The organism is Celeribacter persicus (genome assembly GCF_003050785.1).
Classification (GTDB): Bacteria; Pseudomonadota; Alphaproteobacteria; order Rhodobacterales; family Rhodobacteraceae; genus Celeribacter; species Celeribacter persicus.
Map to the genome: position 1 here is coordinate 167,810 of NZ_QAOH01000002.1, position 114,310 is coordinate 282,119.

Genomic DNA, 114,310 nt, shown 5'->3' on the forward strand with positions numbered 1-114,310 from the left:
AGACTGATCCCCTAGCCCCCATTGCCCTGAGCTGTGGCGAACCGGCAGGGGTCGGTCCCGAACTGGCTGTGAAAGCGGCCAAGCTGTTGGCCGGGACGGTGCCATTCTTCTGGATCGGCGATCCGTGCCACTTGCCGAAAGATGCGTTGTTCGAGGAGATCGCCAGCCCCGCCGAGGCGCTTGGGATCGCGCCCGGCGCCTTGCCCGTGCTGCACCATGACTTCCCGGCGGAGGTGCGCCCCGGCAAGCCCGATCTCGACAACGCCCAAAGCGTGATCGACGTGATCCGTCGCGCCACGGCGCTCGTGCAGACTGGCGAGGCCTCGGCACTTTGCACCGCACCGATTCACAAGAAGGTGCTGAAAGACGGCGCGGGCTATGCCTTCCCCGGTCACACGGAATTCCTCGCCCATCTCGGCGGCGTGGAGCGTGTGGTGATGATGCTCGCCTGTACCGAGCTGCGCGTCGTGCCTGTGACCATCCACATCGCGCTGCGTGATGTGCCCGAGGCCTTCACCCCCGAACTGCTCGAAGAGACCATTCGTATCACCGCCGCCGACATGGACCGCTACTGGGGCTATGCCAATCCGCGCATCGCGATTGCCGGTCTCAATCCCCACGCGGGCGAAGGCGGGGCCATGGGTACGGAAGAGATCGACTGGATGATCCCGCTGATCGACCGGCTCAAGGCGCAGGGTTTTGATCTCACCGGCCCGATGTCGCCCGACACCATGTTCCATAGCCGTGCCCGTGCGGGCTATGACGTCGCCCTTTGCGCCTACCACGATCAGGCGCTGATCCCGATCAAGACCATCGACTTTTCCGGCGGCGTCAATGTGACGCTCGGCCTGCCCTTCATCCGCACCTCGCCCGATCACGGCACCGCCTTCGACATCGCGGGCAAGGGCGTGGCAGACCCGTCGAGTCTGATCGCCGCGCTCAAGATGGCGCAGGACATGGCGCTGACCGCCCGGAAGGCACGCTGATGGCCACCGTTGACGGACTGCCGCCACTGCGCGAAGTGATTGCACATCATGGGCTTGTGGCCAAGAAATCCCTCGGCCAGAACTTTCTGCTCGATCTCAACCTGACTTCGAAAATCGCACGTCAGGCGGGCGATCTGAGCCAATGCGACGTGCTCGAAGTCGGTCCCGGTCCCGGCGGTCTGACCCGTGGGCTTCTGGCCGAAGGGGCACGCAAAGTGTTGGCCGTCGAGAAAGACAGCCGCGCCATGGGGCCTTTATCGGAAATTTCCGCCGCTTATCCCGGTCGTCTCGAAGTGATCAACGCCGACGCTTTGGAAATCGACCCGCTGGAGCGTCTGACGCCCCCGGTGCGCATTGTCGCCAACCTGCCTTATAACGTCGGCACCGAGCTGCTGGTGCGCTGGCTGACCCCGCCTGAGTGGCCGCCCTATTGGGCCTCTCTCACGCTGATGTTCCAGCGCGAGGTGGCCGAGCGCATCGTCGCCGAGCCGGGATCCAAAAAATACGGTCGGCTTGCGATCCTCGCGCAATGGCGCACCACGCCGCGCATCGTCATGGAACTGCCGCCGGAAGCTTTCAGCCCGCCACCGAAAATCCATTCCGCCGTGGTCCATCTCGACGCCCTGCCCGCGCCGCGTTTCGAGGCCGACCCCAAAATGCTCGAACGTGTTGTCGCCGCCGGCTTCAACCAGCGCCGCAAGATGCTTCGCGCCTCGTTGAAGGGCCTCGCTCCCGACATCGAAGACCGGCTCACGGCGGCGGGGATCAAACCCACGGACCGCGCCGAACAGATTCCCATCGAGGGGTGGTGTGCTTTGGCCCGCGAGATGGCGAAAGGATAAATCATGTTCTCCCATGTCACACTCGGCGCGGATGATCTCGACAAGGCCGTCAGGTTCTACGACGCGGTTCTGGGAGAGATCGGCATGCATCAGAGGGTGGTCGAACCGGATGGCGGGCCGGAGGCCCGCTGCTGGGTCCGATCCGAAGCACCCTACCCGCGCTTCTACGTCTCCGAACCCTTCAACAAGGCCCCCGCAAGTTCCGGCAACGGCACGATTCTGGCCTTCGTCGCACCGTCCCGTGAAGCCGTCGACCGTGCCCACGCCGCAGGCCTCGCCCATGGCGGCACGGACGAAGGCGCGCCGGGCCTGCGCCCGCATTACGCACCCGATTATTACGGCGCCTACCTGCGTGACCCGTCCGGCAACAAAATCCATTTCGTGCATCGCAATGAGCTGACCGCCAGCTTCGGCATCGCGCCATAAGTTCATGCGCAATACCCTCGCCACCTCTCCGTTTGCCCTGATCGCCCTGATCGCCACTCAGAGCTTCTGCGCTCTGTTTTTTCTCCTAGATGTCATCACGGACTTGGGAGAGATCGGCGGCAAGCCCACCTCGCATCTCCTGGTCGAAGCCCTGGCCTCCGGCACGCTTGTGCTCGCAATCCTGATGGAAGTGCGCATGATCCTGAGCCTCATGCAGCGCAAGGCCCGACTTGAAGACAGCCTGAAAGAAGCGTCCCGCGCCGTGTTCGAGGTGATCGAGAGCCATTTCGAGATGTGGAGCTTGTCACCGTCGGAGCGCGATGTCGCGAGCTTTCTCGTGAAGGGCTTTTCCATCTCGGAAATCGCCGAACTGCGCGGCAACAAGGAAGGCACGATCAAGGCCCATCTCAATGCGATCTATCGCAAATCCGGCACGCGCAACCGGGCAGAGCTGATGTCCGTGCTGATCGATTCGCTGATCTAAAGCGTTTTGCTTTTTATCTGAAACAGGGAAAAAGCAAAACGCAGTGCATCGTATGAGCGGTGCGAGCGCTTCACATTAAATCTGTGATTCAGATTTAATGTGAAGCGCTCTAGTGTCACCCCCGGCTTCGCCCGAGGTTGCATAACGTAAAAACCCCGCACGAAAGGCGGGGTTTCTTTGTTTCGAACCTTACAAAACGCTTATTCGGCAGCCTGCGTGGTGTCATCGCTCGACGTGGTTGCGGGAGCCTGCGTCTCACCTGCATCCTGTGCGGCGGCAGCGGCCTCCGCCTCTTTCTCGGCCTTGGTCTTGCGCGGTTTGCGCGGAGCGCGCGGTTTTTTCGGCTTCGGCTGATCCTCTGGCGTCTCGACAAGCCCCGTATCGGAGTTCTCGGAACCGGTCTCGCTCTCGACAAAGACCAGATCGGGCTGGTCGCCTTCGCCCACAACCTGTTGCGCCTGTTGCTCGTCGCGCCGGCGCTGACGTTCGGCGCGCTCGGCCTCCTGACGATCGCGGCGTTCCTGTTGCTCGCGCTCCTGCTGCTCGCGCTGCGCTTCCATCTCTTTCTGCGCTTCGCCCAGCATCCGCAGGTAATGTTCCGCATGCTGCTGGAAGTTCTCGGCCGCCACACGGTCGTTCGAGAGCTGCGCATCGCGGGCGAGCTGGTTGTATTTCTCGATGATCTGTTGCGGCGTGCCGCGCACCTTGCCCTCGGGGCCGGAGCTGTCGAAGACACGGTTGACGATATTGCCAACGGAACGGTTGCGGTTGTTCTTGGACCGCGAACGGTTTTTCGAGGATCTCATACGGTGTTCTTTCGAGCCTATATCTCGTTAATCGAGCCTGTGTGCCGGATTCTCGGACCGGCTTTTGAAGCTGGCTTGTCTGTCCCAATGCGCTCCCGCTCTGTCGGGAGCCCTCAACGTCAAAGCTGTGCAGGGTAACTGCGTCGGGGAGCAACCTCCCGTCTGGCGCACCTTTCTGTAACCTTGTCTTATCAGGCATTACAAGCAGTTTTTACACGTTACCGGTACCATTTTGCGGCATTTCGCCGGAAAAATATCGCGAAACCGCAGAGTTCTCGCTGTTTGGGCCGTATTTGGCGCAAATGCGCTACCAATCCGCTAAGACCGGCAAGAAACCGGGAAGAGATTGCGAAAAGGCCTGTCGTTTTCCTATTTCGCGGCATTGCGCGGATGCGGATTCGGGGCCTGCGCCCGCACCACCCGGTCACGCCCGTCGAGATCGGCGATTACCCGCACGCCCTTCAGCCCCTCGGCCAGAAACAGGTCCGACACCGCAGCGCCCTGCGTCGGGCCGATTTCGACGATCAATCGCCCGCGTGGCGCGAGATGTGTCCGCGCGCCTTTGGCAATCGCGCGATAGGCCGAAAGCCCGTCCGCCTCATCCGTCAGCGCCATGCGTGGCTCATGCGCCAGTTCCGGGGCGAGAGAGGGCATTTCATCAAGAGCGATATAGGGCGGGTTCGACACGATCAATTCGAACCGGCCCTCGATCCCGTCCCACCAATCGGCCTGTTGAAAACCTGCGCGCGTGGCAAGCTCCAGCCCTTCGGCATTCGCGCGCGCCACATTCAAGGCAGCTTCGGACAGATCGGTCCCGAGCCCCTTGGCCAGAACCTGTTCCGCAAGCAATGTCAGAAGAATAGCCCCCGATCCCGTACCGAGATCGAGCACGGAACTGAATGGGCGGGACAAAGCCTCTGCGATCAGAATCTCAGTCTCCGGGCGCGGGTCGAGCACATCGCCGCTCACCTTGAAGCGCCATCCGTAAAACTCCCGGTAGCCCAGAATATGCGACACCGGTTCGCGCCTCACCCGCCGCCCAATCGCCGCCTCGAACGCCGCCCGGTCCCCCTCCGGGATCGCATCCGGCATCACCAGCGTAAGCCGCGACGGCGCCACGCCCAGCACATGCGCCATGAGCAAACGCGCATCCCGGGCGCCACCTTCGATCCCCGCTTCCGCGAGCCGTTTCGTGCCCTCGATGAGCGCGGCCTGAACCGTCATCCCGCCATCTCCGCCAGCAAGCCCGCCTGATGATCCGAAATCAGCGCGTCGATCATCTCGTCGAGATCGCCGCCCATCACCTGATCGAGTTTGTAGAGCGTCAGGTTGATGCGGTGATCGGTCATCCGGCCCTGCGGGAAATTATAGGTGCGGATGCGTTCGGAACGATCCCCCGAGCCGACCTGCGATTTGCGGTCCGCCGAGCGTTCGGCGTGGAGTTTCTGCCGCTCCGCATCGTAAAGCCGTGCGCGCAGCACATTCATCGCGATCTCGCGGTTGCGGTGCTGGGATTTTTCCGAGGAGGTCACCACGATCCCGGTCGGCAAATGCGTGATCCGCACCGCCGAATCCGTGGTGTTGACGTGCTGCCCGCCCGCGCCGGAACTGCGCATGGTGTCGATGCGAATGTCCTCGGGTCGGATCTCGATATCCACCTCCTGCGCCTCCGGCAGGACCGCCACAGTCGCCGCAGAGGTGTGAATCCGTCCGCCGCTCTCCGTCTCCGGCACGCGCTGCACCCGATGCACGCCGCTTTCGAATTTCAGCCGGGCAAAAACGCCCTCCCCCTCGACATTGGCGATCACTTCCTTGATGCCGCCCAGCTCGGTCTCCGCCAGTTCGATGATATCGAAGCGCCAGCCCTTCGCCTCGGCATAGCGCTGGTACATGCGCAGCAGATCGCCCGCGAACAGGGATGCCTCATCGCCCCCGGTGCCGGGCCGGATTTCAAGGATCGCGGAACCGGTGTCGGCGGCATCCTTCGGCAAAAGTGCGATCTGAAGCGCCTCTTCCGCCTCCGGCAACCGTGCTTTCAACTCTGGCAGTTCCTCTTCCGCCAGCGCCTTCATCTCCGGGTCCGACAGCATCGCCTCGGCCTCCGCAATATCCTCGCTCAGTGTCTGGTAGGCGCGGATTTGCGCCACCACCGGCCTGAGCCCGGCATATTCACGGCCCAAAGCGACAATATCGCCTGTCCCCTGCGCCATGGCGGCTTCAAGGAATTCGAAACGTTGCAGAATCTGCTGGAGACGGTCTTGAGGTATCATGAGGCGATCTGTTGCGCTGAAAACCGAGGCGGGTCAAGATGGCCAAGCTAAAACCCCGCCGCTGCGATCCACGCATCCGCGCGCCGCCCGTTCACCCCGAAATCCGATTTTCCGAAGCGTAACCGCGCGAGGATCACCACCTCCGCGCCACTCTCGTCTGAGCGCGCGGAGATCGTGGTGAAATCGGGGAAACCCCAGAAAGCCGAGCGCGTACGGTAGGTCAGACGCCCCTCCTCGACCGAACCGGCGACGCGCCGTGTGCGCGGTTCGGTTTCGGCAATCGCCGCCAGCCGCGAGAGCGCCTCTTCCGGTGACAGCGGCACGCTCACCAGCCGTTTTACCCCTCCGGGCGCGGGATCGGATGCGGCAAACGGGTCGATATGCCAGCGCGCGCCATCGGTCGGTGCAAGGCGGATAAACCCCTGCAACGCAATGAACCCGATGATAATCGCCCAGATCAGCATTTTCATTCTTTCCGCCGCGTCCAGCCATAGAGCGCGATGATTTCCATCGCCACATGGGCACCCGCCACCGCCGTCGCCCCCGTCGTGTCATAGGGCGGCGAGACCTCGACGACATCGCCGCCGGTCAGGTTCACCCCCGCCAGATCGCGCAGGATCGCCGCCGCCTGCCAACTTGCCAGCCCGCCCCAGACGGGCGTGCCGGTGCCGGGTGCAAAAGCCGGGTCGAGACAGTCGATGTCGAAGGTCAGGTAACAGTTGCGGTCGCCCACAATCTTTTTCACCTCACTCGCCACCCAGGCGGCCCCGCGCTCATGCACAGTCCGCGCGTCGATGATATTGACGCCCAGAGTGTCCGGATTATCGGTCCGAATGCCGATCTGGACCGAGGTCTTCGGGTCGATGAGGCCGGTTTTCACCGCCTTGTAGAACATCGTGCCATGGTCGATGCGGGTCAGGTCGTCATCCTGCCACGTATCGGAATGCGCATCGAAATGGATGAGGCTGATTGGCCCGAATTTCTCCGCATGCGCCTTGAGGATCGGGTAGCTGATGTAATGATCGCCACCCAGAACGAGGCTCCCGGCCCCTGCGGCCAGAATGCCCCGGATGTGATCCGTCAGCCGCTCGGGAAACTCGGAAACCATCGCGTAATCAAACGCCAGATCGCCGTAATCCACGATATTGAATTCATCCAAGGGCGAATAACCCCAGCCATAGGGCGCGTCAAAAGGCTGCAAACTGGACGCCTCGCGGATCGCCCGTGGCCCAAGTCGTGTGCCGGGCCGATTGGTCACCGCCTGATCGAAGGGCACGCCGGTGATGGCGAGATCAACACCGGTGAGGTTTTTGGTGTAACGGCGACGAAAGGCGGAAAGCGCACCACCGAAGGCATTTTCATAGGCCAACCCGCGCCCGGAACCGGTAAAGGCCACATCGATCTGATGTTTCGCGTCTTCGAGCGCCATATCCGGCTCCTCCCCCTTCTGTCTTGCCTCACTCTAGCGTTCCCGATGGCCAAGTCCATCGGATGTTACGGTTCTGAAACATCAAAGCCCCCCGTCATGAAGACGAGGGGCCTGAGATGGTCGAAATGGACCATCGGGGGGGAACGTGACTTCGGATCGTCGGATCAGAAGCGGAAGCTCACGCGCGCACCGAGCGTGGTCGCGGAGAGGTCTTCACCGCTGTCGTCGAATTCGTCGAATTCGTTTTGCAGCAGTTCGGCACCCACGGTCATGCTGTCGGTCACGGCGTAATCCATGCCGATACCGTAGACATAGCCGGTGTCATTGTAGGAGCTGCCGTTGATATCGGCGTTGGCATAGGCCGCACCGACCACACCGTAGACCAGAGCCGGCCCCATGTCGTAACCGGCACGCAGTTTCAGACGGGTCAGATCATCGAGGTCCGAAGTGTCGTTTTCCAGTTCCGTGGCGTTGTACTCAAGTTCGCCACCGAGGACGAAATCGCCGAAGTCGTAATCATAACCGCCGTACACGCCGTAGGTCATGTCATCGGCGTCATCCAGCGCGTCGGAGCCCCAGCCATAGCCAAGCGTCGCACCGACGTAACCGCCGGTCCAGTCGGTGCCGGAAACCGGCATGACGGGGGCGGGAGTGATCACCGGCTGTTCGACGACCGGCTCGGAATAGCCACCGGCGAAGGCCGGAGCAGTCAGAGCGAAAGCGGCCAGAGCGAGTGCCGGGGTTGCGATACGTTTCATGTTCATTCTCCTTGTACTGCCTCGTTCAGAGGTGATGCCTTGATCGACATCTCAACGAGAGACATAGACAAAACGTTCCCGAAAAACAGAGGGGAGGAAGTCACGCCAGCGTGAGGAAACCGTGAGGTACCCTAAATCGGTGAAAAGCTGCCGAACCGGTCTTCAGGACAGGCAAGAACTGGCCGAAGGGAAAATATCCACAAGAAATTCGACCGCTCAGGCGTCGGAATTCTTCTCTTCGAGCGTAAGCCACTCTTCCTCGGCTGCCATCAGCGCCTCTTGCCGCTGCGACAGCATCTCGGTCGCCTTTTTGAACTTCACCGGCTCGCGTGTGAACAACTCCGGGTCGGCCAGAAGCTCACCGAGCTTGGTAATTTCCGCCTCAAGGCGTTCGATTTCCGCAGGCAAGGCTTCGAGACGGTGCTTTTCCGTGAAAGACAACCCGGACTTTGCCGGTGCGGTCTTCTGCGCCGGTTTCTCCGCTTTCGCCTCGGGCTTTGTCGCCGCTTTCACATGCGGTTTCTCACTGGAAAACCCGCTGTCACCGCGCTGCGCCAGATAATCGGACCAGCCGCCAGCATAAAGCGTCGCGGAACCATCGCCCGGAACCGCCACTGTCTGCGTCGCCACCCGGTCGATGAAATCGCGATCGTGAGACACCAGAAGAACCGTCCCCTCGAAATCCGTGAGCAATTCCTGCAACAGATCGAGCGTCTCGATATCGAGATCGTTGGTAGGCTCGTCGAGCACCAGCACGTTCGACGGCTTTGCCATGATCTTCGCCAGCAAAAGCCGTGCCTTTTCGCCGCCCGAGAGAGACGCCACCGGCGCGCGCGCCTGGGCTTCGGAAAACAAAAAGTCTTTCAGGTAACCGACCACATGTTTCGGGGTGCCGCGCACCATGACCTGATCGGCCTTGCCGGAGACCGAAATCTCCTTGTCCGAGGTCATCGCCTCCCAAAGCGTCAGGTCTTCGCGAATATTGGACCGCGTCTGATCGAACACCGCCATGTCGAGCTTCGTGCCCAGTTTGATGGTACCCGTGTCCGGCCCCATCTCACCCGTAAGCATCTTGAGAAGCGTCGTCTTCCCCGCCCCGTTCGGCCCCACGAAAGCGATCCGGTCACCGCGCGCCACCTTGATCGAGAAATCACGGACGATCACGCGATCACCGAAGCTCTTGGAAATGTGATCGGCCTCGACCACCCGCTTGCCGGATTTCTCCGCCACTTCGAGTTCCATCGCCGCCGTGCCCTGACGTTTGATCTGGCTCGCGCGTTCCGCCCGCAAATCCTGAAGCGCCCGAACCCGGCCCATGTTGCGTTTGCGCCGCGCCGAGATGCCTTCAACGGCCCACCGCGCCTCCGCCTTGATCTTGCGGTTCAATTTATGCCGCTGCTGGTCTTCTTCATCCCAGATCTTGTCGCGCCATTCCTCGAACGCCTCGAAGCCCTGCTCCTGACGCCGCACCTCGCCCCGGTCGATCCAGAGCGTCGCACGTGTCAGGTGATTGAGGAACGCCCGGTCGTGGGAGATCAGCACAAAGGCCGTTTTGGTCAGTCGTAGTTCCTCTTCGAGCCAGGCAATCGCTTCGATGTCCAAATGGTTGGTCGGCTCGTCCAGCAGCATCAGCCCCGGAGCCTCGGCCAAAAGCTTCGCCAAGGCCGCCCGCCGACGCTCGCCGCCCGAGGCGGTGGCAACCGGCGTGGACGGGTCGAATTTCAACCCCTCGGCCACCATGTCGACCTTGTAGCTCTCCGCCGCATCGAGTTGCGAGGCCGCGAAATCACCCAAGGTCTCGAACCCCGACAAATCCGGGTCCTGCTCCATATAGCCGACCGTGATCCCCGGCCCCAGAACCCGGCTGCCCCGGTCCGTCTCGACAAGCCCCGCCATGACCTTCATGAGCGTCGACTTGCCCGAGCCGTTCCGGCCCACAAGAGCGACCCGGTCGCCCTCCTGAACAACGAGAGACAGCCCGTCAAAGACAGGGTTTCCACCAAAGGTGAGCGAAATGTCGGAGAGTTGTAAAACCGGTGCGCGTGCCATGCCGCACCGCTACTCGGGTGCCGCAAAAAGGTCAATGATCATGTCATGTGATGCGCCGCGTCACAAAGCGACGTTGGACAGCCCGGCTCCCTCTTTATAGCTTGTCCTCATGTTCGATTATTCCCTGCTCCACTGGACCACCTTCTTCTCCGCTGTCCTCTTGCTCAATCTCGCGCCGGGGCCGGATTTCGCCTTCATCCTCGGCCAGACGCTGCGCGGCGGCAAGCGTGCGGGCTTTGCCGCCATGTTCGGTATCTGGATCGGGGCGATGGTGCATGTGGTGATGGCCGCCGCCGGATTGTCGGCGATCCTGATGACCTCTGCCGTCGCCTTTTCCATCGTGAAATGGGTGGGTGTCGCCTATCTCGTCTGGCTCGGCATTCAGGCGCTGCGCTCGGACGGCAGCGCATTTCTGAGCGACAAGGACGTCGCGGGCCCGCGCCTCAACCCTTGGGCGATTTTCCGGCAGGGCGTCTTCACCGACATTCTGAACCCCAAGGTCGCACTGTTCTTTCTGGCCTTCCTGCCACAATTCGTGGTCGAAGGCGCAGGCCCCCTGCCAGCGCAACTCTTTCTGCACGGCACGCTGATCATCGTCACCGCCGCCCTCGTCGAGCCGCCGCTGATCCTCATGGGCGACCGCCTCGGAGCCGCCCTGCGCCGGTCTCAGACCTTGGGCAAATGGATGGAACGCTCTCTTGGCGCGATTCTCATCGCACTCGGACTGCGCCTTGCGCTGGAAAAGCGCTGAGCCTCACTGACCGGCCCTGTGCAAAACTGTATGGCATCGGATCAAGGCATTTGGCAGCGTTTCCTGCTATAAGCTCCCCATCGGCAACCAAAAGCGTTCCGTCACAACTCTGGGCCAGAAACTTGGCGCAGCACCGCACCTTCTGATGTCTCAGCGTCAAGATGTAACGCTTTATTATCGGGAGGACTGATCATGAGATCGAAAAACTGGCTTCCGACGTCCTGGCTTGGACATAAAGAGGCCGAAACCCCCTTCGCAACGCTCCGGGATCAAATCGAATCCCTGTTCGACGATTTCAGCGAAGGTATGTCCCTTCCTGACCACACGTTCGCCATGAACAGCAACGTCAGTGAAACGGACGACGCAATCACCGTCACCGCGGAGCTTCCCGGGATGACGGAAAACGACGTCACCGTCTCGGTCAGCGGCAATCGTCTGACCATCGAAGGTGAAAAGAAAACCGAAACCGCGTCCGATGAGGACAAGGACGACAAGACCGCCCGCGCCTATCACCGGATCGAACGCTATTGCGGCAGCTTCCGGCGGGTGATGAGCCTGCCGTTCGACGTGGACCCGGACAGCGTGGCCGCCGAAATGAAAGACGGCGTGCTGACGCTCACCCTGCCGAAACCGGCAGAGGCCAGGTCCGAGGCGCATAAGATCGAGGTCAAACACGCGGCCTGATCGTTCAAATATCACGAACAAAGGCCCCTTCGGGGGCCTTTGCGTTATCCGGCGACCGAGCGCAGCAGTTTCTTGCGCGCGGGCGGGATGGATTTGATTTCCACCCCCGTAAACACATGGATCGTGTTCAGATCGCGGTCCACCACCGCGTGATCCGACACCCAGCCTCCCATCATCAGATAAGTCTTGAGCAAAGGCGGCATGGCCCGCGCGGCGCGCTTGGCATCCGGCTTGCGCCGCAGCCGCGCGGCGAATTTGAACACGTTCGGCGCTTTCACCTTCGGCAAAAACCGTTTCGGCCCTAGATGACGGTGTTTCAGCATCGCCAAAGCATCGGCATGCAGCGCCCAATCGGCACCGTGAAAGGACGAACAGCCAAACAGCAGTTCGACATTCGCCTCGTCGACATAGCGTGTCATCGCCCCCCAGGCGATGCGCAGGATGTCCGGGTCGTGACATTCCGGGTGAATGCAGAAGCGCCCCATCTCCAGCATCCGGCCCTCATACTCCGCAAGCCCCTCAAGCCCATAGAACTGCGCCGAATAGCTGCGGGAGATGTCCGCCCCGCCCGCAAGATCGAGAAAGCGGTAGGTACAGACGAGCCGCCCCGTCTTGCGCTCCTCGATCAGGACATGACGGCACAACCCGTCAAAATCGTCCGCCTCAAGCCCGTCAAGGCGTTCGGCGGCCCCGGTTCCGGCCACGAAGGCGAGATAGCGCAAACGCTGCGCCGCTTCGATATCCGCGCGGGTTTGCGCGAAGCGCACCGTATAACGGCCTTTGAGCAGGTTGAACATCGCGAAGGCTTCCTTCCGCTTTCACCAATATCATACCATAAGACTATGGGGTCGCCTCTTCATGCCTGCAAGAGATGACGATTTCTTGACGTCTTGTCACAAAGCCACAGCCAACTATCTTGCCCCTGAACAAGACAAAGGAGCACGCCATGCCGAGAATCGAAAAAACGGATGCCGAATGGCGCGAGGAGCTGGACCCGGAAACCTACCGCGTCACCCGCCAGCACGGCACCGAGCGCGCCTTTTCCCATCCGGGCTTTCCGAAAGCGTCGGGGGCATTTACCTGCGCCTGTTGCGGGGCGGAACTGTTCCGGCAGGAGAACAAGTTCGAGTCGCATTGCGGCTGGCCGTCCTTCGATCGCACGAAAGAGGACGCACCGGTGGGCGAGACCCGCGATACCTCCTTCGGCATGATCCGCACCGAAGTGCATTGCGACGACTGCGGCGCGCATCTGGGCCATGTCTTCCCGGACGGGCCGCGCGAGACGACGGGGATGCGCTATTGCATCAACGGCGTGTCGATCCGTTTCGTGCCGGACTGAAAAACCGCGCCCGACATCGCCAAACCTGCCCTTTAAGGGTTTTCCGATGGCGAAAATACTCAAAATAAAAGCCGCCCCGAAACCATCGCGGGGCGGCTTTTTGTGTCGGCTCTCTGCGCAGGCTTACTGCAAAAGCTGTTCCGCAGAGATGTTGCCAAGACCGCCAAAGAGCTGTTCGAGGAAGGTCACGCCCTTGATGTTGTCGTCTGTCACACGACGCTCCAACACCACCACGCGGCCCTGTTCAAGCCCGAAGCGCTCAATGTTGCTGACCACGCCACGGCTGTCGAAAGATATCGCGACCACCTGCCGGTCCACCTCTTTCGGCTCGAACGCGCCGTAGTGGCGGAATTGCGAGCGCACGTAATACCAGCCGGAATTGTCGCGAATCCCCTCGATCCCCGGCGCGCCGATCACATCGGCCACCGTATCCTTGGTATCGACACCCACCACGACCTGCGCCAATTGCTCGGACGAGGGCACATAGCCATGGTTGCGGAACTGCGCCACACAGGCGCTCAGGGACAGGATCAGCGCCAGCCCCAGAAGAGCTTTCGCCACGATTGCGGCCCCTCGCGGGAAAATACGGTCGGACATATGCCCCCTCTTGCCTTGTGTGCTTGCGCCTCGTATCCGTATCCGGCTTATAGAAACAGCGCCCGACGATCAAGGAGACTTCCACAATGGGACACGACGGCCTGCACAGCTGGGGCAGCCCTTTGCACCTACGCGATCTTTCCGACGCCCATGCCCATTCCTTCCGCCTGGTGCCCTCCAGCGAAGATCTGGAGGAAATGGCGACAACTCTGGGCCTCAGTTCGGTGCGGAAAGTGAAATTCGAAGGCCGGATGATCCCTGTCGGCAAACGCGACTGGCGGCTCGAAGGAGAACTCGGCGCCACCGTGGTGCAGCCCTGCGTGGCAACCCTCGTGCCGGTGACCACCCGACTCGATGTGCCTGTGAACCGCACCTATATCGCCGATCTGCACGAGGAATTTCACCCCGAACAAGAGCTTGAGATGCCGGAGGACGACACCGTCGAACCTCTGCCCGCCACCCTCATCCTCTCCGCCGTCGCCGAAGAGGCTCTGGCGCTCGCCGCCCCCGATTATCCCCGCGCACAAGGGGCCGAGCTGGGCGTGACACAGTTCACAGAGCCGGGCAAAACGGCAATGAGCGACGAGGATACGAAACCTTTCGCAGCCCTCAAGGCGCTGCGCGACAAGATCGACAAAGACGGTGGAGAAAACGGCGAATAACCGCCTCTAAAACACCGCAAACAAAAGACTTGCATGGAATCGCAAAGCGAGTATGTTCCCGGCCTCGCTTCCATGCACGTCTTTGACGCGTCTCTGACCGGGGACGGACGAGGGCGCAGACGGAAATTATGGTGCAAACCATGGTTTACACTCTGCCCGCGAAGGCCTATGAAGCGCCAAAGTTTTCACCGGGTATGAGGCCCGGACTTGTATCAGGGGCCCAAGGCCCCGCCCACCAGAGGCACGGGATCGCAAGACCCCCTGCCCGTTGCTACCGAGGTTGAGACATGGCTGTCCCTCAGAATAGAGTTACCCGCTCCAAGCGGAACATGCGCCGCGCCCACGATGCTCTGGTCGCCGGCAACCCCGCCGAGTGCCCGAACTGCGGCGAGTTGAAACGCCCCCACCACGTCTGTGGCGCTTGCGGCCATTACGATGACCGTGAAGTCGTCGCTCAGGCCGACGAGATCGACCTCGACGAAGACGCGGCGTAAGTCCGATTCCCCGACTGGCGTTCTGATGAGCATGAGCCCGTCCGAGACTTCTTCCGGCACCTCTGCCCCGGCGATCACGGGACAGGGGTCCGAGCATAAAGACACGGACAGCAGGGCCACGGACAACAAGGGCCGTCTCGGCGCTCGTGAGGGGATTCAGGTCACGCTTTCAATCGACGCCATGGGTGGCGATCGTGGACCGGCGGCGGTTGTCGCCGGTATTGCACGTTCTGCGTCCAAAAATCCCGCGCTCAGGTTTATCGTCCACGGCAACGGGGCCGAGCTTCAGAAGCTCATCCGCAAACGCAAGGTCCTGCGTGATCGCGTCGAGATTCGCGACGTGCCGGGTGTTGTCACCATGCATGACAAACCCTCGACGGCGATGCGCCGCACCGACACGTCAATGCGCTCCGCCATTGACGCGGTGAAGGATGGCGAGGCGCAGGCCTGCGTCTCCTGTGGCAACACCGGCGCGCTGATGGCGACCTCGATGATCCGCCTGCGCAAGCTGGAAGGTGTCAACCGCCCGGCCATCGCCTGCCTCTGGCCCTCGCGCAATGTGCAAGGGTTCAACGTCATGCTCGACGTCGGCGCCGACATCCGCGCCGATGCCCAGGATCTGCTGCAATACGCGATGATGGGCGCCTCCTATGCCCGTAATGGGCTTGGCCTTGAGACGCCGCGCGTGGGCCTTCTGAACGTCGGCACCGAGGAGCACAAGGGTCGCGCGGAGTTGAAAGAAGCCAATGAGCTGATCGAGAACGCTTCCGGCATTGGCGGCTATGAGTTCAGAGGCTTCGTCGAGGGCGGCGATATTCCCGGCGACCGGGTGGACGTGATCGTCACCGACGGGTTCACAGGCAACATCGCGCTCAAGACCGGCGAAGGCACTGCGAAGCTCGTGGGCGATCTTCTCAAGGAGGCGTTCAAGGCGACACCGCTGTCGCGCATCGCCGCCCTGCTCGCGCTCACCTCGCTCAAACGTCTGCAAAAACGAATCGATCCGCGCCGTGTGAACGGCGGGGTCTTCCTCGGGCTCAGGGGCACCGTGGTCAAATCCCACGGCTCGGCCGACGCCACGGGCGTCTCAGCTGCGATCAAACTCGCCTATGAGCTATCCGCCTCGGGCTTTACCGATCGTTTGGCGGCACGGGTTGCATCCGCCGTCGCCACATCGCAAAATGACGGAACGTCATAAATAACATAAGGCCTTGTCCATGACAGTCCGGGCAGTCGTCGCTGGTGTGGGACACTATCTCCCCGCCCGCGTGGTCGAGAACGCAGAGTTCGAAAAAACCCTCGATACCACCGATGAATGGATCCGCACCCGTTCCGGGATCGAGCGGCGTCATTTTGCCGCCGAAGGGGAAACCACCTCCATGATGGGGGCCGAGGCCGCGCGCGCCGCGCTCCGGGACGCGGGGCTTGAACCCTCGGACATCGACGCGGTGATCGTCGCCACCTCGACGCCGGATCTGACCTTTCCCTCGGTCGCGACGATGATTCAAAACGCGCTCGGCATGTCCTGCGGCTTTGCCTTCGATGTGCAGGCGGTCTGCGCGGGCTTCATCTACGCGCTCTCGAACGCCAATGCCCAGATCGTCTCCGGTCAGGCCAAACGCGTGCTCGTCATCGGGGCCGAAACGTTTTCGCGTATCATGGACTGGGAAGACCGCTCGACCTGCGTGCTCTTCGGCGATGGCGCGGGCGCGCTGGTGCTGGAGGCCCGTGAAGGGGCCGGAACACCGCAGGACCGCGGCATTCTCGCCGTCGATCTGAATTCCGACGGTCAGTACAAGGAGATGCTCTATGTCGATGGCGGTGTCTCCACCACCGGCACTTCGGGCAAACTCCGGATGCAGGGCAATGCACTCTTTCGTCAGGCGGTGCAGAAACTCGCCGAAACCGCCGAGACCGCAATCAGCAAAGCCGGGCTGACCGATGCCGATATCGACTGGATCGTGCCGCATCAGGCCAATATCCGCATCATCGAAGGCACCGCGAAGAAACTCGGTCACTCGATGGATCGGGTCATCGTCACCGTGCAGGATCACGGGAACACCTCCGCCGCCTCGATCCCGCTTGCCATGTCGGTCGGCAAGGAGCGCGGTCAAATCAAGGCAGGCGACCTTTGCGTCGCCGAGGCGATCGGCGGCGGGCTGGCCTGGGGGGCGGTGGTGTTGCGCTGGTGACGTAGGGTCATCTTAGCCGGCGCTTGGCGGCAGGTTCCGGCGCCTCAACTGCCCGAGCCAAGTCATTGATATTGACGCAAGCTTACCAAACTGCCACTCTCCGGGACAATCGTTCCGCAGGGGGAGAAAAATGACCAAGACCTTGACCCGCATGGATCTCAGCGAAGCCGTATTTCGCGAGGTCGGCCTGAGCCGCAACGAATCCGCAGCGCTCGTCGAAAGCGTGCTGGCGCATATTTCCGACGCACTCGTCGAGGGAGAAACCGTCAAGATTTCGTCCTTCGGCACCTTCTCGGTACGCGCCAAAGCCGAACGTGTCGGGCGCAACCCGAAGACCGGCGACGAAGCTCCGATCCCGGCCCGCCGGGTTCTGACCTTCCGTCCTTCGCATCTGATGAAGGACCGCGTGGCGGCGGGCAACAAGTCGTAAATCCGCTTAAAGGTTTGATCTACAATGGATAAATCACCGGACGCCTTCCGCACGATCAGCGAGGTTGCCGATTGGCTGGATACGCCCGCGCATGTGTTGCGGTTCTGGGAAAGCCGGTTCACCCAGGTCAAACCGGTCAAACGCGCGGGCGGGCGGCGCTATTACCGCCCCTCCGACATGGCGCTTCTGGGCGGGATCAAGAAACTGCTTCATGACGATGGTATGACCATTCGCGGCGTGCAGAAACTGTTGCGGGAGCACGGGGTGAAATATGTCGCCTCGCTCTCGCCGGTGATCGAGGGCGTCGAGCCAATCACCGCACCAACGCCCGAACACAGCCCGATTCCCCCTGTGCCGTCCGCCCCCATGGCTGAAATGGTGCCGCAGGACGATTTCGAACCGACCGAACCGGAAAAACGTGTGATTCCCTTTGCCCGCCCGGACACGACCACGCCGCCCACAGCCGAGGTCGCATCAGAGGAACGAAGCGAAGACCTCACGCCGGAAGCCTCCGTCGCGAACGCACATGACAGCGAGACGCCTGCCGCTGCTCCGGCACCGGTTGCCGGAGGCCGGGCCGGTCAGACCTCCTTCGACTTCGACCACGGGCCAATGGCTGATCTGTTCGAAAAACCCGATCCCATCGAAGCGGATGAAGACATCACCGAAGATGACATCGAATTCGACACGACCGCCGAGAGCGCGACAGACGACGCCGAAATGACGGCGGAGGACGAGGCGATTCTCACAGCGGGCATCGGCACAATCGAGCCGGAGATCGCAGAGGAAACGAGCGAAGAACCTTATGTCGCAACAGATTTTTCCCCGGCTGAAGCCACGGCTTCGGTTGGCCGTGAATTCGCCCTGCCGGAAGACCCCTCGGACGACGACGATATTACAATCATGTCTCCGGGCATTGTCGGTCAGTTGAACCATCGCAAGTTGTGTCATGTGTCGCAGCATGAAATCGCCGCGCTGTTGAGCCGCGTGGAAGCCCTACGGGCGCGCATTGCCGGGTGATCTCATCGCGCCCGGAATTTGCCCTGAAATTTACGGGGGATGAGCCAAATTAACGCTTGCCCCTGCTACGGAAATCACTATGTAAGGGGTCCACGTCGGGCTATAGCGCAGCCTGGTAGCGCGTCCGTCTGGGGGACGGAAGGTCGCAGGTTCAAGTCCTGCTAGCCCGACCAAAACACCTCAAAACCGCTCGCAGCCTCTGGGCTTGCGGGCGGTTTTGCGTTAAAGCTTTCGGATCGGAAACAAGGGTTTGAGGACCCGGGGAGGACGACATGGGTGTTTTGGCCGATCATGCCATTCGGGACATGCTGACACGCGGCGAGATCACGGCCAGCCCGGCGGTGATCGACGCACAGGTGCAGCCCGCCTCCCTCGATCTGCGCCTTGGCACGCGCGCCTGGCGGGTGCGGGCCTCGTTTCTGGCGGGCGAAGGCCGCACGGTCTCCGAACGCCTCTCCGAGTTCGAAATGCATCAGATCGACCTGACCGATGGTGCTGTTTTGGAAAAGGGCTGTGTCTATGTCGTGCCGCTGATGGAACGCCTCGCCCTGCCCGAGGGCATTCAGGCCGTCGCCAATGCCAAAAGCTCGACCGGGCGGCTCGATCTTCTGACCCGACTGATCACCGACGAGGGCGTCGAATTCGACCGCATCGCGCCCGGTTACGATGGCCCGCTTTATGCCGAGATTTGCCCCCGCTCCTTCTCCGCTCTCGTCCGCCCCGGCATGCGGCTCAATCAGGTGCGGTTCCGTGCCGGACAATCGGTGCTGAACGACGCAGAGCTTGAGGCGCTGCACAAAGAGAGCCCTCTGGTGAACGGTCATGCGGTGATTGATCAGGGCCTTGGCTTTTCCGTCGATCTCAAACCCGCTGAAGGCACGCTCGTCGGTTATCGCGCCAAGCCGCACACCGGGGTGATCGACCTCGACAACATCGGCTTTTACGACCCGGCGGAATATTGGGAACCGATCTATTCCAAAACCGGCCAGATCATCCTCGATCCCGGCGCCTTCTACATCCTCGTGAGCCGTGAAGCGGTGCACATTCCGCCCGATTACGCCGCCGAAATGGCCCCCTATCTGGCCATGGTCGGCGAGTTCCGGGTGCATTACGCGGGCTTCTTCGATCCGGGGTTCGGCCATGCCGGGGCTGGCGGCGCGGGTGCGCGCGGCGTACTCGAAGTGCGCTGTCACGAAGCGCCTTTCGTGCTCGAACATGGGCAGATCGTCGGGCGTCTGGTCTACGAGCGGATGGAAAGCCGCCCCGACCGGCTTTACGGTGCCGATCTGGCGTCGAATTATCAGGGGCAGGGGTTGAAATTGTCGAAGCATTTCGCCTCTTCAACAAAATGAAATGCAAATCCGTGTCATTGCCGTTGGAAAAGCGCTCAGGCGATCCATCGGCTAAAACATGCCACATATGGTAGTCACCCTGCCCCTGCGCACAAAAATTTGCTCGTGCCAAGGAACATTCGGACACACTGGTTTGTTGATACTCCGTACTGCGCAGCATGGCTGTGCGATGAAACAGGAGTAAAACATGACTTTCAAACTCAAGACGCTTGTCACCGCCACCACCACCGCGGCTCTGCTGTCGGCTCCGGCCTTCGCCGCGATGACGGCGACCGCGACGACGGATCTGAACTTCCGTGCGGGTCCGGGCGCCCAATACAAGACGCTCGGCACGATCGGTGCCGATGAAAGCGTGACTGTGGAAGGCTGCATCGGTGCGGGTGACTGGTGTAAAGTCGAAGTCAATGGCCAAAGCGGCTGGGCCTATTCGCCCTACCTGACGACCCCGGTGAACGATGAGCCGGTATTGATCTACCAGAACCAGAAACAGCTCGATATCGAGACCGTGACCTATGACGAAACCTCCACCGGCGAGGCCGCTCTGGCAGGCGGCACTTTCGGCGCGCTGGCCGGGTCTCTGATCGTGGGTGGTCCCGCTGCGATTGCCGCCGGTGCCGTCCTTGGCATGGCGGGCGGAGCCGCCGCCGACCCCGATCCGGTGACCGTGACCTATGTCACCGAACACCCGGTTGAGCCGGTCTGGCTCGACGGTGAAGTCGTGGTGGGCGCCGGCATTCCGGACAACATCGAGACCTACGAGATTCCGGACAGCGATTTCCAGTACATCAATGTGAACTCGGAAACCGTGATCGTGAACCCGGAAGACCGTCGCATCGTGAAAATCATCCGCTGATACAACCCTCAGCGTTTCTCTGATCACGGGCCCCTCGCACTGGCGGGGGGCCTTATTATATTGTCACAGCCGTAAAAACCGGGCTTCGGGCCCCCGAAGCGGAAGGTCCTTATGAGGTGTTCTTACAATGAACACGTCGTCAGACTGTGAAAGACCAAAATCCGAGCAAGGGATCAGAACCGCCCGATCCGGCGCGACAGGCGGGAGATTTTGCGCGCATTCTGCACGGTCTTCTTTGCCTGTCCCGCTAGGCGCTTTTGCGCTTGCTGCTCTTCTTCGGGCGTCAGCTTCGCATCCTGCCCGGTCTTGGCAGAGCGTCGCTTTGCAAGGTGTTTGGTTCCTGCATCTATCCCCACGTCGACACCCTTGTTCACAAAGGTGCGGATCGTGCGATTGATGATCATCGAGATCAATCTGTCCAAATTCATGACGGCAGGCCTTCCGATTGTGGTCTCTATGTCATTTGCGATGTGTCATTCGCGATCCCGGTTACTCCCGGAATAAGGTCATTCCACGGCGCGCATGAGGAAACATGAGGAAAGAGGTGGTTTTCTTAAGCCTCATCCTCGAACAGGTCGTCCTGTTCCTCGTCCTCGTCGCGTTCCTCATCGAGGCCCGGCATCGGACGGCTTTCCAGAAGCCCCGCTGCCCGCAACTCCTTGACCCCCGGAAGATCGCGTGCCGTCTCCAGACCGAAATGATCGAGAAACGTCGGCGTCACCACATAGGTCACCGGACGTCCCGGCGACATGCGCCGCCGCCCGAAGCGAATCCATTCCAGCTCGATGAGCTGATCCAGCGTGCCGCGCGAAACGGACACGCCGCGGATTTCCTCGATCTCGGCGCGGGTGCAGGGCTGATGGTAGGCGATGATCGCCAGAGTTTCAATCGCCGCCCGGCTGAGTTTGCGGGTCTCGACCGTCTCTTTTTGCATCAAAAAACCGAGATCGGGCGCCGTGCGGATCGCCCAGGCATCCCCCACGCGCACCACACGCACGCCACGCCCCTCATAGCGCTTCTGCAACAGTTCGAGGGCCGCTTTCGGATCGCAGCCATGCGGCATCCGCCCCGCAAGATCGGTCAGGCTCACCGGATCGGTGGAGGCGAAAAGTACGGCCTCGACCATGCGCTCCTGTTCGGCCAAAGGCGGTGCCTCGAACAGGCTCTCCTCCTGATACTGCTCTTCAGCCATGGTCTCTCCGTCTTGCTTTGATCTGGATCGGCGCAAAGGTTCCGCCCTGTCGAATCTCGATCTGCCCCTGTTTGACGAGTTCCAGCGAGGCCGCAAAGGTCGCCGCCGTCGCTGAGCGGCGTTTCTTCGGGTCGAGCTCCCACCCCTCTGGCAGATAAGACGACAGGTCCGCCCATTCGACCGCGTATGGGATCAGGTAACGCAGCTTTTCCAGCGCCTGTTCCATCGACAGGATCGCCTCGCGATCAAGCACGAAGGGGCGGAACTCGTCCTTGGTTCTGACCCGCGCATAGGCCTGCATCAGATCGAGCAGGCTCGCCGTATAAGTGACATTGCGCAGGCGTTGTACCTCTTCGGGAATGCCGCGCACGAAGAAATCCCGGCCCTTCTGATCACGCGCCATGAGTTTCGCCGCCGACTCGCGCATCGCCTCCAATCGCTGAAGCTGGAAGGCCAGGTGCGCGGCCAGTTCCTCGCCGGACGGCCCCTCGTCCGTTGGATCGGGTGGCAGCAGCAGGCGCGATTTCAGAAACGCCAGCCAGGCCGCCATCACCAGATAATCGGCAGCCAGTTCGATCCTGAGTTCCTTCGCCTTCTCGACGAAGAGCAAATACTGCTGCGCCAGATGCAGGATCGAGATTTTCATCAGATCGACCTTCTGCGTGCGCGACAATTGCAGCAAAAGATCGAGCGGCCCCTCGAACCCGTCGACATCCACGATCAAAGCCTCGGCGGCGAGGCGTTCCTCGACCGTCAGGATGTCGGTGATGTCGAATTGATCGGGATCGGCCATAAGGGCCCCTTACTCTGGGCTTACAAAGTTAAAAACTCTTCTGCCAGCGCGTCCGTGTCAATGGGCACATAGGTGGGACGGCTGTCCACCGCCCGCTCGGCACGCGCCTGCGCCCGCGGATTCATCTCTCCGAGCGCCGCGATCTCTTCCATCTCCGCGAGATCGCCGTTGCAATGCAGCACGAGATCGCAACCCGCACTCAATGCCCTCTCTCCGCGCTCGCGCAGCGTGCCTTCAAGTGCCCCCATGGAAATGTCGTCGGTCATCAGGAGCCCCTGAAAACCGATTTCTTCACGGATCAGCCGGATCGCCGCCGGGCTTTGTGTCGCCGGGCGCTCGGGGTCAATCGCCTCCATGATGATATGCGCGGACATGCCCATGCTCAGATCGTTCAGCGCCTTGAAAGGCGCGAAATCCGGCTCAAGATCCGCCAGAGAAGCCGTTACCCGTGGCAGGCCCTTATGGCTGTCCACCGTGCCCCGCCCGTGCCCCGGCAGGTGTTTCATCACCGGCGCCACACCGCCCGCCGCCATGCCTTCGACCAAAGCGCGCCCCATACAGGCGACCACTTCGGGGTCTTCGGAAAAACACCGGTTGCGCAGAAAAGGATGGGTCTCGGCACGGGCCACGTCGAGACCCGGCACGCAATTCACATCAATGCCGACTCTGTGCAGATCCTCCGCCAGAAGCCGCCCGCGCAGCCACATGGTCCGCCCCGGATCGCGCGCCTGTTGCACCTGATCCATGGGCGGCAGGAATTCGCGCCAGTGAGGCGCGCGCATCCGTTGCACCCGCCCACCTTCCTGGTCGATCAGGATCGGCGCATCACGCCCAACCGCCTCTCGCAAAGCGCTCGTGAGAGCGCAAAGCTGTTCCGGCGTGTCAACATTGCGCGCAAAAAGTATAAATCCCCATGGGTTAGAGGCCTTAAAGAAAGAAACTTCGGAAGATGTAAGGGCAAGTCCCTCACATCCAAGAATAAAAGCGCCCTGCCCCATGGGTGTTTCCAGCGCTTAACGCTGAACCGTCGGCGTACAGGCCGCGTTCATCGAGGTCATCGCCGCACAGAACCGGTTGGCATCAGAAGCATCGGCAAACCCATAGGCACGCAGGCGGTAGAACGTCTTGCCCCCGCTTTCCGCCCGTTCGATCACCCGCGTCTTGCCGTCCATCAGATCGCTGAAACGCCCGGTCAGACGCTCCCATTCGGAACGCGCAATATCTTCGGACTGGTAAGCGCCGAATTGCACCAGACGACTGCCCACGGGCACTTCTTCCGGGGCCATTTCCGCACTCTCGGCGGCCCCAAGGGCGGCGAGAATATCACCGGCCACACCGTCGAGGCTCGCGCTACTTTGCTCCGTAGCCAGAGAGGCCAGACGCACCGGGCGCGGTTTCGGCATCGGCACGGCCTTCGCGTCGGCAACCGATGCCTCATCAAGCATCTCCGGCTCGGCCGCCGCCACCTCTTCGACACCTTCGAGTTCGAGCGGGTCTTCCTCCACCGCCACCTGTTCGAGTGGCGCAGAGCCCGGTTGCACAGCATAAGCGGAACCGGACGGCTCATAGGAACTCAGCACCGGCTGAATATTGGCCATCGGCTGATCCTCCTCGGTCAGCGCCGCGGTAGCGGGGGCCAGAACATAGCGGTCGGCGGGTGGCGCGGCAGACCCGTCCGCGGTCACGGAATTGACCGCAAGCCCTTGGTGCATCGCCAGTTGCCCCCCCGGATCGTCAGGCAGAAGGCGTGCAGCCCCTTCCATGGCACGGATCACCGGCACACCGGTCACATCGCGCACCATGAGCTTGTAACCCCAGATGCCAAGCCCAAGGATCAGCACCAGCGAGACAATGGCACCGCCCCATTGTGCCGGGCCAAGATGAGGCCGCTCGGAAACTTCGTCAGACAACATCTCCGTGGTGTCGTAGACATAGGCGGGACCGGCATCGTAAGAGGCGCGCGGGTCCTGAAACCCGGTCGCGGTATGACGCGGTGACTGTTGCTCAAAATGCACATGTCCATCGGCGAAAAGACGATCCGCATCCGGTCTTTGGCGCAGTCCGGGGTGCTCATAAGCGGTGTGCGGCGCACCGCGCGTCACCTGCGGCTCCGGTCGCTGCCAGTGATTTTCATGGGAAGAATATTCGTCCGCCTGCGGCGACGCATAGCCCATACGAGGGCCGTTCGGCACGTCCTGCATCCTTTTCGCCTCGCTCGTTTCCCGCTTTGTTTCCCACGGGTTATCATCTGCTCTTAAGGGGCCGCATGAGGATCTTTTGCCCTCGTTATCAAACGGCCCCTTTTGGGGGTTTTCGGTCTTTTTGAAAGCGCAGCCTGACGGTTCAGCGCATTTCTTCGGCCGGTGTCACCCCAAGGATACCAAGCCCTGCGGAAATCACAACGGCCACGGCACGCGGCAGGGCGATTTTTGCCGCCGACAGGTCCGCATCGTCCTGCAGGAAGCGCAGCGCCTCATTCTCGTTGCCCTTGTTCCAGAGTGCGTGGAAGTCGGAGGCCAACTCATAGAGGTAGAAGGCGATCCGGTGCGGTTCGTGGCCTTTCGCGGCGATCTCCACCTGACGCGGGAAGTCGGCGAGCTTACGCGCCACGGCAATCTCCGCCGGATCATCGAACTTCGGCGTGTCGCTGAGCGTCACGCCCTGCTCCGCAGCCTTGCGCAGCACGGAACAGACCCGTGCATGGGCATATTGCACATAGAACACCGGGTTGTCTTTCGACTGTTCCAGAACCTTGTCGAAATCGAAATCCAGCGGCGCATCGTTCTTGCGGGTCAGCATGATGAAGCGGGTCACATCCTTGCCCGCCTGCTCGACCACATCGCGCAGGGTCACGAAGGTGCCTGCGCGTTTCGACATTTTGAACGGCTCGCCGTTCTTGAACAGCTTCACCAACTGGATCAGCTTGATGTCGCAATCGACCTTGCCATCGGAGAGCGCCGACACCGCCGCTTTCATCCGTTTGACATAGCCGCCGTGATCGGCACCGAACACGTCGATGATGCCGTCATAACCGCGCTTCACCTTGTCATAGTGATAGGCGATGTCCGGCGCGAAATAGGTCCAGGAGCCGTCGGATTTTTTCACCGGACGGTCCACATCGTCGCCATGGGCGGTGGACTTGAACAACGTCTGCTCGCGCGGCTCCCAATCCTCCGGCGTCTTGCCTTTCGGCGGCTCAAGCACGCCTTCGTAGATCAGCCCCTTGTCGTCGAGCTCCTTCAAAGCGGCCTCGATCAGCCCGGTGCCGTAGAGCGATTTTTCCGAGAAGAAATTGTCCATGGTCACGCCGAGAGAGGCGAGATCGGCGCGGATCATCTTCATCATCTCGTCGGTCGCGAATTCGCGCACCTCGTCGATCCACTGCTCTTCGGGCGTGTTCAGGAGCCGCTCACCGTATTTGGCCTTAAGGGCTTCGCCCACCGGTTTGAGGTAATCGCCCGGATACATGCCCTCTGCAATCTCCGGGTTCAGCCCGTTGGCCTCACGGTAGCGCTCAAAGGCGGAGCGGGCCAGCACATCGACCTGCGCACCGCCGTCGTTGATGTAATATTCCCGTGTCACGTCAAAGCCCGCGAAATCCAACAGGGATGCGAGCGCATCGCCGAACACCGCGCCACGCGTGTGCCCGACATGCATCGGCCCCGTCGGGTTCGCCGACACGTATTCGACGTTGATCTTCTTGCCCGCACCCATGGTGGAGCGGCCATAATTCTCCGTGCTCAGCACGGTTTCCACGAGCCCGGACCAGACGCCTTGCACCAAACGCAGGTTGATGAACCCCGGCCCCGCCACATCGACCGTCTCGATACGGGGATCGGTGGCGAGTTGTGCGGCCAGCTTCTCGGCAATATCGCGCGGCTTCGCTTTCGCGGGTTTCGCAAGAACCATCGCGGCATTGGTCGCCATATCGCCATGCAGCGGATCGCGCGGCGGTTCCACCGCAACGTTGGCAAAATCGAGCCCCTCGGGCAGAACGCCCTCGGCGGTCAGCGCCGCAAGGCTGTCGATCACAAGGACACGGATATCGGCGAACAGGTTCATGACGTCTCTCTAACTTATAGCTTGGCGCGGGTTTACCACGCGTATGGCGAAGGTCAACGGGATTGACCGTCCGCGGGCTTCTCGCTCCGTTCGTCACCCTGATCCTCGGCACGTTTGCTCTCGCTTTCCGGCGGTACCAGCGCTACAAGCTTGACACCCGCGCTCATCCGCCCCCGCGCCGCATTCAGCCGCAGATCGGTGCGCCGCCGCTTCAACGCCTCTCGCGCACTCTCGCGCTGCTCCTCCGGCAAGGCCTCGATCGCCGCCTCGGCCCGGCGCGGGAACAAAAGCTCCGCATCCTCCTGCAAAAAGCGCTTGAACACACCGCCAGAGGCCAGACGCCCGATCAAAAGCGCATGCGGGCGCTCCTCTTTCCACTGATCGAAGCCGTAATCCTCCGTCAGAGGCGTGGCGGTGATGCGCCAGCCTTGTTTCATCAGATCTTCCAATTCGCCAAAGGTCTTGCCACCGCCGAAAGGCCGCCCACCCAGTTGCGAAGGTAGAGAATGCCGGGCCCGCGCGCCCTTTTCCCGCGCGATCTGCCAGACCTGATCCCGACCGAATTCCGACCCGAAATCGGTCGCGACCAGCGTGTTGTAGGCGTCATTTTCCGTCGCCGCGATCAGGGTTTCAAATGACAGGATTTCCAGACTGTCCTCCGCCGCCTCACCGAGAAGATCGCCATAAAACACCGGCAGGCCCGCCGTACGCGGGCGCAACAGCCGGGCGTGGTTCGGATCGGCGATCAACACCGGCACCTCTTCGCGTTTCAAAAGCTCGCCCAAGGCGGTGGTGAACCGCGACCCGCCAAGGATCAACACACCAGGACGGCCTTTGGACGCGAGGCCCAAAGCACGGGCCAGAGGGGCCAGCGTGAAGCCGTGCAGCACCACTGTCGCCAGCACCAGAACGAAAGCCAGAGGACCGATGACCGCCCCGTCGCTCACCCCCGCCGCCGCCAGACGCTCGCCGAAAAGCCCCGCCACGGCCACGAGAACGACACCGCGCGGACCGGTCAGGGCGATCAGTATTTTCTCATTGCGCGGCAAACCCGTCCCAAGCAACGAAATCAACACGGTCAAAGGCCGCGCGACAAGGATCACCAGCGCAACAAACAGCCCCGCGCGCCAGGTAAGCTGTCCGAGAGAGGCGAAATCCATCGAGGACGCGAGAAGGATGAACACGCCGGAGACCAGAAGCACCGTCGCGTGCTCTTTGAACCGGCGCAATTCCTCGAAAGACGGCAGGTCGGCATTGGCGATGATCAACCCCATCACCGTCACCGCCAGCAACCCGCTTTCGTGCAGCATCATGTTGGGAAAGGCGAAGGTCGCCAGAAGCGTGGCGAACAACACAGGCACCTTCATATATTCCGGCACGAAAGCCCGGCGGAAGGCATAGGAAATCGCCGCCCCGGCGACGATGCCCACCGCCATGGCTATGGCGATCCCGACGCCAAGCTGCGTGAGCGCCGCCGGCAGACTCTCCGCCTCACGCCCCACAAGCACAAACTCGAATGCGAGCACCGCCGCCAGTGCCCCCACCGGGTCATTGACGATGGCCTCCCATTGCAAAAGGTTCGCCGGGCGTTTCTGCAACTTGGCCTGCCGCAAAAGCGGCGCGATCACCGTCGGGCCGGTCACCACCATGATGCCACCGAACACCGTCGAGGCCTCCCAGCCCAGCCCCGCGCCCCAGTGCAGCGCCGCCGTGGACAGAAACCATCCAAGAGGTGCGCCGATCACCACAAGCCGCATCACACCTTTTCGCGCATCGCCCAACTTGTGCAGATCGAGCGTCAGCCCGCCCTCGAACAGGATCACCGCCACCGCGAGCGAAATCAAAGGCTGCACCAGCGTGCCCAGATCGCGCGCCGGGTCGAACACACCCAGCACAGGCCCCACGATCAGCCCGGCGGCCAGCATAAGAACGATGGCCGGCAATTTCAGCCGCCACGCCAGCCATTGCGCGCCCACGCCCAAGACGCCAACGAGGGCAAAGGCCTCCACTGCGCCAAGTCCCGTCACTGTTTCCGTGGCCATGCCGCGTCCTTCTTCTTGGTCCAAATACTCAGATCAGGTGCAGAGCCGTTCGTATTCCTGAATGGCGAAACGGTCGGTCATCCCGGCAACATAATCAAGAACAAGACGTGCGAGTTCCGTATCGCTTTGCACCCCGTCGACCTCATGGCGCCATTCCGCCGGTAAAAGTTCCGGCTTCTCCATGAACAGCGGGAAGAGCGCGTTGATCATTTCGGTCACGCGTTTACGTTCCTTCACCACGGAAGGCGCACGATACATCCGCTTGAACAGAAAGGACTTAATTGCCTTGAGATTCTGGAAGAACGGTTTCGAGAAACGGATGATGGTCCGGTCCATGTCGCGGATGTCTTGCGCGCATTCTGGCTGCGCGCTTTCCAGCCGGTTGGAGGCAATCGCGATCACATCCTCGACCATAAGCCCGAAAATTCGCCGCAAAGCCTCATGGTCGCGCCGATTGCGCTCAAGCCCCGGATAGAGCCGGTCAACCTCCTCATAAGCAGGCCCGGTGAGCGGCAATTCCATCAGGTCCTCGGCGGTGAACAGCCCGGCGCGCAACCCGTCATGCAGGTCATGATGGTTATAGGCCACATCGTCGGCAATCGCCGCCACCTGCGCCTCGGCAGAAGCGAAAGTATGCAACTCAAGATCGAACTGGTCGTTAACCTCCTTGAGCGCATAAGGCAGCGGCGCATCCTCGGGATGTTTCTTCTTGTCGGCATAGGGCCCGATGATCGGCCCGTTGTGCTTGGCGATGCCCTCAAGGCTCTCCCATGTGAGATTCAGCCCGTCGAAGGTCGCATAATGGCGTTCCAGCTTGGTCACGATCCGAAGCGCCTGGGCGTTGTGATCGAAACCGCCGTAAGGTTTCATGAGAAGTTCCAGCGCGTCCTCGCCGGTGTGCCCAAAGGGCGAATGCCCGAGATCATGCGCCAGCGCCACCGCTTCCGCCAGCCCTTCGTTCAGCCCCAAAGCCCCCGCGAGCGTGCGCGCCACCTGCGCCACCTCAATGGAATGCGTGAGCCGGGTGCGGTAATAATCGCCCTCATGTTCGACAAAGACCTGCGTCTTGTGCTTGAGGCGACGGAAGGCCGAGGAATGGATGATCCGGTCGCGGTCGCGCTGAAACGGCGAGCGGAAGGTTGAAAGTTCTTCCGGGTAAAGCCGCCCGCGCGTTTCAAAAGGCTGGGTCGCATAGGGTTTCAACATCTGTTCTTCCCGGAAGTCGCCGCTCCCGTCCTTGTCGCTGTTCCTTCCGAGGACTATATTGTGCCCAGCCCTCCGCGACAAACAGATGACGCGGGAAATTCACAATAACCGGCTGTTTTTTCAGCCTGAACGCCCGGGAAAGACACCATGGCCCTGACCCTGCCGCCGAAAGTCACCGACCGCGCCTATGCACGGCTGGCTGAAATCAACGAAATGACCGGCGAGAACAAGGCGCTCCGCGTCGCCATTGAAGGCGGCGGCTGTTCCGGCTTTCAATATGACATCACGCTCGATGAGCCCGCCGATGACGATGTGGTTCTGAAAGGTGATGGCGGTATTGTGGTGATCGACCCGGTCTCCCTGCCCTTTCTGGAAAATGCCACCATCGACTTCACCGAAGAGCTGATCGGCGCACGTTTCGTGATCGACAACCCGAACGCCACCGCATCCTGCGGCTGTGGCGTGTCGTTTTCGATGTAAACGTCACCTCAACCGTATGTGTCTCCGCTTCGCTGCGGCCCTATGGTGGCCCCGCGCAGGATCTTTTCCCCGCTTGCATTAAGCCGCATGGCCTGATCAAACCCCGACATGGAACATGTCGACACGATCATTCTGGGCGCAGGCGCTGCAGGGCTGTTTTGCGCAGGCTTTGCCGCCGCCAAAGGCGCGTCGGTGCTCGTGGTCGATCACGCCAAACGCCCGGCGGAGAAGGTGCGCATTTCCGGCGGGGGGCGCTGCAATTTCACCAATCTTTATGCCGGGGCCGGGAATTATATCTCCGGCAATCCGCATTTCGCCAAATCCGCGCTGGCGCGCTACACGCAATGGGATTTTATCGACCTCTTGGCCCGCCATGGCATCACATGGCATGAGAAAACTCTGGGGCAACTGTTTTGCGACGGCAAATCCGCGGCCATTGTCGAGATGCTTCTCGCGGAGGCCCGCGCCGCCGAAATCCGTCTGGAGACGACCGTCGATGAGATCGTGCATGACGGAAGCAGCTTTCGCCTAACGCTTTCGGGGCGTCCCGTCATCTGCCGCAACCTCGTCGTCGCCACCGGTGGCAAGTCGATCCCGAAGATGGGCGCGACGGGTCTCGGCTATCAGATCGCTGCACAATTCGGCTTGCCGGTGACCGAAACCCGACCCGGCCTTGTCCCCCTGACCTTCGCCCCGCATGAGCTCGACTGGATCGCTCCACTGGCGGGCACGGCAGTCGAAGCACGGGTCTGTGCGAATGGCACATCGTTCGATGAGGCGCTTTTGTTCACCCATCGCGGGTTGTCCGGGCCTGCCGTCCTGCAAATCTCGAATTACTGGCGCGAAGGCGATGCGATCACCGTCGATCTCCTGCCGTCTCTCAATGCTTTCGAGGTCCTGAAAGCGGCCCGCACGGAGAACGGTCGTCGCCAGATTCAGACCGCGCTTGCCACACTGTTTCCCGCCAAACTTGCACAGGCACTCGCGGAGAAATTCGCCCTCACCGGAAATCTTGCCGACCAGTCGGACAAGGCGCTGCAAGCGCTCGCCGAGCGGCTGCACGGCCTCACGCTCAAACCCACCGGGTCCGAAGGCTACCGCACCGCCGAGGTGACACTTGGCGGCGTGGATACCGATGCGCTGTCGTCCAAAACCATGGAAACGAGAACCGTTCCGGGTCTCTATTTCATCGGCGAGGTGGTCGATGTCACGGGCTGGCTCGGCGGCTACAATTTCCAATGGGCCTGGGCGTCCGCAGCCGCGGCCGGACGGGCCATTGCCGACAAGGGCTAAGCCCCCTACAAAGGGGCAAAAGAGGGAGAACCCCGAAAAAAGGAGACCTCATGAAAATCGCCAGCTTCAACATCAACGGCATCAAGGCCCGCGTCGGCGCGCTCACGGATTGGCTGAAAGAGGCCGAACCGGATGTGGCGATCCTTCAGGAAATCAAATCCATGGACGAAAATTTCCCGCGCGAGATTTTCGAGGACATGGGCTACAATGTGGAAACCCATGGTCAGAAGTCCTTCAACGGTGTGGCGCTCCTGTCCAAACTCCCGCTCGAAGATGTCACCCGCGGCCTGGCCGGTGCAGAAGGCAACGGGCGCGACGGCGGCGATGACGAAGAGGCGCGTTATATCGAAGCGACGGTGGTCGGCGACAAAGGCGCGATCCGCATCTGCGGGCTGTACCTGCCCAATGGCAACCCGGTCGATCTCGACAGCACTGGCCAACCCGTTCCGGGGTCGAAATACGACTATAAACTCAAATGGTTCGACCGCCTCACCGCTCGCGCGCAAGAGCTTCTGGCAGAGGAACAGCCCTTTCTCATGGCGGGCGATTACAACCTCATCCCGCAGCCGGAAGACGCCAAACGCCCCGAGGCGTGGAAGGACGACGCGCTGTTCCGTCTCGAAAGTCGCACGAAATTTCGCCGCCTCACGGCGCTCGGTCTCTATGACGCGCTGCGCCTGCGCAACAGCGCGCCGGAGACCTTCACCTTCTGGGACTATCAGGCGGGCGCGTTCCAGAAAAACGACGGCATCCGCATCGACCATTTCCTGTTGTCGCCCCAAGCCGCCGATCTTCTGACCGATTGCCAAATCGACGCCCATGTGCGGGCGAAGGACAAACCCTCGGATCACGTCCCGATCTGGGTTGACCTCGATCTGTAATGCAAAAAGAGGGGCGCAACGCCCCACTTCTTTCGTCTTCAAATATCCTCCGCGAAGCGAAGCGCGTCAGCGCTTTTCTCACTTCTTCGGCGGTCGCTGCTTTTTGACCTTCGGCGCGTCTGCGCGGTCTTTGCCAAGGTGTTTACGCAACCGCGAGGGCGTGGATTTTGTCTTGTTCTTGTATGGGTTCTTGTCCGACTGCGAGCGGAAGAACAACCGGATCGGCGTGCCCGGCATGTCGAAATCTTCGCGCAAACCGTTGATCAGATAGCGTTTATAACTGTCGTTCAGCTCCTCGGGGTGCGAGCACATCACCACGAATTGCGGCGGGCGGGCTTTCACCTGGGTCATGTAGCGCAGCTTGATGCGCCGACCGCCCGGTGCGGGCGGCGGGTGCGCTTCGGTCATTGCGCCCAGCCAGTTGTTCAGGCGCGAGGTCGACACGCGCCGGTTCCAGACCGCGTGCGCCTGAAGGATCGCTTCCTGCAACTTGTCCAAATTCTTGCCGGTCATCGCCGAGACGGTGACAAGCGGCGCACCACGCAGTTGTGGCAGGAGACGTGCGAACTCTTCGCGCAGCTCGCGCGCCTTATTCGACTTGTCGTCCTCAGTGTCCCATTTGTTGACCGCAACCACCACCGCGCGACCTTCGCGCTCCGCGAGATCGGCAATGCGCAGGTCCTGTTGCTCGAACGGGATAGACACGTCGAGCAGAACTACCACGACCTCGGCGAATTTCACCGCGCGCAGCCCGTCGGCGACGGAGAGCTTTTCGAGCTTTTCCTGCACCTTGGCCTTCTTGCGCATCCCTGCCGTGTCGAACACGCGCACCGGCGTGCCGTTCCAGTCCATGGTCACGGAAATCGAGTCACGAGTAATCCCGGCCTCTGGCCCGGTGAGCAACCGATCTTCGCCCAGAAGCTTGTTGATCAGCGTGGATTTGCCCGCGTTCGGACGTCCGACAACCGCGATTTGCAGCGGCTTGTCGCGGGTGAACTCGCGAGACGCACCGCCCACATCTTCGCCCTCGCCCAGTTCCTGTTCTTCCTCGGTCAGTTCGACATCAACCTCCGGCGCTTCGGCGGCGGCCCGTTCGTCAAATTCTTCGGCCAACGGTTGCAGCACGGCATATAGCTCCGGCATGCCCTCGCCATGTTCGGCGGAGAGGCGCAGCGGTTCGCCAAGGCCCAGAGAGAAGGCTTCGAGAAGACCGGATTCCCCCGCCTGCCCCTCGGCCTTGTTCGCCGCGAGGATCACATGTTTCGCCCGCTTGCGCAGAATGTCGGCGAACACCTCATCGGCGGGCAACACACCCGCACGCGCGTCGATCATAAACAGGCAAATGTCAGCCATATCCACGGCGCGCTCGGTCAGCTTGCGCATCCGGCCCTGAAGGCTCTCGTCGGTCGCCTCCTCAAGCCCCGCCGTGTCGATCACGGTAAAACGCAGATCGCCAAGGCGCGCCTCGCCTTCGCGCAGATCGCGCGTCACGCCGGGCTGGTCGTCGACAAGCGCCAGCTTCCGGCCAACCAGACGGTTGAACAAGGTCGATTTTCCCACGTTCGGGCGGCCGACGATGGCAAGTGAAAAAGACATGAAACGCTCCGGAGTTGACCCTGCGGGGTATACCTTTTTGCATCCGCCTGTCCAGAGGAAACTCTGCGATGCGCCTTCCGACCGGCCTCAGCGCGCCTCGGACAGCGCCATGCGCTCGGCCACTCCGATCAGGCGGATCTCATCGGGTTTCTGGCGCGGCGGCAGGTGATCGAGCGATGTCCCGGAGGTGCGTACCTCACACATATCGCAGCCAAGTTGCGCGCCAATGGCCCTGATCTGCGCCTCCCTCTCAGCCTCAGGCGTGTCCTGCCAGGCCTCGGGATGCGCAATCGCGCCAAGATCATGAAGCGCCCGCCCCGCCGCAGCAAAGGACAAGGTCCCGAACATCGACAGCGCCGCGCGACGCACGCCCGCCGGCGACCATGCGGTCTCGTCACAGGCCACAACCCCGACCCGCGCCGCGCCATATTGCGACAGTTGCCGGGCCTGCCACTCCGCCTCGATCGCGGGTCGGCGCTTGATGATCGCAACGGTCTTTTCGGAAAACCAACTCACCAGAGACACCGCATGAAAGGCCGATCCATCAACCCCAACGATCACATCCGCCGCCTTGTATTGCCCGATCTGGTCGCGGAAACTGTGGTCCTGCGGGTGATAAATTTCAAAACCTTCCGCGACGAGCAGCCGTTCGAGCTTGTCCTCCTCGATCAGAGAGCCGTGGGCCGAGTCCAGACCGCTGCGGGAAATGTATATCTTTTTCGCCCCCTGCGCAGGCACATCCGCGGCAAAGCGACCGACAATCATGTCGCGATATTCCGGCGCTCCCAACATCAGATCGAGTGCCCCGCTGCCCTGTTGCGGCACGGTCAGCCGCGACAAGCGCACCGGTCCGTCGGGCCAGATCAGCGGTGGCAGTTCCAGCCCGCAAAGCTCGGCAAACTCCTGCAATTGCCGCTCCACGATCTTTTCGTCGAGCTTGCGCGGTTTTAGCATCAGCGCCCCGGTAAAGGCCTTGTCCTGCATGCGCAGATGCCAGAGCCGGGCGGTGCTTTCGAGAAGGAAATGGCCGAAGCCTGCGGGATAATGGCCAAGATAAAGAAAATCCCCTTCCAGAGAGGGGATCTCTTCGGGCAGGGGATAGTCTTCGGGTATGATCGTCGCCCGGTCTTTCGGGTAGTGCCATCCCGTCGCATATGGGTGTTCGGAGCCATCAGCGCTACGCACTCCGCCCCAGTATCTCCAGGTGGCCTTGCGCCTTCGGTTCGGCAGAAACAACGCCCGTTCCAGAACGGCAACCTTATCCCTGATCGACTGGTCCGGTGGAAGATCGAGCTGTTTCATTCCGTTACATTATTTACCGCATCACCAATCAAACCGAACACAACCGCTCAACGCAATGCCGCAAGCGATCCGTCCTCAAGCAGAAGATACATCACCCCGTTCACCACGATCGGGTCGGAGGCTGCGCCTTTCGGCAAGTCGACACGCGAGACCAGCGCGCCAGAGACCGGATCGAACCCGCGCAAAACGCCATCATCCGAAGCCACCCACATCTTGCCACCTGCAGCCACCGGGCCGTAATGGGCGAAGACCGCCTTGCGTTTGCGCGCCTTATCCGTGGTGTAATAGGGCAGTTGCACACCCCAGATGCGATCTCCCGAAGAGGCCGACAGGCGCACCAGCTCGTTGCGGTCGGTAACGATGAACACAGAGCCCCCCACCACCGAGGCCGGGCTGTAAGCCCCTTCATCTGCGGTCCAGACGCGCTCGCCCGTTTCCATCGAGAAGGCCGCGTAACGCCCGGCCTGGTTCCCGACATAGAAGCGATTGCCGACAATCACCGGATCGGAGGTGATGTCGGAGACATTGGCATACACAACGCCCTTGCGTTGACCGGCAAGAGAAGCGGACCAGTAGCGCACGCCGCCCTGACGGAACACCCCGTAGAGATCGCCCGACGAGAACGGCAGCACTGCGAATTTGTCACCGATCGCAGGCGAGGTGGCACCCGCACGCGAGGTGATGGATTCGGGACCGGCAATCTGCCATTTCACACGACCGTCCGTGGTCTGCACCGCCCAGACCTGACCGTCGCCCGCAACCACATAGGCCAGACCGTCATAGACAGACAGCCCCGCCGCGCCCACAGCTTCGAGACGCTGACGCCAGCGCTCCCCCCCGGTCGCGACATCGAGGGCAACAAGGTCGCCATAACCCGTGGTGACGTAGAGCGTGTTGCCGGAAATCGCCAGAGCGCCGCCGAAAACCTTGCCACTCTTCTCGCCCGCAGGCGTCAGATCGACGGACCAGACCTGCCCGCCCGTGCTGGCGGAGACCGCCGTCACGCGTGCCGCCGAATCCATCGCGAAGACAATGCCGGACGCGGCCACCGGATCGACCGTCAGGCGCGCCTTGCGGGTCTTGCCCTGCCCGATTTCCGCAGTCCAAAGGAGGCCCGGCGTACCAGAGGTAAACGCGTTATGGCCGGAAGCGTGCAAGCGCCCTGCCCCGGTCATCGTCCAGGCATCGCGCGCCACCGGCGTGCCCAGAGAAATCTTCTCGGCGCGGTTCACCACCGGCCCGGAGCTTGCAGACGACAGCACGGAACCATCCCGTGGATCGAGCCGGGTGCCCTGCAAAATCTGCTCCCGCCCGGCACCACAGGCCGTCAGCGCCAGCATCGCCATGAAAAGCCCAGCCTTGCCCGTATGCCCGATCATCCCTGCACTCCCTGCTTTAACCCAACGCAATCCCGCATCCTGCACCTGATTGACGCAGCCGTTATTCGGCGGGATCGGCCCCAAGGGCCACCATCATCTGAGCGGCGCGCCGACGCAAGGCATTACTTGCATCCACATCCTGCGAGATCGCGCGATAACCGTCGATCGCCGCCTGTTTATCGCCCATCTCCGCCTGCGCTGCGGCGATCTGTTCCTCGGCCAGCAACCGATACGGCGCACCCGGACTGGCGATGCCCGCCAACTGGCTGATGCGGTCTTCCGGCGCAATCTCTCCGGCGCCGATCATGGCCGTCTTGAGCACCGCGAGATCGCGGTAGGCCGGATCGAGCATGTCATCGGCCGCCAGCGGCGCAAGAACGGCCAGCGCGCCCTTCACATCCCCCGCCGCATGCAACTCGCCAGCCCGCAGCATGGCGACGGCAATCCGCGCCTCACCCGTGGTCGCCACATTGGCCAGCGCCTCTGCCCGCGCTGCGGGCGTCTCAGCACCCAGAGCAGCAGTGATCGCATCGCCCGTAGCCTGTGCCGCCGCGCGCTCTTTCGCCTTGGAATATTCGGTCCAGGCCGCGCCACCCACCAGCGCCAGCACCGCCACGATGCCGATCCAGCCGTATTTCTTCAGGAAAGCATAGAACTTGTCGCGGCGGACCTCTTCGGTCACCTCCTCGATAAAACTATCGGTATGGCTCACTCTCGCCCCCTGACCGCGCCGTGCGGGATGGTGTTTCAAACGTCTGCCCTCTCTTACCCCGAACTTCGCAGGAATGCCAAGACCCGCGCGCAACGCCTGTTTCACGATCCGGAAGGGCACACTGTGCAGGATTGCTCAGCTTTGGGCAAAAGTGGCCACACTTCGGCACGAAGATAGAAAAAAATCCCCTATTGGGCGTTTTTATCCATCCTCTCCCCTTGTGATAAGGCAAGGTCTTGCCCATCTTGGCCGCAATGTTAATCCTATTAACTCTCACGACTGTGATCCCGACAGTATCGCGCGCCGTCCTTTGTGATAAACTTGGTACGACATGCGATCCGGGGCACGCCGAGAGGACGACAGGACCCAGGACAGCCCGCCCAGAAAGGGCGCCATAAGGACAGCAGAGACACATGCGCATCGCCTCCCTTCTCATCGCCCTACTCGTGACCGCCGCGCTCTACCTGTTCATCTTCGAACGCGACCGGCTGAATAGCACCCCGGCGGACGCCCCCGGGACCGCGCAGTCCGAAGCCGAATTCGCGCCTCCCGCCGAAAAGGCCCGCTCGGAGGCCCATGCGGTTTCCGTCGTCGCCCGCCATTCACTTGCCGAGCCTCTCGACAGCACCGTGGTGCTGCGTGGTGAAACGGAAGCGGCACGCGAGGTCACGGTGACGGCGGAAACCACTGGCCGAGTGGTTAACGAGCCCCTGCGCAAGGGCGCACAGATCGAGGCCGGGCAGCTTTTGTGCCAGATCGACCGGGGCACGCGCGACGCCACACTGGCACAGGCTCAGGCGGCGCTGGCTGAGGCAGAGGTTGCCCTGGGCAACGCCCGCAAACTCGCGGCGGGCGGCTATGCTTCCGAAACCCAGATCCTTTCCGCCGAAGCCGGTGTCGAAAGTGCCCGTGCCGCCCTCGCACAAGCCGAGCGCGACATCGAAAACCTTGAAATCAAAGCACCCTTCGGGGGACTTCTGGAAAGCGACACGGCGGAACTCGGGACGTTTTTGTCGGCGGGCGCGGCCTGTGCGACGGTGATCCAGCTCGATCCGATGAAGCTCGTGGGATATGCACCCGAGACCGAGGTCGATGAAATCAGGATCGGCGCGCTCGCCGGTGCCCGGCTGATCTCCGGCGAAACCGTCACTGGGCAGGTCACCTATCTCGCCCGCTCCGCCGATGCCGCCACCCGCACTTTCCGCGTCGAGGTCGAGGTGCCGAACCCCGATTTCGCCATTCGCGACGGCCAGACCGTCGAACTGGCGATCCGGGCCGAGGGCGAGAAGGCGCATCTGGTGGCGCAGTCTTCTCTGACGCTCAACGATGACGGGCTGATCGGGTTGCGGCTTGTCGGGCCCGACAATCTTGTGATCTTCGCGCCCGTCAAGGTGCTGCGCGACACGCGAGAGGGCATCTGGGTCGCCGGGCTGCCCGAAGAGGCCGATATCATCACCGTCGGACAGGAATTCGTGCGCGAAGGCGTGCTGATCGAGCCGCATTTCGCGGACACCACCGAGACGGAGACCGAACAATGACTGGCCTCGTCGACTGGGCCGGGCGTCACGCCCGGATGATCCTCGCCTTCGTGGCGCTCACCCTGATCGCGGGCGCTTACGCCTATGTCAGCCTGCCGAAAGAGGGCGAGCCGGACATTGAAATCCCCGGCCTCTATGTGTCGGTTCAATTCCCCGGAATTTCCGCCGAGGATGCCGAGAAGCTCTTGGTCAAACCGATGGAAACGGAGCTGTCCGATCTTGATGGGCTCGACACCATGTCGGCGACAGCGGCGGAGAATTACGCGGGCATCTGGCTCGAATTCGAATTCGGCTGGGACAAGACCAAGATCATCGCCGACGTGCGCGACCGCATGGGCCGGGTGCAGGCGGATTTCCCCGATGGGGCGGACAATTACATGATCTCGGAGGTCAATTTCTCCGAATTCCCGATCCTTATCGTCAACCTCACCGGCCCGGTGCCCGAACGCACGCTGGTGCAATATGCCAAGCAGATGCAAGACCGGCTCGAAGGGCTTGAGCCCGTGCTGGAGGCACAGCTTACCGGACATCGCGACGAGATGCTGGAGGTCGAAATCGACCCGCTGCGGCTTGAGAGCTACAATGTCACGGCGGGCGAGTTGATCAGCGTCGTCACCAACAACAACCAGCTTGTAGCGGCGGGCGAGATCGAGACCGATCAGGGCACCTTCTCGGTGAAAATCCCGTCGAGTTTCAGCGATCAGCGCGACGTCATGGCCCTGCCCGTCAAGGTCAATGGCGACCGGGTGGTGACGCTGGGCGATCTGGCGGACATTCGCCTGACCTTCGAGGATCGCGAGGGCACGGCACGCTTCAACGGCGAAACCACCGTGGCCTTGCAGATCGTCAAGCGCAAGGGCTACCCGGTGATCGACACCGTGGCCGTGGTGAAAGAGGCCGTGCAGGCCGAGTACGAGAGTTGGCCCGAGAGCCTGCAACAGGCGATCACGGTCGGCACCTCGAACGACCAGTCGACGCAAGTGTCTTCGATGGTGAGCCAACTCGAAGGCTCGGTTCTGACCGCCATTGCTCTGGTGATGATCGTGGTGCTGGCCGCGCTTGGCATCCGTTCGTCGCTTCTGGTCGGCTTCGCAATCCCGACCTCTTTCCTTCTGTGTTTCATCCTTCTGGGGCTGATGGACATCACCATCTCCAACATCGTCATGTTCGGCCTGATCCTCGCCGTCGGCATGCTGGTCGACGGGGCCATCGTCGTGGTGGAATATGCCGACCGCAAGATGGACGAGGGCGAAGGCCCGATGACCGCTTTCGTCGAGGCCGCGAAACGCATGTTCTGGCCCATTGTCTCCTCCACCGCCACCACGCTCTGCGCCTTCCTGCCGATGCTGTTCTGGCCCGGGGTTGCGGGCGAATTCATGGGGATGCTGCCGGTCACGATCATCTTCGTGCTCTCCGCCTCCCTGATCGTGGCGCTGATCTACCTGCCGGTCATGGGCGGCGTCACCGGGCGTATTGCACGGTTCTATAGTCAGATTTCCGATCTGCTGCACGATCACACCTCGCGTGCGCTGCGGCTCAGCCTCGCCGCGGTCTCGCTTGCCCTTCTCGGCGCAGGCATGTTCCTATTCCTGCGCGAGATCTACCTCGCCGCGCTTGTGCTGATCTTCCTCGGCGGTTCGCTCAGTTCCATCACCCTCGGTTCGTTGCGCTGGCAGAAAGCACCGAAACGGGTCGATGCAGGCTACAAACGCACGCCCTTCGGCCATGTGATCCAGTTCATCACCGCTAATCCGGTCATGCCTCCCGTCACCATCTTCGCCGTGATCGCGGCAGTTGCATCGGTCTTTATCTATTACGGCTCGCACAATAAAGGCGTCGAGTTCTTCGCCGCTACCGAGCCCGAACAGGCGATCATCTATATCAAAGCCCGCGGCAACCTCTCAGTCGCGGAAAAGGACGCGCTGGTGCGTCAGGCCGAAAACATCGTGCTGAGCCAGCCGGGCGTCGACAACGCCTTTGTCTTCGCGGGCGACGGCGGGCTCAACGCCAACACCGGCGGGGGCGCCGCGCCGCGTGACACCATCGGACAGATTCAGGTCGAGCTAATCCCCTGGGACGACCGCCCGACTACGACCGAGGACGGGTTTCTGTTTTTCGAGAACACCCATGTCAGCGCCGAATATGACGGCGATTACGTGTTGGCCCAGCTCGAAGAAAAACTGGCACAACTTCCCGGCATCTACACCGAGACGCTGAACCTCTCCATGGGACCGGCCTCCGCCAAACCCGTGCATCTGCGGCTCAAGGCCGACGATTTCGACACACTGGAACAGGCGACCGAAATCGTGCGCGCCAAGTTCGAGGAGACGGCCGCACTGGCTGATATCGAAGACACCCGCCCCCTACCCGGCATCGACTGGCAGATCGACGTGGATGTCGAGAAAGCCGGTCGCTTCGGCGCCGATGTGGCGACCGTCGGCGGCATGATACAGCTCGTGACCCGCGGCATCCTTCTGGACACGATGCGGGTCGACAGTTCGGATGAGGAAATCGAGATTCGCGTGCGCCTGCCCGAGGAATTCCGGGTGCTCTCGACGCTGGACACGCTCAAGGTCCGCACCAACGACGGGCTGGTGCCCCTGTCGAACTTCATCACCCGCAAGCCGGTGGCAAAACTCGCCTCGATCTCCCGCGTCGATCAGCAGCGCTATTACGATGTGAAAGCGGCGGTGGACAGTGGTATGACCCGCGAGGACGGTGTGACGATCACCGCCACCGAGCGGATCGAGACCCTGACCGACTGGCTGGAAAGCGAAAACCCTCTGCCTCAGAGCATAAGTTGGGAATGGACCGGCGACGATGAAGAGCAAAAGGAAACCGGCGCGTTTCTCGGCAAGGCCTTCGGTGCCGCGCTGGCACTCATGTTCATCATTCTGCTGGCGCAGTTCAACTCGCTCTACAACTCGGTTCTGGTGCTTCTCGCGGTCGTCATGTCCACGGCGGGCGTGCTCATCGGCCTCATGGTCATGGACATGACCTTCGGCATGATCATGACCGGCACCGGCGTCGTGGCGCTGGCCGGGATCGTGGTGAACAACAACATCGTGCTGATCGACACCTATCAGGAATACGCCCGCTACATGCCGAAGATCGAAGCGATCATCCGCACCGCCGAAGACCGCATCCGCCCGGTGCTTTTGACAACGATCACCACCATGGCGGGACTCACGCCGATGATGTTCGCGGTCTCGCTCGACTTTCTCGGCGGCGGTTACACGATCAACTCGCCCACCGCGCAGTTCTGGACCAACCTCGCCACCGCTGTCGTCTTCGGCCTCGGCATCGCCACCGTTCTGACGCTGGTCTTCACGCCTGCGATGCTGGCGGCACGGGTCTGGTTCTGGGTCTTCGTCCATCATGCCGTCATGCGCTTGATGACCCACATGGGCATCCAGAGTGCCGCCGCCGAAGATTACCGGCTGCGTCGCGAAGCCAAACGCGCAAAGAACCCGGAGTTCGTCTGGACCACCGGTGCCGACAGTTGGGCCGCCCCCGAAAGCTTCGATGCGGAACGCGTTTCGCAAACCGTTCAGAGACAGCGCCCGGTGGAGCAGCCTCCTGCGACACCCGAAAGTGTGATAGAGGTGGAACCCGAGCACCCGGAGACAGGGCGGATCGGGAAAGGCGGCAAGGACGCGGCGGAGTAAGGCTCAGACCTCGCGCGTCGCGGTCAGGATGAAACACATCGGAATCTGCGCCGCGCGACCGGCGTAGATGTCATATTCCGGCTCACGGTTGCTGTGCCCAAACTCTTGCAAGCTGTCGATCCGCACCCCCGCGCGGGCACAGGAGGTCACGATCTCCCCCATCGTGTGCAGGAACCAATAGCTCGTCGCCCCCGCGCCATGATCCTGCCCGTCATATGTGATTGCCGCGTCCTGCACCTGCGGCTCGGTCCGGAAATAGCTGAAGCTCGGCTCGTGCGGGCGCTCTGCATCCGGATCGAACATTTCCATCACCGGATGGGTCTCGTAGATCACAAGCTGCGCGCCGGGGGACATCAGGGAGGCGACGATCTCGAAAAACCGCGACAGATCGGGCATCCAGTTCAAAACGCCAATGGTGATCAGAACCAGATCGAAGGTCCCGATCCCCTCGGGCAGATCGTAAATATCGGCAGTGATGAGCGCGGGGGCCTGCCCCGCCGCCGCCGCAAGACGCCGCCCCTGATCGAGGAACCGTTCCGACTGGTCGATCCCTGCCGCCGGGATCGCCCCGAAGGCCGCCAGAGACAAAAGTTCGCGGGCATTGTTGCACCCGATCTGCACCGCGCGCCTGCCCGTGAGATCGAGCGCGCCGAGCGCCTTCGTCATCGTCGCGTCAAACACCGAAAACCCCGGCTCTGCGGCGGCTTTCAGAAGCGCCTGCCACTCCGGGCCGGTCTCATGGAAAGGTGCCGAGGCATCCCACGCAGCCTTGTTTGCGGCGGTCACGTCTTGGCGGGAAAGTCCTGACTTGTTCATCGGAGCCTCCAGTTTGCACCCGCATTGTAACCACGATTGTAAGAATCCATAGCGAGTATCGAGAGGAAAAGATCTTTGGAAATAGTCATTTAGAAATTCCTTCCCGTCTGTCCCGCAACGTTCGCCAGTCTATAAAATTACTCGGCATCAGCCGTTGCTCTTCTGTTTGTTCATCGCCGAATTCGGGTTGCTGTTCAGGCGGTGTGATGTAGTTCGCATGGACAAGCCACCCCAATACCCCCCTCGACCACCCCCTCGGTCACCGGTTCCCGCGTCACTTCCACGGTCACTGCCTCAAGCGCGGAGCCCGCACCGAAGCTGGCGGCGAGATCATCCGGGTCGACCAGTGCCACGCTCGTCGGGTCGGCAATGTCGGAAAAGGTCACCAGCCGGGGCCACCGCGCGCGCGGCACGTCCAGCGGCCCGGTCTGATCCCGGGCGGCTTTGCTCAGCGCAAGCGCATAGCGGGGATAGCCTCCATCGCGGTCGTATTGCACCGCATCCGCATCGGCCAAACTCCCGCGCAATATGGAGCTTTGCCCGTCGATCAGCGCGAAAAGATACCGCCCTTCGCCAAGCTCCGCGACGACGGCCTCTCCTTTCAGATCGTTGTGCCAATTGTCGCCGCCGGGCACAAAACTCCGCATAACGTACTCCGGATGGCGCCAGGTCACATGCACCACACTCGACGCCGTCTTTGTGCCACCGGGCACCGAGAAATGCAGCGTCAGCTTCTGGTTCCATGACACATAGCGCTCACAGCCGGACAAGGTAAAACACATCAGGAGCAGGAGGAACGTGATCGGACGGGTCATGAGACAGACCTCTCGCAAAGGCTCCTGCGGCACCACGTGCGGCGCACATGCGGGAGCGTCCCGAAGGGCGGAGTAACAACAGTGTTCAAAACAAGATCGTCCATACCCGGACCTCGCAAAATAAACGTCACTATAACAGGGCGGAAAATCCGGCCAGACGATAACCGGATTACGGCATAAATCCCTATCCTGTTCAATGCATTATCGAAAAAACTGAAGTGCCTTAGCGCGGCAAAGCCTCGCGCACCAACCCGAACCCCGCGCCGTCCTTATGCGCGCCCTCGGAGAGCACCCGTTTCCAGCGCCGCGCCCCCGGCTGGCCCGCGAAAAGCCCGAGCATATGCCGCGTCACCTGAGCAAGCTTGCCACCCGCCGCGATATGTCGCCCGATATAGTCCTCCATCGCAAGGGCCACGTCGTGACGGCTGAGCGGGTCGGTCGTATGACCGAAAATCCGCTGATCGGCGGTGCCCAGAATATCATAAGGCTGATGATAGGCCGCACGTCCGACCATCACGCCGTCCATAGAACGCAGTTCTTCTTCCACGGTTTCAAGACTTTGCACACCGCCATTGATCGACAGGTGCAATTCCGGGAAGGCGCGTTTCATCTCATGCACCAACTCGTAATCCAAAGGCGGAATGTCCCGGTTCTCCTTCGGAGACAGCCCTTCGAGCCAGGCCTTGCGCGCATGTACCGTGATCCGGGTGACGCCCGCATCGCGCATTTTCGTGAGGAAGGCCGGCAGCACCTCGGACGGCTCCTGATCGTCCACCCCGATGCGGCATTTCACCGTCACCGGCACCACCCCCGCCGCCTCTTGCATCGCCGTCACGCACGCCGCCACGAGATCGGGCGATTTCATCAGAACCGCCCCGAAACAGCCAGACTGCACCCGGTCCGACGGGCAACCGACATTGAGGTTCACCTCGTCATAGCCCTGCGCGACACAAAGCCTCGTCGCCTCCGCCAGTTCTTCGGGCTCCGATCCGCCAAGCTGCACCACCACGGGATGCTCCTCGGCATTATAGTCGAGCAAATGCAGCGCTCCACCGCGCACAAGCGCTGGCGCCGTGACCATTTCCGTGTAAAGCAAAACCTCCCGCGACATCAGCCGGTGAAAATACCGGCAATGACGATCCGTCCAGTCCATCATCGGGGCGACGGACAGGCGGGCGGCCGAGAGTGTGTCTTGTTTTGTATTTTTTTCAGCCACTTCAAAGCACCTACAGTTCGTCTCGTTACCGCTCGTTATGGACCAAATACAATCTCGTGGACCAAACGGGGAGACCTTTATGGACGCGATCACCACACGCAAACGCAAAGATAGATGTCATAGTTACAGGACACATGTACGAGTGATGCGCGAGGGCACCGTCTAGCACGACACGAAGACTTTTGACAGACGCCCCACTTCGACCGCCTGGATAAAGCAGCGCGAGGAAGAGTGTGCAAAGACTGCTGCGCAGGAAGAGCTGAACGCATTTGGTGACCGCCAGTTGTTTTTTGTCGCCGGAGCAGATAGCACCAAACTGACTGAATGGCCTCCAGCAAAATCCGCGACAGCTCGGTGATCGCAGAGCAGACAGCGCACAGTTCTGACATAAGACATGTTCCGACCAACAAGGCACGTCTGTCGCCACGGATGTGAAAGCGAATGCCCAAGCATATAGACTCACAGAACATCGTCGAAACCCCGTCCTTGCGGGCATTGGCACTTGCACCTCTACAGCGCCTCTTTAGCGCCAGACCGGAATTCATTGACACCTTAGAAAAGACGGATCTCGCGCACGCGGCACATCTCGGGCCCTATGATCTGATCCCGCTTCTGAGCTTTTTAGAGCTTCTGGAGGAGCTCTCCAAACGGTTGCAAAACCCTGTCTTGGGCGCGGAATTGGGGCAAAGCCTGTCAGCCCCGGACCTCGGCCCCGCAGGGCTTCTGATGCTGCAGTCCGCCACCATGCGGCGTGGGATCAACCGCTACGTCCTCAGGCTATCCGCCCTGCAAAGTGCGTCCGATATGCGCTTTGAACCGATGGGGGATCTGTTTTCCCTGAGCTATCAGATTACCGGCCTCGGGCGCCAGATCTGGCCCCAGGATACGGAATTGTCGCTGTCATCGACCACACACCTGATCCGGCAGAGCTTTGATTCCCGCTGGGCACCGCTTGAGGTGCATCTCGCCCATGTGCCTCCTGTTGGCGTCGAGCGGCTGGAAAGGATCTTTCGTGCTCCGGTTCGGTTTGGACAAGCCGCGAACCGGCTTCTGTTCGCGCCCGAAGATTTGGATCTTCCCTATCGCGACGAAGACAAACCCCTCATCGCCGTCATCGAGCGCCACATCGAAGACCTACTTTTGTCGCAGGCTGCCGACGCCCCGATGCAAAGCCGGGTGGAAAGCGTCATCGCACATCAGTTGGGACAACAACCCTGCACGCTGGCCTCGGTCGCGGCCATGCTGGGCCTGTCGCCGCGCAAACTGCAACGGCACCTTGCCGCCGAAGGCACCAGCCTGCGCACAATCCTGCGGGACCAAAGGATGCGGATCGCTGAAACACAGCTCCAAGCCCCCGGCGCACGTATGTCCGATGTGGCCCATGCCCTAGGCTATGCAGACAACACCGCCTTCTGGCGTGCCTATCGCAGTTGGACGGGCGAGGCGCCCTCCACGCGTCGGTCGGGTTAAAACAAGATGGCATAAATTATCGAATTTTTGTCGCTATCTGCAATTCCCAGAACAGCGCGCCCCGCGCACAATTCTGCGAAAGAACGATACGCACGAAAGATAAAATGACCTACCTCTCCTCCCTCCCCGACTGGACCGTCAAACACCCGCTCGACCCGATCACGCCACAGGAAATTCTGCGCCTGAAAGAGATCCTTGCCGAGGCGGGTTTTGGCGGCGAGACGATGCGCTATTCCTACGTCATGCTGCGCGAGCCCACGCGCGAGACGGTCGACACTTTCCGCCCGGGCGCGCCAGTCCCGCGCGAAATCGGGGCGCTTCTGATGGATATGGAAAGTCAGGCCTTGACCGAGGTCGTGGTCGACATTCCGGCGGGCACGGTGATCTTTGAGCACGCGCTGGACCCGGCCAAAGACGGTTGGGGCCCCGTGCTCGATGAGGATTACGATGCCGCCGCCGAGATCTGCAAATCCGACCCCCGCTATGTCGAGGCCCTGGCCAAGCGCGGGATCACCAAGCTCAACAACGTCTTTTGCTGTCCGCTGTCGGCCGGTGTCTTTGATTACGGCGGCGAGACCGGCAGGCGCATGTTGCGAGTTCTGAGTTTTTACTATCCCGACGCAGACAAACGCCATGAGCTTTGGGGCCACCCTGTCGACGGCGTCGTTTGTCATGTCGATCTCGATACCCGAGAAGTGCTCCGGTTTATTGACACCGGCTATGAACACATCCCCGAGGAAAGCGGCGATTATATCGCCCCGTCGATTTCCCCGCGCGAGACGATGAAGCCGCTGAACATCCTGCAACCCGAAGGCGCGTCCTTTACAATGAAGGACAATATTCTGCGCTGGGAAAACTGGTCGATCCGGACCGGTTTCAACGGGCGCGAGGGGCTGACGCTGCATGACATCACCTTCCGCGATGGGGCCGAAGACCGCTCGATCCTGCGCCGCGCTTCTGTGTCGGAAATGGTGGTACCTTACGGCGAACCGACCCCGAGCCACGAGTGGCAGAACTATTTCGACGCCGGGGAATACCAATACGGGCGGCTTGCCAATTCGCTGGTTCTGGGCTGCGACTGTCTTGGGGAAATTCATTATCTCGACGCCGTGGTGGTGGACGATTTCTGCAACCCGTTCGAGATCAAGAACGCCGTCTGCATTCATGAAGAGGATTACGGCACGCTTTGGAAACACAGTGATTTCATCGCAAAACGATCCGATGTGCGCCGCCAGCGCCGACTTGTCGTGTCCTTCTTTGTCACTGTGGGCAATTACGATTACGGGTTCTACTGGTATTTCTACCTCGATGGCACGATCGAGCTGGAATGCAAGGCAACCGGCATCGTTTTCACCTCCGGACGCCCCGAAGGAGACTACGAATGGGCCACAGAAATGGCCCCGCGCCTCGGCGCGCCCCAGCACCAGCACCTGTTCTCGGCCCGACTCGATTTCGCCATCGATGGTCTCGACAATCTGGTCGAGGAAATCGATGTGGCCAGCGTTCCGATGGGCGACGGGAACCCCGTTGGCAACGCGTTCCGCCGCGTGATCACGCCGCTGGAAACCGAAGCCCAGGCGCAACGCGTTGCCAAGGGCGAGGTCGGGCGGATCTGGCGGATCAATTCGTCGCATCGCAAGAACCGGCTGGGCGATCCTACGGCGTATGTCATCGCACCAGAAAACTCGCCCCTTCTGATGGCAGACCCGCGCTCCTCAATCGCAGGGCGTGCGGCATTCGCGACCAAGACGCTCTGGGTCACCGCCTTTGATCGAGATGAGATGTGGGCCGCGGGCTACACTCCGAACCAGCATCCCGGAGGCGCGGGCCTGCCGTCTTACGCTGCGGCCAATCGCTCGGTAGAGAACACCGATCTTGTGGTCTGGCATACTTTCGGCATGACCCATTTTCCGCGGATCGAGGACTGGCCGGTGATGCCGGTCGATTACACCGGTTTCCGAATGCGGCCCGAAAACTTCTTCGACCGCAACCCGACGCTGGATGTACCGGCCGATCCGAACGGCGCGCAGTGCTGTCGGTCGAACAAGACCCGCTGTCACTAAGGCCACGACGATGACCAGCTATCACATCGCCCTGCTGGCCCTGGCCTCTGTCGGAACGGCGGCCTGCGTCCTGACCCGGCAGGGTCGGGGCCGGATCGAGCCCTTGCTCGGGCTTGCCGCGATGACATTTGCGATGAGTGGCAGTCTGCCGCTCATCTGGCTGGGCATGGTGCTTTTGGTCGGTCTGACGGCGCACAGCTTTGTCGCAGCGACATCCGCGCTCGAAAGCTTTCATATGCTTTCACATCTCTCGATGACACTTGTGATCGGCGCGCTTTTCCTTCTGAACGGCGCAGGGGTGTGCGGAGACACGGCCTTGCCCCTTCTGAGCCCTCAGGGGATCACCCCCGCGCCTCTGAGCCTCTGGGCCGTGACTTTCGTGTACCTGACGCTCCTGACGCTGGCGATCTACGCCCTGCTCGCGCTTTTTCTGACCGTAAGCGCATTCCACATGCGCCAACGCCACATTCTTGCGGAAGTCGCACCGATGTGTCTGGCAACGGTCGGAATGGCTGTCGGGTTTTCCTGAACTCACCTCTACTGTGCACCATGCAAAATGCGCGTTTCCCTCCGGTATCGGGCATTTTTTGTGCAGCTCAAGTCCGCATGCGAGATTTCAGCAGAAAATCTTTGACTCCCGTACAGCTTTTCCTGAAATGTCCATTTAAAGATAATAATGTTCACAATACGGACAAATCACATGCTCAGCACAAAAGACAATCAAGACCTCTCGCTCATCGGACCCGGCACACTCATGGGCAATTTCATGCGCCAGTTCTGGATACCAGCCTGCGCCTCACGCGAGCTTGAACCCGATGCGGCGCCGATGCGGCTTATGCTGATGGGAGAAAAGCTTGTCGCTTTTCGCGATAGCGAGGGGCGGGTCGGCGTGCTCGATCATCTCTGCCCGCACCGCTGCGCCTCGCTGTTCTTCGGGCGTAACGAGAAAAGCGGCTTGCGCTGTGCCTATCACGGCTGGAAATTTGACGTCGAGGGCAATTGCCTTGAGATGCCGAACGTCCCGGACAAGTTCGATTTCTCCCCCAAAGTGAAGGCCAAAGCCTATCCGGTGCGCGAACGCAACGGGCTGGTCTATGTTTTCATGGGCGACCCGGCCAGCATCCCCCCCCTGCCCGAAATCGACGCGCTGATGCTACCGGAAAACGAGGTGGACATCTTCCTCATGCAGCGCGAATGCAACTGGCTGCAATCGGCCGAGGGTGACATCGACACCTCGCATTTCGGCTTTCTGCACCTTGGTCTCGTGGATGACGAAGATGTCGATCACGACAACATTCACGCGGCCTCCGTGCTCGACCGTGCGCCGGAGTATTTCTGCAAGGACGCCCAATGGGGCACCACCTATTGCGCCTTTCGTCCCGCGCCGCAGGACGATATGACCCATTACCGCTTTTCACACTTCCAGTTCCCGTTCTTCACCCTGTTCCCGGACGGCACCTTTGAAGACAACATGGTCGTGACCTGCAACGTCCCGATGGACGACACGCACACGATGGTCGTCGTTGTCACCTATAAGAAACGCGAAGAGGCCCTGCGCACCCGCAAGGATGGTTCGGCCATTCCGGGGCTTGAGATCGACGCCGCCGGCACTGGGGTTCCGATGATCCCCAATGACGCCGGTTGGTTTGGCCGGTTCCGTGGCGAACGCCGCGCCTCGAACGATTACCTCATCGACCGCGCAGCGCAGAAAAGCGACAATTGGAGCGGCATCGAAACCGTCGTCGGTCAAGACCAGGCCATGGTCGAAAGCATGGGGGCCCTCGTCCCGCGTGAATTCGAACATATGGCCCCGAGCGACATCATGGTCGCCCGGACACGCCGACGGCTTTTGAAAGCTGCACGCGCCTATGCCGAAAAAGGCGTCCTGCCCGAGGTGCAAACCGATGTCGCCCTGAGCCACAACCTGCGCTCCGGCACCTTCCTTGCGCCGAAAAATCTCGATTGGGTGGCCGCCTATAAGGAAAAGGTCGCCGAGATGCAGAAAGTGTGAGGCGATCATGGTTCAGATCACAATCCAAGACAACATGGGCGTCACCAAAGAGGTGCTTGACGCCGAGGACGGCACCAACCTGATGCGGTTTTTCGTCGAGAACGGCGTCGATGGCATCGATGGCGACTGTTCGGGCTGCATGTCCTGCGCCACCTGCCTTGTGCTGGTGGCCGAGGAACACCGCGATCTTCTGCCGCCTGCGTCCGAAGAAGAGGCGGCCACGATCGCGGCACTGACGGAGCACACGGTCGCGGAGGGCTATCGCCTGTCCTGCCAGATCGACGCGCCGAAAGGTTTGGCCTCACTCACCCTCACCGTGACGGAGGATGAAGATGTATTCTGACGGCTTCGTCATCGTCGGGGCCTCTTATGCGGGCGTGAGTTTTGCACTCCATGCCCGCAAACTCGGCTATACCGGCCCGATCACGATTTTCACCGAAGAGGCCAATGTCGCCTATGACGTGCCCTCGATCTCGAAAAAGCTTCTGCCAGGCACCGGCGACGTACCCGTGTTCAAAAGCCCGATCCTGTTGGAAAAAGCCGACATCACGGTCAGGGCCCAGACCAGCGTCACAGCCATCGACCGGGTCGACCGCGCCATCACTCTGAGCACAGGGGAACGGGTTCCCTTTGACTATCTCGTGCTTGCCACCGGAACGAAAGCCGTCGTTCCGCCGCTGTTCGACGGGCTTTCCGGGGTTTACGTTTTGAAAACGCTGGAAGACGGCGAACGCCTGCTGGCCGCACTGGACGTCGCCACACGGATCGCTGTGATCGGCGGTGGCGTATTGGGCGTGGAAGCCGCCTATGGCCTGCGCCAGCGCGGGTTGGAAGTCGTCCTTTACGAACGAGCTCCGGCCTGTCTGGGCCGCCAGGTGAGCCCGGGGCTCTCGACCCGGATCGAGGACAAGCTCTCCGCAGAGGGCGTCGTGCTTTACCCTGGCACTTCGCCGGACACGGCCCGCACCGAGGGCAACGGGATTGTGCTGGGTACCATGGGTGTAGAAAGCCGGTTCGACGCCGTGCTGGTCTGCGCAGGTGCCCGACCGAACACCGATCTCGCCCTTCAGTCCCGGCTCCCGAGCGCGCAGGGAATCCTTATCGACCGTTGGTTCCGCACCGGCGACCATCATATCCTTGCCGTTGGCGATTGCATCGAGCCGGAAGAGGACAGCACCTTTGAGATGAATTGTCTCTCCGTGCAACACGCGACCGAAACCGGCAAACAGGCCGCCGAGGCCCTGATCCGCGATATCCCTGCCCGTCCGGTCGTTCCCACTTTCTGGTCCGCTCTGGGCGAGGACATGATCAAGATGGCTGGATATTACGATCAGCGGACGTCGGTCGACCCCGCCCCCGACAGCCCCGGCCATGCGGCGACCCAGTCGCGTGACGGAACGCTGCGCTTTGTTGAAGCACTAAACGACAATATGGCCTATGTAAAAGCCCTGAAAGATATGAAGACGTGAGGCGCATATGGCGGAAGTCAGTTCATTCATCAAGGGGCTCGACATATTGCGACAGCTCGCACCGGAACCCGAGGGTAAAACCGCCGCTGAAATCGGTGAGACCCTCGGCATTCCGCGCACGACGGCAATCCGGTTTCTGAACACGCTCTGCCGCCACAATTATGCGACCAAACAGGGCTCGGCCTATTTCCTCGGACCGGCGGCGCTGACGATCAGCCTCAATTACATGCAACGCTCGGATCTTGTGCGCAGCGCGACCGAGGCCTGTCAGATCGCGGCCAGGGACATGGCCATGCCGATCTCCTTTTTCATCGCAGGTGAAGACGGGGTGGTGATGCTGGCGCGCGCCAATGAAACGGCGGGCAATCTGTACGATCTCTCGGTCGGCTCCAAACTCAACCTCGCGTCCAGTGCCGCCGGGGTGGCCGTCCTGATGGAGCGCCACCGCGACCTGTCGCCGGCCGGGATCGCCGAGCGCTATGGCGATCCCCGGCTGGAGTCCAAAATCGCGGCCGCCCGGGATCAGGGCTATGCGGTCAGTCAGGATGAGGTCACCGTGGGCTATACCGCCCTTGCTCTGCCGGTGCGCTCGGACAACCGCCGCGGCCTTGGCGCTTTCCATGCCGTTTACCGGACCCTACCTGCGGGCGATCCGGACCCCTCCCGCGACGATATTCTTGCCGCGCTGCAACGGGCAAGAGACCTGTTTTTGGCGCTCTGACACACCCAGACTGAAAGAAAGACCCAAGATGCTTGGCCTGAAATCCGACCCGTGGTTCGAGAACGGACAGAAAAAGGCCGTTCTGGCCTCTGACGCGATGATCGTCGCGCCCAGCCCGCAAGCCACGCTTGCCGGTTACGATATGCTGCGTGCCGGCGGCTCGGCCATGGATGCGGCAATTGCCGCCATGGGCGTGACCAGCGTGGTCGAAGCTTCGCAGGCCGGACCGGGCGGCGATTGTTTTGCGCTCATTTTCGATCCGAAATCCGGGCTTCACGCCTATAACGGTTCGGGCCGGCCCCCCATGGCGCTGACCGCCGACGCCCTGCGCGCAGAAGGCCATCAGGTGGTGCCCCGGGTCAGCCCCCATTCGGTGACGGTCCCCGGCGCAATCGAGGCCTGGTGCCGGCTGCACCGGGATTTCGGGCGCAAGGATCTGGCGGACGTTCTCGCCGCCGGGATCCATTATGCCGAAGACGGCTTTGTCCTTCATCCGCGCGTGGTGCGCGACTGGCACGAAAGCCGCGATCTTCTGATCGCCCGCCCAGAGACCGCCCGCCATTTTCTGAAAAACGGCCAGCCGCCACAGATCGGCGACCGCTGGGCCCTGCCCGGCTATGGCGCAGTTTTGCGTTCGGTGGCCCATCAGGGACCCGACGCTTTCTATCAGGGGGCCTTTGCCGAACGCCTGGTGGGCTTTCTGCGCGATCTTGGCGGTGCTCATACCCTTGCGGATTTTGCCGGTCATCAGGGCGAGTACGTTCCCCCGGCCTCGGTCGACGCCTATGGGCAAAGCTTTTATGAATGCCCACCGAACGGCCAGGGTCTGTCGGCCCTGGCACTCATCCGCATGGTCGAGACTGCCCTGTCGGACACAACACTGAACAGTCTTGATGGTCATCACCTTTTGTCCGAGGCCAGCAAAATCGCCTTTGCCCTGCGCGACGATCTGATTGCTCAGCCCGAGGCCATGACCCGCTCCGTCGACGACATCCTCTCCGATGCTGCCCTTGCCCGGATGCTGAACCATGTGAGCAGCGACACGGTGCGCCCGCGACGCCCGGCCACCGATTACCTGCCCGAGCACAAAGATACCTCCTATGTCACCGTGGTGGATCGCGACGGCATGGCGGTCAGTCTGATCTCTTCGGTTTTCACCGATTTCGGCAGCACATTGGTCGAACCGGAAAGTGGCATCATCCTGCAAAACCGCGGGGCCGGGTTCTCTTTGATCCCCGGTCACCCGAACGAACTGGCCCCGGGCAAGCGCCCGCTGCACACGATCATCCCCGGAATGGCGCTCAAGGATGGCAAGCCCAGCCTCAGCTTCGGCGTGACAGGCGGAGATTATCAACCGGTGGGTCATGCTGTGCTGGCGCAGGGCATTTTCGCCGAAGGACTCGACCCGCAGGAAGCGCTGAACATGCCGCGCAGCCATTGCATGAAAGACCAGATCAGTGTTGAAGAGGTGCTTGCCCCCGAGATCCGCACGGGCCTTGCCGAAAAGGGGCATAATCTTGCTCTCTCGACCCACCCGATCGGCGGCGGCCATGCGATTTTTGTCGATCAGACCCGTGGGGTTCTGGTCGGCGGCACGGACAGCCGCCGGGATGGGATCGTCGCGGGTTACTGAGCCTCGACCATGTGACAGGCCACCACTTGCCCACCCGTCTGAATTTTCGGCGGGCGGGTGCTCCGGCATAACTCGCTCGCCATCTGGCAGCGCGGCGCAAAAGGACAGCCGGTGCCGGCGTTGCGATCGAAACTGTCGGGCAGCACGATCTGCTCTTTTTCCATGCCCGGATGGCTGCGCGGGATCGCCGAGATCAGCGCCTTGGTATAGGGATGTTTCGGGGCGTGTATTACGTCGCGCGTCGGACCGATTTCGACGATCATCCCCGCATACATCACCGCCACGCGTTGGGAGACATATTCGACCACCGCCATGTCATGGGTCACGAAAAGCATGGCAAGTCCCAGATCGCGCTGCAAATCCAGAAACAGGTTCAGCACATCCGCCTGAACCGAGACATCCAGCGCAGACACCGGTTCATCGCAGATCAAAAGATCGGGTTGCAGGGCGAGCGCTCTGGCGATGCCGATCCGCTGCCGCTGTCCACCCGAAAAATCGCGGGAGGTGCGGTCAAGCTGATCCGGGCGTAATCCGACCCGCGACACCAGATCGAGAATGCGTGCTTTCTGCTCTACCTTGGGCAGTCCGGCATTCGCCATCGGTTCGGCCAGAATATTGCGCACCGGCATCAAGGGATTGAGCGACGCATAGGGGTCCTGAAACACCATCTGCATATGTTCGCGGATCTTACGCAGATCGGCTCGGGTTGCATTGGTCAAACGGCGTCCGTTGACGAAAACTGTCCCGTCATCCACCTCGGTCAGCCCCATGATCGCACGTGACAGCGTGGTCTTGCCACAGCCGGATTCTCCTACAAGGCCAAGCACTTCGCCTTTTTCAACCGACAAAGACACATCGTCCAGCGCATGGACAAAACGCGTCTTGCGCGTCTCAGGGTCGCGGCCGGTCGCATAGGCTTTTTTGAGACCGACGACCTCAAGCGCCTTGGCTTGCAACGTCACGGCAGGCTTTGGGGCGGACTGGCTCATTCTGGCTCCTCGGAATTGTGACAGGCCACGCTCTGGTTCTCGCTGGTGGTCGACAGCGGCGGCACATCCTTAAAGCAGAATTCGGTGGCGTGCTCGCAGCGACCGGAAAAGATGCAACCCCGTCGGCCTGGTTCAAAATGTTCGACAATGCCAGGAATGCCCGCGATCCGGACATGTTCGTCCTCTTGGCTTGCCGTCAGGCTCGTCCCCAGACGGGGCATCGAGGCCAGCAGCGCCTTGGTATAGGGGTGGCGCGGACGATCGAAAATATCTTCGACACGCCCCTCCTCGACCTTATAGCCCGCATACATGACGACCACCCGATGCGCGATCTCGGCCACGACACCGAAGTCATGCGTAATCAACAGGATCGCCGTGCCGTTTCTTTCATTGATCTCCCGCAAAACCGACAAAATCTGCGCCTGAACCGTCACATCGAGGGCCGTCGTGGGCTCATCAGCAATGATCAGCTGCGGTTCGGCGATCAGGGCTAGCGCGATCACCACCCTTTGCCTTTGCCCGCCCGACAACTGATGCGGATAGGCCCGCATCTTGTCCTCGGGATACGGCAGATTCACCTGACGCAGGATATCGAGTGCCCGCGCCCGGGCCACGCGGGGGCTGAGCCCATAGTGGATTTCCAACGGCTCGGCCACCTGGGCCCCGATAGTCATCGTCGGATTGAGCGCCGTCATGGGCTCTTGAAAAATCATCGAAATCTCGCGCCCGCGAATCTTGCGCATCTTGCGTTCCGGCAGGTTCTGAATCTCACGACCGTTGAGCTTGATCGTGCCTCCCTTCACGCGCCCGCGTCCCTCCGGCAACAGACCGGAAATGGAATAGGAGGTCGCGCTTTTCCCACAGCCGGATTCACCGACCAGCGCAACGATTTCCCCCGGCTGTATCTCCAGATTCAGCCCGTTGACCGCGCGCACAGCGGAGGCGCCGGAGCCGAATTCGGTCACAAGCCCATCAAGCGACAATAGCGACATGACACACTCCTTTAGCGCGAAGACGCCAGAAAACGTCGGTTGAACCCGTTGCCAAGCAGGGTGATCCCCAGAACGGTCAGGCTCAGCAAAATGCCGGGAAAGAGGATCAGAGACGGGTGGATTTGAAAGAAAAGCTGGCCGTCGGCGATCACATTCCCCCAGCTCGGAATCTCAGGCGGAACGCCGGCGCCGAGGAAAGACAGCATGGATTCCGTGATCATTGCACTTGCCGCCACAAAGGTCAGCTGCACCATGACCGGGGCGATGATATTGGGCAGGATATGGCGCCACAGAAGCATCGGCAGCGTCGTGTTCATGGTGATCGCAGCCTCGACAAAGGGCTTTTCGCGCAGCGACAACACATGGGCGCGGACCACCCGGGTGACCCGCGGAATTTCGGTGATGGTGATTACGAACAGGATGTTCATCAGGCTCGGCCCGGTCAACGCCATCATGGCAATCGCCAAAAGGATCGGCGGGATGGACATCAACCCGTCCATGACACGCATGATGACCCCGTCCGTGCCCCGCAGAAAGCTGGCAACCATGCCCAGAAACAGCCCCGCCACACCAGTAATGACAGCGACCGTCACCGCCACGATCAGCGAAATGCGCCCGCCATAGAGCGTCCGGCTCCAGACGTCCCGGCCCAGCATATCGGTGCCAAACCACGCCTCCGCCCCCGGAGCAAGCAGGCGTTTGGCCGGGTTTAGATGGGTCGGATCGACCGTATGCCAGAGCGGCGCGCCTATGGCGGAAATTGCAATGAGGGTCAAAAGCAGCGCCCCGAGCCAGAGCGGAGGGTTGCGGCGGATTTCAGAAACCAGACGGCGGAAAAACATGCGATCGCCCCTGTTAATAGGTGATGCGAGGGTCAAAGACGACATAGCAGATATCCACCAGTAGATTGACGAGGATGTAGATCAGCGACATCAGGACAACGACGCCTTGAATGACGGGGTAATCCCGCTGAGAAATCGCATCGACGGTCAGCCGCCCCAGCCCCGGAATGGCAAAAACGGCTTCGGTCACGACAACCCCGCTGACCAGCGCGGCAAAGGTCATTCCGACCACCGTCACGATCGGCACGGCGGCATTGCGCATCACATGTCGGGCCACAAGGCGCGACATGGACATGCCTTTGGAGCGTGCAGTGCGGATGTAATCCTGATCCAGCACATCGATCACCGCATCCCGGCTCACCCGGGCAATCCAACCGGCAAAGACCGGGGTCAGCGCGAGCGACGGTAGAAACATTTTCGACAGGAAAGGCCAAAGCCCTTCAGAGATCGGGGTGAATCCCATCACCGGCAGAAGATGCAGCTTGAGAGACAAGCCCCAGATCAGCAAATAGGCCAGCACGAAAACCGGCACGGAAAAGCCGAACACCGCCAGCCCTTCAACCAGCTTGTTCACAAGCCCACGCGGACGCAGCCCGCCCCAGATGCCCAAAGGCAGACCAATCCCGACAGAGAGAACCATCGCACACACCGTGAGCGAAAGCGTCGCCTCAAGACGCTGTCCGATCAGCGTCACCACCGGCAGTTTGGTCAGGATCGAGGTGCCCAGATCTCCGGTCATGATCCCGCCGAGCCAGTGCAGATAGCGCAGGATGAACGGATCGTTCAGCCCCATCTGATCCCGGATCGCGTCGAGATCGGCAAGCGAGGCCTGATCCCCGGCAAGGACCCGCGCAGGATCGCCGCCCGCCAGCGCCATCAGGGAAAAAATGACAAAGGACACCACGAAAAGCGTAGGCACGGTCGCACCGATGCGTTTCAGAATGTAGGTTAGCATGGATATGTCTTCCGTCGACCGTTTGGGTCTCCGGCGCGGCCGTCACCGCGCCGGAGGATATCAGAGCATCACTCTTTCGTGGCACCCCAGAAGACCGGTGTCGAGGTCTTGTAGTTGAAGCCGACAAGCGAGGTCCGCATCGCCACCGGCTGTGAGAACACGCCCCAGAGCAGCGTTGGCAGGCTTGCCTGCGCCAGCACGTTGATCTGATCGACCATGTCCTGGCGTTTTGCAGGGTCGGTTTCACTGGTGAAGGCATCCTGAAGGGCGCGCATCTCTTCGTCACAGGACCAGCCGGCGTAGTCCATGTTACAGTTGTTGTTCAGGTAAAGATGCGCCACCGGCGACGAGGTGTCCATCGCCGAAAGATAGGAAATAAAGGCCGACCAGCCCCCCTCAGATACCGGGGCTTTCGAGGCGCGGCGTTCAAAGAGCGTGTTCAGATCCATCACGTCGACACGCACGGGAATACCCGCCTCGCCCAGTTCCTGCTTGATCACCTGAGCGGCGTTCACCGCCAGATCGTCATCACTGGTCAAAAGTACCATTTCCTCACCGGCATACCCGGATTCGGTCAAAAGCGCCTTGGCCTTGTCTAGATCGCGCACTTTATATTGTTCACCGCCTTTATGGGCCTCGAATGGCGTGCCGCAGGAGAAGAACGACGTACAATCAGGATCCTGATCCTCCGGAGACACACCTGCCCCGGTCATGATTTCACCACGGTCCAGCGCATAGGCCACGGCCTGACGCACCTTCGGATTGTCGAACGGCGGCTGCAAATGGTTGAAGCGCATCAGGCCGATGTTCCCGGCATTGGGGCCCGGATCAAGCACGTCGATATCGGGATTGGCACGCAGCACCGGCAAGAGATCGAAGGGCGGATATTGCAGGAAGTCGAGCTCGCCGGTTTGAATCCCCGCAATCTGCGAGGCGGCATCGGAGACCGACACCAGTTCGATCGGCGTCACAGCGGTCTTGTCTCCGAACATGCCCGACGGCGCCTCATCGCGTGAGACAAAATTCGGGTTCGGTTTGAAGACGGCCTTGCTGCCCGGCGCGAATTCGTCTGCGATGAAAAGATACGGGCCAGAGCCCAGAACCTCGGTATTCGCTTCGGTCACGGGCTTGTCGGCCAGCGCTTTCGGCATGATAAAGGGCACCGGCGAGCCTTCTTTCGAGAGGGCATCCAGAACCATGCTGAACGGCTTGGCCAGTTTCAGCTCGACAGTCAGAGGATCGAGCGCCGTCAGGCTTTCTGCCGCCGCCATCATCTGACCGCCCAGCCCGTCGCGCTGGCTCCAGCGGGTGATAGACGCCACGACATCGTCCGAGGTCACCGGCGTCTCATCCGACCAGATCAGCCCGTCGCGCAACACGAACGTATAGATCAGCCCATCGTCGGACACGGTGTAGCTGTCCAGCATCTGTGGCTTGATTTCGCCTTCGCCATCGCGGGCAAACAACGTGTCATAGACCATAAAACCAAAGGTTCGGGTGGCATAGGAAGACGAAGAGATCGGATCGAGCACCTGCAGGTCACCCCCCAGGACCGCCCGGATCTCATCGGCGCGCGCCGCGCCGCTCAACGCCAATGTGGTCACCGCCATGGCAACCGACGCAGTCAACGTCTTTTTCAGTGTGTGCATGGTCATTTCTTATCTCCTGTTGGATGGATATACGGCGGTTTTTCCCGCCAGGTCTTTTCCTGCAGTCTACACTTTTCTTTTTGTTTTGCGTATTTTTCTTATAGGAAATTTATCATCATTCCGTGAAACCCCTCATTTTGACCAAAGGGGCACGGTCTGCGATCAAAATAGGGGCAGTGGCTGTTCCTCCAGACCGGCCGCCCATGTGGCGACCTCAGCGGTTGGACGATCCTCAAGCACCGCCTGCACCACACCTGAAGCGATCAGGGGGGCCAGCTTGAAACCGTGACCGGAACAGGCCGAAATCGCAAAGCCGCGGGCACCGGGTTGAACAAGTCGGAATGTTTCATCATCCGTCACAGTGTAAAAACAGGCTTTCGGATCGATGATCCGGTAGTCGTCCACATTGCGATAGGCCTTTTGCATCGCAGCCCAGATCGGCGCGATATCGTCATCGGTCGCCATCCGGTCCTCATCGGGATTCCCCGTCAGCGAAAAGCGATGATCCCCGATTTTAAGCCGTGTCCCGCAACGCGGCGGCAGACAGTAAAGCCCCGCCTCCTTTTCCCGGACCACGACGACGGGGGCGCTCTGCCAGCTCTTCATCAGCGTCGGCGGCGGTGCCAGATAGAGGACGGCCTGACGCGAGGGGACGGCGACACCGTCAAGCTCGGGCACCAGACGACTGATCCACGCGCCCGCTGCGACAATCACCTTATCGGCCTCCTCAACCCCTTTGTCAGTCGTGATTTTCCCAGCTTCGGGGTCTACGGACTGCACTGGGGTAAAAGCGTTGAGCTCGACGCCCATCAGGGTCAGATGCACCACCAGATCAGTCAGAATCCGACGCGGAAACAACAGGCCCGAACCACCCACCTCAACCGCACGGAAAATGCCATCGGGGTTCAGCACCGGTAAACGATCCGCCACCTCAGTCGCGCTCAGCTCCTTGCAGGGGACCCCCAGTTCAGCCAGCTGGCGGGTGGTGTTGTCATACCAGTCGTCTTCGTGCCGCAGCACATAAATACCGCCTGTCTCTTCGTAATGTCTGACACCCAGATCGGCCCAAAGCGCATCCCAAGCGCGAAACGCATCCGGCATCAACCGGGCATAACCATTGAGCTTGCCATAGGCATGGCGGTTGATCCGGTGTTCATCGAAGGACGAAGACACCGGGTTGGGGATCGGCCCCTGATCAAAAAGGCGGACTTTCACGCCACGCTTCGCCAGCGCCCAGGAGAGGCTCAGCCCCATGATCCCGGCGCCGACAACGATCACGGTTTCGACAGACGTTTTGCCCGACATTCAGGCCTCCTTCACTTGCGGGTAATGGGCGCGGAGATAGTCCGCCGTATATTTTCCTGAGGTGCGGTCCCCCTCGATGGCCAAAGCGTCGCGCTGCTCCGGCGCGCCATAGCCTCCGGCTCCGGCGGTTTCGACGGTCACCGCCTGTTCTGGCGAAACCCCGGTCAGGCCGGGTTTGGTGTCCATCGGCTGACGACCGGCATCACTGTCCAAAAAGAACCCGCCCTTGCCGCCTTCCGCCCCACCGAACACGCCCCATGGCGCGTTCAGAAAGCGTTCGCCCTGCCCGGTGAAAACCGCAGTATGACCGACCGGACGGATCGTCCGGCGCAAACCCAAGCCACCGCGATACATCCCCGCCCCACCGGAGTTTTCAACGAATTCATAGGATTCGACCAGCAAGGGATATTCCGTCTCGATCGCTTCGACAGGCAGGTTCGACGTGTTGATCAGATGGACCTGAACCCCATCCTTGCCGTCTTTTGCAGCCCGGCCACCAAAGCCGCCGCCAACCGTTTCGAGATAGACGTAATCCTTGCCGGTCTCGGGATCGCGCCCAGAAAACACCACCATGGTATTGGCCCCGTTAGCCGCCCCCACCGCTTTGTCGGGCAGCGCCGGCGCCAAGGCGCCCAGCACCACATCGATGACTCGCTGACAGGTATTGGCCCGCCCCGCCACCGCCGCCGGGAAAGCGGCACGCAACATAGACCCTTCGGGAGCCTCGATCTCGATCGCATCCAACATCCCCTGGTTCGAAGGAATATTCGGATCGAGAAGCGCCCGCATCGCGTAGACGACCGACGATTGCAGCGCCCGGAACGGCACGTTGATATTACCACGCACCATCGGGTTCGAGCCCTCGAAATCACATTGAATCCGGCCTTCATGGGCCGGATCGCCCACGGTGACCGCCAGACGGATCGGTATATTCATCGCCCCGAACCCGTCATCATCCATGACGTCCTCGAAAACATAGCGACCCGGCGGAATCTGCGAGATGGCATCGGTCATCCGGGTATAGGTTCGCGCAAGGATCTGTTCGAAAGCCTGCTCCAGCGCCGAGATCCCGTGGCGTTCGGCCAATTCATGAATGCGGCGCTCCCCCAATCGGCAGGCTGCAATCTGGGCGTTGTAATCGCCGCGCCGCTCTTCCGGCACACGGGCATTCAGAAGCACCAGATCGAAAATGTCCTCATTCACCCGATAATCCGTCAACAACCGCACCGGCGGGATACGAAGACCTTCCTGATAGATTTCGGTCATGCCCCCCGACATCGACCCCGGCGCCATACCACCAATATCGGCATGATGGGCGATGTTGCACATGAAGCACAAAAGCTTGCCATCCACGAAAACCGGCATGGAAAAATTCACGTCCGGCAGGTGAGAGCCGTCTGCAACATAGGGATCGTTCGAAATGAAAACATCCCCGGGCCTGAACGCGTCGAGCGGATATTTCCGCAACAGCGCCCCGGTCAGCCCCAGCATGGAGGACAGGTGGATCGGCTGTGAACGTTCGCACAGGCTGATCATCCGCCCCTTGGGGTCGATCAGCGCCGTGGAATGGTCATTGCGCTCCTTGATGTTGGTCGAGAAGGCGCTTTTCATCAGGGCGATATAGGTCTCGTCCGCCACGGAACGCAGGCCGGACAGGATGATTTCCAGCGTCACGGCGTCCAATTCGGACGCATCGGCAAAGACGGGAGAGGTGATATAATCGGGTGCGGTCATTGGTCGATCTCAATGATGAGGGACGCGTCTTCGGTCACCCGGGCGTGATCCCCCGGGAACAGAACCGTCGTTGTGTCGAGCTGTTCGATGATGGCGGGGCCCGCGATTTCCTGCCCGGCCTGGAAGCCGGTGCGGTCATAGACTGGCGTGTCCACGGCACCGGATCGGTCGAACCAGACGTCGCGGCGCTCAAAGGGGTCCGGCACGCCACCCTCACCCGCCTCAAGCATACCGAACCGTGCGGCCGCATTGTGCCGCCCCGACGCAGCAAGCTGGACCGAAGTCACTTCGATCTCCGCCGTCTTATTATCGAAACCATAGGTCTGGCGATGCGCCTCGGAGAAGGCGTCGCGCAAGGCGCCGAGATCGAAAGGTGCCTCAGGATCGAAGGCCACCGGGATCTCAAAATTCTGACCTGCATAGCGCATGTCGAGCCGCGCTCGGATCACCCGCCCCTCTGTGCGCACCTCCTGTGAGGTGAACCAGCCATCGGCCTCTGCCGAGAGCACCGCCCAGGCGGGCATCAGCCGATCAGGCAAGGACGCATCCAGCGCGCAGTGCAGCGGACGCACGAAATGTTCCAACTGATCGGCAACGATCAGCCCCTGCGCGCAGAGAATCCCCGGATGCGGCGGCACGACCACACGCGGAATACTCAGCGCCCGCGCCACCGCCGAAGCGTGCAGCGGGCCCGCGCCGCCATAGGCGATCAGCGTCAGATTGCGCGGATCATAGCCCTTCTCGACCGAAATCGCCCGAATGCCACGCACCATGTTCACCACCGCGATGTCGATGATCCCAAGCGCTGTCCAGATGTGCGACAGACCGATCTTTTCGGCCAGATCCGTAACCACGGCCTCGGCCAGATCCCGACGCATCGGCATATCACCGGCCAGAAGCCCCCTCGATGACAACCGCCCCAGGATGACATTGGCATCCGAGACCGTTGGCAAATCGCCGCCCCGGTCGTAACAGGCCGGTCCGGGGAAGGCCCCGGCACTTTGCGGCCCGACTTTCAAAAGCCCGTCACTATCCACCCAGGCAATCGAGCCGCCGCCCGCACCGATGGCGTCGATATCGACCGAGGGCATCCGCACCGGATAGCCTTCGACCCAGCGTTCATTCACCGTGCGCGTCTGATACTCCCAGATCAAAGCCACATCCGAACTTGTCCCGCCGATGTCGAGGCTGATGGCCGCCGGCTCGCCCGCGGCCTTCAGCTCATGCACCGCACCGGCCACCCCGGCGGCGGGACCGGACAAGGCGGTCCGGATCGGGAATTCGCGCGCCCGCGCAGCGGTGATCAGCCCACCGGAGGATTGGTTGATCCCAAGCGGTGTCTCTCCCGCAAGGTCGCGCACCCCGGTCTCCAGACTTTCGAGATAGGCATCGAGCACCGGTTGCAGACAGGCGTTCAGCACCGTGGTCGACAGCCGCTCATATTCACGAAACTCCGGGCGCACCTCGCTCGACAGGGATACGGGAACCCCGGGCATCGCCGCTTTCAGCGCAGCCCCCAGAGCCTGTTCATGCGAGGGGTCGAGATGCGAAAATAGCAGACAGACCGCCACGGCATCGGGTTTGCTTGCCGCCACCTCTGTGACCACCCGGGCGATTTCCTCCGCCCCCAGCGGGGTCACAATACGACCGCCCCGGGTAATCCGTTCTGTCACTTCGAAACGCCGCTCCCGCGGCACCAGAGGCATTGGGAAATCTTTCTGAAGATCGTAAATCTCCGGTCGCACCTGTCGCCCGATCTCCAGAAGATCACGGAACCCTTTGGTGACGATCAGACTGACACGACCGCCCTTGTTCTCGATCAGCGCATTGGTTGCGACCGTGGTGCCATGGGCGATCCGGTCGAACGCCATGGGATCGAGCCCGAATTTCTCGCAAAGCTCCATGATCCCGGCAAGAATGGCCTGCGACGGATTATGCGGCGTCGAGGGACGTTTGTGATAACAGGTCCGCCCTTCGTCAGGATTATGTGCGCAAAGGTCGGTAAAGGTTCCGCCGACGTCAATGCCAAGTGTCCAGCTCATCTTTCCTATCCCGCTTATACCGAAACGGCGCCGAAGTCGGCAAAATCCGGCAGGCCCGCGTCCGACAGATCCCGCGAGCACAACGCATCGTAACTGATGCGGTCCACCGGCCCTTCCGTCGCGATGACCAGAACCCGCGATTGTGACGTCAGCCCGATCCTGGCGCGTCGCTCCTCATCACGGCTCACCGCAACCAGACCGGCGAGCCCCGCGATCCCACTGTCACCGATCTCGACCGGCGCATCACCGAATGCGCCCTCACGGACGCCCTGCATGGTCCAGATCGCCATCGTGTCGGGGATCGACATATAAGCATCCGTGCCGAAAGCAATGACCGGCCAGGCCACGCCCGAGACCTCGCCCACGGACAGGCCGGACATGATGGTATCAAGGTCTCCCCCGATCAGAACCGGCGAACCGGCGCGTGCGGATGCGATCAGACAGGCGGCCTCGACCGGCTCCACAATGATGAATTTCGGCGCATCAGTGCTGTTATCTCGCTCGCGCAGCCAACCTACCACCGCAGCCGCCAGACCGCCGCATCCCCCCTGAATGAACACATGGGTCGGCATATCGCACTGAGGCTTCGCCCCGAACATCTCTTCGAGCATCACACCGTATCCCGCCATGACATTGATCGGGTTTGGATTTTCGTTATTGGCCGTGTCAGGCACCAGCAACCAGCCGTTTTCGCGGGCCATTTTATCCGCCGTCGCGGTGCTGAGATCGTAGTTTCCGTCAACCCGCACCACCTCGGCACCCTGTGCTTCGATCAACTCCTGTCGGTTCTGCGACACTCCGGCATGTAAAAAGACGATGCAGCGCACCCCCGCCTGTTTCGCCCCCCAGGCTAAAGACAACCCGTGGTTCCCGTCCGATGCCGTCACAGCGACCAGATCGTTCAGAGGTCCTTCATGTGCCTCCAATGCACGTTGCAGCGCATAGGCACCGCCAAGCGCTTTGAAACTGCCGATCTCAAAGCGATCCCCTTCGTATTTACAGAGAATCTCCTGCACGCCGCAGCGTTCGGCAAGTCCGGCGAAATCCAGAACAGGGGTCGGCCTATACCCGTCCCACTCGGTGATCCGTTCGACCGCCTCGCCTGCCAGACCATGCCCAACAATACGCTGAAGCGCTACGGGATAGGGCTGCCCTTTCTGCCGCAGGGTGCTGATATGGATATCGGGGCAAGGCAAACGATTGGCCACTGGATTCTCTCCTGATTAACTTTCTTATGCTTTAAGCGTTTTTTTCGATTTTGAAAGATTTTTCTTATAGGAAAATTATAGAAATTCATTTGGTTGCATTTTCACTTGGAAAAAAATATCTTTCTGCGTGAAATTTCAGCAAAGTCGGCCAATTCACCCGGCCTGCGTCGGGAAGCCCCCGCTTTGCGATCAATTGTGTTAAGACAGGAAGTGCCCTGCACGCGACAGGCATCGGGCAAGAACAGGCGACAAGACGATGAGCAATAAAGAACTGACAGAAAAGCTCGGCACCCGGCTTCGTGAATGGCGGACCGTCCGAGGGCTCACCCTTTCGCAGGTCAGCGAGTCCACAGGGGTGGCCCCCTCCTCGCTTTCAAAGATCGAAAACGGTCTGGTTTCAGTCTCTTACCATACGCTCAAGCGTATCTGTGACGGGCTTGGAATGCCGATCGAGGACATCATCAACCCGCAACACCGCACCATCGCACCCGGGCGCCGCACCGTGACGCGCGATCAGGACGTGTCCTATTTCTCCTGCCCGCAATACATCTACGGTGTCCACGGCACCGATATCTCCCGAAAGGAAATGATTCCTTTGGAAATGGAAGTTCTGGCGCGCAGCCCGGATGATTTTGACGCCTGGAACCGCCACGAGGGAGAGGAATTGATCTATGTCCTCTCCGGCGAGATCGAAGCCCATACCGAATTCTATGCGCCAACCCGGCTCAAGGCGGGGGAGAGCATGTATTTCGACAGTTCCATGGGCCATATGTATGTTTCGGTCGGCGATCAAAACGCCCGCATCCTGTCGGTCTGTTATGATCCCAGGGCAGCTCAGGACAATCTGGACGACTTCCTGAAGGCCACCCCAATGGAAAATAAAGATTAGAACTGAGGCCGCGCCCGCAGGGTCACAGACCCGGGCGCTCCGGTTTGGGCAGGCGATCAGGGTCTCCGTAGCGGATCGCCGCCGCGCCACGTTCCCCGATCATCATCGCCGGCGCATTGGTATTGCCAGAAACGATAGAGGGCATCACCGAACAATCGACCACCCTGAGCCCGTCGAGCCCACGCACCCGCAGATGTTGGTCGACCACCGCCATCTCGTCCGTCCCCATTTTACAAGTGCCGACCGGGTGGTAATCAGTCTTGGCCATGTCTTTGACATAGCGTGCAACAGCATCGAAGCCCTGTGCTTCGGGACCCGGAAACACCTCGCCGTCATGGAGATCCGCAAAAGACGGCGCGTTCATGATCGCCCGCCCCAGCTCGATCGCGGCAACGTTGTGGGCGATGTCGTCCGGGTGAGAGAAAAAGTTAGGATCCACCTTCGGCGCGTCTTTCGGATCGGTCGAGGCCAGCCGCACCTCGCCGCGGCTTTTGGGCCGCACATAGGAACAGAGCACGGTGACCGCATGTCCCTCAATCCCCTGATGCGAATCAAGCGCAACCGGCATGAAATGCAGCTGGACATCCGGCCAGTCCTCGTTCCCTTCGGAGCTGTAAAACGCCCCGCCTTCGCAGGCATTCGACGTGGCAGGACCGGTTTTAAACATCATGTATTCAAGCCCGTGCACCGCCATATGCAGGCCTTTGTCATGCCCGGTGTAAGAGATCGGCTCTTTGATTTTCACGCAGACATAGGCATCGACATGGTCATGGAGATTCTTGCCCACCCCCGGCAGATGATGCACCGGCTCGACCCCATCGGAAGCCAGCTCCGCACGGTCTCCAACCCCGGACAGCATCAGAAGTTTTGCGGTGTTGATCGCGCCAGCTGAAAGAACCACTTCCTTCTTCGCAAGGATGCGCTCCACCCCCTGATCCGTAACGATCTCGACCCCGATGGCACGCGTCCCCTCGAAGATCACCCGCTTGACCAGCGTCTCCGTCCGCAGCGTCAGGTTCCTACGCCCCGCCATCGCCGGATAAAGATAAGCATGTGCCGAAGAACAGCGCTCGGCATTGCGCTGCGTCACCTGATAGAGCCCGGCCCCGCTTTGCGTTTCACCATTGAAATCAGTATTGTATCTAAGCCCCGCCTCTTGCGCTGCACGCACGAAAAGCCGCGATAGCGGACTGGGAGAAATCTGATCGGACACACCAAGCGGACCACCGGCGCTGTGAAACGCATCGACAAGCCGCTCGTTATCTTCGCAGGCCTTGAAAAAAGGCAGAACATGATCCCAGGACCACAAATCGTTGCCCGCTTCGGCCCATGCGTCATAATCGCGCCGATTGCCACGGATATAAACCATGCCGTTCACGGCGCTGCCGCCCCCGACCATTTTGCCCTGCGCCATCGGCACGGAACGACCGTCCGCCGCGCCCTGCGGTTCGGTCATCCATTCCCAGCGGTGCTTGTCACTTTGCAGCTTGGCAAACCCCGCGGGCCAGCGCACGAAAATGGAATCGTTGTGACGACCGGCTTCAATGATCAGAACCGACGTCTCCGGATCTTCGCTCAACCTTGAGGCGACGACACAGCCAGCAGACCCTGCGCCAATCACGATATAGTCGAAGTCTTTCATTGGCTCGGCCTTCCCTATTGTCATACCAGACAGACACCGCCGGTCGTATTGACGGCTTGTCCCGTCATGAACCCTGCCCCATCGGAACAGAGAAACAGTGCCACCGGCACCACATCCTCAACGCTTTCCAACCGCCCCATCGGGGTCATCGCGACGTATTCTTCGCGGATATGATCGGCAGAGACGCCGCGCCGCGCCATGTCCCAGCCGATTTCCCGGACCTGCATACCCGTCTCGGTAAAGCCCGGACAGATCACATTGGCGCGCACGCCCATCGGCGCCACTTCTCTGGCCAAAGACTGGGTCCAGCCGATCACCCCCGCCTTCGAAGCCGCATAGGCGCCGAACAACGGCGGACCGATCTTGCCAGCCATCGCAGAGATATTCAGAACACAGCCATGCCCCTGCGCCGCAAAACGTTTCATCGCCTCAGCATTGGTCAGCCAGACCCCTCGCAAGTTGGTGTCGATCGCAGCATCCCAATCCGTCTCGGTGATCTCAAGCACGCCGCCCATCGACGACACCGCCGCAGAACAGACAAGAATGTCGAGCACCCCGATCCCGGCGAAGCCTGCCGAGACACTCTCCTTGTTGCGCACATCCATGAGAATTTTGCGCTCCGTCGCCAAAGGCGCGGCCTGAAGTGCCTCCGCGTCGATATCCGCGATATAGGTCTCAGCGCCTTGTGCCTCGAACGCCCGCGCAAGAGCAAGGCCGATTCCGGCTGCGCCGCCAGTCACAAGGACAGTTTTCCCACCAAATTCACAAGTCATCAAAGTGCCAATCTGCATGATTTTCGGCAATATGATATTGTCATTCAAAAATTTGCAAGTTTTTTTCGTATAGGAAAAATATTTCCCAAGATAAATACAAGCTCTTATCCGAACAAATGGCTTGAAGGTGCTCAAGGGAGGTTTTCAACTATGCGCGGCCCGCCCCTGCCACAAGGCGGCAGGAACAGACCTGAAACGCAAAGGCAGGCCGATCAGAGACGCATGGTTCAACCCAGATGACGCCGCACCAGCGTCTGAACACGGGCAAAGGCGGTCTCGGCAGCGGCAATCGCGCGGACCTCTTCCGCCTCGTTCAGCACGACCCCGTTCAGCGTCTCCTTGAAGGCCTTCCAATAGGGTGCGCGCCCCTCGGGCGGCTCGGCCAGATGCCGCGCGCCATGGGCTTCGGACAGCCCCATCTTCTTGGCGTATTTAAGCAGGAAAGCCGCGCCGAGGTTCGATCCCTCGACCACGTAGAGCCAACCCAGAGCTTCGGGGACGCCAAGGCCTTCCGGGCTGGCTGTCGCGGGGGCTTCGTCATAGTCCGGGGCCTTCAACCCGAGATCGGCCAGATCCTGGCCCACCGCCTCAAGGCGACAACGTCCTGTCAGCCCCGGAAAAAGACCCGCCAGATCGGATTGCTCATAGAGCGGCGCGACATCGCGGTGAATGCCGTGTTGAACCGCGAGAAAGCGACCGTAGTTCTCGACGCTCTCGAATGGTTTGGCTGCCATGATCGACTGATCGAGCTGCTCATGTGTCGGATGCGTCGCCGCGCGCAGACGGTCGGAAAGGAGTGCGGGGATGGTGGTTTGTGTGTTCATGTCGAGCCTGTGAGAAAGGAAAAGAAACCGGGCGCGGCGACACGCCCGGCCATGGGATCAGAAGGTGGTCGTCAGACCGACGCGGAAGGTCCGACCGGGCGCAGGAACGGCATTGGCATATCCGCTGCCGATATCGAGATAGTATTGGTCGGTCACATTCTCGACGCTGAAGTCGATGCTGAATGTCTCATTCACCTCATAACTGCCGAAAAGATCGACCGTCGAATATGGAACATTGATGTATTCCACATAGTTGTAAGGTTCGCCGTTCATCCAGTAAGCCGTGTCGAAAGCGCTTTCGGTCACCTTGGTGTAACGCACGCCCAGATCCAGCTTTTCTTGCATGAAGCGCGCACCAAGCGTCAGCACATGCATGAATTCCGGGGCGCTCGGGATACCATAGGCATCATTGATGCCTCCGGAGAAGCCGGGATGGCAGCCGACGATATCGTTTCTGGAAGGCGAGAGCGGGGAGCCGCACAATTCCGCTTTGGTGTAGTGGGTCAGGCTGTACTCCGTATAGACCCGGCCCATATCGTAATTCAGCGCCAGTTCGATCCCGCGATAGGTCAGGCTCGGCATATTGGCAAACCCCGGAAAATAGCCGTTACCGCTGATGTAGTCCGTATATTCCTTGTCGAAGTAGCTGATCTTGGCGCCAAGGAAATCCCCGCTGCGCCACAGATCACTGCCACTATAGGTCAGGCCGATTTCCCAACTGCGCAGTTTCTCCGGTCGGATTGCCGCGCCATCAGCATTCGAGTTGCGCAACAGCTCCTCGCGCGCAGTCGGCGCGCGCCAGCCGTCCGCGAAACTGGCGAAAGCCTGTGCACCCTGCCAGGGCAGAGATGCCGTCAGGGCGAAATTATAGCTATTGCCCGAACCATCGGAATTCATCACCGAAGACGCATTTGTGCCCAAGGTCGATGACGGGTCCCTCTCCAGTTCATAGCGGTCATGACGCACCCCGGCCTGAGCGGAGAGCCAGGGAGTAATATCCGTGTTCAGATTTGCGTACAGACCAGTTGTTTCCCGCGTCGAACCGGTCACATCGCGCGACCCATCGGAACCACCGCCACTGGCCGTTACCCTGTCCCGCATGAATTGTGCGCCGAAGGTCAGGCTGCTGCTGCGTGAAAAGAGATCGAAACGGCTGGTATTTTCCACTCGAATCCCGGTCGTCTCCGTTTCCGAATCCTGACCGATTGCAGCCCGGTACTCGTCAATCGTGCCACGCCAGACATCCACGCTCAGATCAATCAGAAGACTGTCCTGCGGAACCCAGTTCCAATGCAACCCGTAGGTTTCCTGATCCGTCGTGCTCGGAGCGTAATAGGGCGTGTAGCGCGCAATTTCGTAATTGGTTGCCCGGAAGCTGCCATACCAGCTGTCGTATTTGCTGTATTTCAGTTCCAGCGTCTGATCGTAGCCAAGATCAATTTCCGATTTGACCAGATAGCTTTCCGTTTTACTGAATGTCCCGAAGGCCTCGCTGTCGGGATGGAAAATCGTCAGGTCGTCATACCCATACATGTACGACCCATCCGCGAAATAATACGTCCGGGGAATTTCACCATTCGAACCGGTTTCGTAATTGCCGTTTTCGCGACGAGCATACCCGAAGGTAAAGGCCAGCCGATCGTTCGGCTGCCATCCGGCCAGGAGCGAGGCGGCATAGTCGTGTCCCGGAACACCTTCCCGATAGGCCGGATCAAAAGCGGCATATGCTCTTCTGTGGGCTTCCCCGAGGCAATAATCCGGCGCCGTGTCCGTTCCGTCACAAGAATCGAACCGGCTTCCGTCACCATCGGCCTGCCCGAAGGACAGCCGGGTTCTGATCCCCCAGGCCTTGCCCTCTTTGATCAGATCATCCGCGGAATATGTTGCCATCGCGATCCGCCCACCGATGGCGCTGCCCCCGGTCATGGCGGTGGATTTGTTGACCTCGTAGCCCGCTATGAAATCGGGATCGAGATAGAATTGCGTCGAAGTCCCCCCGTAACCTTTGTAGACCGAGGAGGAGTTTTCCATTCCGTCCACGGTCAGGCTCACCCGCCCCATGCCCTGAGCGCCGCGAATGTTCGGGTCGACGGACATGGTCGAGTGGTTGTTTCCCGCAATGACCCCCGGCACGCCGTCGAGAATATCCCCGGTGCTGCTCGGAGCGACCCGTCCCAGCATTTCGCCGTCCACGGTGAATGTCGCGCCGGGCTCGGAATAGGTGGCCTCAGAGGAAAAGCCCCCGTGGACCGTGATCGGATCGAGCATGATACCATCGACGGGAAGATCGGCGCTCCCGGCCTGTCCCGTCGCGCCACCGGTGATGCTGACCGTGTTGGCATTGGTGAAGCGATAGCTCAGCCCGGTGCCGGAAAGCAGGCGGCTCAGCGCCGCGCGCGCGCTCAGAGGTCCGTTCACCGCCGGGCTTTGCAGCCCTTCTGTGATCCGGTCGTCAACGAACACCTGCAACCCGCTGATGCGCGAAAACTGTACCAGCGCGCGCGAAAGCGGCTGGGCGGGAATGGCATAGCTTTGTTGTGCGGCAACATCTTGCGCCATGGCGGGCTGGATGGCCACGGGGCCAGCCAGCGCCGTACTCAGCAACAGGATTGTCGCGATACGGCAGGTCTGCCCATGTCGCGTGCCGTCTTTCTTTCGGGGGCCTCTCATCCGATGGTCCTTCCTCGTTTTCATTCTGTCCCACGAGGCGCTTCACGCGCCTTCACAAGGTCTGACCCGCGAGAAAAGAAAGGTAATTAATAATTTCTTATATTTTTTATCAGCTATAGAGAACAGAGAGGCCGGCCGGCAGGTCGACCCGCTTCAGTCCCAATGTTTCGGTGATGGTCTCAAGCGCCGCTTCCGGCGCTTTGGCATTGAACACGGCGGTGACGGGAATCTCTGCAGTCGCCGCGTTCCACACAGAAATCTTCCCGCCGCGATAACGCGCGATCTGATCGAGCACGTCGCGCAAAGGCGTGGCACGGAAGACCAGCCTGCCCTGTCGCCACGCACCGATGTCGGCGCTTTCGACTTCCGCAGCCGGATAGAGCCGCTCTGCATCGAACCTCGCCTGCCAGCCCTGCTCCAGTCGGATCTCCCCCCGCCGATAAACACGCACGGACACCGCATGTTCGGCCACGGCGACCTGCCCCCCGCCTGTCCCGATGTTCACGTTGAAAGCGGTGCCGAGCGCGGTGATCTGCACCCCCGACGCCTCGACGACAAAGGGCCGTTCCCTCTCCCCGGCCACGGTGAAATAGGCCTCGCCCGCCAACAGGTGTACGCGGCGGGATTCCTCGCCGAAGTCCACCCCTAGCGCCGAACGTCCACCGAGATTGACACGCGATCCGTCCGCCAGAGTGATGTCGCGCATTTCTCCGGCAGTGGTTTTGTAATCGGCACCGAATTCCGGTCGCGTGACATGCCGGCCCGCCGCCCCGGCCATCCCTGCCCCGACAAGCACCCCCAGAGCGTTGCGCCGCGTGATCCGCCTGTCACGCTGCCGGAGCGCGGCAATCTCCGTGCTGACCGGATCGAAACTGTCCCACAGGGCTTCGGCCTCCGCCCAGGCCGCACGATGCTGCGGCCCCTGCCCGAGCCAATGCGCGAAGGCGGCACGATCCGTTGCGTTGCAATGTTCGTCGCCCAAACGGACAAGCCATTCCAACGCCTCGCGCAACAAGGGATTTTCACTGGTTTCCTGTGTCATGGTGTTTCAGGCGTATGGTCTCTACCGATACAGACACGCCAGATTTCAGACCTCATTAAAAGTTTTCCACATTTCGCAAAATCATTTCATCGCCCGGCGCAGGTCTGCCAGCGCGTTGACGATCTGCACCATCACGGTGTTTCGGGAAATCTCCAGCTTTGCGGCGATCTGGTCATAGGTCAGACCTTCGAAACGGTGCAGGATGAATATCTGTCGCCGCCGGGGAGGCAGGGCGATGATCGCTTTCAGGATGTCGTGAAGCGTTTGTCGCGAGATCAGGGCGATTTCGGGGCTGGGATGGTCGTCTCCGATCGCCTCGATCACATCCCGCTCAAACGCGATTTCAATACCCTGGCGTTGGTGACGCAAATGGTTCAGCGCCAGATTGCGCGCGATCCGCGTCAGATAAGCTTCATATGAGGCGATCCCCCCGCCCGACCTCGCGCCCGTTTCGCTGGCCAACAGGCGCAGGAAAGTATCCTGCACCAGTTCGTCGGCCGTGGCATGGTTCCCCGTCAAACGCATGATCAGACGCCACAAGCGTCCTCGCTCGGCGACATAGATCTTGTCGAGATGAGAGGTTGTCACCATCGGTCCGAAAGCCAAAAGGGGAAAGAGATCGGGCTGTCGGAGAAAGATGGCTGCCAAGGCCCCTAGTGCATGTGACCTGCGATAGCAAGATTCTTGTGATGGCTCGCGTGATATGTGGTCTTGGCTGAGGTGCCATTGCAACGTCTGAAAATCTGCGCAAATGCGAGATCAACACAATTTCGCTGCACCGATCAACAGACCGGCGCAGCGATCATTTTGATAGCCAGGGCAGACTCTATCAAAACTCGCGTTTACGGCTCTGAATCTCGCCTTCGGGCCGCACATCGTCATCCGGCGCCGCAGCAAAACCATGTGCAGGCATAAGGATTCCGAGGTGGCGATAGGGAATATCCGAAAGGACGGTAAAACGCAGTTGATCACCCTTGTCGAGCATGTAGGCGTCGCCCGGCTCGGCAATGAATTTGCCACTGACCCAATCGCCCATACTGTAAGAAGACCAGTATTCCACCTGAATCTTACCCTTCAGGGCGATATGGAGGCCTGTCGCCCAGACGCCATAGCGCGGGGTGACGGATCCGGCCGCGTAGTCTTCGACCAGCACATGACAGGCCGGATCCCACAGCTTGCGCTTGATCGCGAGATCAATACCGAAACCAGCCGAAGGCTGCATCAGCTTGCTCATTTCGTCTTCGTCGACCTCAAAGACGCTTCTCATCAACTTCATGGAATGGACTCCTTTTCATTCATTTCGTTTGGGGAGCAGGCACAGACCTCGACGTGGAAAAGCATCCGGATCGACCGCGACCCGGTCAGAAGAGTTTCCTGTCAAAGCCCTTAACCCATCGAAAATGCGTGGTTTTCGCGACTTAAGAACCAAGCGTATCGCTTCAGCCTTTCGATGCTGTGTCCCTTGAGATCACTATAACGAGGGGCGGCCAATCCGACGTTTGATGAATCGGGAAACCAGCTTTACGACCACCGTTCACATGCACGCCTGACAAGGGCTTGTATCGTTCGGACTCTCTCCATAACGCATACGTTGCACCAATCATCTCAAGCGAAATTCCTGCATGTCGACAGACATACAAAAGGACCGGAACCGATTTGCCGGCTCCGATCCCATCATGTTGGCAGCGTTTCAGACGTGGTCGTCTTGTTCCCGCTCAGAGAACCGTCAGCCCCCTGCTGTTTCGAGGCAAGCCGCACGCAGGCGTGTAAGCATCTCGCCCAGAATGTCGGGAGCGGTCGAAAAATTCAGACGTATCCACCCTTCGTAGCCTTTGGCAAAGCCCTCTCCCTCACTGAAGCCCACTCGCGCAGTGTCGAGAAAATGCGCTGAGGCAGGTCGGTCGAGCCCAAGCCCACGGCAATCTATGAAAGCCAGATACGTGGATTCAGGCAGGTGCAACGACAGGCCGGGCATCGCGGCAACGGCTTCGGCCACCGTTTTCCGGGCGGTTCCGAGATAGCTCATCGTGGTGTCGAACCATTCATCTCCATCGGTCCAAGCGGCCGTGCTGGCGTCGATCGCCGTGATGGCGGGCTTGCCCATGAGCGCCTTGGGAATGGTTTTCTCGAAACGGTCACGCAGGGCCGGAGCCCCGAAATGCATCAGTGCGAGACGCAAGGCCGGGGTCGTGAAGGATTTCGTCGCCGAAGTTGCCGTGACGGTCCGTGCCGCAGCCCCCGACGACAGGGTGGCAAGCGGGATATGCCGAAAGCCCGGATAGACAATATCGGCATGAATCTCGTCGACGAAAACGATGAGATCGTGCTTCTCCGCAAGTTCGGCAACGGCGGACAATTCCTCGACCGTCATCACCCGACCTGTCGGATTGTGCGGGTTGCACAAAAGGATCATCCGGGTGCTGTCGTCAATCGCGGCCTCCATCGCCTCGAAATCGAACCGAAACCCTTCGGGAGTCTCACTCATGGGACAGTCGATCAGCCTGCGGCGGCTGTCCGTGATGCAGGAGCGAAAAGGCGGGTAGCACGGGGTCGGCAGAAGGATTCCGTCCCCCTCCTCCGAAAAGCTCAACAGGGCTGCGACACAGGCCTGCATGACATCGGTCGCCACCACCACATCCGCAGGATCGACCTCCCAGCCATGACGGCGCGCGGCCCACCCGACCCAGGCCTCCGCGGCGATCCGTTCCGCCGGGATCGCATGACGTCTGGGATAGCCGTAATCGCGCTGACGCACAGTTGCCTCGATGGCCTCCTGAACCACATCGGCGGCTTTCAGGTCCATATCCGCGATCCACGCGGGCACCACCGTGTCCGGAAAGCGTTTCCACTTGGAATTGCGGCGCGAACGCAGGAATTCGGCATCGAGAAAGAGATCGTCTTGCAGGTTCATCGGGAAGCTTCCGGAAATAGGGAATGAAAATACAGGGGGCCGCGCCCGGCAGCCCCCGGAACAACCGTCACTCAGCCGGTTTCATGTCGAACGCACGGAGCCAGTCGTCCGGACGCGCTTTCCAGTCGACCCCCTTGCGCACCGCATAAGTCGTCGGCTGGGAGTAGAGCCACAGCATCGGCGCGTAATCCCGCATATGCACGGTGATTTCCTTGACCAGCGCGGCTTTCTCTTCCTCGGTTTCCGCGGCGAGATAGGCTTCGTAGAGCTTGTCGTAGTCCGGGTCCTTGGCCTGGTTGGAGGCCCCGGCGGAGCGGAAATAGATCAGGAAACCACGCGCCGACATGTCATAGGCGGCATAGCCCAGAAAGCGCATCGGCCCGGCTGTCTCGGCATTGTTGCCAAGTTGGATCAGCGTCTGAATCGGCATCTGTTCGATCTCGACCTTGATCCCGACCTGACCGAGCTGCGCCGCCACGACCTGAGCGATCTGATCGCCGGCGACATAGGCACCCGTCGGAACCTGAAGGGTGGTGGAGAACCCATCGGGATAGCCCGCTTCCGCCAACAGCTCTTTCGCCTTTTCCGGGTCGTAGGGATAAGGGTCCAGATCCGGGTTGTAGCCGGTATAGATCGGGCTGAAGACCTGCCCGTTCAACACAGAGCCATAGCCGCGCAGCAGGGCCTTGACGATGACCTCCTTGTCGACCGCATAGTTCATGGCCTGACGCACAAGCTTGTTGTCGATGCCTGGTGTGGTGGTGTTGAACCACAGGAACACAGGACATAACATGCAACGCAGCGACAGTGCCGTTTCGGACGGGATTTTCGAAATCGTCATCGACAATCCCCCCGTCAACGCCGGAACGCAGGCGGTTCGCGCCTTCGTACTTGAGGCCTTGCAAGACGCGGCAAAGAGCGCGGCACAGGCGGTGGTGATCCGTGGGAAAGGCGGTAATTTCGTTGCAGGCTCGGACCTGCGGGAATTTTCCGGTCCTCTCGCCGCCCCGCAATGGCCCGAGGTCTTCACAGCCATTGCCAACCTGCCCATGCCGGTGATTGCCACCATCGAAGGCGCCGCCTTTGGCGGTGGTTATGAGCTTGCACTGGCCTGCGATGGCCGGATCGCAAGCCCGGACGCCATACTGGGACTGCCGGAAGTGGCTCTGGGCATCGTGCCCGGCGCTGGGGGCACCCAGCGCCTGCCCCGCCTGACAGGACGCTCTGAGGCGATCCGGCTGATCTGTGGCGCGGTCCGGGTTCCGGCCGAGGAAGCGCTCAGACTCGGGATGATCGACCGGCTGGCTTCGGAAGACCTGCTGTCAGAGGCAAAAGATTTCGCCCTGTCCCTGCCCGGCAAGCAACCGCTCGATGCAAAGCCCGTTCCCGAGGAGCCAGATCAACAGATTGAAGAGGCCGCAGCGCTTGCATTGAAGAAAGCGCGCAGCAACCGTGTGGTTCGGGAGGCGATTGCACTGATCCGCAGCGCCGGTCAGGGCGATGTTACGGAAAACCTCGCCCGGGAACGCGAGGTTTTCCAGACCCTGCGCACCGGCGACGAAGCCGCAGCGCTGCGCTATCAGTTTTTCGCCGAACGCACCGCCGCCAAAAGCCTGCCCAAAGCCAGCCGGGCCGCGCGCCTGTCCCGCGTCGGTGTCCTAGGCGCGGGAACGATGGGGGCGGGGCTAACCGCAAGCTTGCTGGCGGCAGGGAAATCCGTGACGCTGGTCGATATTGCAGAAACCGCACTGGAAAAAGGGCGCGAAACGGCAGTTTCCGCGCTCAATCGTCTTCTGGCCCCCGATGACATGGCCGAAGCGATGGCCCAGCTCCGAACCAGTTCAGAACTCGGCGCGCTCTCCGAGTGCGAAATGGTTATCGAGGCCGTGATCGAAGATGCCGGGGTGAAAACAGCCGTGCTTCAGCAGCTTGGCACGGCCCTGTCCCCCTCTGCGGTTCTGGCGTCCAACACCTCCTATCTCGACATCGCAACCCTCGCCAAGGCAAGCGGTCGCCCGGACCGCTTCCTCGGGTTGCATTTCTTTGCGCCCGTCCCTCAGATGGCGTTGGTCGAAATCGTGCCGCTCCCCGAAACCCTACCGGAGGTATGCGCAACAGCTGCCCGGCTGGTACGAGATATGGGCAAGATCGCCGTCAAGGCCGGTCCTTGCGAAGGGTTTCTCGGCAACCGGATTTATGCCGCCTATCGCGCCCAATGCGAATTTTTGGTCGATGAGGGGGCGATGCCATGGGACGTCGATGCAGTGCTCCGGGCTCAAGGGTTTCGCATGGGTGTGTTTCAGGTCGGCGACCTGTCCGGGCTCGACATCGGCTGGGCGTTGCGCCGCAAGCGCGATGCGACCCGCGATCCGGCGGAGCGCTATGTCGATATGCCCGACACGCTCTATGACATGGGCCGGCTCGGGCGCAAGACCGATGCCGGATGGTATCTCTACAACGCGGACAATCCGCACGGCGCGCCCGATCCCGAAATCGAGGCTCTGATCCGCGCGCGGCGTCGCGCCGGACAGAGCGTCCCTGATGCTGAGACGATCCGACGTCGCGCGATGGGGGCGATCCTGAACGAAGCCGCGCTGGCCTTTGCCGATGGCACCGCGAGTGCCGCCTCCGATATCGACGTGGTTCTGGTCAACGGCTACGGCTTTGCCCGCGACAAAGGCGGTCCGCTCTGGCAGGCCGCCCGTCTTTGCGCGACCGAACGCATGGCGATGATCGACGCGGTTGCCGTGGCCAACGGCCCCACCTTCCGACGCGGCCCGGTCGAAGATTTGATCGCCGCCCTCCATTGACCCTGCCTTTCGCTTTCATCAAGGAACAGCCAGATGGCCAAATTTCACAGCACCGAGATCGCCGATTTCATCGCGACCGTGACCATCGACCGACCGCCGGTCAACGCACAGAACCGGGAGATGCGCGAAGAGCTCATCGCCAGTTTCGACGCTCTGGGAGAGCGGGAAGACGTGCGTGTGGTGATCCTCACGGCCTCCGGCAAATTCTTTTCCGCCGGTGCGGATTTGAAAGAACGACAGACCTTCACAGGAGCACCGGGGGAATATACCGCGCACAACCGGATGACGCGCGAATTCTTCTATGCCGTCCGGGACTGTGCCAAACAGGTGATCGCCGCCGTGAATGGTCCCGCGATCGGGGCGGGGTTTGCACTGATGCTGGCTTGCGACATTATGTATGCTACCGAAGACGCGTTCTTTTCCATGCCCGAGATCGACGTGGGTCTGGCCGGTGGCGTCAAATTCATCTCCGAGCATTTCGGCAAATCGCGGACCAATGCCATGTATATGACCGGGCGCCGCTACCCGGCCTCCGAGCTTTACCGGCTTGGGATCATCGAGGCCGCCCTTCCCGCCGATGAAATGTGGCAGGAGGTCCGCAAGACCGCTGCGAGCATTGCCGCCAAAAGCCCCTATGCCATGGGCCGGATCAAGGTCTCCCTCGGAGTGATAGATGAAATGCCTGTGCGGGAGGCCTATCGCTACGAACAGTCGATCACCGTCGATCTGGCGAAAAGCGAAGATGCCAATGAGGCGCAACGCGCCTTTCTCGAAAAACGCAAACCGGTCTTCAAGGGGCGCTGAGGATCAGGGCGGGTCGCAAAACTCCGCGCGCTCCCTCCGGACTTGCCCCGTCCCGTCACAAAGGCGACATGGCGATCCCAGACAAGTAGAATCGTGGCGCAGCGTCTCGTCTATGTTGTGTTGCGCCGCCATGAAATTCGCCTATTCCAGTCCTTTCAACACGCACGTTGCAATAGCGTGTGTCGGGGGCAGACCTTGTTTCCGACGAAGGGCTTCACGTTACGGATGTGTGATGCCGGTTTATCAGGACACGTTGCGACGGCAGCACGATTCGATCCGCCCGGAGCCGCATATCCACGCGGCGCAACTGACGATGTATTTCCCGGAAACGCGCACCCCGAATCCTATTCGGCCTAAATTTCATTTATGATCCGGATAAATCATATTGAGAATCCCCAAACAGCATAAAATTAAACCTTCGAAAAAAGAAATATTAATGCTTTGTTATTTATGAATTTTATAAGAATCCCCACAAAACAAACAAGTCAAAACTCACGATCTTCACAAAAAATCCTTGCACTATTTATTTTATATTTAAAAGTATACCAAGAAACATAAGAGGGCACCATGCCACGCCGAAGCCGCACAAGCTCCCCCTTGGCCGACCGGGTTTACGACGGTCTGCTCGACGATCTGACCAGCCGCCGTCGCGGAGCCGGGGATCGTCTGGTCGAAGCCGAGATCGCCCGCGAGATGGACGTATCCCGCACACCGGTGCGCGAGGCGCTTTCGCGGCTTGAAAACGACGGGCTGATCACCGGAACACGACCGGGCGGCTATGCCATCATCACCCCATCCATCGACGACATCCGCGAGATTTTCGACATCCGTCGGGCGCTCGAACCCATGGCCTTCGCCAGTGTGGTGCGCGGCGGCGATGCGAGCGGAGATATTGCGATCACCGAGGCCCTCGCCACACTGCGTCAAGCCCGCACGATGCCGGAAGCGATCCACGCCAATATCGGCTTTCGTGGTTTCTGGATCGAACGCATCGCCAACCGGCGGCTGCGCGAAACACTCAGACGTTTCGACATGCAGGTACAGATCGTCCGCGCCGCGACGCTCTACACCGAAGAGGCCCGCACCACTGCCCGTGACGGCGCCGCCCGTCTCGCACAAACCTATCTCGACCGCGACGCAGAGGCCGCAGAGACCGCAATGCGCGCCTTCGTCGAAGACGCCTTTCGCTATTTCGAACGGGCCGATGCGGAAAACCTTCTGCATACCCGCACCGAAGACCGTCCCGTTCCGGGACCAAATCAACCCAAACAACAATCGGCCAACGATTGACCCCCTGCCCACGCAGAGCAACAGAGAGGATACCATGTCCAAATCCCGTCTTTTCAAAACCCTCGCCTCGGCGGCACTGTTTGGCCTGTCCGCCATGGCCGCCCAGGCCGAGGATGTGATCCGCGCCGTGACCTTCACCCCGGCGCAGGTCTCTTTCTCGCAGAACTTTCAAAAATTCGTCGATCTGGTGAATGAGCGCGGCAAGGGAGTCGTGCAGATTCAGGTGATCGGTGGCCCCGAAACCATCCCGCAGCCGCGTATGGGCGAGGCGCAGAAGAACGGCATCGCCGATATGTTCCTGCTGCCCGCCGGGCTCTATCTCAACATCGTGCCCGAGGGTGAGGCCTTTGCTGGCTCCAACCGCGATCCGATGTCGGTGCGCGCAGATGGCGGCATCGACCTGATCAACGGCATCTTCCACGAGAAAGCCAACGCCCATGTGCTCGCCCATGTCGATGGCGGTGCGGGCTTTCACCTCTGGCTGACCAAGAAACCTGGCATCACCGAAGACGGTCAGGTCGATCTGACCGACATCCGCCTGCGCTCCTCGCCGCTCTATCGCGCCTTCCTCGAAACCCTTGGCGCCACCATCGTCGTGCAACCCGCCGCCGAGGTCTACACGTCGCTCGAACGCGGCGTCGTCGATGGCACCGGCTACCCGATTTCGGGTCTTCGCGACTATGGCTGGAACAAATTCCTGAAATACCGCCTCGATCCGAGCTTCTTTCAGACCGATGTTCTCATCACCATGAACCTCGACGCCTGGGAAGGTCTCTCCGATGAGGCCAAGAACATCGTCCAGCAGGCCGCCATCGACCACGAGAAATCCTCTTTCGACGCCAATATCGTGCTGAACGAAGAGGAAGGCAAACTTCTGGCCGAAGGCGGGATCGAAACCATCACCCTCACCGGTGAACAGGAGACCCTGTTCCTCAAGACCGCCTATGACATCGCATGGGCCCGCCTGAAAGAGCGCGATCCGGCCAACCACGATGCCCTCAAAGCGATCTTTTTCGAAGAGATCGAATAAGCCTCACAGCTCACGCGCGCCCGCCTGTCCGGGCGCGCCTCTCCCCTTTCCCGAGCCCCTGCCCCGAGGATCTCCCATGTCCGCCGCCCTGTCCCTGCTCGATGCGCTGTCCAAACTGATGTTCTGGATCGCCTGCGCTCTCGTCGTGATGATCGTTTGCGTCGTCACCTATGACGTCGCCTCCCGCAACCTCGGCCTGCCCACCGCCATCTGGGCGGTGAACTCCGTCGAATATGCCATGCTGCATATCACCTTCCTGTGCTTTCCATGGCTGGTGCGCACCCGCGGCCATGTCTGCGTGGAAGTGCTTCTGACCTACCTCCCCGCAGGGCTGCGCCGCCTTTGGCAGGCGGGCCTTCAGATCCTCGCCGCCCTGATCGCCTTCTATCTCATGTATCACAGCGGCAAATCCTTCTTCGAAGTGCTCACGGACGGCTCCTATGAGGTCCGCGCCTTCGATGCGCCGATGTGGATGCTCTACGCCTCCATGCCGCTTGGCTTCGGCCTCGGCGCGCTGCAATTCCTGTCCTTTTTCCCACGTCATGAAAGCTTCTACGGCGCCCCGCCAGAAGCCCATGCCGGTCTGTAAGGAGACACGCTCATGATGGACTGGACCCTCTCCATTGCGATCCTGATCGGCGGGCTGATGCTGTCGATGGGGATCGGCCTTCCCGTCGCGCTCGGATTTTTCCTGATCAACGTCGTTGGCGTCTTCCTGTTCATGGGAGGCGCACGGGGCATCGACCAGATGATCTCGAATGCCACAATGGCGGTCTCGACCTATTCGCTCGCCCCCGTGCCGCTGTTTCTGGTCATGGGATCGCTGTTCTTCCACTCGGGCCTCGCGCGCCGGGTGCTGGACGCGATCGACGTGCTGATCGGTCGACTGCCCGCCCGCCTGTCTTATCTCACCGTCACCTCCGGCACGGTTTTCGCCGCCCTCTCCGGCTCGTCTCTGGCGAACACCGGCATGCTCGGCTCGCTGATGGTGCCGGAGATGATGAAGCGCGGCTATAAGAAACATATGGCCATCGGACCGATCCTTGGCTCCGGCGGTCTCGCCGTGATCATCCCGCCCTCGACCCTGGCGGTGCTCTTCGGCTCTCTGGCCCGTATCGACATCGGCGCGCTTTTGATTGCCGGGCTTCTCCCCGGCGTGGTGCTCGCCTTCCTCTATGCCGGACTGATCTTCGCCCAGGCGAAACTCGATCCGGAGGCTGCGCCGAATTACGAATACACTCCCCTGCCACTGATGAAACGCCTCGGCATTTTCGCCCGCGACGTGGTGCCCATGGTGGTGATTGTCATGGCTGTGGTCGGCTCGATCCTCACCGGCGTCGCCACCCCCACCGAAAGCGGCGCGCTCGGCATCGTCGCCGTTGCGGTTCTGGCCCTGCTGTTTCGTGCCCTCGACTGGAAGGCCGTCACCGACGCCATTCAGGATGCCGCCCGTGTGACCGGCATGACCTTCCTGCTGATCACAGCCTCTTCGACCTTTGCCCAGCTTCTCGCCTTCTCCGGCGCGTCCTCCGGGTTGGTCCGCTGGGCCACCTCGCTCGACATGGGGCCGACGCAGACGCTTCTGGTCATGGCGTTGATCCTTCTGGTGCTCGGCATGTTCATGGATCAGGTCTCGATGATGCTCATCACCCTGCCGATCTTCGTCCCGCTCGCCATGTCGCTCCAGTTCGACATGGTCTGGTGGGGCCTGATCATGCTCCTGATGCTCGAAGTCAGTTTCACCACCCCGCCCTTCGGCCTCCTGCTTTTCGTCATGCACGGGGTCAGTCCGCCGGGAACGACATTGCCTGAAGTGGCCCGTGCAGCCCTGCCTTACATCCTTTGTGTCTTCCTGCTGATCGCCCTTGTGATCCTGTTCCCGACGCTTGCCACCTTCCTGCCGTCGCTGATGTGATGACGGGTCCCCGCGCGCCCGCGATTTCCGCTCTCCTCCCCGCGGGCGCGCGCCAAATTCAGAAAGACCTTCCCGATGAGTTTCCGAGACCGCCTCTCCTACGCCCCCGATGCTGGCACCTATCACGACGGCGCCATGCGCTATATGTTCATCAAGCCCGAAGCCGTGATGGGCATCCTCCACGCCCTGCCGCCCGAGTTGCGTCCAACCGTGATGGAGGCCATGGCCGAAAGCGTTTTTGTCAACGGCGGCAAGTCGGCACAGACTTACAAAGCGCAGGGTGCCGAGGCCGCGCAGGCGCTCCTGGATGTGATCCGCGAGACCTCCGGTCAGCTCGGCTGGGGCCACTGGACCCTGACGCTCACGGGCGCGGCGCTAACGGTCGAGGTCGAGAATTCACCCTTCGCCGAGGGGTTCGGCCCCTCAGACATACCGGTCTGCGCGCCGATCCGCGGCATGCTCCGCGCGGTCTCCGGCATGATTTTCGGGACGCCTTGCGAAGTGACTGAGACCGCCTGCGCCGCCATGGGTGCGACCCGCTGCACCTTCATCGCCAAACCTAAGGAGGTCTGACAGATGGCCGAGCAAACTCCGACGCAAATCCGACAGTCGTTTCTGGACCGTTTCGGCCCGCAGGTCATCACCGTGGGCGAGGACATCCCGGCGAAATATCACCACGACTGGGCCGGATTGCCCCCGGTCACTCCGCTGGTTCTCGCGCGTCCCTCAACCACCGAAGAGGTCTCTCAAATCATGGCCTATTGTCATGAAAAGGGCGTTGCCGTGGTGCCCCAGGGCGGTCTCACCGGCATCTCCGGCGCGGCCCAGCCGGATGCGGGATCCGTGGTCCTGAGCCTTGAGCGGTTCAACCGGATCGAAGAAATCGACACCGCCGCAGGAACACTCACGGCGGGCGCGGGCGTGATCCTTGAGACTGCACAAAAGGCCTGCGAGGACAAGGGCCTGATGCTCGGCATCGACATCGGCGCGCGCGGCTCCTGCCAACTCGGCGGCGTGCTCGCCACCAACGCGGGTGGCAACACCGTGATCCGTTACGGCATGGCCCGCGATCATGTTCTGGGCCTCGAAGTCGTGCTGGCCGACGGCACCGTCCTCGACGGTATGAACACCATGCTGAAGAACAACGCGGGGCTCGATCTGAAACAGTTGTTCATCGGCACCGAGGGCCTTCTCGGCGTGATCACCCGCTGCGTATTGCGCCTGCATCCGCTGCCGCCCGCGCGTGCCACCGCCTTCGTCGGATGTGCCGACACGGCCTCTGTCATCGCGCTGCTCACAAAGACGAAATCCACCCTCGGTCCGATGCTGTCGAGCTTCGAGGTGATGTGGCCAAGCTTCTTTCACTACATGTCGAAAGCCACCGGATTGGGCTCTCCGCTTGAGGGCGAACACGGCGCCTATATCATCATCGAAGCCACAGGGTTCGACGCCGAGAGCACCCGCACCGCGATGGAACACCTGTTCGAGCAGGCCTTTGCGGAGGACCTTGTCGAAGACGGTGTGCTCGCCAATTCGGTGAAGGAAGAGCGCGCGCTCTGGGCCGTCCGCGAAAGCCCCGCCGAATATGAAACCGTGCTCGGTCCGGTCATTCCATTCGATGTCGGCATTCCGATCTCGCGCATGGGCGAAGCGGTCGACACCCTGCAAGCGGGGATCAAAGCGCTCTACCCCTCCGCCCGCGCGCTCTCCTATGGTCACATCGGCGATTCCAACCTGCACCTCGTTGTCAACGTGCCCGAATTCGGCAAGGACCAGCCCGACGGCCCGATCAAGGCCTTTGTCTATGACACGGTGCGCAAGCTGGGCGGTACGGTCTCGGCAGAGCACGGTATCGGCGCGATCAAACGCGATTACCTCAGCTATTCACGCACGGAACCCGAGATTGCCCTGATGCGCGCGATCAAGGACCTGATGGACCCGAAAGGCATCCTCAATCCCGGCAAGGGCTTTGATCGGGAGCGGGATACATGAGCCTGCGCGACAAGATCAGGAACCACCAGCCGCTCCGCGGCATCTTCCTCGGCCTGCCCACCCCCATGGCGGTGGAGATCGTCGCGGGGGCCGGGCCGGATTTCCTCTGCATCGACACGGAGCACAGCCCGATCGGGCCGGACCTCTTGACCGATATGATCCGGGCCTGCGACCTTGCGGGCATCCCCGCGCTCGTGCGCACCCGCTCCGCACAAGCCTTTGACATCGCCGCCGCACTGGATGCCGGCGCGGCGGGTGTGCTGATCCCGCATGTCTCCGATCCGGAAACCGCTGCCGCCGTGGTCCGTGCCGCCCGCTTTCCGCCCGAAGGCTGCCGTGGCGCAGGTCCTGCGCGCTCTGCAAAATACCTGCGCGACATTCCCGGCTCCATCGCCCGCGCCGCACGCGAGACCGTGGTCGCGATCCAGATCGAAACCGTCGCCGCCGTGGACCGGGTTGCCGATCTCCTTGCCGTACCCGGCCTCGATCTCGCCTTCATCGGCCCCGGCGACCTGGGCGTGGATCTTTCGGCCCGTCCCGAGCGCGAAGAAAGTCTGGAGACACTGATCGGCACCGCGCTCTCGGCGACCGAGGCCGCTCAGATTCCCGCAGGTATTTTCACCGCCGACCGCGAGGCCTCGCGCAACTGGCTGAAGCGACTGGCATTCGTCATCGAAGGTTCGGACGCAATGCATCTCTCAGAGGCGACGGACACGGCCTTCGCCCCGCTCTGATCAACCGGCTTCCTGCAAGCGATGGAACCGGGCATGGGCGTAGACCAGCGCCTTGCCCGCTTCCGGTCGCAGCCGCGCCTCCTCGATGCGACCGATGAACACCCGATGACTGCCGTTGTCGCTCTCCGAGGTCACGGTACAGGCCAGCGAGGCCAGCGCAGTGTCGAGCGACGGCAGCCCCATGTCGAACTCCGACCATGCCCCTTCCGCGAATTTCTCAGCCCCGCGCACGCCGCCCGCCCCGGCAAAGCGCATCGCCAGAGCGTCACCGTCCTCGGCCAGAAGCTGCACGGAGAACTGCCCCGCGCGGGTGATCTCGGCACAGGCCTCCACCTTGCGGTTCACACAGATCAGAAGGCTCGGCGGCTCATCGGTCAGCGAACAGACGGCGGTGGCCGTCAACCCGCGACGCGCCGGACCCGCCCCCACGGTGATCAGAGTCACCGCGCCGGGAAACAGCGCCATGGAGGTGCGAAAAAGCTCTTTGGTGATCGCCATGTCAGCGTTCCTTATCTTCTTGTGTCTTCGGTCAGGGCGCTCACGATCACGCCGCGCAGCCATGTGATCCCGGGATCGGCGGCGAAGGAGTCATGTACCCAGAGTTTGATGTCGTAGGACGGCAGGTCGAAAGGCAGATCGCGGGTCGCGAAACCTTCGAGCCGTGCGGCAATGGATTGCGGGAAGATCGCGACATAGTCGGTCCGCCGTATGATCTCCGGCACCACGGTGAAATGGTCGAGCCGGGCCTTGACCCGATAATGAACACCCATCTGCTGTAACAGTGTGCGCCCCATCTGATAGCCCGTCGCCGCCCGGCTGACATCGAGAAACGAGAGACGGACGAAGCGCTCCTCGGTCAGGGGCTCGGCAAGCACCGGATGTCCCTCACGAAACAGGCAAACCAGACGGTCAGTGACCAGCAACTGCCCCTGGCACGGGGCCTGTTCGAGATCGGGCAGATAGCCGAGCGCGAGATCGGCCTGACCGCTGCGGAGCGCCGATTCCATCTCTTCGGGCGGCACACGAAACGAGGTCAGCTCCACATCCGGCGCTTGCTTTTCCAGCACGGACAGGATGCGGGCCAGCGAAAAGAACTCCCCCGTGTCGGTCATCGCGATGCGAAACCCGCGGCTTGAGGTGGCGGGCCGAAAACTGCCGCTGTCCTGAAGCGTCTGTTCCAGAAGCGAAAGCGCCGCCTCGAACGGTTCGCGCAACCGGGTCGCGGCCTCCGTCGGCTCCATCACATTGCCCACCCGCAGGAACAGCGGATCGTTGAACTGCTCGCGCAGCCGTTTCAACCCGTGCGAGATCGCAGGCTGCGTCAACCCGAGCCGGGTGCCCGCCACCGTCAGGCTGCGCACATCCCAGATGGTCAGGAACACCTTGATCAGGTTGAGATCGAAACGGGTCGGACGCGGGTCTGTCATAAGATCAGCGGATCACATTCGGCACGAAATGGAAAGCCGATTAGGCCCTCAGGGATAGCCGCGCGGCGGCTCAAGCCCCGCAAGCACCCGCCCTGCGGCCTCGATGGTGACCTCAGTCACCGCGGCGTGCTGGGTGACCACCATGGCGTCGCGCAGATGGCGCTGCATCGGGTTGTGTTTCGAAATCACCCCCATGCCCGCGATTGTATAGCAGCGCTGCACCACCTCGGCCCCACGCTGCGCCGCATTGGTCGCACTCAGCCGCAGCATGTTGTTCTCCTCAAGCGATACCGGATCACCGCGCATCAGACTGTCCCAGGCCTGCTCTGCGGCATCGTAGAAAAATGCCCGCGCACCGCGCAGTTTCGCCTCGCATTCCGCCAATCCCTGTAGGAAATAAGGCCGGTCGCAAAGCCGGGAATGTCCCACCGCGATCTTCGCCGCGCCAGAGACGGATGTCGCCGCTTCAATGGCCGCCCGCGCCAGACCGAGGTTGCAGGCGGCATGAACCTGCGCCTGATAGGCCATGGCGGGGTATCTGTAGAGTGGCTCGTCGATCACGCCAGGCGCGCCGCGTTCGCAAATCCAGAGATCGGAATAGAACTTGTCCGTGACCGTGGTGTCATGGCTGCCTGTGCCCTGCATGCCGGAGACCTCCCAGGTCTCGATGATCTCCACCTCATCCGCCGGGCAGACCGCCATCATCACGGTCGGCGGCGCGTCGGGCTCGGAGCCCTGTGGCACGCCCTCGATACCGACGCCGATCCAGTCCGCCCCCATGCAGCCGGAGGCGAATTTCCAGCGCCCGGAGACATTCCAACCGCCCTCCACGCGCTCGGCTTTATGCACCGGGTGCAAACCTCCCGCGAAAACCTGATCCGGGCTGTCCTTGTACATGATCGCTTGCGCCTCTTCCGGCAGAGCCGCCGTATAGGTGTTTGCCGAGCCAAAAGCCGCGATCCACGCCGCCGAGCCGTCTACCGTGCCGATGGCATCGACCATCTTGAGGAAATGATGCGGCGCGATGGCGTCGCCACCGAATTTCGCGGGGGTCGCGGAGCGGAAAATCCGCGCCTTTTTCATCAGATCGACAATGTCACGCGGAATGTGGCGCAGGGTTTCGAACGTTTCACGCCGCGCGGCGATCTCCGCCAGAAGCGTCTTGAATTCCGGGGTTTCGGTGAGCGTCGCCGGATCGAAAGCAACCTCGGGTTCGCGGAGCTTGGCAGCGGGAAGGGTCATGTGCGTGTCCTTTGTTTTGTCCCTCTCATGACAGCGCAAATCATTTCATAACTCAAATTTATTATCATAATTTTACGAATAGAAATACCTAATTTATATGGCGTTATCTATTGTTATAAATACAAAATACCCTTCACCCCGTTCGGAGCGAAGGGCAGACTTGCTTTGACCCTCATGCAATTCTTCAGAGAATGCCGGTCTCTTTCGCCACACGCCGATAACCCGCGCCAGCCGTAAATCCGCCGTCGATGACGAAATCCTCGCCGGTGATGAACGCGGACGCATCTGAGGCGAGAAACAGCACGAGCTGAGCCACCTCATCGGCCTCCCCCGCGCGGCTCATCGGCGTCATCCCGATCATCGGGCCGAGGTGTGGCGAGTTGCGATTGAGATCGGTGACGATCAGACCGGGACAGATCGCATTGACACGAATGCCATCTTCGGCAAACTCCATCGCCGCCGTCCGGGTCAGCCCCCGGATCGCCCATTTCGACGCCGTGTAGGCCGGGTCGTAATGGCCGGAAAAGGCGCTGTTGGACGAGATGTTCACGATAGAACCGCCCCCCGTCTCCGCCATTAGAGGCGCGGCCAGCTTCACACCGATGAAGGCGCCTGTCGCGTTGACTTCGACCACCTTCTTCCACTCATCGACAGACATATCCGTGATGGTCTTGCGGTTGATAATACCCGCGTTGTTCACGAGGATGTCGAGCCGCCCGGTCCAGTCGCGGATCAGCGCCAGAGCCTCCAGCCATCCGGCCTCGGAGGTCACGTCGAGCTTGAGGAATTTCACATCCCGCCCTTCGGCAGCGAGGCGCGTGGCCAGAGCCTCGCCCTCATCCACCAGCACATCGCAGATCAGCACAGAAGCCCCCGCCGTGGCGAGCAATTCGGCCTCGACCGCACCCTGCCCGCGCGCAGCACCTGTGACCAGTGCCGTCTTGCCGGAAAGATCGCTCATTGCGTCCTTGAGTTTCGCGAAATCGCTCATGCCTGCACCATCCTTTGTCTTTGTTCACCGAGGCCCGTGGCCCCGAGCGTCACCACCTGACCGGGTTTGAGAAACACCGGCGGTTTCATTCCAAGCCCAACCCCCGGCGGCGTACCGGTGGCGATGATGTCACCGGGTTCCAGCGTCATGAATTGCGAAATATAACTGACCAGCGTGGCAACACCGAAGATCATTGTGCGGGTGTTGCCGGTCTGGCGGCGCTCACCATCGACGTCGAGCCAGAGGTCGATATTCGCGATATCGGCAATCTCATCTTTCGTCGCCAGCCACGGACCCACCGGGCCGAAGGTGTCATGCGACTTGCCCTTGGTCCATTGCCCGCCACGCTCCGACTGAAACGCCCGTTCGGAGACGTCATTTACCAGAACATAACCCGCCACATGGTCGAGCGCTTCGGCCTCGGACACATATTTCGCGCGGGTGCCGATGACGACGCCCAGTTCGACCTCCCAATCGATCTTTTCCGAACCGCGCGGAATCTCCACATCGTCATTCGGCCCACAGATCGCGTTCGACGCCTTGGCAAACAGGATCGGCTCCGCAGGCGGCTCCTTGCCGGTTTCCTTGGCGTGATCGGCATAGTTCAGACCGACGCAAATGAATTTTCCCGGACGTGCAATTGCAGACCCGAAACGCGGGTTGCCCTCGACCTTCGGCAAGGACGCAGGGTCGAGCGCGGCCAGAGTTGCAAGCATCGAAGGGGCCAGAGCGGCCCCGTCAATGTCGGACAGATGGGCGGAGAGATCGCGGATCGCGCCCTCCCCGTCCAGCAGGCCGGGCTTTTCGGCCCCGGCCTCACCATATCGCACCAGCCGCATGATCAGGCCCGACGGTAGCCTTCCAGCGCCTCGTCCGGCACATCCGGCAGGTTGGTCACAAGGTTGTCCGGCGTCCGGCAGGTCAACCAGACCAGTTCTTCGGTCGTGGACATGTTCACCTCGACATGCGGCATGAAAGGCGGCACGAAGACGAAATCGCCCTCATACATGTCGATATATTCCTTGTAATCCTCGCCGAAATAGATCCGGCCATGGCCCTTGAGCACATACCCCCCGGTTTCGCATTCCTCATGATGATGCGGCGGAGAGCGGTGGCCCGGCTCATTGGAAACGCGGCCGAACCAGATTTTCGTGGCCGGCGTGTGCTGCGGGCTGACGCCGGATTTACGGACGCATTCGCCCGACTGCAACGTGGACTCGTCGAGCTCTCCGGCCCGGGTGACGACGGGAACGACTTGATCGCTCATTATGGGGATCCTCCCTGTGGAATGTGGCCTTTGGAATGTGGCTCGTTCCCGCCCGCCTTCTGCGTGCGGGAACAACATGAGCCAGCTTGCATATTTTATTTTAAACTTCAATCTTTTTTATTCTGGGAATTTCATCAATCTCCAGATGCAAAACTTAAGAGAGTCGCCGCAACATGGGGCTCCACCTTTTCAAAATCACCCAAAATACCGACTATGCAGGCGCAGAAACAGAAATTTTCGTCTATAATTTATGCAAATGCATAGAATTTTCCTCTTTGCATTTCGAGAATTTCTCTTTTCTTAATTTTTGGACTTGAAGTAAAAAATACATGCGCTTGCATACATCTAGCCCAAAACGCGACCAAAACAAACCATCAGGGAGCACATGATGACCACTCAGGACACCCTCGCACAGCTTGCGACCGGCCTGCTTTCCGGCGCAATCAAGGTGATCGACTGCGCCGCCGTTCTCGGCCCAAACACCCCGCTTCTGAAACTGCCGCCGGAGATCGCCGACGACACGCCACCGATCGAAATTCACAAAATCTCCGAATATGGCGACCGGGGGCCGTTCTGGGCGTGGAACTGGCTGAAACTCGGCGAGCACTCCGGTACGCATTACGACGCGCCGCATCACTGGATCACCGGCAAGGATTACCCGGACGGCGCGGTGGACACGATCGACCCGCAATATTTCGTCGCCCCCGCCAATGTCATCGACTGTTCAAAAGAGGCCGCCGCCGACCCTGATTTCCTTTTGACCAAGGACGCGCTGATCGCCTGGGAAAAAGAGCACGGCGAAATCAAGGAGGGCGAATGGGTGCTGATGCGCACCGACTGGGATCAGTATAACGAAGATGCCGACAAATTCCTCAATGCCAATGAGACCGGGCCGCACACGCCGGGGCCGTCCGTCGATTGCATCGAATACCTGATGGAGAAAAAGGCGCTCGGCTGGGGTACGCAATGTGTGGGCACCGACGCGGGAGCTGCCGGTGGGTTCGAACCGCCCTACCCGGCGCATAACCTGTTGCACAAGAACAACCGCTATGGCCTCGCCTCGCTCACCAATCTCGACAAGCTGCCGCCCAAAGGCGCGATCTTCATCACAGCTCCGCTCAAGATCGAGAACGGCACCGGCTCGCCGGTGCGCGCTCTGGCGCTGATCGCAGAGTAAGGGAACGCCGCGCATGACCGCCCCAAAAACCACTCCGGACATTGCGATCATCGGCTCCGGCATCAACGCGCTCACTGCGGGGGCGATGCTGGCCAAATCCGGCAAGAACGTCGCGATCTTCGAACGTGAAGACGTCGCGGGTGGCTGTATGCGCAGCGAAACCTTGGCCGAGGGGGTCACATACGATCCCCTCGCCACAACCTTCGTTCTTTGGGTGACCGGGGCGGCGCACGGGGTCTTGGGCGAGGACCTTGCGCGTCATGGCGTGGAATTCTGCGCCACCGATACGCCCACGGGCGTCCTGCTCCCTGATGGCAGGGCGCTCACCTACAAAATGGATCGCGCCACCAATGTCGCGGCTTTCAATGCGTCCCATCCCGGCGATGGCGACCAACTCGCCGCCGATCTCGACGCCTTCGCAGCCGACGCGGAATTGCTGTTCGGACTGATGGGCGGCGATCCGTGGTCGAAATCCACCGCCAAACTGCTCGCCAAAGAAGCGTGGAAACGCAAACCACACGGGCTGGCGGCCACCATGGGCGGCGCATTGCAGCCCATGCGCGGCTGGCTTGAGACCTCGTTTGCGTCCGATCTGAACCGCGCGCTCTGGGCACCGTGGTGCCTGCACGCGGGACTTGGTCCCGAGGCGTCGTTTTCCGGCCAGATGGGTCAGGTGATCGGCTTTGCCCTCGAACTCGCAGGAGCACCTCTGGTGAAAGGCGGCGCGGCCAATATGGTGCGCGGGCTGATCGCCATCATCGAGGAGCACGGCGGCACGGTCACGACCGGGGCCGAGGTGGCGGAAATCGTGATCTCGAACGGCACCGCGACCGGGGTGAAACTCGCCTCCGGCGAGGTGGTGAAAGCGGGCAAGGTGCTGGCCTCGACCACCCCGAACCAGCTTTATGAAAAACTCGTCCCTGTGCCGGAGCGCTGTAACGACCTGCGCAAATACCGCTACGGCAAGGGCGATTTCCAGCTGCATTACCTGTTGAACGGCCCCGTTAAGTGGAAAACGGAAGGGCTTGAAAGGGTGCAACTTCTGCACATCACGCCGGGATTGGACGGGGTATCGAAAGCGGGCAACGAGGCCGAGCGCGGCATGTTGCCCGAGGTGCCGACGATCTGCGTCGGCCAACCCTCCGCCGCCGATCCGACCCGCGCGCCCGAGGGCCAGTCGGTGCTCTGGCTCCAGCTCCCCGAAGCGCCCCGCATCGTCAAGGGCGATGCCAAGGGCGAGATCGACGCGCCCGCTGACGGCCAATGGACCGAGGCCCTGCGTGAGACCTATGCCGACCGGATCGAGGCCATTCTTGCAAACCACATCGGAGGCTTCCGCGACCAGATCGTCACCCGCCGGGCGGTGTCACCTGCCGATCTCGAAGGCTACAATATGAACCTTGTCGGCGGCGATCCTTATGGTGGAGCCTGCAACCTCGAACAGTTCTTCCTGTGGCGACCGTTTGCCGGCAGCAAGCGCCACGACACAGGCGTGAAGAACCTCTATCACATCGGCGCCTCGACCCATCCGGGACCGGGTCTTTCGGGCGGATCGGGTTTCCTGACCGCAAAGGAGCTGGGCGCATGATCGACCGGCCCGAGGAGCTTGAGGAGTTCACCCCCTACCTGATGAACCGCATCATGGCGCGCTACAACAAGGGCGTCGAGGCGGCTTTGAAAGAGGTTGGCGTGTCGGTCGCCCAAATGCGGGCGCTCGCCGTTCTGGCCGAGGGCGGTCCTTGTACGATCAACGAGCTTTCCGTGATGACGGTGATCAAGCAATCGACGCTCTCACGCACACTGGATGCGATGGAGGCGGCCGGGCTGATCCGCCGTGAGGCCGGGGAGAACGACAGTCGTATCCGCAAGATCCACCTGACCCAAACGGGGAAAGCCGCCTATCAGGCTGCCTGGCCCGCGATGGAACACATGCGCGACACGATGCTCGCCGCCCTCTCGGAAGAGGAACGCGAGACACTCAAACACATGCTGTCGCGGGTACTGCACGACATCCGTCACCACGATTTTTAAAGACAAAAGCCCACGCAAGGGCAAACGCACCACCGCCTGTGACACAGGCAAACCCATCAAGGAGACCACCGATGGCCGAAAGATCCTTCGCCAAGGAAGTCCAGAAACTCAAGAAAGGTAACGGGGAGGTCTTCACAGGCGAAGGCATCCTCGGCATCACCAAGGCATTGCTCGAAAACGGTGTCGGCTATGTCGGCGGCTATCAGGGCTCGCCGATCTCGCACCTGATGGACGTTCTGGCGGATGCACAGGAAATCCTCGGCGAGCTGGGCGTCCATTTCGAGGCCTCCGCCAACGAGGCCACCGCCACCGCCATGCTCGCGGCCTCGGTGCATTACCCGATCCGCGGCGCCGTGACCTATAAATCCGTCGTGGGGACCAACGTCGCCTCCGATGCTTTGTCCAACCTCGCCTCGGGCGGCGTCACCGGCGGCGCGCTCATCATCGTCGGCGAGGATTTCGGCGAAGGCTCCTCGATCATGCAGGAACGCACCTATGCTTTCGCGATGAAATCGCAGGTCTGGATGCTCGACCCGCGCCCGAACCTTCCGCGAATCACCAAGGCGGTGGGCGACGGTTTCGACCTCTCGGAAGCCTCGAACACGCCGGTGATGTTGCAGGTCGGCATCCGGTCCTGCCACGTCCACGGCCATTTCACCGCGAAGGACAACAAGCGCCCCGCGATGACCGTCTCGGACGCATTGGAGAACCCGCGCCGCGATCTCAACCGCATCGTCCTGCCGCCCGCGACCTACCTGCACGAACAGGAAAAGCTCACCAAACGCCTGCCCGCCGCGCAGAAGTTCATCATGGAGCGCGAGATCAACGAGCGCTTCGGCAAGGAAGACGCCAAGGTCGGTCTGATACTTCAGGGTGGCAGCTACAACACGGTGATCCGGGCGCTTAACCGGCTCGACCTCGCCGATCTCTATGGCGACACGGACGTCGACATGCTGGTGCTGAACTGCATTTACCCGCTGGTGGATGAGCAGATCATGGACTTCTGCGAGGGCAAGGACGCGGTTCTGGTGATCGAGGAAGGCCACCCGAATTACATCGAACAACAGATCGCCACCATGCTCTACAAGCGCGGCAAAACCGTGAAGCTCGAAGGCAAGGGCATCCTGCCGATGGGCGGCGAATACACCGGTCAGGTGATGGTCGACAGCCTCGGGGCCTTCTTCGCGCAATACGCGCCCTCAATGCTGCCGGTGGCGAAAACCGCCACCAACGAAGAGCCCGTCGCGATCCCCGATCTGTCGAAAACCCTGCCGGGGCGTCCGCCGGGGTTCTGCACCGGCTGCCCGGAACGACCCATTTTTGCCGCCACGAAACTGGTGGAGGAAGAGTTGGGCGAGCACCACATTTCCTCCGACATCGGTTGTCACCTGTTTTCGATCATGCCGCCCTTTGACATTGGTGCGACGACCATGGGCTACGGCCTCGGCCCCGCCTCCGCCGCCGCGTTTCACAACGAGAACAAGAAGGGCCGTCGTTCGATCTCTTTCGTGGGCGATGGCGGGTTCTGGCACAACGGTTTGACCAGTTCGGTCGGCAACGCGGTGTTCAATAAATCCGACAACGTGATCGTCATCGTCGACAACTTCTACTCGTCCGCGACCGGGGGGCAGGACATCCTGTCGTCCCGCGCCGTCAACAAAACGAAACAGACGCAGAACTCCATTGTCGAGGCCTGCAAGGGCATGGGCGTGAAATGGGTGCGTCAGGTGGATCGCACCTATGACGTGACCAAAATGCGCGACACGTTGAAAGAGGCGCTGACCACCGAGGAGGAAGGCCCGAAAGTCATCGTCGCCTCTTCCGAATGCATGTTGAACAAACAGCGCCGGGTGAAGCCGGAGATGGCCAAGGCCGCCAAGGAAGGCAAGCGCGTCGTCAAGCCGCGTTTCGGTGTCGATGAAGATGTCTGCACCGGCGATCACGCCTGTATGCGGCTTTCGGGTTGTCCGTCCCTGTCGGTGAAGGACACCGGCGATCCCCTGCGCGACGATCCGGTGGCGGCGATCGACCAGACCTGTGTCGGCTGTGGCAACTGTGGCGAAGTGGCGGATGCCGCCGTGCTCTGCCCGTCGTTCTATCAGGCAGAGGTCGTCACCAACCCGACCGCGACAGAGAAACGCCGCGCCGCGCGCGCCTCGAAAATCATCTCCTGGCTGCAAAGCCGCCGCGACGCGAAACGCGTGGCCTTTGCCTGAGGACACATACCATGAACATGCAAGCCAAACCCATCATCGCCCGCCGCTCTCCCGGTCCCGACGGGGAAAAGGTCATCACACTCGCGGCCCTTGCTGTCGGCGGTCAGGGTGGTGGCGTTCTCACCAACTGGATCGTCGATGTCGCCGAATTGAACGGCTATAACGCGCAATCCACCTCGGTCGCGGGCGTGGCGCAGCGCACCGGTGCCACGATCTATTACGTCGAGATGTGCCGCGATACGGGCCGCCAGCCGGTCTTCGCGCTCTCGCCCGCCGTGGGCGATGTGGACATTCTCATGGCCTCCGAGCTGATGGAAGGCGGGCGCGCCATCATGCGCGGGTTTGTGACCCCCGGTCGTACCACGCTCATCGCCTCCACCCACCGTATCCCCGCCGTGTCGGAGAAAATCGCCCCCGGCGACGGACGCGCCAACGGGCCGGAGGTGATCGCCGCCATGGACATCGCCGCCGATCATGTTGTGGCGTTCGATATGGAAACCGTCGCGAAACAGGCGGGATCGGTGATTTCCTCGTCGCTTCTGGGCGCTCTCGCAGGCTCCGGCGCATTGCCTTTCCCCCGCGAAAGCTATGAAAAGGTCATCCGCAAATCGGGTCGGGGTGTCGAGGCCTCTCTGCGGGCCTTTGGTGAGGCTTATGAAATCGCAAAGGGCAACAAACCCGCGCCGGTTTTCGAAGAGACCCCGGTCAAGCCCGTCCCGGTACTCAATGTGCCCAACAAGCTCAAAACCAAATGGACCGCACTTGAAAAGCGCCTGACCGCCCTGCCCGCCGAGGTGCAGGAGATGGCCGGTCTCGGTCTCCGGAAGGTCGTGGATTATCAGGACGTGGACTACGGCGCACAGTTCCTCGATATGCTGGACGAGATCGTGGCGCTGGATGCCGCCCCCTATGAGATGAGCGTCAGTGCCGCAAAATATATCGCCCGCGCACTCTGTTATGACGACATCCTGCGCGTCGCCGACATCAAGACCCGTGCGAGCCGGTTCGAGCGCGTCAAGGATGAGGTCGTGGTGAAGGACGATCAGGTCCTCATGCTCACCGAATATTTCCACCCGCGCTTCGAAGAATTCACCACCACGCTACCGAAGGGCTTGGGCAAATGGGTGCAGAGCAAAAAGGGCTTCGAGGCGTGGTACAGCAAGCGGTTTGACAAGGGCCGCCGCATCCGCACCGACTCTTTGCGCGGCTTCCTGATGCTCTGGCTCGTCTCCTCCCTGCGCCCGATGCGCCGCCGCCTCCTGCGCCATGAAAGCGAAATGGCCCATGTGGATCGGTGGTTCGCGACTGTGAAAGACGTGGCCAAAACCGACCGGGCGCTGGCCACCGAGGTTCTCGCCAATTACCGGCTGATCAAGGGGTATTCCGATACCCACGCACGCGGGCTTTCGAAATTCTCCCGCGTCATGGGCGCGCTCGACATGCTCAAAGGCCGCCAAGACGCCGCCGACTGGATGCGCCGCCTGCGCACGGCTGCACTCGAAGATGAAAAGGGCACGGCGCTCGATGGAGCGCTTGCCACGATCAAGAGCTTTGCGGGGTGAATCATGGATGAAATCGTCCTGATCGGAGCCGGGATCAACGGACTTGTCGCCGCCGCCGAGCTGGCGGTGCGCGGCAAGAAGGTTCGTATTCTGGAACGCGGCCCGACCCCCGGCGGTGCGGTGCGGACCGAAGAGCTGACGCTTCCCGGCTTTCGCCATGACATAGCTGCGATGAACCTGTCGATGTTCGCAGGCTCCGCCTTCATGGCCGCCCATGGCGACGAGATGGCGAAACACGGCATGGAATTCGTTCCCATCCCCCGCCCCTTCGCGCAGGCGATGGAGCCGGGCGATTACCTTGGCGTCTCGACCGATCTGGAGGAAACCCTCGCCACCTTCCATTCCGAGACCGACAAGACGACGTGGAAGCAGATGATGTCGGATTTCCCCGCACAGGCGGCGGTGATCGGCGGGCTTCTCGGCACACCGATGCGACGTGGGCCGCTGTTGAAATTCCTCTGGAAGACGTGGCGGCAGATCGGCACAGCGAAAATGCTTGAGACCATGCGTTTCCTGCTCACCTCGCCGCGCGCATGGTTGGAAGACACGTTCGAAGACCTGCGCCTGCGCACCGCGCTTTCGACATGGGGCCTGCACATCGACTTTGCCCCGGACATCGCGGGCGGCGCGATTTTTCCTTATCTCGAAGGCATGGCCGGACAAGCCATGGGTATGGTGATCGGCAAGGGCGGCGCGGATGTGGCAACGCGGGCACTTGTGTCGATGATCGAGGCCCATGGCGGGCGGATCGACTGCGATACCGAGGTGACCGAGATCCTGCACGCAGACGGTCAGGTTACGGGGGTGATCGCAAAGGATGAAAAGATTGAAACCTCAACCATTATCGCCTCCCTCGCGCCGAAACACCTGCTGCGACTGATCGGTGGCTCTTCCGGCAATGCGCGTTACGATCAGGGCCTCGCCAAATTCCGCCACGCGCCGGGAACGATGATGGTGCATCTGGCGCTCGATGCGCCGGTGCCGTGGATCGCGGAGGCGCTCCAGGACTATGCTTATGTCCATATCGGACGTTCCATCGACACGGCCGCCGCAACCTATACGCAGGCGATGGCCGGGCTTTTGCCGGAAACGCCGCTGCTGGTCGTCGGACAACCCTCGCTCTTCGACCCGACCCGTGCGCCCGAGGGCAAGCACACGCTCTGGGTGCAGGCGCGCGTCCTGCCCGCAGAGATCAAAGGCGATGCAAAAGGCGAAATTTCCGCGAAAAACTGGGACGAAGCGAAAGAAGCCATGGCCGAGCGTGTGCTCGATCTGATCGAGGAACAGGCCCCCGGTTTCCGTAGCCACATTCTCGCCCGCCATGTGGTCTCGCCCCTCGATCTGGAAACGGAGAACCCCAATCTCGTCGGCGGCGATCAGGTCTGCGGCTCGCATCACCTGACTCAGAACTTCCTGTTTCGCCCCGTTGCAGGCTTTGCCGATGGACACACCCCGATCAAAGGGCTGTCACTGATCGGAGCGGCAAGCTGGCCCGGAGCCGGCACAGGCGCGGGATCGGGTCACTTTGCCTCACAGATGATCAAATAGGTCGAAAATCCGGAAAAATATGCCTGACTTGCATCTTTATGCTTTAAATACAAAATAACTGGACCCAAAGTAAATCCGACAATCGAGTCCGGAAAACGGACCGGAGATCGCCAACAGGAGAGACACGAAATGACTGCCAAAGGACAACTGACACGGCGTGGATTCATGGGCGCTTCCGCCGCCCTGACCGCCCTTCTCGCCTCCGGTGCGCCACTTCTGGCGCAGGACGGCACAAGCCTGACCATCGCCTATAACATCCCGGTGCAAAGCTGGGACCCGACCACGGGTCCGGCGGCGGTGAACCCGGTGCTACAATCCGTCTATCTGGCGGTATTCGACCGCTATATCGCACAGGCTCCCGACCTGTCCTTCGGTCCCGGCCTTCTGACCGAATGGGGCTTCAACGAGGATCAAAGCAAGATCACCATGACCGTTCGCGAGGGTGTGAAATGGCACAACGGCACCGATCTGACGCCCGAAGACATCGTCTGGTCACTGGAGCGCGCCGCCAATCCCGAGACCGGCAACCCGATGCAATTCGTCTGGGGCAAGATCGGCAATTTCTCCGTGGACGGACAGGTGATCACCGCCGACGTGCTGGAATTCGAACCGGCGCTGTTCAAATGGATGGCCTTCCTGACTGCTTTCGTTCTGCCGAAAGCGTACTATGAAGAGGTCGGTGCGGAAGGGTTCGAGAAAGCCCCGGTCGGCACCGGCCCCTATATGGTCGACGCGTTTGAGCAAGGCGCTTATGTCCGCCTCAAAGCCTTCCCCGAGTATTGGGGCGACGCACCGGCGTTCGAGACCGTGACGATCAAATTCGTAACCGATGCGGCCTCGCGCGTGGCCGAGGTGGAAAGCGGCAATTCGGACGTCACCGTGAACATCCCCTACGAGGAATACGATCGGTTGATCACCAAGGACGGGCTCACGGGCGAGGCCGTACCGATCACCGACATCGGCATGATTTTCCTCAACGACGTGGGACCGATGCTCGACAAGAACGTGCGCCTCGCCGCGCATTACGCCATCGACAAGCAACTGATCATAGACCGGCTGCTGCGGGGCTACGGCGTGCCGATCTCGACGTTGGAGGCACCGGGCTATGCGGCTTATGACGAGAGCATCGTCGTCGCCTATGACCCTGAAAAGTCGAAAGAGCTTCTGGCCGCTTCCGGTTATTCCACCGACAACCCGGTCAAGTTCACCATCCAGACCACGCGGGGGCTCAAACCCAAGGATTACGAGATGGTGCAGGCCATCGTCGGCATGTGGCGCAAGGTCGGGATCGAGGCGGAGATCGAGGTCTACGAAATCGCCAAGCATTACGAGTTGCGCGCCACCGACCAACTGGCGCCCGCCGCCTTCTACAACTGGGGCAATTCCATTGGCGATCCTTCGACCGCGACCGGGTTTTCCATGTTCGGCCCCTCGCCGCATGCGGTCTGGGATACCGAGGATCTTGTGAACATGATCGCGCCGCTCTTCTCCGAACGCGATGAGGCGAAGCGTATTCAGGGCTACAAAGACGTGTCGCGCTATATCGCGGAAGAGGGCTATGTCATCCCGCTTCTGCAATATGTGATGCCCATCGTCTTCTCCAGCGCGGTCTCGGTCACGCCCTACACCTCCGGCGATCTTCTGCCGCAGGCGATTACCCCCGCGAGCTGATCGCGAAACTCTGCCCGGTGGCTGCTCCCCTTGCCACCGGGCTTTTTTCCATGAAGAGACCGATATGCTTCTCAAGACCGTTCTGACCCGGCTTGCGACCACGGTGGTGACACTGTTCGGCGTGGCCGTGGTGGTGTTCACTCTCGTGCGCGTGGCTCCGGGCAATCCCATCGCGATGATGCTGCCGCCCGGTGCGACCGAGGAGGACATCGCCAATCTCACCCGGCTTTACGGCTTCGACAAGAGCCTGCCCGAACAGTTCGTGATCTGGCTCGGCGGGGTGTTGCAGGGCGATTTCGGCACCTCGATCACTCTGCGCCAGCCGGTCATGGAGCTGGTGCTCGGTCGTCTGCCCGCCACTTTGGAACTGTCTTTCATGGCGCTTGTCATCGCCGTGGCGCTTGGCGGCACCATCGCCGTGATTGGCGCGCGCAAACGTGGCACCGGAACCGAGGTCGGGCTCGATCTCACCAACGGCGCGGTGCTCTCCGTGCCGGATTTTCTCTGGGGGCTGATCTTCGTGCTGCTGTTCGGCGTGCTCTGGCCGGTACTGTCGATCTCGGGCCGAGTCGATCCGCGTCTCGACATTGATTTCACGACGAATTTCTACGTGATCGAGGGGCTGTTGCGGGGGCGGCTCGACGTGGTCGGCTCGACACTCTCGCATATGCTGATGCCCGCCATGTCGCTTGCCCTGCCCCTCGCCGCGATGATCGCACAGCTTCTGAAACAGTCGCTCAAGGAAGTTCTGCATCTCGATTACACCACGCTCGCCCGCGTGCGTGGATTTTCCGAGACCGCCGTGATCCTGCGAGAGGCGCTGCGCAACGCGGCTTTGCCTACACTGACGCTGATCGGCGTGCAATTCACCTTCCTCATTGGCGGGACCGTGATCGTGGAGCGCATCTTTGCCTATGAGGGCCTCGGCAACATGGCGATTGATGCGGTGATCAACCGCGATCTGCCGCTCATTCAGGGCATCGTCATCCTGTTTGCCGCACTGTTCATCGTGATCAACCTGCTGGTCGATCTGTCCTACACCCTCCTGAACCCGAGGCTGCGCCATGGCTGACATCACCGCCCCCCGCGCCCGTCGCATTGGGCCGATCAACCTGCGGCTCTGGTTGCCGCTTTTCTGGATCGCCCTCGTCATCGCCGCCGCGCTCTTTGCGCCGCTCATCGCCCCGCACGATCCGCTGGAACAAGACCTGATGCTCGAACGTCTGCCACCCTGGTTCGTCGCGGGCACAGAGCCGGGCTATTGGCTTGGCACCGACAGTCTGGGCCGCGATGTACTGTCGCGGATGATCTTCGGGGCGCGCATAGCCCTCATCGTCAGCTTCACCGCGGCGCTGGCCGCCTGTCTCGTGGGCACGACGCTCGGCCTGATCGCGGGCTTTTTCGGCGGCTGGTGGGATCGGGTGATCTCTCGCCTCGTCGACATCTGGATGGCCTTTCCGCCGGTGCTCTTTGCCGTGCTTCTGGTTGCGGTTCTGGGCACTGGATTGGGCTCCGTGATCCTCGCCATTGCGGTGATCGACTGGACCCGGTTCGCCCGTGTGATCCGGGCCGAAACGATGGTTCAGGCACGGATGGATTACGTCGACAGCGCAAGGATCGGCGGTGCACACCGGATGACCACGCTGATCTCGGAGATTCTGCCCAATGTCCTGCCCTCCGTCATCGCGCTTCTGACGCTCGAAATGGGTATCGCGGTGATTGTCGAGGCGATCCTCAGCTTCGTGAACCTGTCGATCTCGTCCGACGATCCGACCTGGGGTGCGATGATCGCTGAAGGCCGTGGTGCGATCCATTTCGCCTGGTGGGTGCTTCTCTTTCCGCTGATTGCGCTCTTCCTGACCGTGCTGAGTTTCTCGACGCTCGGCGAAGGGCTCAAACGTCATTTCGATCCGGTGCTGCAATGAGTTCTCTTCATGCCCATACGCTTGACGTAATCAAGCTCAACATCGCCCTGCCGAACGGTCATCGCCTGTTGCGCAACGTGTCGCTCACGCTGGAACCCGGCGAGGTGCGCGCGCTCGTGGGCGAAAGCGGCGCGGGCAAATCGATGATCGGCAAATCCGTCCTCGGCATCCTGCCACCCAATGTGGCGATCACCGAAGGGGAAATCCTGCTCGAAGGGCAGCATCTCAACATGATGACCCCGCCCACACGTCGCAAGATCGTGGCGCAATCGGCAGCGCTGATCCCGCAAGACCCGCTGACCGCGCTCAACCCGGTGCGCAAAATCGGGCCGCAGATCATCGACCCGCTGGTGCGCATTCAGGGCTGGAATGCCCGAGAGGCCGAGACCCGCGCACTCGATCTCCTCGACCGGGTACATATCCGCGATCCGAAACGGGTGATGCAGAGCTATCCGCATGAGCTTTCAGGCGGGATGCGCCAGCGCGTGCTGATCGCCGCCGCCTTCGCCCCCTCACCGCGCCTCATCGTGGCGGATGAGCCGACGACGGCGCTCGATGTGACGGTGCAGAAACAAATCCTGCGGCTTATTCGCGAGCTGCAACAGGAGACGGGAACCGCCGTATTGTTCGTCACGCACGACATGGGCGTGGTCGCCAAGATCAGCCAGAAAGTCACGGTACTCTTCGCCGGCAAGGTGATGGAGGATGCGCCAACGCGGGAGGTCTTCACCAATCCGCAACACCCCTACACCCGCGCCCTGATCGCCGCGACTCCGAGCTATGCCGATCTGGAGCGTCCGTTTTCGCCCGTGCCCGCGTCTCTCATTGCCGATCTGCACGCCCAGATCGCGCAGGACGATCTGCTCTACAGAGGAGGCCGGATATGAGCGCCCTGTTTTCCGTTCGCGATCTGCGCCTGTCCTTCCCGGATCGCGCACATAAACCACTCTTCGGCCCTGCTCCCCGTAACGAGGTCCTGAAAGGCTTCAGCCTCGACATTCCCGAGGGTCGGATCACCGGAATCGTCGGCGAGTCCGGCTCCGGCAAATCGACCTTCGGGCGCGTTTTGGTGCGGCTTCTTGAACCCGACAGCGGACAGGTTCTGTTCGACGGGCAGGAGATCGGCCATCTGGACGAGGCGGCGCTGCGTCCCTTGCGTCGCGATCTTCAGATGATCTTTCAGGACCCTATGTCGTCGCTCAATCCCCGCCACAGGGTCTGGCGGATCATCTCTCAGCCGATGAAACGCTACGGGCGCGGCGGCACGAAGGCAGATGCGATTGCGGCGCTGGAAAAGGTCGGCCTGCCCCCGACCTTCGCCGAGCGCTATCCGCATGAGCTTTCGGGCGGACAGCGGCAAAGGGTCGGCATCGCACGGGCCATCGCACTTGAGCCGCGCTTCATTCTGGCCGACGAGATCGTTTCCGGCCTCGATGTCTCCTCTCAGGCGCAGGTGCTGTCTCTGCTCAAGACCCTCGCCCGCGACATGGGGCTGACGGTGGCCTTCATCTCTCACGACCTGTCGGTAATCCGTCACCTCTGCGATCATGTGATCGTCCTGAACCATGGCGAGATTGTTGACCATGGGCCGGTGGTGGAGGTGTTCGAGGCCCCCAAATCCGAGATCACGAAAACCCTTCTCTCGGCCATTCCACTGCCGGAACTGGATGACGACTGGTTCGACGAGGCCTGAGACACCGCATCGGAAACGCAAAACACCCGCCCCAATGAGGCGGGTGTTTTCATGTCTGACCACAAATGTTCTCACATCATGTTCGGCACGAGCAAAACGATCAGCGGGAAAGCCAGGATGAGGGCGACACGCAGCACATCCACGGCCAGAAACGCCACAAGCCCACGGAAAATCGTGCCGAGCTGCACATCCTTGACCACGGATTTCAGCACGAAAGCATTCAGCCCGACCGGCGGCGTGATATAGCTCACCTCGGTCACAATCACGACATAGATGCCGAACCAGATCAGATCGAAGCCCTGTGCGGCCACGATCGGATAGAAGATCGGCACGGTCAGGGTGATCATCGACAACCCTTCAAGCACACAGCCGAGCACCAGATAGACCAGCGTGATCACGGCGATCACCATCAACGGATGATTTCCCACCGAAGTCACCAGTGTCTGGATGTCCCGGCTCATGCCCGAGAGGTTCACGTAGTTCGCGAAGGTCAGCGCGCCGAAGAGGATGAAGAACATCATCGCCGTGGTCTTCGCCGTCTCATAGAGCGTCGAGAGTGTCTGCGACAGGTTCAGACGGCCCTGCAAGACCACCAGAAGGAAAGCCCCGCCCGCCCCCATTCCCGCACTCTCGGTGGGCGTGAACACCCCAAAATAGATGCCGCCCATGACAAAGGCGAAAAGCCCCAGCGCGCCTGCCACACCCTTGAGCGCGATGATGCGGTCGCGGAGCGGCAGTTTCTCTTCGACCGGCAGGTCGAAATGGCCGAAGTGGATCGAGATGCGCACCGCAAGCGCGTAGAGGATCACGCCCAGAATGCCCGGCAGGATGCCCGCGAGGAACAGCTTGCCGATGTCCTGCTGGGTCATGATACCGTAGAACACGAGGATCACCGAGGGCGGGATCAGGATGCCCAAGGTGCCGCCTGCCGCAATGGAGGCGGTGGAGAGGCTGTCGGGATAGCCGAATTTGCGCATGTTCGGCAAAGCGATCTTTGCCATGGTCGAAGCCGTCGCCAGAGACGATCCACACACGGAGGAAAACCCGCCGCAAGCCACCACGGTCGCCACCGCCAGCCCGCCCTTGCGATGGCGAAGCCAGGCGTAAGCGGCGGAATAGAGATCGCGCGCGATGCCCGATTGCACCACGAAGTTCCCCATCATCAGAAACAGCGGCAGGATCGACAGAGAATAGCTCCGGCTGTGTTCGAAATAGGTCTGGCCAAGGAGCGAAAACGACGGCGTCCAACCGATGATTGCCGCCGTGCCGACCGTCCCCAGAAGCGCCAGCGCGAAGGAGATCGGCACGCCCAGGAACAACATGATGAACAGGACAAGAGTCCCGAATTCCCAATGAGCAAGCAAGGACATCTCAGTTTTCACCTCTCATCGGGTAGAAGATTTCCGCGAACATGATGATCGCGGAGACGATGCAGAGCACGGCCGAGACGTAACCGATCGGCGCAATCGGAAGCTCCAGCGTCGCCGTGGTGCCGCCATAGCCCGCGACCTGCGTCGCGGTCACCCAGAGCCGCCAGGCGATCATGACCTGCACGCCCGAGGAGAGCAAAAGCACCACAGGGCGGCGGATTTTGTCGACCGCCAGAGGCAGACGGTCGGTGATGAGATCGACGGTGACATGTTCGCGGTCCAGCGTCGCCGCCGGAAGCCCGAGAAAGATCAGCGCCGCGAGCATCAACTCGGTCAGCTCGGTCGCCCCTTTCACCGGATTGTTGAACAGATAACGCCCAAGCACATCCACGACCGTCAGCCCCATCATCGCGATCAGCAGCACCGAACAGGCGATGGCGATCGCACCGTGAATGGGTCGGGCTGCCTTGGGAGGCAGCCCTTGCTCATGCGGTCCGGCAATATTTTCGGACAGGTTGATCATTCTTCGGCCTCGATTTTGGCAATCTCTTCAAAGAGCATGTCATAGGCCGCCTGTCCGTCAATCCCTGTTTCGCTCACCTGCGCCACACGGGCTTCGACAATCGGTTGCAGCCGGGTCTTCAGCTCGGCCACTTCCTCCTCCGTCGCCGCCTTGAGCGTGATCTTGCCCTCCATGGAGGCCCGTCCCTCGGCATCGACCTTGTCCCACATCTCGCCCGCGCGCCGCGCGAAGGCTTCACCCAGAAGCGGTTCGATCAAAGCCTGATCCTCGGGCGAGATCGAATTCCATTTCGCCTCATTCATCACCACAAACATCGCGGTATTATAGAGTCCGCCCGGCACGGTATAGCCGTAGTCGAGAATGTCATTGAGGTTGAAGAAATTGACGGATTCGAACGGAAAGAAGATGCCGTCGGCCACGCCTTGCGAGAGTAGCTCATAGGCTTTCGAAGACGGTCCCTCGACCGGCACCGCGCCCAGATCGGTGGCAATGGAATGCGCCAGCGCCGAACCGATGCGGATTTTCTGACCCGCGATATCTTCGGGCGTCTCGATCGGTTTCGTGGAGAAGATCTCCCCCGGCCCATGGGTGAAAAGCGTCAGAACCTTCACCCCCTCATATTCGCCCGCATCCTTGAGCATCGCTTCATGTACGCGCCAGAAGGCGACCGAGGTGGCCACCGAACTGTCGGACATAAAGGGCATTTCCGCGATCATCGGCGTCTTGAACCGGCCCGGCGTGTAGCCATGCACGGAATAGGCAATGTCGGCCACACCGTTTTTGGCCAGATCGAAGGCGGCGGGCGGCGGCCCGAGCGGCGCGGGCAGCATGTTGATCCTGACCCGGCCTTCGGTGACGCGCTCGATGTCCGCCATCCACGGCACGAACAGTTCAGAAACCTGCGGGTGGGTCGGCGGCAGCCAGCTGTTCATGGTCAGAACCGTGTCGGCCTGAGCCACCCCGGCGTAAAGTGCGATGGACGCCGCCATTGTGGCGATCTTTTTGAGTTTCACGTTCATTTTCACATTCCCTATTGGTGAGTGATGGTGTTAAGACGCCCGTTACCGGACATTTTTCTTTTAAATGGATGTGGCGGACACGAAGTGACGCCGCAGACCGTCAGACCGATTGATCGAGGGCCACGCATGACGACCACCCCGACCGAGCAGACACAGGACAAGCAGACGCCGGAACATTTCCGCGACAGCTGGCCGTATTTCTGGATCAACCGCGCCAATGCCTATTACACGCGGGCACTGGAGAAGCGGCTTAAACCGCTGGGCGTGGATGCGCCGCGCTGGCGGGTGCTGATGTCGCTTTACCAGCAGAACTTCATGTCGGTCTCCGAGATCGCGGAATTCTCCACGCTCAAGCTCAACACCACGACTAAAATCGTGCAGCGCATGATCGGCGACGGGCTTGTCGAGACCCGGGTACGCCCGACCGACGGGCGGGTGACCGAGGTCTGTCTCACCGCGAAAGGCGACGCGCTGCGCGCCCGTGCGCTGGTCGAGGTCGACCGCATCCGCGACGAGAGTTTTTACAACACCTCTCCCGCCGAGCTTGAAACACTCAACGAAATCCTCGCCAAGATCTCGAAAGATCTTGCCCGGATGATCTGAAAAACGCCACGCCGCGATGCGCATCAGTGCCGCTCCGTCACCAGATGGTGATAATCGCGGCTGAACCAGACAAGCCCATGCCGGGTCTCGCTGGCCAGCCGCACCGCCTCGACCTGACAGAAGAACACGGAATGCGTGCCCTCCTCCTGGCGTCCCGTGATGCGGCAATCGAAAGCGACATTGGCATCCGCGAGGAGCGGCGCCCCGGTCGCCTCCGTAACCCACTCGCCAAAGGAGAAACGGTCCACCCCTTCGACATAGCGGGCAAAATGGCCAGACAACGCCTGATGCTCGGCGGCCAGCACATTGACCGCCAACACGCCGTTCCCGATAAACTTGTCATGGGCATAGGCGCTCTTGTTAATGCAGACCAGAAGCGTCGGTGGATGATCCGTCACCGAACAGACAGCAGAGGCCACAAGGCCATGTTTGCCCGCTGGCCCGTCCGTGGTGATCAAATTCACCGCCGCCCCGAGCCGGCTCATGCCTTCGCGGAAATCAAGCTGGGTTTGCGTCAGTTCCGTCATGGCTCAGATATCCAGCACCAGTTTCGGCCCCTTGGCCCGTGAGCAACAGGCGCAGATCACGTCACCGTCTTCGCGCTCTTCCTCGGTGAGGAACTGATCGCGGTGGTCGATCTCGCCCGAAAGCACATCGGTCAGGCAGGTGCCGCAAACACCCTCTTCGCATTTCACCTCGATCTTAATCCCTTCGCGCGCCAGCGCCTTGGCAATCGTATCATCCGGCCCCACGGTGATGGTCACGCCCGATTGCGCGCATTCGACCTCGAAGCTGTCGCCCGAAAGCTCGACATCGGCAGAAAAATATTCGCGGTGGACATTGGCGGTGGCGTGCCCCGCAGCCTCTGCCGTGTCGATCACCCAGTCCATGAAACCCTGCGGGCCGCAGACGTAGAGATGGGTGGACGCATTCGGCGCAGGAAGATCGCGTTTCAGATCAAGCCGTTGTTCCGCATCCTTGTCGTCGAAATGAAACACCACCTTGTCAGTAAACCCGCAACCTTGCAGCTCGTCCATGAAGGCGGTGACGCCCTCGGAGCGGGTGCAGTAATGCAGGGTGAAATCCTTGCCGAGCGCATGGAGACGCTTTGCCATCGCGATCATCGGCGTGATGCCGATGCCGCCACCGAAGAGCACCGTGGTTTCCGCCGTCTCATCCAGCGGAAAATGATTGCGCGGGCCTTCGACGGTGAACACGGCACCCTCAAGCGCCGTTTCATGCACCTTCACCGAACCGCCCCGGCTTTGCGGGTCTTTCAGAACGCCGATCTCGTAGAACCCGGTCTCTGCCGGATCGGAGCAGAGCGAATACTGCCGCCACATATCGAGATCGGGCAGGTAGAGATCGAGATGCGCGCCTGCCTCGAACGGGACAATTGGGCCCCCCGCCTCCGGTGCAAACCGGATGCGGGCAATGTCGCCACGGTCGTCCATGCGGGCGATGACTTTGAGTTTCTGTGCGTTATCGGCCATCGTTACCTCACATAAAGCCCGCCGTTGACGTCCCAGCAGGCACCGTTGACGAAGGCCGCCTCGGGGCTCGCGAGCATCACCACCATCTGCGCCACGAACTCGGGATCGCCGAGTTTCTGCACCGGAATATTGGCAATCGCCTTGTCGATATTCTCGCCCAGAACGCCGCGCACCATCGGTGTGTCCATCGGACCCGGCGCGATGGCATTGCAGGTGATGCCGAAGGGGGCGAGATCGCGGGCGAAGACCTTGGTCAGCGTCAGGATCGCACCTTTCGAAGCCGCGTAATGCGCACCCGTCGCCGTGCCGCCGTTCTGCCCCGCAAGCGAAGCCATGTTGACGATCCGGCCATAACCGCGCGCTTTAAAATGCCGGGCAAAGATCTGGCTGCCCGCAAAGGTGCCACCGGCGTTCGTCGCCATGATGTCGTTGAACGTGGCCGGGTCGATCTCCATCAGCGGCTGCGCCATGGTGCGGGCGGCGTTGTTCACCAGCACTTCGACGGAGCCATAGCGCTCGATGCATTTGTCGAGCACCTCCTGGAAGTCTTCCGGTTTGGAGACGTCCAGCGTGGCGGTGATCGCGGTTTCGCCCGCAAGATCGAGTTCGGAGGCCAGAGCCGTGGCCTCCTCCCCCGGGTCGATGTCGGCGATCACCACGCGGTAGCCCGCTTTATGCAGGGCCCGCACGACGGACGCACCGAAGCCTCGGGCACCGCCGGTGATGACGGCGGTTTGGATTTTTTCAGGAAGAGGTGCCGCCATCAGAACAAATAGCTGAACGAATTCAGCATCCCATCGGAGTTGAGGAGACGGACGATTTTCTCATGGAGTTTGAAACCGTCCCCGGTCACTTTCAGCGTGTACCAGGCATCGCCCGCCCAAATGCGTTGGCGGCCGAATTTGTCCTCGACCACATGCTCGGCGCATGTGACCTTGATCACATCGCCCTCGGCCGCCTCGATGCGAAACCGCGACAGCGTGCGAACGGTCTGCGCGGGCGGCGCGGACGAGATCGAGAAACCGCGCTGGAACCGACCGATCCGGTCGCGACGCATCTTGTCGTTGTCGTAGCAGAGGTTGAGCTGATTCTTGTAATCCTCGCCCTCGCCCATCGGCATGATATAGAGCCCGTCCTCGGTCCAGAGCTCCAGCCAGTCGTCGTATTCCTTGGCATCGAGCATCGCGCCCTCGGCCCAGATGAAGGCGGTGACATCGGCCAACAGGGATTTGCTGTCGATCTTGCTCATCTCGGTCATTGCTCCATCATCCTTTTCCACATTTTGTAAGCGGCGCGCATACCGGTCTCCGCTGAAATGTGACCGCGCGGGCCATACTCGCCCGGCTCCTCATCGACCATGCCACGGTTGACGAGGATCGGCAGGTCCTCGGCCCCCTTGGTGCCGCGCTGCACCCGTTCCCAGACTTCTGCGTCATCGGGAGAGCCGAAGCCCATCGGCCCCTGAAAGTGCTCGTGCAGACGCATCCGCGCCTGATTGGCCGCCGCCGGGCCACCGTCCATACCGATGGCGATGTGACGAATGTCGGTTTGTTCGACATTGATCGGGGTCAGCACACGGAAGAAGGCCAGAGAGAAGGACACGTTCGGGAAGAGGTTGAGGTTGAACCCCGCCCCGCCCACAGCGCGCACGATCTTCTTGACCTGATCCTCCGGGTAGCCCTCGGCGCGGATTTCCTCGGCCAGTTCCTCGAACCGCTCGGGGATCGGCGCGTCGAGACCCTCGTCGAGGTCCTCAAGCTCGGGGATCATCATCATGATTGAATGCCCGTTGCCGAGATCTTCGACCCAGCCACGCCCCTTGTCGAGGAAATCGAACATCTCCTCCGTCGCACCGTCGAGCGTTTGCATGAAGCTCTTGTGCACGATCGGGAAGTGATAGGCATCGGTGGTGTTCTCAAGCTGCACTTTCCAGTTCATCGGAACGGAAAACTGATGCTCGCCCAGCACTTTCACCGGGAAACCACCGCCCTGTTTCATGAACAGGTCGATGTACTTGCGCACGCCCTCGCCGAGGAAATCCTCAAGAGGCTCGATGTCTTCTCTGAACGTCGCGAAGACCATGCCGTTATAGGCCTCGGTCCGCAGTTTTTCCAAACCGTGCTGGGCCTTGTCGAAGTCGTCGCCGTATTGCTCCGGGTAAGGCAACGCGCGGAGCGATCCGTCGAGTCCGTAACCCCAACCGTGATACGGGCATTGGAAGGACGACGTCTTGCCCTTTTTCACCTCGCAGACGGTCGCGGCGCGGTGGCGGCAACGGTTGACCATGCAGTGGATCTTGCCCTTGCGGTCACGCACCACGATCACCGGCTCAAGACCGACCTGGCTGAGTTTGAAAGACCCCTTGTCGGGAAATTCGCTTTCATGCGCGACCCAGACCCAGGTGTTCTTGAAGATCTTCTCCATCTCCAAAGCGAAGAGGTCAGGATCCTCGTACATTTCGGTGGCGACCCTGGCGTTGTTCTCGTCGTAGAGCGCGTCGAGATCGCTGAACTTCGGCATATCGAGAGACATGTCGTCCTCCTTACATTGCGGACTTAAAGCTGCGGGATTTCGAGGGCGCGCCCCATGCGCGCCTCGACGGTCATGTATTTCCAGAGCCGGTCATTGCCCTCGCCCACCACAATGGTGCGCAACAGGTTGCAGGCGGCCATGACATCCTCGCGGGTCGGGAAATCGGCCATGATGTACCAAGTGTAGGGAAAGCCCA

General features: G+C 61.1%; 107 protein-coding genes and 1 tRNA gene (2 of these 108 cut by a window edge). 51 read left to right on the forward strand and 57 right to left on the reverse strand.

Translation table 11 applies throughout. The annotated features are described in order from the left end of the window. The 4 genes in view from pdxA to C8N42_RS03865 are tightly spaced (at most 4 nt apart) and all read left to right on the forward strand, a layout consistent with a single transcriptional unit that may run on beyond the window. Positions 1-986: the 3' portion of a 4-hydroxythreonine-4-phosphate dehydrogenase PdxA gene (gene pdxA, locus C8N42_RS03850; RefSeq protein WP_107815223.1), read on the forward strand. It extends 7 nt beyond the left edge of the window; the window shows 986 of its 993 coding nt (coding positions 8-993); its start codon lies beyond the left edge, outside the window; the stop codon is at positions 984-986. Further along, the gene (gene rsmA / locus C8N42_RS03855) at positions 986-1,828 is read left to right on the forward strand and encodes a 16S rRNA (adenine(1518)-N(6)/adenine(1519)-N(6))-dimethyltransferase RsmA (RefSeq protein ID WP_107815224.1); all 843 of its coding nucleotides are present in this window, start codon (positions 986-988) and stop codon (positions 1,826-1,828) included. The genes pdxA and rsmA overlap by 1 nt, the downstream gene beginning before the upstream one ends. A gap of 3 nt (positions 1,829-1,831) precedes the next feature. After that, positions 1,832-2,254 carry a VOC family protein gene (locus C8N42_RS03860; protein WP_107815225.1) on the forward strand — a complete coding sequence of 141 codons (423 nt, stop codon included), beginning with the start codon at positions 1,832-1,834 and terminating at the stop codon, positions 2,252-2,254. A 4-nt stretch (positions 2,255-2,258) separates the two neighbouring features. Continuing rightward, positions 2,259-2,738, forward strand: a complete 480-nt coding sequence (locus C8N42_RS03865) for a helix-turn-helix transcriptional regulator (protein ID WP_107815226.1) — start codon at positions 2,259-2,261, stop codon at positions 2,736-2,738. A gap of 200 nt (positions 2,739-2,938) precedes the next feature. Here C8N42_RS03865 and C8N42_RS03870 read toward each other — a convergent pair whose 3' ends face one another. The 7 genes from C8N42_RS03870 to C8N42_RS03900 form a co-directional block, all read right to left on the reverse strand. Next, positions 2,939-3,544 (reverse strand): DUF4167 domain-containing protein, encoded by a 606-nt coding sequence (locus C8N42_RS03870; RefSeq protein WP_107815227.1) that lies wholly within the window; start codon positions 3,542-3,544, stop codon positions 2,939-2,941. 369 nt (positions 3,545-3,913) lie between these two features. Then, positions 3,914-4,768 (reverse strand): peptide chain release factor N(5)-glutamine methyltransferase, encoded by an 855-nt coding sequence (gene prmC / locus C8N42_RS03875; protein WP_107815228.1) that lies wholly within the window; start codon positions 4,766-4,768, stop codon positions 3,914-3,916. Beyond that, complete coding sequence (prfA, locus tag C8N42_RS03880) at positions 4,765-5,814, reverse strand: peptide chain release factor 1 (RefSeq protein WP_107815229.1); 1,050 nt, start codon at positions 5,812-5,814, stop codon at positions 4,765-4,767. The genes prmC and prfA overlap by 4 nt, the downstream gene beginning before the upstream one ends. Positions 5,815-5,861: 47 nt before the next feature. Next, a complete protein-coding gene (locus C8N42_RS03885) occupies positions 5,862-6,284 on the reverse strand; it encodes a DUF1499 domain-containing protein (RefSeq protein WP_107815230.1) in 423 nt (140 codons plus the stop codon). Beyond that, positions 6,281-7,243 (reverse strand): agmatinase, encoded by a 963-nt coding sequence (gene speB / locus C8N42_RS03890; protein WP_107815231.1) that lies wholly within the window; start codon positions 7,241-7,243, stop codon positions 6,281-6,283. The genes C8N42_RS03885 and speB overlap by 4 nt, the downstream gene beginning before the upstream one ends. Positions 7,244-7,407: 164 nt before the next feature. Next, on the reverse strand, positions 7,408-8,001 hold the full coding sequence (locus C8N42_RS03895; RefSeq protein WP_107815232.1) for an outer membrane protein: 594 nt from the start codon (positions 7,999-8,001) through the stop codon (positions 7,408-7,410). Positions 8,002-8,217: 216 nt separating this feature from the next. After that, entirely contained in the window at positions 8,218-10,050 is a 1,833-nt protein-coding gene (locus C8N42_RS03900; protein ID WP_107815233.1) for an ABC-F family ATP-binding cassette domain-containing protein, read from the reverse strand. 109 nt (positions 10,051-10,159) lie between these two features. Between C8N42_RS03900 and C8N42_RS03905 the strand changes: the two genes are divergently transcribed. After that, entirely contained in the window at positions 10,160-10,801 is a 642-nt protein-coding gene (locus C8N42_RS03905; protein WP_107815234.1) for a LysE family translocator, read from the forward strand. A gap of 192 nt (positions 10,802-10,993) precedes the next feature. Then, entirely contained in the window at positions 10,994-11,485 is a 492-nt protein-coding gene (locus C8N42_RS03910) for an Hsp20/alpha crystallin family protein (RefSeq protein WP_107815235.1), read from the forward strand. 44 nt (positions 11,486-11,529) lie between these two features. On the opposite strand, the gene C8N42_RS03915 is transcribed toward C8N42_RS03910, so the two are convergent. Further along, positions 11,530-12,282: a GNAT family N-acetyltransferase gene (locus tag C8N42_RS03915; RefSeq protein WP_107815236.1), complete on the reverse strand. Its 753-nt coding sequence runs from the start codon at positions 12,280-12,282 to the stop codon at positions 11,530-11,532. 149 nt (positions 12,283-12,431) lie between these two features. Here C8N42_RS03915 and msrB point away from each other — a divergent pair, with 149 nt between their 5' ends. Beyond that, positions 12,432-12,824, forward strand: coding sequence for a peptide-methionine (R)-S-oxide reductase MsrB (msrB, locus tag C8N42_RS03920; RefSeq protein ID WP_107815237.1), 393 nt, complete (start codon positions 12,432-12,434; stop codon positions 12,822-12,824). A gap of 123 nt (positions 12,825-12,947) precedes the next feature. On the opposite strand, the gene C8N42_RS03925 is transcribed toward msrB, so the two are convergent. Further along, a complete protein-coding gene (locus tag C8N42_RS03925) occupies positions 12,948-13,421 on the reverse strand; it encodes an outer membrane protein assembly factor BamE (RefSeq protein ID WP_107815238.1) in 474 nt (157 codons plus the stop codon). Between the two features lie 86 nt (positions 13,422-13,507). Here C8N42_RS03925 and C8N42_RS03930 point away from each other — a divergent pair, with 86 nt between their 5' ends. The 9 genes from C8N42_RS03930 to C8N42_RS03970 all read left to right on the forward strand — a co-directional run bounded on the left by C8N42_RS03930 (position 13,508) and on the right by C8N42_RS03970 (position 20,424). Next, positions 13,508-14,083: a YceD family protein gene (locus C8N42_RS03930; RefSeq protein WP_107815239.1), complete on the forward strand. Its 576-nt coding sequence runs from the start codon at positions 13,508-13,510 to the stop codon at positions 14,081-14,083. 287 nt (positions 14,084-14,370) lie between these two features. Then, entirely contained in the window at positions 14,371-14,577 is a 207-nt protein-coding gene (rpmF, locus tag C8N42_RS03935) for a 50S ribosomal protein L32 (RefSeq protein WP_107815240.1), read from the forward strand. Between the two features lie 25 nt (positions 14,578-14,602). Next, positions 14,603-15,775 carry a phosphate acyltransferase PlsX gene (plsX, locus tag C8N42_RS03940; RefSeq protein WP_281261412.1) on the forward strand — a complete coding sequence of 391 codons (1,173 nt, stop codon included), beginning with the start codon at positions 14,603-14,605 and terminating at the stop codon, positions 15,773-15,775. Between the two features lie 19 nt (positions 15,776-15,794). Next, positions 15,795-16,769 carry a beta-ketoacyl-ACP synthase III gene (locus tag C8N42_RS03945; protein WP_107815242.1) on the forward strand — a complete coding sequence of 325 codons (975 nt, stop codon included), beginning with the start codon at positions 15,795-15,797 and terminating at the stop codon, positions 16,767-16,769. A gap of 130 nt (positions 16,770-16,899) precedes the next feature. After that, entirely contained in the window at positions 16,900-17,199 is a 300-nt protein-coding gene (ihfA, locus tag C8N42_RS03950; RefSeq protein ID WP_107815243.1) for an integration host factor subunit alpha, read from the forward strand. Positions 17,200-17,223: 24 nt separating this feature from the next. Next, positions 17,224-18,219, forward strand: coding sequence for a MerR family transcriptional regulator (locus C8N42_RS21835; RefSeq protein WP_245889957.1), 996 nt, complete (start codon positions 17,224-17,226; stop codon positions 18,217-18,219). 96 nt (positions 18,220-18,315) lie between these two features. After that, positions 18,316-18,392, forward strand: a tRNA-Pro gene (locus tag C8N42_RS03960). 99 nt (positions 18,393-18,491) lie between these two features. Beyond that, complete coding sequence (locus tag C8N42_RS03965; protein ID WP_107815244.1) at positions 18,492-19,571, forward strand: 2'-deoxycytidine 5'-triphosphate deaminase; 1,080 nt, start codon at positions 18,492-18,494, stop codon at positions 19,569-19,571. 187 nt (positions 19,572-19,758) lie between these two features. Beyond that, positions 19,759-20,424, forward strand: a complete 666-nt coding sequence (locus C8N42_RS03970) for a DUF1236 domain-containing protein (protein WP_107815245.1) — start codon at positions 19,759-19,761, stop codon at positions 20,422-20,424. Positions 20,425-20,597: 173 nt separating this feature from the next. On the opposite strand, the gene C8N42_RS03975 is transcribed toward C8N42_RS03970, so the two are convergent. From C8N42_RS03975 to C8N42_RS04010, 8 genes are all read right to left on the reverse strand, one after another. Then, positions 20,598-20,852: a hypothetical protein gene (locus tag C8N42_RS03975; protein WP_107815246.1), complete on the reverse strand. Its 255-nt coding sequence runs from the start codon at positions 20,850-20,852 to the stop codon at positions 20,598-20,600. A gap of 125 nt (positions 20,853-20,977) precedes the next feature. Continuing rightward, positions 20,978-21,616, reverse strand: coding sequence for an SMC-Scp complex subunit ScpB (scpB, locus tag C8N42_RS03980; RefSeq protein ID WP_107815247.1), 639 nt, complete (start codon positions 21,614-21,616; stop codon positions 20,978-20,980). Next, positions 21,609-22,409, reverse strand: coding sequence for a segregation and condensation protein A (locus tag C8N42_RS03985; protein ID WP_107815248.1), 801 nt, complete (start codon positions 22,407-22,409; stop codon positions 21,609-21,611). Before C8N42_RS03985 ends, scpB begins: the two co-directional genes overlap by 8 nt. A gap of 20 nt (positions 22,410-22,429) precedes the next feature. Further along, positions 22,430-23,407 carry a beta-N-acetylhexosaminidase gene (gene nagZ / locus C8N42_RS03990; RefSeq protein ID WP_107815249.1) on the reverse strand — a complete coding sequence of 326 codons (978 nt, stop codon included), beginning with the start codon at positions 23,405-23,407 and terminating at the stop codon, positions 22,430-22,432. Between the two features lie 15 nt (positions 23,408-23,422). Beyond that, positions 23,423-24,610: an SPOR domain-containing protein gene (locus tag C8N42_RS03995; protein WP_107815250.1), complete on the reverse strand. Its 1,188-nt coding sequence runs from the start codon at positions 24,608-24,610 to the stop codon at positions 23,423-23,425. 142 nt (positions 24,611-24,752) lie between these two features. Further along, positions 24,753-26,471, reverse strand: a complete 1,719-nt coding sequence (gene argS, locus C8N42_RS04000) for an arginine--tRNA ligase (RefSeq protein ID WP_107815251.1) — start codon at positions 26,469-26,471, stop codon at positions 24,753-24,755. Between the two features lie 53 nt (positions 26,472-26,524). After that, complete coding sequence (locus tag C8N42_RS04005; RefSeq protein WP_107815252.1) at positions 26,525-28,513, reverse strand: cation:proton antiporter; 1,989 nt, start codon at positions 28,511-28,513, stop codon at positions 26,525-26,527. 33 nt (positions 28,514-28,546) lie between these two features. Next, a complete protein-coding gene (locus C8N42_RS04010) occupies positions 28,547-29,719 on the reverse strand; it encodes a deoxyguanosinetriphosphate triphosphohydrolase (RefSeq protein ID WP_107815253.1) in 1,173 nt (390 codons plus the stop codon). 147 nt (positions 29,720-29,866) lie between these two features. On the opposite strand from C8N42_RS04010, the gene C8N42_RS04015 reads away from it, so the two are divergent. From C8N42_RS04015 to xth, 3 genes are all read left to right on the forward strand, one after another. Then, complete coding sequence (locus C8N42_RS04015; RefSeq protein ID WP_107815254.1) at positions 29,867-30,199, forward strand: HesB/IscA family protein; 333 nt, start codon at positions 29,867-29,869, stop codon at positions 30,197-30,199. Between the two features lie 108 nt (positions 30,200-30,307). Continuing rightward, positions 30,308-31,492 carry a BaiN/RdsA family NAD(P)/FAD-dependent oxidoreductase gene (locus tag C8N42_RS04020; RefSeq protein ID WP_107815255.1) on the forward strand — a complete coding sequence of 395 codons (1,185 nt, stop codon included), beginning with the start codon at positions 30,308-30,310 and terminating at the stop codon, positions 31,490-31,492. Positions 31,493-31,542: 50 nt separating this feature from the next. Beyond that, entirely contained in the window at positions 31,543-32,373 is an 831-nt protein-coding gene (gene xth / locus C8N42_RS04025) for an exodeoxyribonuclease III (protein WP_107815256.1), read from the forward strand. A gap of 78 nt (positions 32,374-32,451) precedes the next feature. Here xth and der read toward each other — a convergent pair whose 3' ends face one another. From der to C8N42_RS04045, 4 genes are all read right to left on the reverse strand, one after another. Beyond that, positions 32,452-33,969 (reverse strand): ribosome biogenesis GTPase Der, encoded by a 1,518-nt coding sequence (der, locus tag C8N42_RS04030; protein ID WP_107815257.1) that lies wholly within the window; start codon positions 33,967-33,969, stop codon positions 32,452-32,454. Between the two features lie 87 nt (positions 33,970-34,056). Beyond that, positions 34,057-35,271, reverse strand: coding sequence for a glycosyltransferase family 61 protein (locus C8N42_RS04035; RefSeq protein WP_107815258.1), 1,215 nt, complete (start codon positions 35,269-35,271; stop codon positions 34,057-34,059). A 47-nt stretch (positions 35,272-35,318) separates the two neighbouring features. Further along, on the reverse strand, positions 35,319-36,650 hold the full coding sequence (locus C8N42_RS04040; RefSeq protein WP_107815259.1) for a PQQ-binding-like beta-propeller repeat protein: 1,332 nt from the start codon (positions 36,648-36,650) through the stop codon (positions 35,319-35,321). Between the two features lie 61 nt (positions 36,651-36,711). Further along, on the reverse strand, positions 36,712-37,362 hold the full coding sequence (locus C8N42_RS04045; RefSeq protein ID WP_107815260.1) for a hypothetical protein: 651 nt from the start codon (positions 37,360-37,362) through the stop codon (positions 36,712-36,714). 413 nt (positions 37,363-37,775) lie between these two features. On the opposite strand from C8N42_RS04045, the gene C8N42_RS04050 reads away from it, so the two are divergent. Both C8N42_RS04050 and C8N42_RS04055 read left to right on the forward strand, forming a co-directional pair. After that, complete coding sequence (locus C8N42_RS04050; protein ID WP_107815261.1) at positions 37,776-38,900, forward strand: efflux RND transporter periplasmic adaptor subunit; 1,125 nt, start codon at positions 37,776-37,778, stop codon at positions 38,898-38,900. Continuing rightward, positions 38,897-42,568, forward strand: a complete 3,672-nt coding sequence (locus C8N42_RS04055) for an efflux RND transporter permease subunit (RefSeq protein WP_107815262.1) — start codon at positions 38,897-38,899, stop codon at positions 42,566-42,568. Before C8N42_RS04050 ends, C8N42_RS04055 begins: the two co-directional genes overlap by 4 nt. A gap of 3 nt (positions 42,569-42,571) precedes the next feature. Here C8N42_RS04055 and C8N42_RS04060 read toward each other — a convergent pair whose 3' ends face one another. The 3 genes from C8N42_RS04060 to dusA all read right to left on the reverse strand — a co-directional run bounded on the left by C8N42_RS04060 (position 42,572) and on the right by dusA (position 45,415). Continuing rightward, the gene (locus C8N42_RS04060; protein ID WP_107815263.1) at positions 42,572-43,384 is read right to left on the reverse strand and encodes a class I SAM-dependent methyltransferase; all 813 of its coding nucleotides are present in this window, start codon (positions 43,382-43,384) and stop codon (positions 42,572-42,574) included. 194 nt (positions 43,385-43,578) lie between these two features. Continuing rightward, positions 43,579-44,199 carry a hypothetical protein gene (locus C8N42_RS04065; protein ID WP_107815264.1) on the reverse strand — a complete coding sequence of 207 codons (621 nt, stop codon included), beginning with the start codon at positions 44,197-44,199 and terminating at the stop codon, positions 43,579-43,581. Between the two features lie 223 nt (positions 44,200-44,422). Further along, complete coding sequence (dusA, locus tag C8N42_RS04070) at positions 44,423-45,415, reverse strand: tRNA dihydrouridine(20/20a) synthase DusA (protein ID WP_107815265.1); 993 nt, start codon at positions 45,413-45,415, stop codon at positions 44,423-44,425. Between the two features lie 441 nt (positions 45,416-45,856). On the opposite strand from dusA, the gene C8N42_RS04075 reads away from it, so the two are divergent. The 8 genes from C8N42_RS04075 (at position 45,857) to C8N42_RS04110 (ending at position 54,782) form a co-directional block, all read left to right on the forward strand. After that, positions 45,857-46,885: an AraC family transcriptional regulator gene (locus C8N42_RS04075; RefSeq protein WP_107815266.1), complete on the forward strand. Its 1,029-nt coding sequence runs from the start codon at positions 45,857-45,859 to the stop codon at positions 46,883-46,885. 104 nt (positions 46,886-46,989) lie between these two features. Beyond that, positions 46,990-48,948, forward strand: coding sequence for a primary-amine oxidase (locus C8N42_RS04080; RefSeq protein WP_107815267.1), 1,959 nt, complete (start codon positions 46,990-46,992; stop codon positions 48,946-48,948). A gap of 10 nt (positions 48,949-48,958) precedes the next feature. Beyond that, positions 48,959-49,477 carry a hypothetical protein gene (locus C8N42_RS04085; RefSeq protein WP_107815268.1) on the forward strand — a complete coding sequence of 173 codons (519 nt, stop codon included), beginning with the start codon at positions 48,959-48,961 and terminating at the stop codon, positions 49,475-49,477. Between the two features lie 171 nt (positions 49,478-49,648). Further along, positions 49,649-50,959 (forward strand): Rieske 2Fe-2S domain-containing protein, encoded by a 1,311-nt coding sequence (locus tag C8N42_RS04090; protein WP_107815269.1) that lies wholly within the window; start codon positions 49,649-49,651, stop codon positions 50,957-50,959. Positions 50,960-50,966: 7 nt separating this feature from the next. After that, positions 50,967-51,302 (forward strand): 2Fe-2S iron-sulfur cluster-binding protein, encoded by a 336-nt coding sequence (locus C8N42_RS04095; RefSeq protein WP_107815270.1) that lies wholly within the window; start codon positions 50,967-50,969, stop codon positions 51,300-51,302. Then, positions 51,292-52,428 carry an NAD(P)/FAD-dependent oxidoreductase gene (locus C8N42_RS04100; protein WP_170109190.1) on the forward strand — a complete coding sequence of 379 codons (1,137 nt, stop codon included), beginning with the start codon at positions 51,292-51,294 and terminating at the stop codon, positions 52,426-52,428. Before C8N42_RS04095 ends, C8N42_RS04100 begins: the two co-directional genes overlap by 11 nt. A gap of 7 nt (positions 52,429-52,435) precedes the next feature. Next, on the forward strand, positions 52,436-53,149 hold the full coding sequence (locus C8N42_RS04105) for an IclR family transcriptional regulator (protein WP_107815272.1): 714 nt from the start codon (positions 52,436-52,438) through the stop codon (positions 53,147-53,149). Between the two features lie 28 nt (positions 53,150-53,177). Beyond that, positions 53,178-54,782, forward strand: a complete 1,605-nt coding sequence (locus tag C8N42_RS04110; RefSeq protein WP_170109191.1) for a gamma-glutamyltransferase family protein — start codon at positions 53,178-53,180, stop codon at positions 54,780-54,782. On the opposite strand, the gene C8N42_RS04115 is transcribed toward C8N42_RS04110, so the two are convergent. From C8N42_RS04115 to C8N42_RS04155, 9 genes are all read right to left on the reverse strand, one after another. Next, on the reverse strand, positions 54,776-55,771 hold the full coding sequence (locus C8N42_RS04115) for an ABC transporter ATP-binding protein (RefSeq protein ID WP_107815274.1): 996 nt from the start codon (positions 55,769-55,771) through the stop codon (positions 54,776-54,778). The two genes, C8N42_RS04110 and C8N42_RS04115, sit on opposite strands and share 7 nt — an antisense overlap. Further along, positions 55,768-56,763 (reverse strand): ABC transporter ATP-binding protein, encoded by a 996-nt coding sequence (locus tag C8N42_RS04120; protein WP_107815275.1) that lies wholly within the window; start codon positions 56,761-56,763, stop codon positions 55,768-55,770. Before C8N42_RS04120 ends, C8N42_RS04115 begins: the two co-directional genes overlap by 4 nt. 11 nt (positions 56,764-56,774) lie before the next feature. Beyond that, positions 56,775-57,605 (reverse strand): ABC transporter permease, encoded by an 831-nt coding sequence (locus tag C8N42_RS04125; protein ID WP_211309142.1) that lies wholly within the window; start codon positions 57,603-57,605, stop codon positions 56,775-56,777. Between the two features lie 13 nt (positions 57,606-57,618). After that, positions 57,619-58,560 carry an ABC transporter permease gene (locus C8N42_RS04130; protein WP_107815277.1) on the reverse strand — a complete coding sequence of 314 codons (942 nt, stop codon included), beginning with the start codon at positions 58,558-58,560 and terminating at the stop codon, positions 57,619-57,621. A gap of 68 nt (positions 58,561-58,628) precedes the next feature. Continuing rightward, entirely contained in the window at positions 58,629-60,215 is a 1,587-nt protein-coding gene (locus C8N42_RS04135) for an ABC transporter substrate-binding protein (RefSeq protein ID WP_107815278.1), read from the reverse strand. A 156-nt stretch (positions 60,216-60,371) separates the two neighbouring features. Then, positions 60,372-61,514: an NAD(P)/FAD-dependent oxidoreductase gene (locus C8N42_RS04140; protein WP_107815279.1), complete on the reverse strand. Its 1,143-nt coding sequence runs from the start codon at positions 61,512-61,514 to the stop codon at positions 60,372-60,374. After that, positions 61,515-63,248 (reverse strand): hydantoinase B/oxoprolinase family protein, encoded by a 1,734-nt coding sequence (locus tag C8N42_RS04145; protein WP_107815280.1) that lies wholly within the window; start codon positions 63,246-63,248, stop codon positions 61,515-61,517. It abuts the gene before it with no gap. Continuing rightward, on the reverse strand, positions 63,245-65,290 hold the full coding sequence (locus C8N42_RS04150) for a hydantoinase/oxoprolinase family protein (protein ID WP_107815281.1): 2,046 nt from the start codon (positions 65,288-65,290) through the stop codon (positions 63,245-63,247). The genes C8N42_RS04145 and C8N42_RS04150 overlap by 4 nt, the downstream gene beginning before the upstream one ends. A gap of 14 nt (positions 65,291-65,304) precedes the next feature. Beyond that, entirely contained in the window at positions 65,305-66,498 is a 1,194-nt protein-coding gene (locus C8N42_RS04155; RefSeq protein ID WP_107815282.1) for a diaminopropionate ammonia-lyase, read from the reverse strand. A gap of 256 nt (positions 66,499-66,754) precedes the next feature. On the opposite strand from C8N42_RS04155, the gene C8N42_RS04160 reads away from it, so the two are divergent. Further along, positions 66,755-67,387 (forward strand): helix-turn-helix domain-containing protein, encoded by a 633-nt coding sequence (locus C8N42_RS04160; RefSeq protein WP_107815283.1) that lies wholly within the window; start codon positions 66,755-66,757, stop codon positions 67,385-67,387. A 22-nt stretch (positions 67,388-67,409) separates the two neighbouring features. Here the strand turns inward: C8N42_RS04160 and C8N42_RS04165 are convergent, their stop codons facing one another. The 9 genes from C8N42_RS04165 to C8N42_RS04205 all read right to left on the reverse strand — a co-directional run bounded on the left by C8N42_RS04165 (position 67,410) and on the right by C8N42_RS04205 (position 78,090). Continuing rightward, a complete protein-coding gene (locus C8N42_RS04165; protein WP_170109192.1) occupies positions 67,410-69,029 on the reverse strand; it encodes a GMC family oxidoreductase in 1,620 nt (539 codons plus the stop codon). A gap of 20 nt (positions 69,030-69,049) precedes the next feature. Next, positions 69,050-69,802, reverse strand: a complete 753-nt coding sequence (locus C8N42_RS04170; protein WP_107815382.1) for an SDR family NAD(P)-dependent oxidoreductase — start codon at positions 69,800-69,802, stop codon at positions 69,050-69,052. 227 nt (positions 69,803-70,029) lie between these two features. Then, a complete protein-coding gene (locus C8N42_RS04175; protein ID WP_107815285.1) occupies positions 70,030-70,626 on the reverse strand; it encodes a biliverdin-producing heme oxygenase in 597 nt (198 codons plus the stop codon). 57 nt (positions 70,627-70,683) lie between these two features. After that, positions 70,684-73,296 (reverse strand): TonB-dependent receptor, encoded by a 2,613-nt coding sequence (locus C8N42_RS04180; protein WP_170109193.1) that lies wholly within the window; start codon positions 73,294-73,296, stop codon positions 70,684-70,686. Between the two features lie 109 nt (positions 73,297-73,405). After that, positions 73,406-74,338 (reverse strand): FecR family protein, encoded by a 933-nt coding sequence (locus C8N42_RS04185; protein WP_107815287.1) that lies wholly within the window; start codon positions 74,336-74,338, stop codon positions 73,406-73,408. Positions 74,339-74,419: 81 nt separating this feature from the next. After that, positions 74,420-74,929 (reverse strand): RNA polymerase sigma factor, encoded by a 510-nt coding sequence (locus C8N42_RS04190; protein ID WP_146168238.1) that lies wholly within the window; start codon positions 74,927-74,929, stop codon positions 74,420-74,422. Between the two features lie 238 nt (positions 74,930-75,167). Then, positions 75,168-75,614: a hypothetical protein gene (locus C8N42_RS04195; protein ID WP_107815289.1), complete on the reverse strand. Its 447-nt coding sequence runs from the start codon at positions 75,612-75,614 to the stop codon at positions 75,168-75,170. Positions 75,615-76,064: 450 nt separating this feature from the next. Beyond that, a complete protein-coding gene (locus C8N42_RS04200) occupies positions 76,065-77,249 on the reverse strand; it encodes a MalY/PatB family protein (RefSeq protein WP_107815290.1) in 1,185 nt (394 codons plus the stop codon). Positions 77,250-77,316: 67 nt separating this feature from the next. Then, positions 77,317-78,090 carry an ABC transporter substrate-binding protein gene (locus C8N42_RS04205; RefSeq protein WP_107815383.1) on the reverse strand — a complete coding sequence of 258 codons (774 nt, stop codon included), beginning with the start codon at positions 78,088-78,090 and terminating at the stop codon, positions 77,317-77,319. On the opposite strand from C8N42_RS04205, the gene C8N42_RS04210 reads away from it, so the two are divergent. The 9 genes from C8N42_RS04210 (at position 78,041) to C8N42_RS04250 (ending at position 87,824) form a co-directional block, all read left to right on the forward strand. Then, the gene (locus C8N42_RS04210) at positions 78,041-80,059 is read left to right on the forward strand and encodes a 3-hydroxyacyl-CoA dehydrogenase NAD-binding domain-containing protein (protein WP_170109194.1); all 2,019 of its coding nucleotides are present in this window, start codon (positions 78,041-78,043) and stop codon (positions 80,057-80,059) included. The genes C8N42_RS04205 and C8N42_RS04210 overlap by 50 nt on opposite strands. 33 nt (positions 80,060-80,092) lie before the next feature. Further along, on the forward strand, positions 80,093-80,863 hold the full coding sequence (locus C8N42_RS04215; RefSeq protein ID WP_107815292.1) for an enoyl-CoA hydratase/isomerase family protein: 771 nt from the start codon (positions 80,093-80,095) through the stop codon (positions 80,861-80,863). Positions 80,864-81,430: 567 nt separating this feature from the next. After that, complete coding sequence (locus C8N42_RS04220; protein ID WP_107815293.1) at positions 81,431-82,153, forward strand: GntR family transcriptional regulator; 723 nt, start codon at positions 81,431-81,433, stop codon at positions 82,151-82,153. A 34-nt stretch (positions 82,154-82,187) separates the two neighbouring features. Continuing rightward, positions 82,188-83,183 (forward strand): TRAP transporter substrate-binding protein DctP, encoded by a 996-nt coding sequence (dctP, locus tag C8N42_RS04225; RefSeq protein ID WP_170109195.1) that lies wholly within the window; start codon positions 82,188-82,190, stop codon positions 83,181-83,183. A gap of 76 nt (positions 83,184-83,259) precedes the next feature. Further along, a complete protein-coding gene (locus C8N42_RS04230; protein ID WP_170109196.1) occupies positions 83,260-83,772 on the forward strand; it encodes a TRAP transporter small permease in 513 nt (170 codons plus the stop codon). Positions 83,773-83,784: 12 nt separating this feature from the next. Beyond that, complete coding sequence (locus C8N42_RS04235) at positions 83,785-85,098, forward strand: TRAP transporter large permease (RefSeq protein WP_342747963.1); 1,314 nt, start codon at positions 83,785-83,787, stop codon at positions 85,096-85,098. Between the two features lie 75 nt (positions 85,099-85,173). Continuing rightward, positions 85,174-85,671: a V4R domain-containing protein gene (locus tag C8N42_RS04240; protein WP_107815296.1), complete on the forward strand. Its 498-nt coding sequence runs from the start codon at positions 85,174-85,176 to the stop codon at positions 85,669-85,671. 3 nt (positions 85,672-85,674) lie between these two features. Continuing rightward, positions 85,675-87,090, forward strand: a complete 1,416-nt coding sequence (locus C8N42_RS04245; RefSeq protein ID WP_107815297.1) for an FAD-binding oxidoreductase — start codon at positions 85,675-85,677, stop codon at positions 87,088-87,090. Beyond that, complete coding sequence (locus tag C8N42_RS04250; protein ID WP_107815298.1) at positions 87,087-87,824, forward strand: HpcH/HpaI aldolase family protein; 738 nt, start codon at positions 87,087-87,089, stop codon at positions 87,822-87,824. Before C8N42_RS04245 ends, C8N42_RS04250 begins: the two co-directional genes overlap by 4 nt. Here the strand turns inward: C8N42_RS04250 and C8N42_RS04255 are convergent, their stop codons facing one another. The 6 genes from C8N42_RS04255 to C8N42_RS04280 all read right to left on the reverse strand — a co-directional run bounded on the left by C8N42_RS04255 (position 87,825) and on the right by C8N42_RS04280 (position 92,751). Beyond that, positions 87,825-88,322, reverse strand: coding sequence for a flavin reductase family protein (locus C8N42_RS04255; RefSeq protein ID WP_170109197.1), 498 nt, complete (start codon positions 88,320-88,322; stop codon positions 87,825-87,827). A gap of 11 nt (positions 88,323-88,333) precedes the next feature. After that, positions 88,334-89,251 (reverse strand): LysR family transcriptional regulator, encoded by a 918-nt coding sequence (locus C8N42_RS04260; RefSeq protein ID WP_107815300.1) that lies wholly within the window; start codon positions 89,249-89,251, stop codon positions 88,334-88,336. Positions 89,252-89,299: 48 nt separating this feature from the next. Then, positions 89,300-90,493 (reverse strand): acyl-CoA dehydrogenase family protein, encoded by a 1,194-nt coding sequence (locus tag C8N42_RS04265; RefSeq protein ID WP_107815301.1) that lies wholly within the window; start codon positions 90,491-90,493, stop codon positions 89,300-89,302. A gap of 184 nt (positions 90,494-90,677) precedes the next feature. Continuing rightward, positions 90,678-91,484 (reverse strand): SDR family NAD(P)-dependent oxidoreductase, encoded by an 807-nt coding sequence (locus tag C8N42_RS04270; RefSeq protein ID WP_107815302.1) that lies wholly within the window; start codon positions 91,482-91,484, stop codon positions 90,678-90,680. After that, positions 91,481-92,323, reverse strand: a complete 843-nt coding sequence (locus tag C8N42_RS04275; RefSeq protein ID WP_107815303.1) for a fumarylacetoacetate hydrolase family protein — start codon at positions 92,321-92,323, stop codon at positions 91,481-91,483. Before C8N42_RS04275 ends, C8N42_RS04270 begins: the two co-directional genes overlap by 4 nt. A gap of 2 nt (positions 92,324-92,325) precedes the next feature. Next, positions 92,326-92,751 (reverse strand): cupin domain-containing protein, encoded by a 426-nt coding sequence (locus C8N42_RS04280; protein WP_107815304.1) that lies wholly within the window; start codon positions 92,749-92,751, stop codon positions 92,326-92,328. Positions 92,752-93,139: 388 nt separating this feature from the next. Between C8N42_RS04280 and C8N42_RS04285 the strand changes: the two genes are divergently transcribed. The 11 genes from C8N42_RS04285 to C8N42_RS04335 all read left to right on the forward strand — a co-directional run bounded on the left by C8N42_RS04285 (position 93,140) and on the right by C8N42_RS04335 (position 106,574). After that, positions 93,140-93,928: a cyclase family protein gene (locus tag C8N42_RS04285; RefSeq protein WP_107815385.1), complete on the forward strand. Its 789-nt coding sequence runs from the start codon at positions 93,140-93,142 to the stop codon at positions 93,926-93,928. Between the two features lie 13 nt (positions 93,929-93,941). Then, positions 93,942-95,516: a phytoene desaturase family protein gene (locus tag C8N42_RS04290; protein WP_107815305.1), complete on the forward strand. Its 1,575-nt coding sequence runs from the start codon at positions 93,942-93,944 to the stop codon at positions 95,514-95,516. Beyond that, complete coding sequence (locus C8N42_RS04295) at positions 95,513-95,959, forward strand: MarR family winged helix-turn-helix transcriptional regulator (protein WP_107815306.1); 447 nt, start codon at positions 95,513-95,515, stop codon at positions 95,957-95,959. Before C8N42_RS04290 ends, C8N42_RS04295 begins: the two co-directional genes overlap by 4 nt. Positions 95,960-96,030: 71 nt before the next feature. After that, the gene (locus C8N42_RS04300) at positions 96,031-98,175 is read left to right on the forward strand and encodes a thiamine pyrophosphate-dependent enzyme (RefSeq protein ID WP_107815307.1); all 2,145 of its coding nucleotides are present in this window, start codon (positions 96,031-96,033) and stop codon (positions 98,173-98,175) included. 11 nt (positions 98,176-98,186) lie between these two features. Further along, positions 98,187-99,737 carry an indolepyruvate oxidoreductase subunit beta family protein gene (locus tag C8N42_RS04305; RefSeq protein ID WP_107815308.1) on the forward strand — a complete coding sequence of 517 codons (1,551 nt, stop codon included), beginning with the start codon at positions 98,187-98,189 and terminating at the stop codon, positions 99,735-99,737. 3 nt (positions 99,738-99,740) lie between these two features. Next, positions 99,741-101,285, forward strand: coding sequence for a phytoene desaturase family protein (locus C8N42_RS04310; RefSeq protein WP_170109198.1), 1,545 nt, complete (start codon positions 99,741-99,743; stop codon positions 101,283-101,285). Between the two features lie 129 nt (positions 101,286-101,414). Next, entirely contained in the window at positions 101,415-102,956 is a 1,542-nt protein-coding gene (locus tag C8N42_RS04315; RefSeq protein WP_107815310.1) for an ABC transporter substrate-binding protein, read from the forward strand. A gap of 64 nt (positions 102,957-103,020) precedes the next feature. Next, positions 103,021-104,028 carry an ABC transporter permease gene (locus C8N42_RS04320; RefSeq protein ID WP_107815311.1) on the forward strand — a complete coding sequence of 336 codons (1,008 nt, stop codon included), beginning with the start codon at positions 103,021-103,023 and terminating at the stop codon, positions 104,026-104,028. Then, positions 104,021-104,881, forward strand: a complete 861-nt coding sequence (locus C8N42_RS04325; RefSeq protein WP_107815312.1) for an ABC transporter permease — start codon at positions 104,021-104,023, stop codon at positions 104,879-104,881. The genes C8N42_RS04320 and C8N42_RS04325 overlap by 8 nt, the downstream gene beginning before the upstream one ends. Further along, positions 104,878-105,768, forward strand: a complete 891-nt coding sequence (locus C8N42_RS04330) for an ABC transporter ATP-binding protein (RefSeq protein WP_107815313.1) — start codon at positions 104,878-104,880, stop codon at positions 105,766-105,768. Before C8N42_RS04325 ends, C8N42_RS04330 begins: the two co-directional genes overlap by 4 nt. Beyond that, the gene (locus tag C8N42_RS04335; RefSeq protein ID WP_107815314.1) at positions 105,765-106,574 is read left to right on the forward strand and encodes an ABC transporter ATP-binding protein; all 810 of its coding nucleotides are present in this window, start codon (positions 105,765-105,767) and stop codon (positions 106,572-106,574) included. The genes C8N42_RS04330 and C8N42_RS04335 overlap by 4 nt, the downstream gene beginning before the upstream one ends. A gap of 71 nt (positions 106,575-106,645) precedes the next feature. On the opposite strand, the gene C8N42_RS04340 is transcribed toward C8N42_RS04335, so the two are convergent. The 3 genes from C8N42_RS04340 to C8N42_RS04350 are packed head-to-tail and all read right to left on the reverse strand — an operon-like array spanning position 106,646 to position 109,486. Then, complete coding sequence (locus C8N42_RS04340; protein ID WP_107815315.1) at positions 106,646-107,944, reverse strand: TRAP transporter large permease; 1,299 nt, start codon at positions 107,942-107,944, stop codon at positions 106,646-106,648. A 1-nt stretch (position 107,945) separates the two neighbouring features. Next, positions 107,946-108,467 (reverse strand): TRAP transporter small permease, encoded by a 522-nt coding sequence (locus C8N42_RS04345; protein ID WP_107815316.1) that lies wholly within the window; start codon positions 108,465-108,467, stop codon positions 107,946-107,948. Continuing rightward, positions 108,464-109,486: a TRAP transporter substrate-binding protein gene (locus C8N42_RS04350; protein ID WP_107815317.1), complete on the reverse strand. Its 1,023-nt coding sequence runs from the start codon at positions 109,484-109,486 to the stop codon at positions 108,464-108,466. Before C8N42_RS04350 ends, C8N42_RS04345 begins: the two co-directional genes overlap by 4 nt. Positions 109,487-109,612: 126 nt before the next feature. Between C8N42_RS04350 and C8N42_RS04355 the strand changes: the two genes are divergently transcribed. Further along, a complete protein-coding gene (locus C8N42_RS04355) occupies positions 109,613-110,089 on the forward strand; it encodes a MarR family winged helix-turn-helix transcriptional regulator (protein WP_107815318.1) in 477 nt (158 codons plus the stop codon). 23 nt (positions 110,090-110,112) lie between these two features. On the opposite strand, the gene C8N42_RS04360 is transcribed toward C8N42_RS04355, so the two are convergent. The 6 genes in view from C8N42_RS04360 to C8N42_RS04385 are tightly spaced (at most 23 nt apart) and all read right to left on the reverse strand, a layout consistent with a single transcriptional unit that may run on beyond the window. Next, entirely contained in the window at positions 110,113-110,616 is a 504-nt protein-coding gene (locus C8N42_RS04360) for a flavin reductase (RefSeq protein ID WP_107815319.1), read from the reverse strand. 3 nt (positions 110,617-110,619) lie between these two features. Beyond that, complete coding sequence (locus C8N42_RS04365; protein ID WP_245889958.1) at positions 110,620-111,582, reverse strand: PDR/VanB family oxidoreductase; 963 nt, start codon at positions 111,580-111,582, stop codon at positions 110,620-110,622. 2 nt (positions 111,583-111,584) lie between these two features. Continuing rightward, positions 111,585-112,346 carry an SDR family NAD(P)-dependent oxidoreductase gene (locus C8N42_RS04370; protein ID WP_107815320.1) on the reverse strand — a complete coding sequence of 254 codons (762 nt, stop codon included), beginning with the start codon at positions 112,344-112,346 and terminating at the stop codon, positions 111,585-111,587. Next, positions 112,346-112,840, reverse strand: coding sequence for an aromatic-ring-hydroxylating dioxygenase subunit beta (locus tag C8N42_RS04375; RefSeq protein WP_107815321.1), 495 nt, complete (start codon positions 112,838-112,840; stop codon positions 112,346-112,348). Before C8N42_RS04375 ends, C8N42_RS04370 begins: the two co-directional genes overlap by 1 nt. Beyond that, the gene (locus tag C8N42_RS04380; protein WP_107815322.1) at positions 112,837-114,114 is read right to left on the reverse strand and encodes an aromatic ring-hydroxylating oxygenase subunit alpha; all 1,278 of its coding nucleotides are present in this window, start codon (positions 114,112-114,114) and stop codon (positions 112,837-112,839) included. The genes C8N42_RS04375 and C8N42_RS04380 overlap by 4 nt, the downstream gene beginning before the upstream one ends. Positions 114,115-114,137: 23 nt before the next feature. Then, positions 114,138-114,310 carry the 3' end of a hypothetical protein gene (locus C8N42_RS04385; protein WP_107815323.1) on the reverse strand. It continues 190 nt past the right edge of the window, so only the last 173 of its 363 coding nucleotides appear in the window; its start codon lies beyond the right edge, outside the window; its stop codon occupies positions 114,138-114,140.

Excerpts from the sequence above, each read along its gene's own strand:
- rsmA (WP_107815224.1), top strand. The coding sequence starts at position 986 with ATGGCCACCGTTGACGGACTGCCGCCACTGCGCGAAGTGATTGCACAT.
- C8N42_RS03860 (WP_107815225.1), top strand. The coding sequence starts at position 1,832 with ATGTTCTCCCATGTCACACTCGGCGCGGATGATCTCGACAAGGCCGTC.
- C8N42_RS03865 (WP_107815226.1), top strand. The coding sequence starts at position 2,259 with ATGCGCAATACCCTCGCCACCTCTCCGTTTGCCCTGATCGCCCTGATC.
- C8N42_RS03870 (WP_107815227.1), bottom strand. The coding sequence starts at position 3,544 with ATGAGATCCTCGAAAAACCGTTCGCGGTCCAAGAACAACCGCAACCGT.
- prmC (WP_107815228.1), bottom strand. The coding sequence starts at position 4,768 with ATGACGGTTCAGGCCGCGCTCATCGAGGGCACGAAACGGCTCGCGGAA.
- prfA (WP_107815229.1), bottom strand. The coding sequence starts at position 5,814 with ATGATACCTCAAGACCGTCTCCAGCAGATTCTGCAACGTTTCGAATTC.
- C8N42_RS03885 (WP_107815230.1), bottom strand. The coding sequence starts at position 6,284 with ATGAAAATGCTGATCTGGGCGATTATCATCGGGTTCATTGCGTTGCAG.
- speB (WP_107815231.1), bottom strand. The coding sequence starts at position 7,243 with ATGGCGCTCGAAGACGCGAAACATCAGATCGATGTGGCCTTTACCGGT.
- C8N42_RS03895 (WP_107815232.1), bottom strand. The coding sequence starts at position 8,001 with ATGAAACGTATCGCAACCCCGGCACTCGCTCTGGCCGCTTTCGCTCTG.
- C8N42_RS03900 (WP_107815233.1), bottom strand. The coding sequence starts at position 10,050 with ATGGCACGCGCACCGGTTTTACAACTCTCCGACATTTCGCTCACCTTT.
- C8N42_RS03905 (WP_107815234.1), top strand. The coding sequence starts at position 10,160 with ATGTTCGATTATTCCCTGCTCCACTGGACCACCTTCTTCTCCGCTGTC.
- C8N42_RS03910 (WP_107815235.1), top strand. The coding sequence starts at position 10,994 with ATGAGATCGAAAAACTGGCTTCCGACGTCCTGGCTTGGACATAAAGAG.
- C8N42_RS03915 (WP_107815236.1), bottom strand. The coding sequence starts at position 12,282 with ATGTTCAACCTGCTCAAAGGCCGTTATACGGTGCGCTTCGCGCAAACC.
- msrB (WP_107815237.1), top strand. The coding sequence starts at position 12,432 with ATGCCGAGAATCGAAAAAACGGATGCCGAATGGCGCGAGGAGCTGGAC.
- C8N42_RS03925 (WP_107815238.1), bottom strand. The coding sequence starts at position 13,421 with ATGTCCGACCGTATTTTCCCGCGAGGGGCCGCAATCGTGGCGAAAGCT.
- C8N42_RS03930 (WP_107815239.1), top strand. The coding sequence starts at position 13,508 with ATGGGACACGACGGCCTGCACAGCTGGGGCAGCCCTTTGCACCTACGC.
- rpmF (WP_107815240.1), top strand. The coding sequence starts at position 14,371 with ATGGCTGTCCCTCAGAATAGAGTTACCCGCTCCAAGCGGAACATGCGC.
- plsX (WP_281261412.1), top strand. The coding sequence starts at position 14,603 with ATGAGCATGAGCCCGTCCGAGACTTCTTCCGGCACCTCTGCCCCGGCG.
- C8N42_RS03945 (WP_107815242.1), top strand. The coding sequence starts at position 15,795 with ATGACAGTCCGGGCAGTCGTCGCTGGTGTGGGACACTATCTCCCCGCC.
- ihfA (WP_107815243.1), top strand. The coding sequence starts at position 16,900 with ATGACCAAGACCTTGACCCGCATGGATCTCAGCGAAGCCGTATTTCGC.
- C8N42_RS21835 (WP_245889957.1), top strand. The coding sequence starts at position 17,224 with ATGGATAAATCACCGGACGCCTTCCGCACGATCAGCGAGGTTGCCGAT.
- C8N42_RS03965 (WP_107815244.1), top strand. The coding sequence starts at position 18,492 with ATGGGTGTTTTGGCCGATCATGCCATTCGGGACATGCTGACACGCGGC.
- C8N42_RS03970 (WP_107815245.1), top strand. The coding sequence starts at position 19,759 with ATGACTTTCAAACTCAAGACGCTTGTCACCGCCACCACCACCGCGGCT.
- C8N42_RS03975 (WP_107815246.1), bottom strand. The coding sequence starts at position 20,852 with ATGAATTTGGACAGATTGATCTCGATGATCATCAATCGCACGATCCGC.
- scpB (WP_107815247.1), bottom strand. The coding sequence starts at position 21,616 with ATGGCTGAAGAGCAGTATCAGGAGGAGAGCCTGTTCGAGGCACCGCCT.
- C8N42_RS03985 (WP_107815248.1), bottom strand. The coding sequence starts at position 22,409 with ATGGCCGATCCCGATCAATTCGACATCACCGACATCCTGACGGTCGAG.
- nagZ (WP_107815249.1), bottom strand. The coding sequence starts at position 23,407 with ATGGGGCAGGGCGCTTTTATTCTTGGATGTGAGGGACTTGCCCTTACA.
- C8N42_RS03995 (WP_107815250.1), bottom strand. The coding sequence starts at position 24,610 with ATGCAGGACGTGCCGAACGGCCCTCGTATGGGCTATGCGTCGCCGCAG.
- argS (WP_107815251.1), bottom strand. The coding sequence starts at position 26,471 with ATGAACCTGTTCGCCGATATCCGTGTCCTTGTGATCGACAGCCTTGCG.
- C8N42_RS04005 (WP_107815252.1), bottom strand. The coding sequence starts at position 28,513 with ATGGCCACGGAAACAGTGACGGGACTTGGCGCAGTGGAGGCCTTTGCC.
- C8N42_RS04010 (WP_107815253.1), bottom strand. The coding sequence starts at position 29,719 with ATGTTGAAACCCTATGCGACCCAGCCTTTTGAAACGCGCGGGCGGCTT.
- C8N42_RS04015 (WP_107815254.1), top strand. The coding sequence starts at position 29,867 with ATGGCCCTGACCCTGCCGCCGAAAGTCACCGACCGCGCCTATGCACGG.
- C8N42_RS04020 (WP_107815255.1), top strand. The coding sequence starts at position 30,308 with ATGGAACATGTCGACACGATCATTCTGGGCGCAGGCGCTGCAGGGCTG.
- xth (WP_107815256.1), top strand. The coding sequence starts at position 31,543 with ATGAAAATCGCCAGCTTCAACATCAACGGCATCAAGGCCCGCGTCGGC.
- der (WP_107815257.1), bottom strand. The coding sequence starts at position 33,969 with ATGTCTTTTTCACTTGCCATCGTCGGCCGCCCGAACGTGGGAAAATCG.
- C8N42_RS04035 (WP_107815258.1), bottom strand. The coding sequence starts at position 35,271 with ATGAAACAGCTCGATCTTCCACCGGACCAGTCGATCAGGGATAAGGTT.
- C8N42_RS04040 (WP_107815259.1), bottom strand. The coding sequence starts at position 36,650 with ATGATCGGGCATACGGGCAAGGCTGGGCTTTTCATGGCGATGCTGGCG.
- C8N42_RS04050 (WP_107815261.1), top strand. The coding sequence starts at position 37,776 with ATGCGCATCGCCTCCCTTCTCATCGCCCTACTCGTGACCGCCGCGCTC.
- C8N42_RS04055 (WP_107815262.1), top strand. The coding sequence starts at position 38,897 with ATGACTGGCCTCGTCGACTGGGCCGGGCGTCACGCCCGGATGATCCTC.
- C8N42_RS04060 (WP_107815263.1), bottom strand. The coding sequence starts at position 43,384 with ATGAACAAGTCAGGACTTTCCCGCCAAGACGTGACCGCCGCAAACAAG.
- C8N42_RS04065 (WP_107815264.1), bottom strand. The coding sequence starts at position 44,199 with ATGACCCGTCCGATCACGTTCCTCCTGCTCCTGATGTGTTTTACCTTG.
- C8N42_RS04075 (WP_107815266.1), top strand. The coding sequence starts at position 45,857 with ATGCCCAAGCATATAGACTCACAGAACATCGTCGAAACCCCGTCCTTG.
- C8N42_RS04080 (WP_107815267.1), top strand. The coding sequence starts at position 46,990 with ATGACCTACCTCTCCTCCCTCCCCGACTGGACCGTCAAACACCCGCTC.
- C8N42_RS04085 (WP_107815268.1), top strand. The coding sequence starts at position 48,959 with ATGACCAGCTATCACATCGCCCTGCTGGCCCTGGCCTCTGTCGGAACG.
- C8N42_RS04090 (WP_107815269.1), top strand. The coding sequence starts at position 49,649 with ATGCTCAGCACAAAAGACAATCAAGACCTCTCGCTCATCGGACCCGGC.
- C8N42_RS04095 (WP_107815270.1), top strand. The coding sequence starts at position 50,967 with ATGGTTCAGATCACAATCCAAGACAACATGGGCGTCACCAAAGAGGTG.
- C8N42_RS04100 (WP_170109190.1), top strand. The coding sequence starts at position 51,292 with ATGTATTCTGACGGCTTCGTCATCGTCGGGGCCTCTTATGCGGGCGTG.
- C8N42_RS04105 (WP_107815272.1), top strand. The coding sequence starts at position 52,436 with ATGGCGGAAGTCAGTTCATTCATCAAGGGGCTCGACATATTGCGACAG.
- C8N42_RS04110 (WP_170109191.1), top strand. The coding sequence starts at position 53,178 with ATGCTTGGCCTGAAATCCGACCCGTGGTTCGAGAACGGACAGAAAAAG.
- C8N42_RS04115 (WP_107815274.1), bottom strand. The coding sequence starts at position 55,771 with ATGAGCCAGTCCGCCCCAAAGCCTGCCGTGACGTTGCAAGCCAAGGCG.
- C8N42_RS04120 (WP_107815275.1), bottom strand. The coding sequence starts at position 56,763 with ATGTCGCTATTGTCGCTTGATGGGCTTGTGACCGAATTCGGCTCCGGC.
- C8N42_RS04125 (WP_211309142.1), bottom strand. The coding sequence starts at position 57,605 with ATGTTTTTCCGCCGTCTGGTTTCTGAAATCCGCCGCAACCCTCCGCTC.
- C8N42_RS04130 (WP_107815277.1), bottom strand. The coding sequence starts at position 58,560 with ATGCTAACCTACATTCTGAAACGCATCGGTGCGACCGTGCCTACGCTT.
- C8N42_RS04135 (WP_107815278.1), bottom strand. The coding sequence starts at position 60,215 with ATGACCATGCACACACTGAAAAAGACGTTGACTGCGTCGGTTGCCATG.
- C8N42_RS04140 (WP_107815279.1), bottom strand. The coding sequence starts at position 61,514 with ATGTCGGGCAAAACGTCTGTCGAAACCGTGATCGTTGTCGGCGCCGGG.
- C8N42_RS04145 (WP_107815280.1), bottom strand. The coding sequence starts at position 63,248 with ATGACCGCACCCGATTATATCACCTCTCCCGTCTTTGCCGATGCGTCC.
- C8N42_RS04150 (WP_107815281.1), bottom strand. The coding sequence starts at position 65,290 with ATGAGCTGGACACTTGGCATTGACGTCGGCGGAACCTTTACCGACCTT.
- C8N42_RS04160 (WP_107815283.1), top strand. The coding sequence starts at position 66,755 with ATGAGCAATAAAGAACTGACAGAAAAGCTCGGCACCCGGCTTCGTGAA.
- C8N42_RS04165 (WP_170109192.1), bottom strand. The coding sequence starts at position 69,029 with ATGAAAGACTTCGACTATATCGTGATTGGCGCAGGGTCTGCTGGCTGT.
- C8N42_RS04170 (WP_107815382.1), bottom strand. The coding sequence starts at position 69,802 with ATGACTTGTGAATTTGGTGGGAAAACTGTCCTTGTGACTGGCGGCGCA.
- C8N42_RS04175 (WP_107815285.1), bottom strand. The coding sequence starts at position 70,626 with ATGAACACACAAACCACCATCCCCGCACTCCTTTCCGACCGTCTGCGC.
- C8N42_RS04180 (WP_170109193.1), bottom strand. The coding sequence starts at position 73,296 with ATGAGAGGCCCCCGAAAGAAAGACGGCACGCGACATGGGCAGACCTGC.
- C8N42_RS04185 (WP_107815287.1), bottom strand. The coding sequence starts at position 74,338 with ATGACACAGGAAACCAGTGAAAATCCCTTGTTGCGCGAGGCGTTGGAA.
- C8N42_RS04190 (WP_146168238.1), bottom strand. The coding sequence starts at position 74,929 with ATGGTGACAACCTCTCATCTCGACAAGATCTATGTCGCCGAGCGAGGA.
- C8N42_RS04195 (WP_107815289.1), bottom strand. The coding sequence starts at position 75,614 with ATGAAGTTGATGAGAAGCGTCTTTGAGGTCGACGAAGACGAAATGAGC.
- C8N42_RS04200 (WP_107815290.1), bottom strand. The coding sequence starts at position 77,249 with ATGAACCTGCAAGACGATCTCTTTCTCGATGCCGAATTCCTGCGTTCG.
- C8N42_RS04210 (WP_170109194.1), top strand. The coding sequence starts at position 78,041 with ATGCAACGCAGCGACAGTGCCGTTTCGGACGGGATTTTCGAAATCGTC.
- C8N42_RS04205 (WP_107815383.1), bottom strand. The coding sequence starts at position 78,090 with ATGACGATTTCGAAAATCCCGTCCGAAACGGCACTGTCGCTGCGTTGC.
- C8N42_RS04215 (WP_107815292.1), top strand. The coding sequence starts at position 80,093 with ATGGCCAAATTTCACAGCACCGAGATCGCCGATTTCATCGCGACCGTG.
- C8N42_RS04220 (WP_107815293.1), top strand. The coding sequence starts at position 81,431 with ATGCCACGCCGAAGCCGCACAAGCTCCCCCTTGGCCGACCGGGTTTAC.
- dctP (WP_170109195.1), top strand. The coding sequence starts at position 82,188 with ATGTCCAAATCCCGTCTTTTCAAAACCCTCGCCTCGGCGGCACTGTTT.
- C8N42_RS04230 (WP_170109196.1), top strand. The coding sequence starts at position 83,260 with ATGTCCGCCGCCCTGTCCCTGCTCGATGCGCTGTCCAAACTGATGTTC.
- C8N42_RS04235 (WP_342747963.1), top strand. The coding sequence starts at position 83,785 with ATGATGGACTGGACCCTCTCCATTGCGATCCTGATCGGCGGGCTGATG.
- C8N42_RS04240 (WP_107815296.1), top strand. The coding sequence starts at position 85,174 with ATGAGTTTCCGAGACCGCCTCTCCTACGCCCCCGATGCTGGCACCTAT.
- C8N42_RS04245 (WP_107815297.1), top strand. The coding sequence starts at position 85,675 with ATGGCCGAGCAAACTCCGACGCAAATCCGACAGTCGTTTCTGGACCGT.
- C8N42_RS04250 (WP_107815298.1), top strand. The coding sequence starts at position 87,087 with ATGAGCCTGCGCGACAAGATCAGGAACCACCAGCCGCTCCGCGGCATC.
- C8N42_RS04255 (WP_170109197.1), bottom strand. The coding sequence starts at position 88,322 with ATGGCGATCACCAAAGAGCTTTTTCGCACCTCCATGGCGCTGTTTCCC.
- C8N42_RS04260 (WP_107815300.1), bottom strand. The coding sequence starts at position 89,251 with ATGACAGACCCGCGTCCGACCCGTTTCGATCTCAACCTGATCAAGGTG.
- C8N42_RS04265 (WP_107815301.1), bottom strand. The coding sequence starts at position 90,493 with ATGACCCTTCCCGCTGCCAAGCTCCGCGAACCCGAGGTTGCTTTCGAT.
- C8N42_RS04270 (WP_107815302.1), bottom strand. The coding sequence starts at position 91,484 with ATGAGCGATTTCGCGAAACTCAAGGACGCAATGAGCGATCTTTCCGGC.
- C8N42_RS04275 (WP_107815303.1), bottom strand. The coding sequence starts at position 92,323 with ATGCGGCTGGTGCGATATGGTGAGGCCGGGGCCGAAAAGCCCGGCCTG.
- C8N42_RS04280 (WP_107815304.1), bottom strand. The coding sequence starts at position 92,751 with ATGAGCGATCAAGTCGTTCCCGTCGTCACCCGGGCCGGAGAGCTCGAC.
- C8N42_RS04285 (WP_107815385.1), top strand. The coding sequence starts at position 93,140 with ATGACCACTCAGGACACCCTCGCACAGCTTGCGACCGGCCTGCTTTCC.
- C8N42_RS04290 (WP_107815305.1), top strand. The coding sequence starts at position 93,942 with ATGACCGCCCCAAAAACCACTCCGGACATTGCGATCATCGGCTCCGGC.
- C8N42_RS04295 (WP_107815306.1), top strand. The coding sequence starts at position 95,513 with ATGATCGACCGGCCCGAGGAGCTTGAGGAGTTCACCCCCTACCTGATG.
- C8N42_RS04300 (WP_107815307.1), top strand. The coding sequence starts at position 96,031 with ATGGCCGAAAGATCCTTCGCCAAGGAAGTCCAGAAACTCAAGAAAGGT.
- C8N42_RS04305 (WP_107815308.1), top strand. The coding sequence starts at position 98,187 with ATGAACATGCAAGCCAAACCCATCATCGCCCGCCGCTCTCCCGGTCCC.
- C8N42_RS04310 (WP_170109198.1), top strand. The coding sequence starts at position 99,741 with ATGGATGAAATCGTCCTGATCGGAGCCGGGATCAACGGACTTGTCGCC.
- C8N42_RS04315 (WP_107815310.1), top strand. The coding sequence starts at position 101,415 with ATGACTGCCAAAGGACAACTGACACGGCGTGGATTCATGGGCGCTTCC.
- C8N42_RS04320 (WP_107815311.1), top strand. The coding sequence starts at position 103,021 with ATGCTTCTCAAGACCGTTCTGACCCGGCTTGCGACCACGGTGGTGACA.
- C8N42_RS04325 (WP_107815312.1), top strand. The coding sequence starts at position 104,021 with ATGGCTGACATCACCGCCCCCCGCGCCCGTCGCATTGGGCCGATCAAC.
- C8N42_RS04330 (WP_107815313.1), top strand. The coding sequence starts at position 104,878 with ATGAGTTCTCTTCATGCCCATACGCTTGACGTAATCAAGCTCAACATC.
- C8N42_RS04335 (WP_107815314.1), top strand. The coding sequence starts at position 105,765 with ATGAGCGCCCTGTTTTCCGTTCGCGATCTGCGCCTGTCCTTCCCGGAT.
- C8N42_RS04340 (WP_107815315.1), bottom strand. The coding sequence starts at position 107,944 with ATGTCCTTGCTTGCTCATTGGGAATTCGGGACTCTTGTCCTGTTCATC.
- C8N42_RS04345 (WP_107815316.1), bottom strand. The coding sequence starts at position 108,467 with ATGATCAACCTGTCCGAAAATATTGCCGGACCGCATGAGCAAGGGCTG.
- C8N42_RS04350 (WP_107815317.1), bottom strand. The coding sequence starts at position 109,486 with ATGAACGTGAAACTCAAAAAGATCGCCACAATGGCGGCGTCCATCGCA.
- C8N42_RS04355 (WP_107815318.1), top strand. The coding sequence starts at position 109,613 with ATGACGACCACCCCGACCGAGCAGACACAGGACAAGCAGACGCCGGAA.
- C8N42_RS04360 (WP_107815319.1), bottom strand. The coding sequence starts at position 110,616 with ATGACGGAACTGACGCAAACCCAGCTTGATTTCCGCGAAGGCATGAGC.
- C8N42_RS04365 (WP_245889958.1), bottom strand. The coding sequence starts at position 111,582 with ATGGCCGATAACGCACAGAAACTCAAAGTCATCGCCCGCATGGACGAC.
- C8N42_RS04370 (WP_107815320.1), bottom strand. The coding sequence starts at position 112,346 with ATGGCGGCACCTCTTCCTGAAAAAATCCAAACCGCCGTCATCACCGGC.
- C8N42_RS04375 (WP_107815321.1), bottom strand. The coding sequence starts at position 112,840 with ATGACCGAGATGAGCAAGATCGACAGCAAATCCCTGTTGGCCGATGTC.
- C8N42_RS04380 (WP_107815322.1), bottom strand. The coding sequence starts at position 114,114 with ATGTCTCTCGATATGCCGAAGTTCAGCGATCTCGACGCGCTCTACGAC.